At 53.9% G+C, this 115,343-nt stretch carries 96 protein-coding genes, 2 tRNA genes and 5 pseudogenes (2 of these 103 cut by a window edge); 56 read left to right on the forward strand and 47 right to left on the reverse strand.

Features of this window, described 5'->3' with window-relative positions; all coding sequences use genetic code 11:
* Both NK55_RS08550 and NK55_RS08555 read right to left on the reverse strand, forming a co-directional pair.
* Positions 1–700, reverse strand: partial view of a glycogen/starch/alpha-glucan phosphorylase gene (locus NK55_RS08550; protein ID WP_024125342.1) — the 5' end (the start) only. The gene continues 1,832 nt to the left of window position 1, outside the view; 700 of the gene's 2,532 nt are visible here — the first part of the coding sequence; its start codon is at positions 698–700; its stop codon lies off the left edge, out of view.
* A 144-nt stretch (positions 701–844) separates the two neighbouring features.
* Positions 845–1,600: a hypothetical protein gene (locus NK55_RS08555; RefSeq protein WP_024125343.1), complete on the reverse strand. Its 756-nt coding sequence runs from the start codon at positions 1,598–1,600 to the stop codon at positions 845–847.
* A 101-nt stretch (positions 1,601–1,701) separates the two neighbouring features.
* Between NK55_RS08555 and NK55_RS08560 the strand changes: the two genes are divergently transcribed.
* Positions 1,702–2,643 (forward strand): MoxR family ATPase, encoded by a 942-nt coding sequence (locus tag NK55_RS08560; protein ID WP_024125344.1) that lies wholly within the window; start codon positions 1,702–1,704, stop codon positions 2,641–2,643.
* On the forward strand, positions 2,640–4,085 hold the full coding sequence (locus tag NK55_RS08565; protein ID WP_024125345.1) for a DUF58 domain-containing protein: 1,446 nt from the start codon (positions 2,640–2,642) through the stop codon (positions 4,083–4,085). Before NK55_RS08560 ends, NK55_RS08565 begins: the two co-directional genes overlap by 4 nt.
* On the opposite strand, the gene NK55_RS08570 is transcribed toward NK55_RS08565, so the two are convergent.
* Together NK55_RS08570 and NK55_RS08575 are read right to left on the reverse strand one after the other, a co-directional pair.
* Positions 4,082–4,297 (reverse strand): hypothetical protein, encoded by a 216-nt coding sequence (locus NK55_RS08570; protein ID WP_024125346.1) that lies wholly within the window; start codon positions 4,295–4,297, stop codon positions 4,082–4,084. The genes NK55_RS08565 and NK55_RS08570 overlap by 4 nt on opposite strands.
* A 156-nt stretch (positions 4,298–4,453) precedes the next feature.
* The gene (locus tag NK55_RS08575; RefSeq protein ID WP_024125347.1) at positions 4,454–4,714 is read right to left on the reverse strand and encodes a hypothetical protein; all 261 of its coding nucleotides are present in this window, start codon (positions 4,712–4,714) and stop codon (positions 4,454–4,456) included.
* A 527-nt stretch (positions 4,715–5,241) separates the two neighbouring features.
* On the opposite strand from NK55_RS08575, the gene NK55_RS08580 reads away from it, so the two are divergent.
* Entirely contained in the window at positions 5,242–7,932 is a 2,691-nt protein-coding gene (locus NK55_RS08580; RefSeq protein WP_024125348.1) for a CHAT domain-containing tetratricopeptide repeat protein, read from the forward strand.
* Here NK55_RS08580 and NK55_RS08585 read toward each other — a convergent pair.
* Both NK55_RS08585 and NK55_RS08590 read right to left on the reverse strand, forming a co-directional pair.
* A complete protein-coding gene (locus NK55_RS08585; protein ID WP_024125349.1) occupies positions 7,929–9,086 on the reverse strand; it encodes a DUF58 domain-containing protein in 1,158 nt (385 codons plus the stop codon). The genes NK55_RS08580 and NK55_RS08585 overlap by 4 nt on opposite strands.
* A 14-nt stretch (positions 9,087–9,100) precedes the next feature.
* Positions 9,101–9,469 carry a co-chaperone YbbN gene (locus tag NK55_RS08590; RefSeq protein ID WP_024125350.1) on the reverse strand — a complete coding sequence of 123 codons (369 nt, stop codon included), beginning with the start codon at positions 9,467–9,469 and terminating at the stop codon, positions 9,101–9,103.
* A 123-nt stretch (positions 9,470–9,592) separates the two neighbouring features.
* Between NK55_RS08590 and NK55_RS08595 the strand changes: the two genes are divergently transcribed.
* Together NK55_RS08595 and recA are read left to right on the forward strand one after the other, a co-directional pair.
* Positions 9,593–10,402 carry a hypothetical protein gene (locus tag NK55_RS08595; RefSeq protein ID WP_024125351.1) on the forward strand — a complete coding sequence of 270 codons (810 nt, stop codon included), beginning with the start codon at positions 9,593–9,595 and terminating at the stop codon, positions 10,400–10,402.
* Positions 10,403–10,470: 68 nt separating this feature from the next.
* Entirely contained in the window at positions 10,471–11,538 is a 1,068-nt protein-coding gene (recA, locus tag NK55_RS08600) for a recombinase RecA (protein WP_024125352.1), read from the forward strand.
* Here recA and NK55_RS08605 read toward each other — a convergent pair.
* Both NK55_RS08605 and NK55_RS08610 read right to left on the reverse strand, forming a co-directional pair.
* Complete coding sequence (locus tag NK55_RS08605) at positions 11,505–12,053, reverse strand: GNAT family N-acetyltransferase (RefSeq protein WP_024125353.1); 549 nt, start codon at positions 12,051–12,053, stop codon at positions 11,505–11,507. The genes recA and NK55_RS08605 overlap by 34 nt on opposite strands.
* A 1-nt stretch (position 12,054) precedes the next feature.
* Positions 12,055–12,924, reverse strand: a complete 870-nt coding sequence (locus NK55_RS08610; RefSeq protein WP_024125354.1) for a tetratricopeptide repeat protein — start codon at positions 12,922–12,924, stop codon at positions 12,055–12,057.
* Between the two features lie 210 nt (positions 12,925–13,134).
* Between NK55_RS08610 and NK55_RS08615 the strand changes: the two genes are divergently transcribed.
* Positions 13,135–13,407 carry a CD225/dispanin family protein gene (locus NK55_RS08615; protein WP_024125355.1) on the forward strand — a complete coding sequence of 91 codons (273 nt, stop codon included), beginning with the start codon at positions 13,135–13,137 and terminating at the stop codon, positions 13,405–13,407.
* Here NK55_RS08615 and nagA read toward each other — a convergent pair.
* From nagA to NK55_RS08655, 8 genes are all read right to left on the reverse strand, one after another.
* Positions 13,382–14,524 (reverse strand): N-acetylglucosamine-6-phosphate deacetylase, encoded by a 1,143-nt coding sequence (gene nagA, locus NK55_RS08620; RefSeq protein ID WP_024125356.1) that lies wholly within the window; start codon positions 14,522–14,524, stop codon positions 13,382–13,384. The two genes, NK55_RS08615 and nagA, sit on opposite strands and share 26 nt — an antisense overlap.
* Positions 14,521–14,748: a ferredoxin family protein gene (locus tag NK55_RS08625; protein WP_024125357.1), complete on the reverse strand. Its 228-nt coding sequence runs from the start codon at positions 14,746–14,748 to the stop codon at positions 14,521–14,523. Before NK55_RS08625 ends, nagA begins: the two co-directional genes overlap by 4 nt.
* Before the next feature lie 60 nt (positions 14,749–14,808).
* Positions 14,809–16,440, reverse strand: coding sequence for a helicase HerA domain-containing protein (locus tag NK55_RS08630; protein ID WP_024125358.1), 1,632 nt, complete (start codon positions 16,438–16,440; stop codon positions 14,809–14,811).
* A 13-nt stretch (positions 16,441–16,453) separates the two neighbouring features.
* Entirely contained in the window at positions 16,454–17,701 is a 1,248-nt protein-coding gene (locus NK55_RS08635) for a D-alanyl-D-alanine carboxypeptidase (RefSeq protein ID WP_024125359.1), read from the reverse strand.
* Positions 17,702–17,708: 7 nt separating this feature from the next.
* Positions 17,709–17,915, reverse strand: coding sequence for a DUF2839 domain-containing protein (locus NK55_RS08640; protein WP_024125360.1), 207 nt, complete (start codon positions 17,913–17,915; stop codon positions 17,709–17,711).
* A 114-nt stretch (positions 17,916–18,029) separates the two neighbouring features.
* On the reverse strand, positions 18,030–20,597 hold the full coding sequence (gene leuS, locus NK55_RS08645; protein ID WP_024125361.1) for a leucine--tRNA ligase: 2,568 nt from the start codon (positions 20,595–20,597) through the stop codon (positions 18,030–18,032).
* An 84-nt stretch (positions 20,598–20,681) separates the two neighbouring features.
* Positions 20,682–21,380, reverse strand: coding sequence for a response regulator transcription factor (locus NK55_RS08650; RefSeq protein ID WP_024125362.1), 699 nt, complete (start codon positions 21,378–21,380; stop codon positions 20,682–20,684).
* A gap of 51 nt (positions 21,381–21,431) precedes the next feature.
* A complete protein-coding gene (locus tag NK55_RS08655) occupies positions 21,432–22,037 on the reverse strand; it encodes a hypothetical protein (protein WP_024125363.1) in 606 nt (201 codons plus the stop codon).
* A gap of 318 nt (positions 22,038–22,355) precedes the next feature.
* On the opposite strand from NK55_RS08655, the gene NK55_RS08660 reads away from it, so the two are divergent.
* Positions 22,356–22,429, forward strand: a tRNA-Met gene (locus NK55_RS08660).
* A gap of 27 nt (positions 22,430–22,456) precedes the next feature.
* Here NK55_RS08660 and NK55_RS08665 read toward each other — a convergent pair.
* The 5 genes and pseudogenes from NK55_RS08665 to NK55_RS08685 all read right to left on the reverse strand — a co-directional run bounded on the left by NK55_RS08665 (position 22,457) and on the right by NK55_RS08685 (position 30,107).
* Entirely contained in the window at positions 22,457–25,000 is a 2,544-nt protein-coding gene (locus tag NK55_RS08665; protein WP_024125364.1) for an O-antigen ligase family protein, read from the reverse strand.
* 9 nt (positions 25,001–25,009) lie between these two features.
* Positions 25,010–26,242 carry an LL-diaminopimelate aminotransferase gene (locus tag NK55_RS08670; RefSeq protein ID WP_024125365.1) on the reverse strand — a complete coding sequence of 411 codons (1,233 nt, stop codon included), beginning with the start codon at positions 26,240–26,242 and terminating at the stop codon, positions 25,010–25,012.
* Between the two features lie 33 nt (positions 26,243–26,275).
* Complete coding sequence (alaS, locus tag NK55_RS08675; RefSeq protein WP_024125366.1) at positions 26,276–28,951, reverse strand: alanine--tRNA ligase; 2,676 nt, start codon at positions 28,949–28,951, stop codon at positions 26,276–26,278.
* 123 nt (positions 28,952–29,074) lie between these two features.
* Positions 29,075–29,925: pseudogene (locus NK55_RS08680) on the reverse strand (prepilin peptidase).
* A complete protein-coding gene (locus NK55_RS08685) occupies positions 29,871–30,107 on the reverse strand; it encodes a hypothetical protein (RefSeq protein ID WP_024125367.1) in 237 nt (78 codons plus the stop codon). The pseudogene NK55_RS08680 and the gene NK55_RS08685 overlap by 55 nt, the downstream one beginning before the upstream one ends.
* Before the next feature lie 680 nt (positions 30,108–30,787).
* On the opposite strand from NK55_RS08685, the gene hemL reads away from it, so the two are divergent.
* Positions 30,788–32,023, forward strand: a complete 1,236-nt coding sequence (hemL, locus tag NK55_RS08690) for a glutamate-1-semialdehyde 2,1-aminomutase (protein ID WP_315862939.1) — start codon at positions 30,788–30,790, stop codon at positions 32,021–32,023.
* Here hemL and NK55_RS08695 read toward each other — a convergent pair.
* The gene (locus NK55_RS08695) at positions 32,014–34,140 is read right to left on the reverse strand and encodes a HAMP domain-containing sensor histidine kinase (RefSeq protein WP_024125370.1); all 2,127 of its coding nucleotides are present in this window, start codon (positions 34,138–34,140) and stop codon (positions 32,014–32,016) included. The genes hemL and NK55_RS08695 overlap by 10 nt on opposite strands.
* 201 nt (positions 34,141–34,341) lie before the next feature.
* Between NK55_RS08695 and NK55_RS14305 the strand changes: the two are divergent.
* The 6 genes and pseudogenes from NK55_RS14305 to NK55_RS08720 form a co-directional block, all read left to right on the forward strand.
* Positions 34,342–34,665 (forward strand): annotated as a pseudogene (locus NK55_RS14305) (circadian clock protein KaiA); the annotation flags it as partial.
* Between the two features lie 215 nt (positions 34,666–34,880).
* Positions 34,881–35,192, forward strand: coding sequence for a circadian clock protein KaiA (locus NK55_RS13845; RefSeq protein WP_255325240.1), 312 nt, complete (start codon positions 34,881–34,883; stop codon positions 35,190–35,192).
* Between the two features lie 5 nt (positions 35,193–35,197).
* Positions 35,198–35,524, forward strand: a complete 327-nt coding sequence (kaiB, locus tag NK55_RS08705) for a circadian clock protein KaiB (protein ID WP_011056333.1) — start codon at positions 35,198–35,200, stop codon at positions 35,522–35,524.
* Between the two features lie 75 nt (positions 35,525–35,599).
* Positions 35,600–37,156 carry a circadian clock protein KaiC gene (gene kaiC / locus NK55_RS08710; RefSeq protein WP_011056334.1) on the forward strand — a complete coding sequence of 519 codons (1,557 nt, stop codon included), beginning with the start codon at positions 35,600–35,602 and terminating at the stop codon, positions 37,154–37,156.
* Positions 37,157–37,160: 4 nt separating this feature from the next.
* Positions 37,161–38,081, forward strand: a complete 921-nt coding sequence (locus NK55_RS08715; RefSeq protein WP_024125371.1) for an NAD(+) kinase — start codon at positions 37,161–37,163, stop codon at positions 38,079–38,081.
* Between the two features lie 61 nt (positions 38,082–38,142).
* Positions 38,143–39,756, forward strand: coding sequence for an HD family phosphohydrolase (locus tag NK55_RS08720; RefSeq protein WP_024125372.1), 1,614 nt, complete (start codon positions 38,143–38,145; stop codon positions 39,754–39,756).
* A 2-nt stretch (positions 39,757–39,758) separates the two neighbouring features.
* Here NK55_RS08720 and NK55_RS08725 read toward each other — a convergent pair whose 3' ends face one another.
* From NK55_RS08725 to NK55_RS08735, 3 genes are read right to left on the reverse strand one after another with little or no spacing between them, the layout of a single operon-like run.
* Positions 39,759–40,349 (reverse strand): CPBP family intramembrane glutamic endopeptidase, encoded by a 591-nt coding sequence (locus tag NK55_RS08725; protein WP_024125373.1) that lies wholly within the window; start codon positions 40,347–40,349, stop codon positions 39,759–39,761.
* A 4-nt stretch (positions 40,350–40,353) separates the two neighbouring features.
* Positions 40,354–40,680: a 2Fe-2S iron-sulfur cluster-binding protein gene (locus NK55_RS08730; protein WP_024125374.1), complete on the reverse strand. Its 327-nt coding sequence runs from the start codon at positions 40,678–40,680 to the stop codon at positions 40,354–40,356.
* 12 nt (positions 40,681–40,692) lie between these two features.
* Positions 40,693–41,163, reverse strand: a complete 471-nt coding sequence (locus NK55_RS08735; protein WP_024125375.1) for a thioesterase family protein — start codon at positions 41,161–41,163, stop codon at positions 40,693–40,695.
* A gap of 125 nt (positions 41,164–41,288) precedes the next feature.
* On the opposite strand from NK55_RS08735, the gene NK55_RS08740 reads away from it, so the two are divergent.
* On the forward strand, positions 41,289–42,338 hold the full coding sequence (locus NK55_RS08740) for a WD40 repeat domain-containing protein (protein WP_024125376.1): 1,050 nt from the start codon (positions 41,289–41,291) through the stop codon (positions 42,336–42,338).
* Positions 42,339–42,425: 87 nt separating this feature from the next.
* On the opposite strand, the gene sufB is transcribed toward NK55_RS08740, so the two are convergent.
* Positions 42,426–43,862, reverse strand: a complete 1,437-nt coding sequence (gene sufB, locus NK55_RS08745) for a Fe-S cluster assembly protein SufB (protein ID WP_024125377.1) — start codon at positions 43,860–43,862, stop codon at positions 42,426–42,428.
* Between the two features lie 121 nt (positions 43,863–43,983).
* Between sufB and sufR the strand changes: the two genes are divergently transcribed.
* The 5 genes from sufR to aroQ all read left to right on the forward strand — a co-directional run bounded on the left by sufR (position 43,984) and on the right by aroQ (position 46,660).
* On the forward strand, positions 43,984–44,643 hold the full coding sequence (sufR, locus tag NK55_RS08750; RefSeq protein ID WP_024125378.1) for an iron-sulfur cluster biosynthesis transcriptional regulator SufR: 660 nt from the start codon (positions 43,984–43,986) through the stop codon (positions 44,641–44,643).
* A gap of 1 nt (position 44,644) precedes the next feature.
* Positions 44,645–45,523 carry an alpha/beta fold hydrolase gene (locus NK55_RS08755; RefSeq protein WP_024125379.1) on the forward strand — a complete coding sequence of 293 codons (879 nt, stop codon included), beginning with the start codon at positions 44,645–44,647 and terminating at the stop codon, positions 45,521–45,523.
* 50 nt (positions 45,524–45,573) lie between these two features.
* Positions 45,574–45,906: a photosystem II reaction center protein Psb28 gene (gene psb28 / locus NK55_RS08760; protein WP_024125380.1), complete on the forward strand. Its 333-nt coding sequence runs from the start codon at positions 45,574–45,576 to the stop codon at positions 45,904–45,906.
* A 124-nt stretch (positions 45,907–46,030) separates the two neighbouring features.
* Positions 46,031–46,159 carry a hypothetical protein gene (locus NK55_RS14055; protein WP_024125381.1) on the forward strand — a complete coding sequence of 43 codons (129 nt, stop codon included), beginning with the start codon at positions 46,031–46,033 and terminating at the stop codon, positions 46,157–46,159.
* A 48-nt stretch (positions 46,160–46,207) separates the two neighbouring features.
* Complete coding sequence (gene aroQ / locus NK55_RS08765; RefSeq protein ID WP_024125382.1) at positions 46,208–46,660, forward strand: type II 3-dehydroquinate dehydratase; 453 nt, start codon at positions 46,208–46,210, stop codon at positions 46,658–46,660.
* Here the strand turns inward: aroQ and NK55_RS08770 are convergent.
* A complete protein-coding gene (locus tag NK55_RS08770; RefSeq protein ID WP_024125383.1) occupies positions 46,650–47,189 on the reverse strand; it encodes a YqeG family HAD IIIA-type phosphatase in 540 nt (179 codons plus the stop codon). The genes aroQ and NK55_RS08770 overlap by 11 nt on opposite strands.
* Positions 47,190–47,343: 154 nt before the next feature.
* Here NK55_RS08770 and NK55_RS08775 point away from each other — a divergent pair, with 154 nt between their 5' ends.
* The 4 genes from NK55_RS08775 (at position 47,344) to NK55_RS08790 (ending at position 50,626) form a co-directional block, all read left to right on the forward strand.
* Complete coding sequence (locus NK55_RS08775) at positions 47,344–47,841, forward strand: HNH endonuclease (protein WP_011056347.1); 498 nt, start codon at positions 47,344–47,346, stop codon at positions 47,839–47,841.
* Positions 47,842–48,024: 183 nt separating this feature from the next.
* Positions 48,025–48,735, forward strand: coding sequence for a Crp/Fnr family transcriptional regulator (locus NK55_RS08780; RefSeq protein WP_024125385.1), 711 nt, complete (start codon positions 48,025–48,027; stop codon positions 48,733–48,735).
* 50 nt (positions 48,736–48,785) lie between these two features.
* Positions 48,786–49,388 carry a hypothetical protein gene (locus NK55_RS08785; RefSeq protein WP_024125386.1) on the forward strand — a complete coding sequence of 201 codons (603 nt, stop codon included), beginning with the start codon at positions 48,786–48,788 and terminating at the stop codon, positions 49,386–49,388.
* Positions 49,389–49,513: 125 nt separating this feature from the next.
* A complete protein-coding gene (locus NK55_RS08790; protein WP_024125387.1) occupies positions 49,514–50,626 on the forward strand; it encodes an RNA polymerase sigma factor, RpoD/SigA family in 1,113 nt (370 codons plus the stop codon).
* On the opposite strand, the gene ispE is transcribed toward NK55_RS08790, so the two are convergent.
* Positions 50,623–51,558: a 4-(cytidine 5'-diphospho)-2-C-methyl-D-erythritol kinase gene (gene ispE, locus NK55_RS08795; protein ID WP_024125388.1), complete on the reverse strand. Its 936-nt coding sequence runs from the start codon at positions 51,556–51,558 to the stop codon at positions 50,623–50,625. The genes NK55_RS08790 and ispE overlap by 4 nt on opposite strands.
* Before the next feature lie 82 nt (positions 51,559–51,640).
* Here ispE and NK55_RS08800 point away from each other — a divergent pair, with 82 nt between their 5' ends.
* Complete coding sequence (locus NK55_RS08800; protein WP_024125389.1) at positions 51,641–52,495, forward strand: metal ABC transporter permease; 855 nt, start codon at positions 51,641–51,643, stop codon at positions 52,493–52,495.
* Here the strand turns inward: NK55_RS08800 and tsaD are convergent.
* On the reverse strand, positions 52,440–53,501 hold the full coding sequence (tsaD, locus tag NK55_RS08805) for a tRNA (adenosine(37)-N6)-threonylcarbamoyltransferase complex transferase subunit TsaD (RefSeq protein ID WP_024125390.1): 1,062 nt from the start codon (positions 53,499–53,501) through the stop codon (positions 52,440–52,442). The genes NK55_RS08800 and tsaD overlap by 56 nt on opposite strands.
* Before the next feature lie 215 nt (positions 53,502–53,716).
* Here tsaD and NK55_RS08810 point away from each other — a divergent pair, with 215 nt between their 5' ends.
* Positions 53,717–54,154, forward strand: a complete 438-nt coding sequence (locus NK55_RS08810) for an Rrf2 family transcriptional regulator (protein ID WP_024125391.1) — start codon at positions 53,717–53,719, stop codon at positions 54,152–54,154.
* Between the two features lie 64 nt (positions 54,155–54,218).
* Positions 54,219–55,184: a cysteine synthase A gene (gene cysK / locus NK55_RS08815; protein WP_024125392.1), complete on the forward strand. Its 966-nt coding sequence runs from the start codon at positions 54,219–54,221 to the stop codon at positions 55,182–55,184.
* Between the two features lie 28 nt (positions 55,185–55,212).
* Here cysK and NK55_RS13240 read toward each other — a convergent pair whose 3' ends face one another.
* Positions 55,213–55,416 carry a hypothetical protein gene (locus NK55_RS13240; RefSeq protein ID WP_157869708.1) on the reverse strand — a complete coding sequence of 68 codons (204 nt, stop codon included), beginning with the start codon at positions 55,414–55,416 and terminating at the stop codon, positions 55,213–55,215.
* 366 nt (positions 55,417–55,782) lie between these two features.
* Here NK55_RS13240 and NK55_RS08825 point away from each other — a divergent pair, with 366 nt between their 5' ends.
* The gene (locus NK55_RS08825; RefSeq protein WP_024125393.1) at positions 55,783–56,322 is read left to right on the forward strand and encodes a pentapeptide repeat-containing protein; all 540 of its coding nucleotides are present in this window, start codon (positions 55,783–55,785) and stop codon (positions 56,320–56,322) included.
* A gap of 8 nt (positions 56,323–56,330) precedes the next feature.
* On the opposite strand, the gene gltX is transcribed toward NK55_RS08825, so the two are convergent.
* Both gltX and NK55_RS08835 read right to left on the reverse strand, forming a co-directional pair.
* Complete coding sequence (gene gltX / locus NK55_RS08830) at positions 56,331–57,788, reverse strand: glutamate--tRNA ligase (RefSeq protein ID WP_024125394.1); 1,458 nt, start codon at positions 57,786–57,788, stop codon at positions 56,331–56,333.
* A gap of 58 nt (positions 57,789–57,846) precedes the next feature.
* The gene (locus NK55_RS08835; protein WP_024125395.1) at positions 57,847–59,946 is read right to left on the reverse strand and encodes a TIGR00300 family protein; all 2,100 of its coding nucleotides are present in this window, start codon (positions 59,944–59,946) and stop codon (positions 57,847–57,849) included.
* Between the two features lie 277 nt (positions 59,947–60,223).
* On the opposite strand from NK55_RS08835, the gene tig reads away from it, so the two are divergent.
* The 3 genes from tig to clpX all read left to right on the forward strand — a co-directional run bounded on the left by tig (position 60,224) and on the right by clpX (position 63,797).
* Complete coding sequence (gene tig, locus NK55_RS08840) at positions 60,224–61,657, forward strand: trigger factor (RefSeq protein ID WP_225871808.1); 1,434 nt, start codon at positions 60,224–60,226, stop codon at positions 61,655–61,657.
* 95 nt (positions 61,658–61,752) lie between these two features.
* Positions 61,753–62,442 carry an ATP-dependent Clp endopeptidase proteolytic subunit ClpP gene (clpP, locus tag NK55_RS08845; protein WP_024125397.1) on the forward strand — a complete coding sequence of 230 codons (690 nt, stop codon included), beginning with the start codon at positions 61,753–61,755 and terminating at the stop codon, positions 62,440–62,442.
* Between the two features lie 32 nt (positions 62,443–62,474).
* Positions 62,475–63,797: an ATP-dependent protease ATP-binding subunit ClpX gene (gene clpX, locus NK55_RS08850; protein ID WP_024125398.1), complete on the forward strand. Its 1,323-nt coding sequence runs from the start codon at positions 62,475–62,477 to the stop codon at positions 63,795–63,797.
* Positions 63,798–63,815: 18 nt separating this feature from the next.
* Here the strand turns inward: clpX and NK55_RS08855 are convergent, their stop codons facing one another.
* The gene (locus NK55_RS08855; RefSeq protein WP_041429190.1) at positions 63,816–64,535 is read right to left on the reverse strand and encodes an SDR family oxidoreductase; all 720 of its coding nucleotides are present in this window, start codon (positions 64,533–64,535) and stop codon (positions 63,816–63,818) included.
* Positions 64,536–64,698: 163 nt separating this feature from the next.
* On the opposite strand from NK55_RS08855, the gene NK55_RS08860 reads away from it, so the two are divergent.
* The 5 genes from NK55_RS08860 to miaE all read left to right on the forward strand — a co-directional run bounded on the left by NK55_RS08860 (position 64,699) and on the right by miaE (position 73,627).
* Entirely contained in the window at positions 64,699–69,408 is a 4,710-nt protein-coding gene (locus NK55_RS08860) for a translocation/assembly module TamB domain-containing protein (protein WP_024125400.1), read from the forward strand.
* Positions 69,409–69,496: 88 nt separating this feature from the next.
* Positions 69,497–71,785 carry a PAS domain S-box protein gene (locus NK55_RS12775; RefSeq protein WP_024125401.1) on the forward strand — a complete coding sequence of 763 codons (2,289 nt, stop codon included), beginning with the start codon at positions 69,497–69,499 and terminating at the stop codon, positions 71,783–71,785.
* Positions 71,786–71,787: 2 nt separating this feature from the next.
* A complete protein-coding gene (gene ubiE, locus NK55_RS08870; RefSeq protein ID WP_024125402.1) occupies positions 71,788–72,465 on the forward strand; it encodes a bifunctional demethylmenaquinone methyltransferase/2-methoxy-6-polyprenyl-1,4-benzoquinol methylase UbiE in 678 nt (225 codons plus the stop codon).
* A gap of 81 nt (positions 72,466–72,546) precedes the next feature.
* Complete coding sequence (locus NK55_RS08875) at positions 72,547–73,038, forward strand: universal stress protein (RefSeq protein ID WP_024125403.1); 492 nt, start codon at positions 72,547–72,549, stop codon at positions 73,036–73,038.
* On the forward strand, positions 72,995–73,627 hold the full coding sequence (miaE, locus tag NK55_RS08880) for a tRNA isopentenyl-2-thiomethyl-A-37 hydroxylase MiaE (RefSeq protein ID WP_051372832.1): 633 nt from the start codon (positions 72,995–72,997) through the stop codon (positions 73,625–73,627). Before NK55_RS08875 ends, miaE begins: the two co-directional genes overlap by 44 nt.
* Before the next feature lie 2 nt (positions 73,628–73,629).
* Here the strand turns inward: miaE and NK55_RS13545 are convergent, their stop codons facing one another.
* The gene (locus NK55_RS13545) at positions 73,630–73,869 is read right to left on the reverse strand and encodes a hypothetical protein (protein ID WP_162147182.1); all 240 of its coding nucleotides are present in this window, start codon (positions 73,867–73,869) and stop codon (positions 73,630–73,632) included.
* A complete protein-coding gene (locus tag NK55_RS13550) occupies positions 73,842–74,288 on the reverse strand; it encodes a hypothetical protein (protein WP_051372834.1) in 447 nt (148 codons plus the stop codon). The genes NK55_RS13545 and NK55_RS13550 overlap by 28 nt, the downstream gene beginning before the upstream one ends.
* A gap of 204 nt (positions 74,289–74,492) precedes the next feature.
* Here NK55_RS13550 and rpe point away from each other — a divergent pair, with 204 nt between their 5' ends.
* A complete protein-coding gene (rpe, locus tag NK55_RS08890) occupies positions 74,493–75,188 on the forward strand; it encodes a ribulose-phosphate 3-epimerase (protein ID WP_024125405.1) in 696 nt (231 codons plus the stop codon).
* Here the strand turns inward: rpe and thiO are convergent.
* A complete protein-coding gene (gene thiO / locus NK55_RS08895; RefSeq protein WP_024125406.1) occupies positions 75,185–76,291 on the reverse strand; it encodes a glycine oxidase ThiO in 1,107 nt (368 codons plus the stop codon). The two genes, rpe and thiO, sit on opposite strands and share 4 nt — an antisense overlap.
* 171 nt (positions 76,292–76,462) lie before the next feature.
* On the opposite strand from thiO, the gene NK55_RS08900 reads away from it, so the two are divergent.
* The 7 genes from NK55_RS08900 to hmpF all read left to right on the forward strand — a co-directional run bounded on the left by NK55_RS08900 (position 76,463) and on the right by hmpF (position 86,575).
* Positions 76,463–76,972, forward strand: a complete 510-nt coding sequence (locus NK55_RS08900) for a TIGR02652 family protein (RefSeq protein WP_024125407.1) — start codon at positions 76,463–76,465, stop codon at positions 76,970–76,972.
* Between the two features lie 2 nt (positions 76,973–76,974).
* The gene (gene thiL / locus NK55_RS08905; protein WP_024125408.1) at positions 76,975–77,961 is read left to right on the forward strand and encodes a thiamine-phosphate kinase; all 987 of its coding nucleotides are present in this window, start codon (positions 76,975–76,977) and stop codon (positions 77,959–77,961) included.
* Positions 77,962–78,178: 217 nt separating this feature from the next.
* The gene (locus NK55_RS08910; RefSeq protein ID WP_024125409.1) at positions 78,179–81,598 is read left to right on the forward strand and encodes a phycobilisome rod-core linker polypeptide; all 3,420 of its coding nucleotides are present in this window, start codon (positions 78,179–78,181) and stop codon (positions 81,596–81,598) included.
* Positions 81,599–81,833: 235 nt separating this feature from the next.
* On the forward strand, positions 81,834–82,589 hold the full coding sequence (gene rpaB, locus NK55_RS08915) for a response regulator transcription factor RpaB (protein WP_071823306.1): 756 nt from the start codon (positions 81,834–81,836) through the stop codon (positions 82,587–82,589).
* Between the two features lie 22 nt (positions 82,590–82,611).
* The gene (locus NK55_RS08920; protein ID WP_024125411.1) at positions 82,612–83,412 is read left to right on the forward strand and encodes a hypothetical protein; all 801 of its coding nucleotides are present in this window, start codon (positions 82,612–82,614) and stop codon (positions 83,410–83,412) included.
* A gap of 5 nt (positions 83,413–83,417) precedes the next feature.
* Positions 83,418–84,614: a homocysteine biosynthesis protein gene (locus NK55_RS08925; RefSeq protein ID WP_024125412.1), complete on the forward strand. Its 1,197-nt coding sequence runs from the start codon at positions 83,418–83,420 to the stop codon at positions 84,612–84,614.
* Positions 84,615–84,928: 314 nt separating this feature from the next.
* Positions 84,929–86,575 (forward strand): pilus motility taxis protein HmpF, encoded by a 1,647-nt coding sequence (gene hmpF / locus NK55_RS08930; protein WP_255325242.1) that lies wholly within the window; start codon positions 84,929–84,931, stop codon positions 86,573–86,575.
* A 3-nt stretch (positions 86,576–86,578) separates the two neighbouring features.
* On the opposite strand, the gene NK55_RS08935 is transcribed toward hmpF, so the two are convergent.
* On the reverse strand, positions 86,579–87,580 hold the full coding sequence (locus tag NK55_RS08935; RefSeq protein ID WP_162147183.1) for a tetratricopeptide repeat protein: 1,002 nt from the start codon (positions 87,578–87,580) through the stop codon (positions 86,579–86,581).
* 254 nt (positions 87,581–87,834) lie between these two features.
* Between NK55_RS08935 and NK55_RS08940 the strand changes: the two genes are divergently transcribed.
* A complete protein-coding gene (locus tag NK55_RS08940; protein ID WP_024125415.1) occupies positions 87,835–89,829 on the forward strand; it encodes an elongation factor G in 1,995 nt (664 codons plus the stop codon).
* Here the strand turns inward: NK55_RS08940 and NK55_RS08945 are convergent.
* Positions 89,826–90,674, reverse strand: a complete 849-nt coding sequence (locus NK55_RS08945; protein WP_041429196.1) for a glycosyltransferase family A protein — start codon at positions 90,672–90,674, stop codon at positions 89,826–89,828. The genes NK55_RS08940 and NK55_RS08945 overlap by 4 nt on opposite strands.
* Before the next feature lie 100 nt (positions 90,675–90,774).
* Here NK55_RS08945 and NK55_RS08950 point away from each other — a divergent pair.
* Together NK55_RS08950 and NK55_RS08955 are read left to right on the forward strand one after the other, a co-directional pair.
* Positions 90,775–90,847: transfer RNA gene (locus NK55_RS08950), tRNA-Glu, on the forward strand.
* A 104-nt stretch (positions 90,848–90,951) separates the two neighbouring features.
* Positions 90,952–92,115 (forward strand): pyridoxal phosphate-dependent aminotransferase, encoded by a 1,164-nt coding sequence (locus NK55_RS08955; RefSeq protein ID WP_024125417.1) that lies wholly within the window; start codon positions 90,952–90,954, stop codon positions 92,113–92,115.
* A 596-nt stretch (positions 92,116–92,711) separates the two neighbouring features.
* On the opposite strand, the pseudogene NK55_RS14235 reads toward NK55_RS08955, so the two are convergent.
* Positions 92,712–93,556, reverse strand: a pseudogene (locus NK55_RS14235) (ROK family protein).
* A gap of 47 nt (positions 93,557–93,603) precedes the next feature.
* On the reverse strand, positions 93,604–94,974 hold the full coding sequence (locus NK55_RS08970; RefSeq protein ID WP_024125418.1) for an LCP family protein: 1,371 nt from the start codon (positions 94,972–94,974) through the stop codon (positions 93,604–93,606).
* A gap of 199 nt (positions 94,975–95,173) precedes the next feature.
* On the opposite strand from NK55_RS08970, the gene cgtA reads away from it, so the two are divergent.
* The 5 genes and pseudogenes from cgtA (at position 95,174) to dnaN (ending at position 102,850) form a co-directional block, all read left to right on the forward strand.
* Positions 95,174–96,184, forward strand: coding sequence for an Obg family GTPase CgtA (gene cgtA / locus NK55_RS08975; RefSeq protein ID WP_024125419.1), 1,011 nt, complete (start codon positions 95,174–95,176; stop codon positions 96,182–96,184).
* Between the two features lie 38 nt (positions 96,185–96,222).
* Positions 96,223–98,745, forward strand: a complete 2,523-nt coding sequence (locus tag NK55_RS08980; RefSeq protein ID WP_024125420.1) for a CHAT domain-containing tetratricopeptide repeat protein — start codon at positions 96,223–96,225, stop codon at positions 98,743–98,745.
* Positions 98,746–98,750: 5 nt separating this feature from the next.
* Positions 98,751–100,021: pseudogene (locus NK55_RS08985) on the forward strand (sensor histidine kinase).
* A gap of 66 nt (positions 100,022–100,087) precedes the next feature.
* Positions 100,088–101,653, forward strand: coding sequence for a murein biosynthesis integral membrane protein MurJ (gene murJ, locus NK55_RS08990; protein ID WP_024125422.1), 1,566 nt, complete (start codon positions 100,088–100,090; stop codon positions 101,651–101,653).
* Between the two features lie 87 nt (positions 101,654–101,740).
* Complete coding sequence (dnaN, locus tag NK55_RS08995; protein ID WP_024125423.1) at positions 101,741–102,850, forward strand: DNA polymerase III subunit beta; 1,110 nt, start codon at positions 101,741–101,743, stop codon at positions 102,848–102,850.
* On the opposite strand, the gene NK55_RS09000 is transcribed toward dnaN, so the two are convergent.
* Positions 102,847–103,479: a CPP1-like family protein gene (locus NK55_RS09000; protein WP_024125424.1), complete on the reverse strand. Its 633-nt coding sequence runs from the start codon at positions 103,477–103,479 to the stop codon at positions 102,847–102,849. The genes dnaN and NK55_RS09000 overlap by 4 nt on opposite strands.
* A gap of 624 nt (positions 103,480–104,103) precedes the next feature.
* Between NK55_RS09000 and bchL the strand changes: the two genes are divergently transcribed.
* The 3 genes and pseudogenes from bchL to NK55_RS09015 all read left to right on the forward strand — a co-directional run bounded on the left by bchL (position 104,104) and on the right by NK55_RS09015 (position 106,788).
* A complete protein-coding gene (gene bchL / locus NK55_RS09005; protein ID WP_024125425.1) occupies positions 104,104–104,949 on the forward strand; it encodes a ferredoxin:protochlorophyllide reductase (ATP-dependent) iron-sulfur ATP-binding protein in 846 nt (281 codons plus the stop codon).
* A 44-nt stretch (positions 104,950–104,993) separates the two neighbouring features.
* Positions 104,994–105,374, forward strand: a complete 381-nt coding sequence (locus NK55_RS09010; RefSeq protein WP_024125426.1) for a DUF5331 domain-containing protein — start codon at positions 104,994–104,996, stop codon at positions 105,372–105,374.
* Between the two features lie 33 nt (positions 105,375–105,407).
* Positions 105,408–106,788, forward strand: a pseudogene (locus NK55_RS09015) (ferredoxin:protochlorophyllide reductase (ATP-dependent) subunit N).
* A 76-nt stretch (positions 106,789–106,864) separates the two neighbouring features.
* On the opposite strand, the gene NK55_RS09020 reads toward NK55_RS09015, so the two are convergent.
* From NK55_RS09020 to NK55_RS09045, 5 genes are all read right to left on the reverse strand, one after another.
* The gene (locus tag NK55_RS09020; RefSeq protein WP_024125427.1) at positions 106,865–109,012 is read right to left on the reverse strand and encodes an AMIN domain-containing protein; all 2,148 of its coding nucleotides are present in this window, start codon (positions 109,010–109,012) and stop codon (positions 106,865–106,867) included.
* Positions 109,013–109,106: 94 nt separating this feature from the next.
* Entirely contained in the window at positions 109,107–109,844 is a 738-nt protein-coding gene (locus tag NK55_RS09025; RefSeq protein ID WP_024125428.1) for a type 4a pilus biogenesis protein PilO, read from the reverse strand.
* The gene (locus NK55_RS09030; RefSeq protein ID WP_024125429.1) at positions 109,841–110,542 is read right to left on the reverse strand and encodes a PilN domain-containing protein; all 702 of its coding nucleotides are present in this window, start codon (positions 110,540–110,542) and stop codon (positions 109,841–109,843) included. Before NK55_RS09030 ends, NK55_RS09025 begins: the two co-directional genes overlap by 4 nt.
* 8 nt (positions 110,543–110,550) lie before the next feature.
* On the reverse strand, positions 110,551–111,630 hold the full coding sequence (gene pilM, locus NK55_RS09035) for a type IV pilus biogenesis protein PilM (protein ID WP_041429787.1): 1,080 nt from the start codon (positions 111,628–111,630) through the stop codon (positions 110,551–110,553).
* 298 nt (positions 111,631–111,928) lie between these two features.
* Entirely contained in the window at positions 111,929–113,158 is a 1,230-nt protein-coding gene (locus tag NK55_RS09045; RefSeq protein WP_024125431.1) for an acetate/propionate family kinase, read from the reverse strand.
* A gap of 122 nt (positions 113,159–113,280) precedes the next feature.
* On the opposite strand from NK55_RS09045, the gene NK55_RS09050 reads away from it, so the two are divergent.
* On the forward strand, positions 113,281–114,978 hold the full coding sequence (locus NK55_RS09050) for a DUF655 domain-containing protein (RefSeq protein WP_024125432.1): 1,698 nt from the start codon (positions 113,281–113,283) through the stop codon (positions 114,976–114,978).
* A 62-nt stretch (positions 114,979–115,040) separates the two neighbouring features.
* Here the strand turns inward: NK55_RS09050 and NK55_RS09055 are convergent, their stop codons facing one another.
* Positions 115,041–115,343, reverse strand: partial view of an adenine phosphoribosyltransferase gene (locus NK55_RS09055; RefSeq protein ID WP_024125433.1) — the 3' portion only. It continues 210 nt past the right edge of the window; 303 of the gene's 513 nt are visible here — the last part of the coding sequence; its start codon lies off the right edge, out of view; the stop codon is at positions 115,041–115,043.

The raw sequence follows: 115,343 nt of genomic DNA on the forward strand, positions 1-115,343 counted from the left end.
TGGGGGTGTCATAGGCCACTCCCTGAATCACTTGGTGGGGTTGCCAAACAACCCGATAGCGGCCCTGATCATCGGTATAGCTATAGGTGTAGCCGCCAAACTTCACCTGCAAAATCAATTCCGGTCGGGGAATTTCCCAAGGGTTGCCATAGCGTAACCACTTGTCGGTAATCTCGACTTGCCAACCATCGCGAATTTCTTGGTCAAAGATACCGTACTCATAGCGAATGCCATAGCCAATGGCGGGGATTTCCAATGTAGCGAGAGAATCCATATAGCAGGCGGCCAAGCGTCCCAACCCGCCATTCCCCAACCCCGGCTCCTCCTCCTGATCGAGGAGTTCTTTGAGGTTCAAACCGGTTTGCCGCATGGCTTCTTCAACGGCCTCATAGAGTCCGAGGTTAATTAGGTTATTGCCAAGGTGTGGCCCTAGCAAAAATTCGGCGGAGAGATAGCAAACAGTGCGGCTTTCTTGATCTCGATAGGTTTTTGCAGAATTCAGCCAGCGCAACAGTAGGCGATCGCGCACGGTGTAGGCCAAGGCCAAGTAGTAATCATTTTTCGTCGCCACTTCGGGAAATCGCCCTTGGATAAAGAAGAGATTATCCATAAAGGCGCGCCGCAGGGTTTCAATGCTCGTACCGGTGCGATCGTCTTCCGTGAGCACTGTAGGACAACCGGGCGGAATGAGACTGGTCATTGTGGGAATCCTCGCAAAGAATTAGCGCGATTAGTAGTAGTCAGCCCTTCCCTATCTGTTCTATCGCGATCGCCCGGGATTCCCCCCTAAGTACAGAATCTCTTTACTCGCACTCTTTGCTAGTAAAGGGGGGCAAGCCCTTCCCTAGCCTTCATTCACTGTGGGAAACAGTTGGCAGGTCAGCTCTTCATCGGAGGAGTCAGGGGGAGGACTGCCGCGGGTAGCCTCTGGGGCTTGGGTGTGTTGATAGCGTTGATAGAGCGTACTCAGAAGTTTGATCAGGCGATCGCCCCCACTGGCATAGAGAGGATCCTGGGGCAAACGTGCCAAAGCAGTGGCCATTTGCGTCTGCAAAATCTCTAAATCACCATAGCGGCGGGTCAGCCGTTGCAGCAAATCAATGAGGGTAAACCGCTCTAGGGCTTGGGCATGCACCGGCTTGGTGGTCAACAGAGCGGCCACAAGAAGCTTCATATGCAGAGGGGTACAGTAGCGGGTGACTTCTAATCGCAAATCGTAGAGATCTGCAGTGCTGAGGGTTGGCGCCTCGATGGTCAGTGTAGCCGTCGCAGCTTGGCTGTAAAGGGGGACCAAAATTTGCAGCAGTACGGCTGAGGGAACCTGATAGGCCTGTGCTTTGTTGAGACTATTGACAAGGGCAGTTAGGTGCTGTCCCAAGAGGGTGGGGGTTTTCAGCCGTTCAAGGATTTCGATGAGGACCTGTTGCACGTCGCTCACGGTCCATGGCGGTGCTTGGGTCGGCCACTGATGTTGCTGAAGGGCATACAGTAGCTTAAAAAGGCGGCTCTGCTGCGGGTGCTGGGCAATTTGTTGGGCAGCGGTGGCAATGGTAGAAGTCGTTGGGGTCACAGGTTGGCCAAACGTCCCTCGGTACTGCATTGTAGCCAATTTTCCTAGACAGTGGTTTAATCCTGCTGATGGCCAAGGGAGGGTGAGGGCTTCTGCTAGGATTGGGAGAGTTTAGGGGTGACAGAACAACGGTGAGAGCGCTTTTCCATCGTTTGCAGCAGCGTCTCAATGAGATTGTGGTTGGTCAAGGGGCGATCGCCCAAGGATTAATTGTGGCTCTCCTCGCCGAAGGCCACGTCATCCTTGAGGGGGTGCCGGGCACTGCCAAAACCCTGCTGGTCAAGCTCCTCGCTCGCCTGATTGCAGCGGAATTTCGCCGTATCCAACTCACCCCCGATGTTCTCCCCGCTGATATTCTCGGTACGAGCATTTTTGACTTCAACAGTCGCACATTTCGCCTGCGCAAGGGGCCAATTTTTACCCAAGTACTGCTGGCGGATGAAATTAACCGCACACCGCCCAAAACCCAAGCGGCTCTCCTAGAAGCGATGGAAGAACGGCAGGTGACCCTCGACGGCACTACCCTCGCCCTCCCTGGTTTATTTTGGACAGTGGCCACCCAAAACCCCTTGGAATTTGAGGGAACCTATCCCTTGCCCGAGGCCCAACTGGATCGCTTTCTTGTGAAGCTGGTGGTGTCCTATCCAGAGCCAAACGCTGAACGGCAAATGCTGGAAAATGCCCTTGCAGGCTTTGAAGCCCGCGATCTCGATCAACTCAATTTGGAGCCCTTGATTACCGTAGAGCAAGTTTTGGCAGCACGACAGCAGGTGCGGCAAGTCCATGTGGAGCCGGTGGTGCTAGATTATCTTTTGGCGTTGGTGCAGGCCAGTCGTCAACATCCCGAACTCCTTTTGGGGGCTTCCCCACGGGCGGCAGTGGGCTGGCTACGTGCTACCCAAGCCCAGGCCTGGCTAGCGGATCGCCCCTACGTCACTCCTGAGGATGTGAAGGCGATCGCCATCCCCCTACTGCAACACCGTTTGATCCTCAAGCCCGAGGCCCAGTTAGACGGCACCACGCTGCCCCAAGTGATCCAAAGTATTCTTGCCAAAGTTGCTGTTCCCCGATGAAGGCACCTGCCAGTTACCAGTTTGGTCGCCACCGCCCCCGCTGGGTGCCGACGGTCCGCTTCTATGGCCTGTTGCTGCTGGGGGGAGTCTTGCCGGTGCTGACGAACTTCCTACCGTCGGAGCTATGGCCAATCGCCGATGGGAAGCCGCAGGCAACCTTGCGCTACTGGCCTCTGGGGCTGGGGTTAGTCTTGATGGGGCTCTACGATCTGGTGATTTTCGGCATGTCCCTGTGGGACTACAGCCGCATCGGTCGCTGGCAACTGACCCTCGATCGCGTCTGTGAGTCACGGTTATCCATTGGTCGGCAAAACCCGATTCGCCTCAGGCTACACATCCGTGGTGAGGTCCCCTTGAGTGAGCAGATCTGGGTTGAACTCTACGACTATGTGCCCGCTGAGTTGACGGGGGAAACCCCCTCTTTTGCCGTTGCGGCGCTAGTCCACAGCAGCTTGGAATTGCTCTACCATGTGTTTCCACCGCGACGGGGTGCCTTTCAATGGCCCGGCTGTGATGTCCGTTTGCGCAGTTCTTGGGGCTTGGCGTGGCGACGTTGGTTTGCACCCCTTGTCACGGAGGTTGAGGTCTATCCTGATTTGATGGCCTTGCGATCGCTCTCAATTCGCCTCAGTTTAGAGTCCAGTGGTAGCCTGCGGCGGCGACGCTACGCCCTGGGAGGCACCGAGTTTGCGGAATTGCGGGAATACCATCTGGGGGATGATCTGCGCCTTATGGATTGGAAAGCTAGTGCTCGCCGGGGATGGCCTCTTGTGCGAGCCATGGAGCCAGAACGGGATCAACCCCTGATCATTCTGCTGGATCGGGGACGCTTGATGACCGCTACTGTGGCGGGTTTGAAACGCTTTGACTGGGGCTTAAACGCGGCATTGGCCTTGGCGCTGACGGGCTTGCGACGGGGTGACAAGGTGGGCTTAGGGATTTTTGATCAGCAATTGCACACCTGGATTGCGCCTCAAGGTGGTGATTCCCATCTGGGGCGGATGCTCACTCAGGTGTATCGCTGTGAACCGGTTTTTGAAGAATCGGATTATGTCGGCACAGTGAGCGCCATTTTGGGACACTATACCCGTCGTGCCCTTGTCGTCGTTCTCACAGAGGTGATTGATGAGGTGGCTTCCCAAGAACTCCTCACGGCCATGGCTCGCCTGACGCCCCGTTTTCTACCCTTCTGTGTTGCTTTGCGCGATCGCCACATTGAAACCCTTGCCCACCGCCCTTTAGTGCCACAGCCCTTGGCTCCCGTAGATCAGGTGGCCACCCTTTATGAACAGGCTGTTGCTCTCGATCTGCTGCATCAGCGACAGCGTGCCTTTGCCCATTTGGAGCAAAAAGGGGTTCTCGTGCTTGACGCCCCTGCGGATCAGGTGAGTGAGCAACTGGTGGATCGCTATCTGCTGCTAAAAGCCCGTGGCCAACTCTAGGCTTGGCTCGCCTCGATCACACGGGTCTTCCTTGGCTCCTGCAGCGGCCATAGGGGTGGGCGATCGCCCGTTGGTGTTGCTTGGGGAAAGGGTGTTGAGGTCTGCGTCAGCCCACAAGTTGCCCGCAAACGCGCTTGCAGGAGCTGACTCACCACCTGACGTTGAATAAATGCTTGCTCAATTGCTGGGGGGACTGAACGTTGCAGTTCCATAGCTTGCCTCGAATTCACCGCTGCTCACGGCGACACCGGCTTCCGTGCGCTTCCTACACCCACAGATGATAGGCCTCAGTTTGATCTTAGCGACCATTGCCCGCGCTGGTAAAAACGACTACCAAAATGCAGGGGGCTTGTGGGGATTTGCTGACACTATTGCGAAGAGGATACATTCCCAGACGGGGGCGACTGTCCTTTGTGTTCGCAAAACTCGTAGATCACCTTACCGCCATGAATAACAACATAGAGGGTCACGCCACTGAGAACAAAAGGCATGAGCTGCTCCAGCCAAGGCAGGTGGCAACCGAGGCGAGTGAGAACAACGGCAAGGGCATCGTCCAAGAGGCTAATCAGCAAAGGGAACAACTGCCGCAGCAGAGCAAGAATCTCTGATAAATAGCCATCACTATCCATAAATGTCTTCTCAAATAATTCGACGCAGAAAATAATTTTAAGTACAGCTTAAATACCGTCTGTTTTGCAGGTATGGAACATACATCAATCGAGTCATTATTTACAACATTGTCATTATTTGCAAAGTTATTTACAACCTTTTGTACAAGAGTTGAAACCCGAATCAATACGGTATCAATCAATTATTATCCCCCGATGAAGGATATATCCTAATGTTTAGAAATTTTGAAAAATGCGCTGCCGGCTGTGATGGATTGTGCTAGAACAGCACCCAGCTGAGGGATTTTTGGAAACTTTTAAAAACCGTAATACTTCTATTATAAACAACCGCCATGCCCTAGGAAAGATAGCCTTTCTCTAAGGTAGAGAGTACATAAGTAGGCTGTAATCCTGTCAGCAAGCGGTTTTGACTTTTCCAAGCAGGATGAATCCTTGTGCACAGAGCTGTAACTGTAATTAATTGTTACATCAGAATATATTTCAAGGGTCAGTATCTAGGATGGAAGGAGCAACAGCGGCAGGTGCCTATGAAACGGTTCTTGAGCCATCGGTGCTGTTTTGCGATTCTGTTGGCGATCGCCACCGCCACAGGAGTTGATTTCCCGGCATTTGGGCAAAATGAAACCCAACAGTTGCGCGATATTATGCAGCGGTTGGATGCCCTCCAACAGCGCTATAGTGCTGCCGTCAGTGAACTAGACGTGATTCGTAAAACCTCCTTTGGCGGCGATACCCATAATGTTATTGCCCTTACAAATCAAATTGAGCAATTCCAAAAACAGGGGAATTATGGCGCAGCGGTGGCACCCGCGCGGGACTTGGTGGCGATCGCCGAGCGGGTTTTAGGGCCTAATCACCCCACCGTTGCCGCCGCCTTGAACAATCTTGCCGTTACCTACAAGGAACTCGGCAACTTTAGTGAGGCCATTCCCCTTTACCAGCGAAGCTTGGCCATCCGTGAACAAGCCCTTGGCCCAAATCATCCCGATGTTGCCACCAGCCTCAATAACCTCGCCAATCTCTACACCGATCAAGGTAACTACGGCGAGGCGCTGCCCCTCTACCAGCGTGCCCTTAGGATCCGTGAACAAGCCCTTGGCAAGAACCATCCCGATGTGGGCTTGAGTGTCCACAACTTGGCAGTGATGGACCATTTGCAGGGCAGCTTAACCACGGCCTTGCCCCTATACCAGCGCAGTCTCGGCCTCCTTGAACCCGCCTTAGGGGCAGAACATCCCCTTGTGGCAACAGTGTTGAATAACCTTGCCGAACTCTATCGTGCTCAGGGTAATTATGGTGCCGCGCTTCCCCTTTACCAACGCAGTTTGACTATCCGTGAAAAGGTGCTGGGGACAGATCACCCCGATGTTGCTACGAGTCTTAACAACTTGGCTGAACTCTATCGGGTACAGGGGAATTACGGGGCAGCACTTCCCCTCTATCAGCGCAGTATTGCCCTGCGGCAGCGTACCCTCGGTGGCGACCATCCCTACTTGGCTCTGAGTCTTGCCAACTTAGCAAAAGCCTACTGGGCACAGGGGAATATCAATGAAGCCTTAACGGCCCTCAACCGGGCCCTTGAGATTGAAGAGATCAACCTCAGCCGTAACCTAGTGGTTGGTTCCGAGGAGTATAAACGCAACTATCTAGCCACATTTCAAGACTCCACCAATACCGCCATTTCCTTCCATTTGCAGGGGAATCCCCAGAATCCAGCAGTAGCCAACCTCGCGCTGACAACCATTTTGCGCCGTAAAGGTCGATTGTTGGATGTTTTAGCGGCAACGATCAGCCGCCTGCGCAATCAACTGGATGCGGTGGCTCAGCAGCAACTGGATGAATTAATTCGGGTGCGAACACAGATTGCCAGCCTCACCTTTGGGCGCGATCGCCCACCCCTGGCCAGCCAAATGAGCCAACTGCAACAGCGTGCTAACCAACTGGAAGCGCAACTGGTGAGCCAAAATGCCAACTTCCGTTTAGAATTCACCCCCGTAACCCTCAGGGTTGTGCAGCAAGCTATTCCCGCCAATGCCGTGCTGCTGGAGTTTATTGAATATGTGCCCTACAACCCAAAAACCAACCGTTGGGAGGCTCCCCGCTACGCCCTCTATGGGCTGAAGAATAGCGGTACCCCCCAATGGCAAGACTTGGGTACGGTGGCTGATCTGAATACGGTCATTAAAGCGGCGCGACAGCGGATGGCGGATCCAAGATTGCCAGCTACGGTAACGAAGCCCTCTTTGAAGGCGGCCTATGAGCGCCTCTTGGCTCCTTTGGAACCCTTCCTAGCGGGCAGTACCCATCTGCTAGTGGCTCCCGATGGTCAGTTGAACACTCTGTCCTTTGAGGCTCTGGTGGATCGGCAGGATCGCTATCTAGTGCAGTCCTATACGATCACACTGCTCACCTCAGGCCGCGACTTGCTGCGGCTGCAACAGCGGCGCAAACCTGCAAATCCCCCCTTGGTGGTGGGTAATCCCACCTTTAGTCAAGGGAGTGGTCGCGCCCTGGCAGGGGGTCAGCGGGGGGTCAACCCGCGATCGCTGGATTTGCGCAGCCTCACATTTACAGAATTGCCGGGGACGGCCACCGAGGTAAAAACCCTGAGCACCCTGTTGCCCCAAGCTCAAGTGCTCACGGGTAGGGATGCCACCGAAACGGCAATCAAAGAAACCCGAGGCCCCCGTGTGCTTCACCTGGCCACCCATGGATTTTTCTTGGAAAGGCCGTCCGTGTCTCCCCAAGGCCTGCAAAATACCCGTGGTCTGAATGCCTATGTCCCCTTGGGTGGTGAAAATCCCCTTTTGCGTTCTGGTCTGGCGCTGGCGGGTTTCAATCAACGGCAGAGCGGGGTGGATGATGGGGTATTAACGGCTTTTGAAGTCACCGGCCTCAACCTCGATGGCACCGAGTTAGTGGTGATGTCCGCCTGTGATACGGGACGCGGTGATATTCTCAATGGCGATGGTGTCTATGGATTGCGGCGAGGCTTTACCTTGGCGGGGGCACGCACCCAAGTGAGTTCCCTCTGGAAAGTGGACGACACCACAACTCAACAACTCATGGTTATCTTTTATCAACATCTGGCAGCGGGCAAAGGACGTAGTGAAGCCCTCCGCCAAGCTCAGTTGCAGTTAATGAATGACCCCCGCAAGCAAAGTCCCTATTTTTGGGCTGCCTTTGTCAGTAGTGGTGAGTGGCGACCGCTTCCTTAGGGCCGGGGGTAGCTGATAGGGGTTTGTAATTGGATGCCGAGGGGGCGATTGCGATCAATCCAAAGGATTGGCCCTTGCCGCCGCGGGGGTGGCTCTCCCCAGAGCACAGTGACACTGCCGGGGGGCAAAGGTTCAGGGCTAGGCCATTGACTAGTGAGCCAGACAAGGGAATCAAGGGGATACTCAGCAGCGGAGTCGCCGGGGGCGATCGCCGCCAGTGCCCGCAGGACGGTTGGTTGACCGTGGAGCATCCCCGTGACCGGACTCCAAAACTGAACGGGAATTTGCTGTTGCAAACTGTAAAGGTAGAGGCTGGCCGCCGCAATGACCGCCTGCTCAAAGTCTGCCTCGCTCCAGTGGGGACGGGTATCAAGGGCAATAGTCACCGCATTGCCACCGCTAAAGGTATCAAACTCTCGCACCCGCAGTTCTCCATAGCGCGCACTGGTGCGCCAATGCACCAGACGCAAAGGGTCTCCCCAGCGGTAGGGACGCAAGGCCCGGGTGATGCCCTCTTGGGCAATGTGAAGATGATGCTGGCGATCGCGCCACTCCTGGGAAATCTCTTGCCCCAACTGATCTAATAAAGGACACTGTTGCAGTTGCAGAACCTGTGGATAAACCACCACCTGTTGTGGTACAGGAAAGGAACGCTGACACCAAAAGAGGCCCAAGGGGGCGCCGGTGCGCAGCCGAAGCTGTTGCCATTCATAAACGCCCCGACGGGATGGGATAAGCTCGTACTGCCAAGGCAGGGTTTGCTGTGGTAGCAGTTGCTCGATCGCCTGTTGGGGAAATTCGCGCTGAGTAGCTGACCAGAGGCCACGGGGAACCGGGTCAATCACTTGCAGATTGTGGCGAGGCGTTTGGGTGGCGTTGGTGAGCAAGACCGTAAGGCGGAGGCGATCGCCCGCATGCACTGGAGCCACCTTTACACGCTCCAGCACTAATCCCTGCAAATGGCGCGGTGGTAAAATTGCCGCCACCAAGAGCAGACCAAAAATGATCCCCGTAATAACGTAGAGCCAACCTGCCATGGAGTTAATGGCAGCGGCAAAGAAAAACAGATTCATTCCCAGCAGCAGCAGTCCCCCATAGGCGGGGGTCACCCAGCGTTCCTCCAAAAGCTGATTGAGACGACGCAGCTTGGTCATCGCAAATTTGGGTCTTAGAAGCGGTGGGACTCAGCGGGCAATCGGCTAGGAAACAGGTGGATAAGCAGTTGCTGCAAAGCTTGACGAAAGTCCCCCCTCACACAGCCAGGCTCAAACCGCTGCACCAATTCCCCACGATCAAAAAAGAGAAGCGTTGGCAAGCTCGTCAATTGAAAGTGACGACTGAGGGCAAAGTTTTCATCGGCATTGATCCTGAGAATTTGCAACTGTTGGGGTAGCGACTGCTCCAGTTGATCCAGGAGAGGATCAATGAGGTGGCACAGGCTACACCAAGGAGCCCAAAAATGCACGATCACAGGCACAGGGGCACTGCGAATTTGCCGCTGGAATCCTTCGATATTAAATTGCTGAATGCCCTTCACGTTCTTATCTCGTTTTGTCTTGGGATCATGGTAGCAGTCAGCGACAGTTTTGCAGCAGCGATTTGCAGCGATATGATGCCGTAGGATCAAAATAGTTCATAGGATGTCAATTGACCCTCCCAAATGCCTCCTAAACCTTCCCCCAAGTCCAGCCTTTGGCAAAAACTTTTCCCCCTGCTGCTACGGGAAGCGATCGCCATGCTTCAGGGGATCACTCACCTCCTCAGCAAAGCCACGGCGCAACTTAAGGGGATGGCCACACAACAGGCGATCGCCCCAGAACAGCTGAATCCCGAACATTCATGGGTTGGTCGAGGGGCAGCCCTATGGTGGCAGGGCATGGGCTGGGTACAGCGACGGCTGCCGAGTCACCTCCAGGAGCGTTATAACCGCACGACATTAACTGGGATCGCGATCGCCCTACTCCTTATTCTGCTCCTGTTGAATCCCCTCCGTTTTCAGTCTGCCGCTCGGCCAACGGTGAAAGCGACCCACCCTCCCCAACCCAGTGTTCTGGTGCCGCCTCGTTCTGCTCCCTCACCAACGGCAGCAACCCTAGCCCCGCCGTCCGCACCAATACCAGAGCCGCCACCGCTGCCCACTCCCTCAGCGGTGGCGATTGCTCCTTCCTCCACCGTCAGTGACAGCTTCACCGTCCGCCAGCGGTTGCTGGCCATTTGCGATCGCTACAGCAACGCCCTTGATCCCACCCTGACCCTCACCCCCAGCGAGCAGCGCCTAGAACTAGTGCTGGCCAATGGTTGGTATGATCTTAGTCCTACCAAGCAAGATCAACTGGCACAAAATCTCTGGCAAACCGCCCATGAGTTGGGGTATGAGGCCATAATTGTTATGGATACCGAAGGTCACCTACTTCTGCGTGATCCCGTAGTGGGTGAGAATGCCATCGTTGTCCGTCGCAAGCTGATCTAACCCTGCCTCACAGCGATAAACTTTGCCAATCCGCTAATCTAGAAGAACGCTAACTTTTTTAGCTTTCTATGAGTAACACCACCGTTTCCGCCGAAAAGCGCAAAGCCCTTGAGCTTGCCGTCGCCCAGATCGAACGCAACTTTGGTAAGGGTAGCATTATGCGCCTTGGGGATGCTACCCGCATGAAAGTGGAGACCATTTCCAGTGGCGCCCTCACCCTTGACCTTGCCTTGGGCGGCGGTCTGCCAAAAGGACGCATCATTGAAATTTATGGGCCTGAAAGTTCAGGGAAAACCACGTTGGCACTCCACGCCGTAGCCGAAGTCCAGAAAGCCGGTGGGGTCGCTGCCTTTGTGGATGCCGAACATGCCCTAGATCCCACCTATTCTGCTGCCCTAGGGGTAGATATTGAAAACCTGCTGGTGGCGCAGCCGGATACTGGAGAAGCGGGCTTAGAAATCGTGGATCAACTGGTGCGCTCGACGGCTGTGGATATTGTGGTGGTGGACTCCGTGGCCGCCTTGGTGCCCCGTGCCGAAATTGAGGGAGACATGGGAGATAGCCATGTGGGGCTGCAAGCCCGCCTCATGAGCCAAGCCCTGCGCAAAATTACCGGCAATATCGGTAAAACGGGCTGTACGGTGATTTTCCTGAACCAATTGCGGCAAAAGATTGGCGTCACCTACGGCAACCCGGAAACGACAACGGGGGGAATAGCCCTCAAGTTCTTTGCCTCGGTGCGCCTAGATATTCGGCGAGTGCAAACCCTGAAGAAGGGAACAGAGGAATTTGGGATTCGCGCCAAAGTCAAGGTGGCCAAAAATAAGGTGGCGCCTCCCTTTCGCATTGCAGAGTTTGACATTATTTTTGGTCAGGGGATTTCCAAGTTAGGCTGCGTTCTCGATATAGCCGAGGCAACCGGTGTGATTACCCGCAAAGGGGCTTGGTATTCCTACAACGGTGAAAACCTTGCCCAAGGCCGCGAGAACACAATTAAGTACATGGAGGAGAACCCTCCCTTTGCCCAAGAGGTTGAACAGCAGGTGCGGCAAAAGCTAGACCAAGGAGCAGCGGGCTTTGCCAATTTTGCCAATAGGGTGACTCATACCCATGAGGAAATTGGCGAAGAGGAATAGGGGCGATCGCCTGTGAGGGACTTCCGCAGCAGTAACTTTCGCTCTCCCCAAAACGTGAAGTCTTCCTCAACCACTTCAAAGCCACAGCGGGCATATAACTGCCGTGCTGCTTGATTTTGAGCAAGGACGTGGAGATAGAGATCGGAATAGTCGGAATAGATGGCGTAAAGGTGGGTCTCAACCGCCTGTAATAGCCGCCGGCCAATGCCCCGTCGTCGGTAGTCGGGATGCACGGCCAAGTTAGAGAGATAAGGGTTGGGTTGCCCCTTGATCTCACGGAGCTGCACCTCAACACTTCCTACACATCGAGAAGCGCCTCCTATGGGCATAATGGCTAGCCAACAGTGGTAGTGGGGACGCTCGCGCTGCCAGCGATCGCGCAAATCCTGCTCAATCCCCAACTGGAGAAAACCGCGCCAAAGGGCTTGCCAACCGCCACCGGGATGAAAACTCAGCGCCACGAGCTGAGCCACACTTGGCAAGTCGGTGATCTCTGCTGCACGAATCTCAATCATGCTAGGGCTGAGGAAGGGCAGATTGCTCCAGTTGGCTCATCAGTGCCCGCAGGGGGGGCTTGGCCAATAGGGTTTGCGTATCCGCCACCAAGCGATCGCCCCAGAGGTTCTCCCGTTGAAACTCCACCGTGCCGTAGCGACTATCGAGACGCAGCGCCTCCTCTGCGAGTTGTATTGCCCTTTCTTCCTGCCCCAGGCGAAGGAGAGCCGTGGCCAAAGCCAGTTTAGGCTCACTGGCCTTGGGGTCAATGTCTGCCGCCTGTTCCCAGTTCTTTGCCGCCTGCTGAATCCTGCCTTGCTCATAGAGCACCAAACCAATGTTGGTGTAGGCTGGCCAAAACTGGCGATCCAAACGCAGGACACGACGGTATTGAGCGATCGCCTGCTCCTTTTCTCCCAGTTTGAGATAGGCGTTGCCCAGATTAAACCATTCCTCTGTGGCATCGGGTTTGAGAGCCAATCCCTGGGCGATTGCCCGCACCGCTGCCCCGTACTGTCCTAGGCGAAAGTGGGCAGTGCCTAGGTTGAAATAGGCGGCTGGATTTTTGGTATTCAGTTTCAAGGCCTGCTCTAGGGCAGGAACAGCCTCCTGAGGTTGATTGACCGTGAGATACAGGCCACCGAGCAAGGCCCAGATCTCGTGGGCCTGAGGTGCTAACTGCACGGCCAGCTTGGCTCGCACCAACGCATCTTGAAATTGCTGGAACTGCGCCAGTTGCAGGGCTTCTTGTGCCACGATAAAGCCATTTTGCTCCATCTCCTTAGGATTGAGTTCAAGGGTGCGCGGTAGCACCACCTGCGCCGTGGCCACACTGCTACTGAGGAGGACTAGACTCAGACCAAAGATAGAGCGGGCAATTGTTTTAAGCACGATGGGCGTCTCGGTGTTGACTAAGCAGGACGGATTCTTCTTTAGTTTGCCACAACCTCTCCGCACTTGGTGTTTGCTGTTGCCGCCTTGGCGCCAAGACGCTTGCTTTCTGAAAAACAATAGATTAATTTAGACCTTGACTAGGATCTCAATTTATATTTCTCTTTACATTTTCTAAACAAAATTAAATGTGTTTTTGAGGAAGCTTAAATGTCAAGCAGTTCAGAGCAAAACATCCCCAACTATCTTGTTCCAGCAATTCTTTCAACAATTTGTTGCTGTTTACCCGTTGGAATTATCGCAATTATCTTTGCCGCCCAAGTTGACTCAAAGTTGACCGCCGGCGATCGTGCCGGGGCGCTAGAGGCCTCAAATAAGGCCAAGTTGTTCACTTGGATGGCTGTCATTTTAGGATTGCTGGGAAGTGTTCTTTATGCGGTGCTCATGGTTCTCGCAATTATCGCCGAGCAGGGGGGCCAGTAGCCGGCAGGCGTTCATAATGGTCAGGCGATCGCCAGCGCAACAGGTGAGTGGCCGGTTGTTGCAATAGTTCAGTCCTCAAGCCCAGAGCCCGGCGCGGGTTTACCGTCGCCAATGTTAACGCTGCTTCAAAATTGCACACTCCCCAGTCCACTAATCGTCCCACCATGGTCAGCAGCGGCACTGTGGTACCGCAGAGGGTGCCATCAGCCAATCGTGCAGTGCCATTTTTGACCTCAATGTGCCGCTCATCCCAAGGGTACAGGCCATCCCCTAACCCCAGCGGTGCCAGCGCATCACTGACCAAAAACAGGCGATCGCCCGCGCATTGCCACAAAATCCGTAACATTTGGGGATGGACATGAACCCCATCGGCAATCACCCCACACCAGACCCGCTGATCGGTCAGGGCGGCTGCTAACAGTCCCGGCTCTCGATGGTGGAGGGGAGGCATGGCATTAAAAGCATGGGTAATCATAGTGGCACCCGCCTCAAAAGCCGCCTGGGCTTGGGCTAGGGTGGCCATGGAGTGGCCTAAACTGACGGTAATTCCTAACTCCCGCAAGTAGGGCAAAACCTGATGGCTTGTATCCAATTCCGGCGCTAGGGTGAGAATGCACACTGCTGGGCTAAAGGCTGCCAGAACTGCTTGAACAGCTTCCAAGGTCAAGGGTTGCAGATACTCTTGGGGGTGGGCCCCCCGCTTGTGGGGATTGAGAAACGGCCCCTCTAAATGGACGCCGAGAATCTCAGCTTCCGGCTCCAGAGAGTTCGGCACATACTGGTGAATCAGTCCCAAAGCGGTGTGAATTGCCCCTAGGGGAGCGGTTACGATGGTGGGGGCATAGGCATCAATCCCCTGTTGCCAAAGGTAGCGGCTAATTTTAGGCAGCGGTTCTGCCGTCTTCAACTCCGGAAAAGGAATGCCCAAGGCACCGTTAATTTGTAAATCGACCCCCCCCAGGGAGAGATAATCACCAGCAAAATCCACAACGCCAACAGCTTGCGGTGGAATTAAATCTGAGCCAATGGCGACTACCTTGCCATCGGCAATTTGTACCTGTTGCAGGCGATCGCGCCCCAAAAGCCGGACCCGATCCAGCCATTGCGCCGCCATCATGCGGGCGTTGCTTGTAAATCAGGACGTTCTTCGGGCACAATTGCCCCCTCGACAGGACACACTTGCAGACAGATGCCGCAGTCAATGCAAGTGGCAAAATCAATCCAGAACCAATCCGTGCCCTTGCTATTTTTGCCCGGCCCTGGATGAATACAGGCTACCGGACAAGCCTCGACGCAATCAGCAACCCCTTCACAGGTATTGGTGACAATCGTGTGGGCCACAGTGTTTTCCTCACTGAGAGTGGAATTCACCTATCCATTGTAAATCTGTAAATCCCGCGGCTAAATCCCTAAATCTGACTTAGCAGCTTCAGCCGCCTCTAAGAGCGCAGGTGTGGGTAGTTCCTGCCAGTCGGGATCGCCGATTTCCCCATAGAAACTTTCATCATAGCTACGGGTTTGAATCACCACTGGCATCGGCACTGCATGGCCAAGGACCAGAGCCTGCTGTTTAGAATCCAGCTTTGCCAACACTGAACGCAACTGCTGTGATCCGGGCACCCCAGTGAAAATTGCCTCAATGTCTTTTTCATCGTTGAGGAGGGCCGTAATGCGAGTACCAATTTGCGACATGATTTCACTATCAATGCCGGAAGGCCGCTGATCCACAACCAGCAAGGTCACGAAATACTTGCGCATTTCGCGGGCGATCGTGCCAAAGATCGTCTGTTTTACGGTTGCTGGATCCAAGAAGCGGTGAGCTTCTTCAATCGTGATTACCAGTTGCCGGGGGCGATCGCTCGGATTTTTCGTTTGCAGAAAGACCTCTGACTGCTGCACGTAGGCTTGGTGAATGCGGCGGGCAATAATATTCGTCGCCAGCATATAGGAGAGCATATTCGCTTGGGAGCCAAACTCAATCACCACATGTTGACCTGCAGCCAGGGTCGCCAAAATTTGGCCAATGTAGTTCTTGCTACAGGTGTTGCGTAGGTACTTCAGTTGTTCCAGCCGCGTGAGTTTGCGTTGCAGGGCCATGATAGAAGCCTTGCTGCCCATTTTTGTTTCACAAAACTCCTGAATCTCCTGATTGGTCATCATCAGCAGGCGAGTGATCCAGCCCTTACCAAACTCGTTGCGCAGAATCATTGCATTTTCTAGGCTGGCCTCCGAGAGGTTGAGTTCTGCCTGCACCAGCGCCAAGTCCTCGACCTCGATTTGATCAAAACCAATGTAGAGTTCCTGGGCATCGCGCACGCCCCGCCGTTGGGTGGATTCAGGGTCAAGGGTATAGATCTTTACTTGGCGTGGAAACAGTTGCCGCAATCCCTTAACGGTACTCAGTTGCTTGCCTTCCCGGGTGGCCTCCCAGCCATACTCCGAGTGCATATCAAAAATCAGGTTCACCGCCGCCTGTTTGCGGATAATCCCCGACAACAACAGCCGCGTCAAAAAGGACTTGCCCGTGCCCGACTTGCCAAATACGCCATTGCTGCGCTCCACAAAGCGATCTAAATCCAAACAAATGGGCACCGCCATATCCAAAGGGGTACCAATGGCAAAGTGGCGGCGCTGCGGATCGTCCTCCCAGCCAAAGACGGCACGAAAGTCTCGTTCACTGGCTTCGTAAACCGGACTGAAGTGGGCAGGAATGGTTTTCACAGGACGGAGTTCCTGCTCATCGTCGAGAATCATCAGCATTGGCGCCACACTCAAGGTGGCAAACGTGCCATTGCCTGCTAGCACCTCCTGCAAAAAGGTATCTTCAAGGGCGGGGGGATTGAGGAGAATGCGGGGATTGGCAGTGCCGAGAGCCACATCCGTCAGCAGGCAAAAGAAGCGCGATCGCCGGCCTTGCACCACCAAAAATTGCCCAACCCGCAGTTCCTCCACTGAAACCTGACCACTGAGTCGCACTTCAAGGCCTTGACTGAGGGAGCCTTGGACGACTATTCCCAGTTGTTGAGCCGTCATCTTTATTGCGTCTTTATTGCGCCGTTACAGCCTGGATCCGTTGGGGATCCCCAAAGCGGGGAGCACCAGCTTGGCTGTGGAATTCCGCCCCCGGTAGTTGACTCGGTTGGAGGGTTTGACTGAGGTGCTGCACATAGCGATCCTGCGCCCGCCGAAAGCCCTCTAGGTTGCTGCCACCATTCAAGAGTGCAAAACAGACAGTGCCGTATCGAGCCGTAGGCAAGACCCCCACTAGGGCACTCACATTCCAAAGGGAACCGGTTTTCACTAGCGTTGCCGCAGGCAATTGACGATCCTCTAATGTACCGCCGTCGCGCCCTGCCATGGGTAGCACATCTGCCAAACTGTGGTTTTTCGCGGCTAACTCCTGCTGGAGGGCAAAGAGCATACCACACACTGCCCGGGGAGAAATTCGATTCTCCTCCCCCAGCCCTGAACCATTGATCAGTTGAATTTCAGCGGCGGAAACATTGGCTTTACGGGCAGCCACTTGAGCCACGGTTGCAGCACCTCCTACCATTTCTGCCAGCATTTCTGCAATTCCATTGTTGCTGTAGATATTCATTTGCCGCACAATTTCCCCTAAGGGAAGGGAGCGGTGCTCTAGGCGAATCGTGACATTGGCGGGGATCGTCCCTTGGAAGCGTGTTCCACCGGCAATACTCACTTGGGGGCGCGGTTGTTCCTTGAGGTGCTGCCCATAGGCCGCTGCAATTTCGGGGGTCCACCGGCGATGATCGAGGGCCAGTTTGAATAGCTCTGCGCTGATCTGGGGGTCAGAGTAAAAGTTCATGATAAAGGGAGGGACGATGACTAAGTTCCCTTGCACTTGCTGAATTCCCAAGCGATTGAGGGCATTGCCAAGGGCGATCGCCTCCTCCCACACAAACAGGGGATCATTGCCGCCAATCAAGACCAAATCCCCCCTGAGGACACCATTTTGTAGCCTGCCTGTCGTGCCAATGCGAGTGAGAAACTGATGCTCAAAGGGGTATTTGTCGAGAACAGCAAGGCTCGTGGCGATTTTGGTGACCGATGCAGCAGGAAGGGGGCGATCTCCCTGGTGGTTTACAAGTAACTGCTGGGCACTTTGAATCCAAATCCCCTGTTGGCTGGGGGCAAAGCCTTCTTCAGCTAGCGTTTGCAGGTAGCGATCGCGATACTGATACAGCGCCGCATGATAGGGAAAAATCACTGCTTTGAGAGCCTCAAAGGGCGGCTGTCCCCAGTACCATGCTACTGCTGCCAATAGCTCCAACATGGGCCCTCTAATTCACCGTCAATTCCCACCAGCCAAAACTGGGGCCGATAAAACGCACTGTTAACCAAATCACCACCAGTAGGCCAATCCCCAGCCACGTTCCTCGCGTCACCCATTTCTGAATCAGCAACAGTTGCTCCTTTTTTAGCCAGCCCCCCTGTTGTTGACCGTAGGCCTCACCGAGGGTTTCTTTGCGCCGCTTTGCCTCACCCATAGTTGCTGCGAGAACAGTTACAGTCCTTATCCTAGAGCTTTTGGGGAGCAATGGTGAGCAATCTTGACAAGTCCTTGATAAGTCTCTAGAGCAACCGCCGCCAAGGGCTTACCTTTAGGACTCTAGGACGAAGTTCACCAACTTGCCCGGCACAACAATGACTTTTTTAATGGTTTTACCCGCGAGATAGCGCTGGCCAATCTCTGAGTGCTTGGCAGCTTCCTCAAGTTCGGCTTGGCTGGCAGCGGCTGGCACTTGGATCGCGCCACGGGTTTTACCCATGACCTGAATGACAAGGGTAATTTCATCGGCAACGAGGGCAGTGGGGTCTGCTTTTGGCCAAGGCTGGCGGTGAATTGAATCAGTGCCCCCCAGTTGGTGCCAAAGTTCTTCGCTGATGTGGGGGGCAAAGGGAGCAAGGAGGGTGAGTAGGGTTTGGATGCCTTCGCTATAGACCCCAGAGGTGTAGCAGTCGGCACTGCTGAGGGCATTACTGAGTTTCATGAGTTCAGCAACAGCCGTATTCAGTTGATAGTCACCTTCAATGTCCTCACTAATTTCTTTAATGGCTGTGTGAATGGCACGGCGCAGATCTTTTTCGGCTTTGGTTAGGGTTGTGGGCAGGGGTTGCCCCAGCCGACCCCCCTTGGCTTTGAACGTTTGTACGAGTCGCCAGACGCGGTTGAGAAAGCGAAACTGCCCTTCAACGTCAGCATCGTCCCATTCCAGGTCTTTTTCGGGGGGCGCTTTGAAGAGGATAAACATCCGCGCTGTGTCGGCACCGTACTGTTGGATGACATCGCCGGGAGCAACGCCGTTGTACTTCGACTTGGACATTTTCTCATAGACCACCTCTAGGGCTTCCCCTGTGTCGGGATCGGTGGGTTGGTTGAGATCGGGGATGCGGCTGGGAATGATGTATTTACCAGTGCGCGGATTTTTGTAGGTGCGCCCTTGAACCATGCCTTGGGTGAGCAGTCGCTGAAAGGGTTCACTCACATGCACGAGCTGGCGATCGCGCAAGACTTTGGTAAAAAAGCGCGAGTAGAGCAAATGCAGAATGGCGTGCTCAATTCCCCCCACGTACTGATCCACCGGTAACCAGTCCTTGATGGCTGCGGGGTCAAAGGGGGCTTCACTGTTGCGGGCATCAGCGTAGCGGAAGTAGTACCAAGAGGAGTCAATGAATGTGTCCATGGTATCCGTTTCCCGCTGGGCCGGCCCACCACACTGCGGGCAGGGGACATCGCGCCATGCAGCAAGCTTCGCCAAGGGAGAAGGCCCGCGACCGGTAAACTCCACGTCTTCAGGGAGGAGCACCGGTAATTCTGAGCGCGGCACCGGCACTGGCCCACACTGCGGACAGTGAATGATGGGAATGGGGACGCCCCAATAGCGTTGGCGGGAAATGAGCCAATCCCGCAGCCGATACTGCACTTGCGCCCGTCCCCAGCCTTGAGCCGCTGCGTATTCGGTAATCGCTACTTTAGCTGCGGTGGAGTCCATGCCATCAAATTGACCACTGTTGATCAATCTCCCCGGCTCTGTATAGGCGGCCTTGGGGCGGGCACTGGCTTTGCCGTCTGGGGGGATAATCACTTGGCGGATGGGGAGCTTGTGGGCTTTGGCAAACTGAAAATCCCGCTCATCGTGGGCAGGTACGCCCATCACGGCACCGGTACCGTATTCGTAGAGGACATAATCGGCAATCCAAATGGGGATTGCTTCGCCGGTAAAGGGGTTTAGGGCTTTGCCGCCGGTGGCCACACCCCGTTTGGGGCGATCGCCGGCTGTACGTTCCAGTTCACTTTCCTGTTGCACACTGGCAATAAAGGCTTCGACGGTTTTGCGGCGGCGGCTCGTGGTCACCTTCAGCGTGAGGGGATGTTCTGGCGCCAGTACCACGTATGTTACGCCGTAGACGGTATCGGGACGGGTGGTAAAAACACCAATTTTCTCATTGCTGCCCACAATTGGGAATTCCAAATAGGCACCGGTGGACTGACCGATCCAGTTGGCCTGCATTAATTTCACCCGCTCTGGCCAGCCGGTCAGTTGTTCCAAGTCATTCAACAGTTCCTCAGCATAGGCGGTAATTTTCAGGAACCATTGCTTCAGCAGTCGCCGTTCCACTAAGGCCCCCGATCGCCAGGACCGTCCTTCACTGTCCACCTGCTCATTGGCCAAAACCGTTTGATCCACGGGATCCCAGTTCACCGCTGCCTCTTTCTGGTAGGCCAAGCCCGCCTCAAAAAATTCCAAAAACAGCCATTGTGTCCAGCGGTAGTAGTCGGGGTCACAGGTGGTCACCTCCCGTTCCCAATCGTAGGCGAGGCCAAGACGTTGCAGTTCTTGGCGCATTTGGCCAATATTCTGTTGTGTCCAAAGGCGGGGATGAATTCCCCGTTCAATGGCAGCATTTTCCGCCGGCAGGCCAAAGGCATCCCAGCCCATGGGGTGGAGAACGCGGTAACCCTGCATCCGCCGACAGCGGGCAATGACATCGGTAATCGTATAGTTGCGGACGTGCCCCATGTGCAGATTCCCTGAGGGGTAGGGAAACATGGAGAGGGCATAGAATTTGGGCTTTTGCGGATCGGTGTCGGTGCGATCCAGTTGGCGTGCAGCCCATTCCTGTTGCCACTTGGCCTCAATCACTTGGGGGTCGTAGCGATCGTCCACAACAGTTTTCCCGAAAGAACAGCTTATCTATTGTATCTGGATTGTATCTGGCCCCTCCCCCTCCAAGATGCTGCAACGGTGGCCTTAGCCTTCAGGTGCAGCAACTGGGCGTAGCCGATAGCCTTGACCATAGACCGTTTGAATCAGGGAGGGTTCATCCCTGTGCTCAATTTTGCGGCGTAGGAGCCGAATCTGGGCTGCCAATAGGTTGCGATTGACACAGGGCTGATCCGGCCACAGTTGACTGGCAATCAATTCATGGCTGAGCAGTTCCGTCGGGTGCTTGAGGAAGAGCGCCAAAAGTGCCGTTTCCTTTTCCGACAGGCAGATGCACTGTTGTCCCCGGTAGAGCAAACGACCTTCAACATCTAAACGCAAATCCTGCCAGCAAAGAATGGGGGCTGTACACCCCATCGCATGCCGCCGTCGCAGCAGTGCCCGTACCCGTGCTAGCAATTCCCGTAGTTCAAAGGGCTTCACCAAATAATCATCGGCACCGGCATCCAGACCGCATACCCGGTCATCGACTGTATCTCGAGCAGTGAGAAAGAGAACGGGGGTCTCATCACCTGCTTGGCGCCATCGTTGACAGAGTTCTAGCCCTGTGGGCGGGGGTACCATCCAATCCAAAATCAATAGGTGGTAGGGGCGCTGCCTTTGCCAGTAGGCTTGAGCCGTTTCACCATCATAGGCCACGTCAACGTGGTAGCCCTCTTGACGTAGGATGTGACCTAAGGGGTCGGCTAGTTCCGTTTCATCCTCTAGTAGCAGAATGTGCTCCACAATTCAATTGATGGCCGACGGACACCAAAGTTTGAGCAAGGTCTTTTTGAGTTAGGCCGCTGCTTGTAGCAATTGAGGAGGAACAGGAATTCCTGCTGCCATTGCCTCTGCTGGGAGCGTGGGTAAAAGGCGATAGCAGTAGAGAATAAATTGCTCTAACCACATTTGTAACAGATCTTGCTGCTCCTCGTTGAGGTAGCGATCGGGAGCAGACCCTTGCTCATTGTAAAAGATCTCAACCCGAATGGTGCGCAGCCAGGGATCGTTAGGGCGGCTAATCAACCAGTAATTGCGCACAAGGTCGCAACCGAGGTGATTCTGGACAATCTGGCTAGCCTTCCTAAACCATGGCAGATAGTTTTGCAGCTTTTGTAGGACTGGCGGCGTCAGCAGAGGGCGTACTGGGGATGTCACACCAAGTAGATTGAGGATTTCACCCTCTAGTGTCAAGAGGTAGGCCAAGTTGATGGGCACAGACGCCTTAGTCTGAGAGTGGCACATCAGCAGTGTTGCTAGGGTGGCACGGGTTGCTTCTGGGAGTGCCTCAATCAGAAGCAGAAGCTGGTTTTCGGTTGGCAGGGGGCTCTCAGAGAGCATTGAGGCTTGGTGTTGATAGATTTCTTGGAGTGTACTGAGGAGCGGAGGAGGTAGGCACATGGTTAAAGGAGTGAGCTCAACAAGCCCACTTTAATAATTCACTTTAATAATTTATTTACTTTTGCGGGTTTTGTAAGTTAGCGCTGCTACATTTAGTCTGAGTCAGATAATTAAAATAATCTATTTCTTCAATAGTATAGTATTTTATTTACTGATGGCGCTGTTTCTAAAACAGGGGATAGCTCAAGGGGATGAAATTCTTTTCAATTGGAGCTTTTGCTGTTTTGAGCCCGTTCTATGCAAAAAAGGGTTGTCAATCCGCTGGCGATCGCTTGCCAAGCCCCTAGACAATACGCTATGCTAAATAAGCTAAAGCAACGCGGGGTAGAGCAGTCTGGTAGCTCGTCGGGCTCATAACCCGAAGGTCCATGGTTCAAATCCATGCCCCGCCATTTCAAGTTTTAAACGAATCCCAGAGCCTACTGACTCTCGATGTCTTTGTGCCCGGCTGATGCATGGGTGTCGGCCTTGATTTGGTGCAGGGCAGCAATAAGACGCTGGCGATCGCCCTCTAGCGCTTGATCCAGTTCGGGCAAAAAGTAGTTGTCTGGCCACAGCGGTGCAAACAGAGTTACCATCGGCAAGTTGTCAATGGCAATGAAAAAGTCTGTGGGTTGAGGGCCATCAATGTGGCGGCTATTCACGCCAAAACCGGCGCGGGTATAGGTAATGGCAACGGCAGGTGCCGCAGAACGCAGCCAATCAAGGGGGGTTGGCTGACCAGTCATGGAGCGCACGAGTTGTTCCAGTTGCTCTGGGCTACCCGACCAAATGGAGGCCAAGAGGTCACGGCGGTTGTTGGGGGCAGCCCACGCCTTGAGAAAGACTGCCAGCGTTGTGGGAGCCTTGAGTGTCGTCTCCCTGGGGTTGGCCAAGGGGCGCAGCCACACAGCGAGGGGGTCAGCAGCCGAGGGCAATTCCCCTTGCCACCAGCGCAGCAGGGTTGACACCTGACGCACATAGTTTCCGGCAGGGCGATCGCTGGGAATTTCTTGCCCTAGCTGACGATAGCGCTCCGTGACCGCCTTCAGAACTGGTTGGTAAAAGGGCGCCAAAGGGGCCACCCGCCAAGCTGGACTGGTGATGAAGATGGGATGGCGCAGCACCTCAAGGGTCAAGGCTTGGGTGGCAAGTTGGGGTTGATCAGCACCAATGAGGGCTAAGCCTAGTCCCAGAAAATTCCCCCGTTTAGCGGGTACCAATTGAGCCGCTTTCACAAAGGTAGGAATTGCTGCTGCAAAATTGCCACTGCGCCAGTAAAGCCATGCCAGATTACTATAGCCAAACTCAAGGTGGGGAGACAGGGCAATGCCCTTCTCAAACTCCAGGATGGCAGTACGCAAGAGATTGCCCTGGGCCGTGGGGTTATCTGTCATCATGGCTCGTTGACCATAGTTCCAGCCCAGTTGCAGCGGATAGTAGGGTTCCCAAGGGGCGAGTTCCTGGGCATGGAAGAGCTTTTCGCTAAATTGATTCCAGTCGGGGGGGCGCGTCAAAAGTGCTAGGAAGCCTTCGCTGCTGCTGCTCCAAGCGCGATGAATGGGGGTGAGCCAAGCCGCCATTGCCACGGTGATCCCCAGACCAGCAGCCACCAGAGAGAGTGCCCAGCGGGTTCGTAACCGCTCGGGAGGGATTTGACCTTGACCACTGCGAATCAGGGTGGTTAGGAGTGTCAGTTCAATCAGAAAGAGACCACCAATACCGACGTTATCGAGCTGAAAATCCGTGAGACTGAGAACCCCATAGCCCCAAAGGGCGAGGTAGAGGGCGATCGCCAGCCGTTGTTCCCGCTCTTCTAAGTTCGGCCACCAGCGACGGTAGCGGCTGCCCCAATAGACGAGGAGCCCTACCCCTAAAGCCAAAGCGGCTGTCCCACCAATCCCCAGCTCTGCCCACAGTTGCACAGGAGTACTGTGGAGCTGATAAATCCACTCCGCTTCGCGGCCAGCCCAGCCCGGACGATAGTGCTGATACCAGAGGGGCACACTGCCCAAGCCATTCCCCCTAAGAGGGTGGGCAGCTCCCATGCGCCAGCCAACCATACTGGTAATCCAGCGGTAGGCCAGTTCGCTCCCTTGTCCGCCCTGCAAAAGAGCCGCTAAGCTGCGTCGGAGGCGATCGTTGGCCAGAGCAACCACCGCTAAGCCCACCAAAGCCAAGAATCCCCACCCAGAGCGGCGCTGGCGGCGATAGTGCCAAATCCAACCCACCCCAAGGGGAATCACCATTGCCAGCAAGCCGAGGCCGCCCCCCCGTGAAAATGTGGTGTAGAGGGTGACTAGACCCAAAAGCAGCACGGCAATCCAAAATGGGCGCGATCGCCACCACGGTTCACTGGCTTCTGCTTCAATGGCCAAAAGTCCCACCAAAGGTAACGCTAGCAGCAGATAGCCCGCCACATAGTTTTGGTGGCCAAAGGGTGCCCAGTTGCGGAGTTCCAAACTGTCCCCATTGAGGTGGGGGGGTAATCCTTGGGGGGTATCGAAAATTGCCGTGGCGATCGTTGTGCCCAACCAAAGACTTAAACTGACAAGGATCACGAGGGCAGTGAGATAGCCTTGAAAGCCCACGATTTGCCAGCGTCGCTCTGGAGTGCGCAACCAAGCCCCTAGGGGATAAAGGACAGCGATTCCCCCCAAGAGTGCCCAGCCATACCAGCGAGCCTGATTGGGAAAGGCACTCAGGGTTCCGGAAATCCCCAATGCCAACAGGAGTAACAGCACCACGCCATCAAAGCCATTCCCCAAGGGCTGCACCCGCCGTTGATAGGCCAACACCTGCAAAAACCAAAGGAGAGGCACCCCCACTGCCGCTTGCCACAGGAGTACCCAAGGCCAAGCCACCATTAGGCTGTGACTGTCCGGCAGAAGGGTAAAAAGGGCATAGCCGGCTGCGCTGAGGAGCCCCAGCAATATCCCCTCTTGCCTAGCGGCTTTTTCCTGCCAGCTTTCCCCCTGGCTCATCCAGTCTCCTCAAGTAAAGGCTGCCACGACGCGGTCCATGGCCTCAACCACATTCTCGCGGCTATTGAAGGCCGAAAGACGCAGATAACCCTCGCCCGCGGCCCCGAAGCCAGCACCGGGAGTACCCACTACAAAGCAGGTGTGCAGCAATTTATCGAAAAAGTCCCAACTACCCATACCGGCAGGTGTCTTCAGCCAAACGTAGGGGGCATTGACACCGCCATAGACCTCAAAGCCTGCTTGGGTCAGTTTTTCGCGGATAAGACGGGCATTTTCCATATAAAAGGTCACCAATTCCCGTACTTGGGCTTGGCCGGCTTCAGAATAGACGGCTTCGGCGCCCCGCTGCACAATATAGGAGACGCCATTAAACTTCGTGGATTGTCGCCGTAGCCAAAGCGACCAGAGCTGCACCACTTCGCCACCGCTGGTTTCTCCCTTGAGATCCTTGGGCACAACGGTAAAAGCGCAGCGGGTTCCCGTAAAGCCGGCATTTTTGGAGAAGGAACGGAATTCAATGGCGCACTCGCGGGCACCGGGGATTTCATAGATCGAGTGGGGAATAGCCGGATCGGTAATAAAGGCTTCGTAGGCAGCATCGAAGAAGATGATTGCTTTGTGGGCACGGGCATAGTCTACCCAGGCCTGCAAATGCTCCCGCGGGGCCACTGCACCGGTGGGGTTGTTGGGGAAGCAGAGGTAGATTAAGTCCACAGGTTCACTGGGTAGCATGGCAGTGAAGTGATTTTCAGCGGTAATTGGCAAATAGACCAGTCCAGCGTACTCCCCCCGTTCATTGGCTTCGCCCGTATGCCCTGCCATGACATTGGTATCCACATAGACGGGATAGACGGGGTCTGTAACGGCAATGCGGTTGTTGCTGCCAAAAATGTCCAGGATATTGCCGGTGTCGCACTTGGAGCCATCAGAGATAAAAATTTCACTGGCATCAATGTCACAGCCCCGCGATTGGAAGTCGTGGGCAGCAATTTTTTCCCGCAGCCAGGGATACCCCTGCTCAGGGCCATAGCCTTTGAAGGTGGCACGATCGCCCATTTCTTCGACGGCTTTGATCATCGCCTGGCGACAGGCCGCCGGCAGTGGTTCGGTGACATCACCAATCCCTAGGCGAATCAGGGGAGCATCGGGATGGGCTTGCAAAAATTGATTGACACGGCGGGCAATTTCTGGAAACAGATACCCCGCTTTGAGTTTGAGGTAGTTTGCGTTAACAAAGGCCATAGTGCGGTTGAGTGGGAACAGAAGGTCAATATATCAGGATTCGAGAATCCCTTTCAGGCGAGAGTGCGCCAATTCCAGCGCCGCGGCCAATTTTTCCGGTTGAGATCCCCCCGCTTGGGCAAAGTTGGGACGCCCCCCACCGCGCCCGCCACAGACTTGGGCAAGTTCTGCGACTAGTTGACCGGCATGCACACCCCGCTGCACAATATCCTGACTGGCAGCTACTAAGAGGTTCACTTTGTCAGCAGCAGGTTGAGTGGCCAACACCACAGCTCCACTACCCAATTTATTTAGGAGCCACTCGGCGGCGGTTTTTAGCCCTTGGGGATCCACGCCCGCCAGTGAGGCAATGAGAAGGTGGGTATTGCCGACGGCTTCAGCCTGCTCCAAGAGGGCTTGGGTCTTGGCGAGGGTCAGTTCCGCTTTGAGGTGTTCCAGTGCCTTTTGCTGGGCTTTGAGATCTGCTTGTAGTTGGCTAATGCGGTCGAGAACCTCTTCCGGTTTGGCTTTGAAGCGATCGCACAGCTCGCGGACAATGCTATCGCGCTGTTGCAAATAGTCACGCACCGCCGGGCCAGCAATGGCTTCAATGCGACGAATTCCAGCGGCCACCCCACTTTCACTCACAATCTTAAAGAGGCCAATTTCAGCGGTGTTGTGGACATGGGTGCCACCACAGAGTTCCATAGAGACACCGGGAATATCGAGAACTCGCACCTGCTCACCATATTTTTCGCCAAACATGGCGATCGCTCCCCTGGCCTTGGCTTCCTTCAGGGCCATGATATAAGTGTGGGTGGTGTGGCTTTCGCTGATCCAGGCGTTAATTTGATCTTCAATCTGTTGCAGCTCCTCATGGGTCAGGGCACGGGGACAATTAAAGTCAAAGCGCAGCCGATCAAAGGCCACCAGTGACCCCGCTTGGGAAATGTTCTCGTCAATCAGCTTTTTCAAGGCCGCCTGCAAGAGGTGCGTTGCTGTGTGGTGTGCCTGTACCCGCCGCCGACAACTGAGATTAATTTGTGCAGTCACGCGATCGCCCACCTTTAGGCTACCGCGCTCCACTTTGCCGTAGTGAACAAACAATTCCTTTTGCTTTTGCACATCGTGGATGTGCACCAGGGCATCACTGCCAGCCAAGTACCCGCGATCGCCAATTTGACCCCCCGATTCGGCATAAAAGGGGGTTTCCTCAAGGATCACCTGCACTTCCGTTCCTGCCGTTGCCGTTGTTACCGGATGACCCGCCACCAAAATCGCTGTTACTGTCGTTGTCAAACTAAACTCGTCATAGCCGCGAAACTGCGTAGGATGCAGTTGATCCGCCAGGGAATCAATCCCCTCCTGAACGGTAATATCAATAGTTTCGTGGGCTGCTTGGGAACGTTGTCGCTGCTCCGCCATACAGGCTTCAAACTCAGCCACATCCACACCAATACCTTGCTCTGCGGCAATCTCTTGGGTCAACTCCAATGGGAAGCCATAGGTATCAAAAAGAACAAAGGCATCGCGCCCTGCCAGTTGCGGTTGACTGCGTTTTTTGCCCTTAGCCTTCTTCAGGGGAGACAGCATCTCCGCCAAGAGCTTCTCACCCCGATCCAAGGTTTTGAGAAACTGTTCCTCCTCCCGCTGGAGCTCGCTGAGAATGACTGCCTGCCGCTCGCGGACATTGGGATAGACAGGGGCAGCCAGATCAATCGCCACTTGAGCAAGATCAGGGGTTACCAGCCCATTGATTCCCAACAGCCGACTATGGCGCACAATCCGCCGAATCAACCGCCGCAGGACATAGCCACGCCCCACATTACTGGCAGTGACACCATCGGCAATGAGATGAACCACCGCACGGGTGTGATCACCAATCACTTTGAGGGAGGTTTGGGTGCTGGCATTGGCTTTGGGGTACTGAATCCCGGCTCGCTGCGCGGCTGCCTCAATAATTGGGAAAATTAAGTCCGTTTCGTAGTTGTTGGGCACCCCTTGGAGCACCTGCGCCATCCGCTCCAAGCCCATACCGGTATCAATGTTTTTCGCCTTGAGGGGGGTACGGCGACCTTGGTCGTCTTGGTTCAACTCCATGAACACTAAGTTGTAGAGTTCGATGAAGCGGCCATCGTCATCGAGATTAACGTTAGCTAGCCCCTTTTCTGGATAGAAGTCGTAGTAAATCTCAGAACAAGGGCCACAGGGACCCGTCGGCCCCGCCGTCCAAAAGTTGCTCTCCTCGCCCATGCGCTGGATGCGCTCCTTGGGTAAGCCCACTTGGCGATGCCAAATGTCATAGGCCTCATCGTCATTTTCAAAGACGCTCACCAAGAGGCGTTCCGGAGCTAAACCATAAACCGTGGTCATCAGCTCCCATGCCCAAGCAATGGCCTCCGCCTTGAAGTAGTCGCCAAAGCTAAAGTTGCCCAGCATTTCAAAGAACGTGTGGTGGCGAGCGGTGCGACCCACATTTTCAATGTCATTGGTGCGCAGACATTTTTGAGCGGTGGTGGCGCGGGGCACCTTCGGCGCTTCTTGACCGAGGAAAATTGGCTTGAAGGGGAGCATGCCAGCGATCGTCAGCAGCACCGTTGGATCCTCAGGAATCAGGGACGCACTCGGTAAGATGGTGTGTCCTTTGGCCGCATAGAAATCGAGGAATTTCTGGCGAATTTGATCACCGGTGAGAGCAGTGATCGCCGACGCAGAGGGGGAGGAGGTCATTGGAGCGAAGTCTCAACGGAGCGTAATAAACGGCAAAAATACTATTCCATCATACTGGATTGTCTTGGATGTGAAATCCATGGGCGATCGCCAAGTTGAAGTCTCTACCTCCATGGCATTCGCTTAGGGAACAAACACGCCGCGTAAAAAGGTTTCCAGGTAAAGATGAATCAATTGGCGGCCAAAGAGACCGCTAAAGATGGCCGCCACTGCTAGAAAAGGGCCAAAGGGAATGGGCTGGCGGCGCTGAATCCAACCCAGGGCAATACCGAATCCCCCCATGAGGCCACCGAGGGCACAGGCCAAAAAAACGTAACAAGCAGCCCCTGCCAACCCAGCCAAGCGCCGATCATCGCTGCTAGTTTACCGTCTCCGCCGCCCATTACCTCTTGATGAAAGGCGATCGCTCCCCCCCAGCGGATCAGATCAAAAAGCCAAATGCCAATCACTGCGGCAATGATCCCCTCTGTAAGTCCTCCTAGACCCGTGGTTAAGCCTCTCACGAGCAACCCAGTGATCAACCCCCACTTCGTCAGGGGATGGGGCAGCGTCATCGTATCAAGATCAATCAAGGCCAAGGCCAAGAGCCATGCACTCAGCAGCCACAGCACCAGCGTTTGCCCCTGCCAACCACTGACAGCCACAATCAGGACATAAAGCAGTGCCGTCAACAGCTCAATCGCAGGATACCGCCAAGAAATTGGCGCATGGCAATACCGACATTGCCCCCGCAGGAATAGCCAGCCCAAAATCGGGATATTGTCCCAGGGCTTGAGCGTTGTCAAACAGATCGGGCAGCGAGACGGTGGATAGAGGAGCGATCGCCCCCTTGGCACACGGTAGATCACAACATTGAGAAAGCTTCCCACCGCTGCCCCAAGGCCAAAAACAAAGCAGTAGCTGGCAAAGGTCAAAACAGTTAGTGCATTGATAGGCGTGTTACTTCCGGCAGATGATCGTAGGGAATAAAGCATTCTTGGGGCAGCAGGACTGGCTGGCTAGTAAACAGCACATAACCCCGTAGGGTTTGCCGATTAATAGCAACACCTGCAGGCACCGTTTTTGCCCCATGAACCTGCTGGTAGAGATTATAGATGGATTGAGCAGCGGCTAATAGGGGGGTATCAACGGTTTCCATGGTTTGTAAAACTGGCACTGCCCCACTCCTCGGCAATCGAACAATGAGAAACGGTGATGTTTGGCTTTAAGTCAACCATTTAGTTCTCACCAAGTGCTCCGCCTATGCAAAAGCAGATCTGAAATCCGCCGCCTGAAAATTGATGATCTTCTCTTCACCAAGGGAGAGATAGAGCTACCACAGAGCGAGGACGTCTTCCCTGGGAAATCACCTGAGGAGAGTATTACTAAAGAATTGGTTGTTTCATCATGCCAAGACCCCCGCGATCGCTATTGCTATGCTGAAGTGCTGATTTAGCAAGGATTCCTTGAGGGGAAGCATGACTTGCACGGGCTTGGGTTGAGGCCAAATACACTCCCCTGGTTCCAGCCATGTGTGGGCATGAAGACTAGTTGCCACCGTAGAGGAGTAATTCAGTGGGAGAAGATGGAGAAAGTTGGCAGAAGTGGCGTGGACGACAATAGACCTCTTGTAAAGATAGCTGTGCTGTGGCTAAAAATCCAGTGTGATTCTCCCAAAAGCCATAAATCAACCGCCAAGACCGTAAAGAATTGCAACATGTGCCCTTGTGGGGTTAAGGAGCAGAAGAATTGCCTATAATACTGTGAGCACGCCAATGCTTGAGGGAGTTGACGTTGACCACGACTGTTTTTCAGACCACCAAATCCCAAGAAATTTTTGCCGCTGCCCAAAAACTCATGCCCGGTGGCGTCAGTTCACCTGTGCGTGCCTTCAAGTCCGTCGGCGGCCAGCCCATTGTCTTTGATCACGTCAGGGGTGCCCACATTTGGGATGTGGACGGCAACCAATACATTGACTATGTGGGGTCTTGGGGACCCGCGATCGTTGGCCATGCCCATCCTGAAGTCATTGACGCCCTCCATGCCGCCCTCGAAAAGGGAACTAGCTTTGGTGCCCCCTGCCTGCTTGAGAATATCTTGGCGGAAATGGTGATTGCCGCTGTCCCTAGCGTTGAGATGGTGCGCTTTGTGAATTCCGGAACCGAAGCCTGTATGGCAGTGCTGCGGCTAATGCGTGCCTATACCCAGCGGGAAAAAGTGATCAAATTTGAAGGCTGCTACCACGGCCATGCTGATATGTTCTTGGTCAAGGCGGGGTCAGGCGTCGCCACCTTGGGTTTACCCGATTCTCCCGGCGTGCCGAAAGCAACCACCGCCGCAACATTAACGGCGCCCTACAACGATCTGGAAGCGGTCACTCGCCTCTTTGAACAGTATCCCAATGATATTGCGGGTGTGATCCTTGAACCCGTGGTTGGCAATGCTGGCTTTATTCCCCCCGATGCGGGCTTTCTCGAAGGACTGCGGGAGCTGACGAAACAATATGGCGCCCTCTTGGTCTTTGACGAAGTGATGACGGGCTTTCGCATTGCCTATGGCGGTGCCCAAGAAAAATTTGGGGTCACACCGGATCTAACTACCCTCGGAAAAGTGATTGGCGGTGGTCTGCCCGTGGGTGCCTATGGTGGTCGCGCTGACATTATGAAGATGGTGGCGCCTGCGGGGCCTGTGTATCAAGCGGGTACCCTCTCTGGCAATCCCTTGGCAATGACAGCGGGCATTAAAACCCTGGAAATTCTCAGCCGCCCCGGCAGCTATGAGTACTTGGATCGGATCACGGGCAAGCTGGTACAGGGACTTTTAGACGCTGCCCGGGAGTTTGGCCACGAGGTGTGTGGTGGGCACATCAGTGGTATGTTTGGCCTCTTTTTCACCGCTGGTCCGGTGACCAACTATGATCAAGCCAAGCAGTCCGATTTGAAAAAGTTTGCTGCCTTCCACCGCGGCATGCTAGAGCAGGGGATTTACCTTGCGCCATCCCAGTTTGAAGCGGGCTTTACCTCCCTTGCCCATACGGAGGCGGATATTGAGCGCACCATTGCGGCGGCGCGGACAGTCCTGAGTCAGCTTTGAGTCTTTACCGTGGCGGCAAGGAGCACCACATCCATTAAGTCCTCAAGGTTGAGGCAGGGAAAGACCATGACATCTCCCAATTGATGAATGGCTCGGCTGCTATCTTCTGCCAAGGTAATCACGGGGAGTTTTCGCAGTTTGGGGTGATTCTCCAGATGGGGGACTTCCGCAGCGGGCAAGTCCCAAATCAGAACGTCAGGCTGCCAAATATCCACCAAGAGATCGGCCTGTTCAAGGTCTTCTGCTTCGAGAAGCCGCAGGTGGGGTAGACTAATTTCATGGAGTAAACCGAGGCGAAGTACCGTCTGATTCAGGAGGGGATGCTCAAAGGTTGGTTTTGCCGCTGGAGAAGTCAGTCGCGGAAAACACCAGCGATCGAGGACATCGATCAGCAGACTGGGATGACTACTCAAGGGCAGCCGTTGCACAAAACCGGTCAGGCCCAAAGGAGTGGCCTCATCGGAGAGGATAATCAATGGCACAGTGGCAGTGAAGGGACTGGTGGCAAGACTTTCAACCACATCAGCCAGAATGAGACTACTGGCGGGGCGGACGATAATTGCTGTGGGTTGCAGTTGCTCCAGCTTATCCAGCGCTTCAAGGGGATGGCGAGCGACCATATATCCGTAATGGCTGTCTCGCAATGCGGCAGTGGTGTGCATGATCCACGTGGCATCATTACTGATTAAAAGGATCAATTGAGCTGTAGTGGGCAATTCAGGGGGAAGTTCCTCCCTAAAGGGCAGCAGCACTGTCCACTCACTCCAGCGATCGGCTTGGGCGATAAAGGAAAGCTCACCATTGTGGAGACGACAGAGTTGGTGGGCTAGCATCAGCCCCATTGTTACTTCGGCGTAGTCCTCGAGGCATTCGTGTAGCAGGCGATCGTGATCCTGAAGAGGAATACCATGTCCCTCTTCCCACAGTTGCAACGCCAGCCAATTTTGCCAGCGACTCAAGCGCAGTCCATAGCGATCGCTGGGAAAGAGCATCAGCCACCCTAGGAGATGGCCAAGAATCTGCCGTAGCCGCAAAGCGTCGCCCCAGAGGTAGACATGACTCAAGGGCTGATCAATTTGCCAATGCCAACTCGGCGGGGTCAGATTGTAGAGATGCTCCGCCAACTCCTGCGATCGCAACCACAAATCCGCCAGTTCTACAGTTTCCCATTGCAATTCCAACTCTCGCCAGAGGGCGCGGGTGTAGTCCTGCCATGCCTGAATGAGGCGATTCATTTGCCAACCGCTACGCTGGATTAGGGCAAGGTAGTCCTGTTGCTCGGGTAGGGGGTGTTGCCACAGGAGTTGGGTAAGGCCGAGGATTGCCGTTAGGGGGTTTTTGAGTTCATGTCCCAAGCTCAGGAGGAGGCGCTTTTGCTGATGGAGGCGGAGTTGCTGCAAGCGGGTGGGGGTCGTTGGATCAGCCTCTTGGCGCTGTTGGGCAAAAAATACCCAATAGCGATCGCTAGCGATCGCCACACTGCTCTGTGCTTTCTCCCAGTCCAACGACATTAAATTCAAGGGAAATGAGCACACCTGCCAGAGCGATCGCCCCTCTAGTGCCTGACAACTCATGCCCTCAAATTTAGTCTGTACCAGCGGCAAAAAGTCAGTTAAGTATTCTGACCAAGCATGATTTTGCCAAATCACTCTCCCTTGGGCGTTTTGAATTTGTACTGGCAAAGGCAATTGTTCAATCACTGCCAGCCAAGGCAAAGGGGGCTGGCAGGCCCAATGATAGAGCAAGCGTCGCTGATCCAGCAGTCCCACAAAGCACTCCTGTGCATCCACAACCGCAATATAGGGGGGCATCTGGGCTTGAGTGCGCAGCCATTCCTGAAACTGCAATAGCGTCCACACTGCCGGTACCCCCACCACGGGCGATCGCCAAGGAGCCGTCACACTGCCTACCGCGAAGTCGGCTAACGTCCCTTCCCGCTCCAAACTCAAAGCCAACCCCCAGCCCTGCACCACCCCCACAGGTTTTTGCCCCTCATCCACAACGACGATCGTTTCTGGGAGGGTTTCTTGCCAACGCTGATACACCTCCTTGAGAGACAGACCGGCCCCCACCGCCATTGCCGGTTCAGTAAAGCTCGCTAGGGAGAGGGAATTCATGGATACAGTCCTTTTCTGAACTGGGGTACATCAAATAAGGAGATAGGATGCCCTGCCACTGGTTTTTCCATTGTTGAGTGTGTTTTGTACTGGCGAGCCTAAGCTTGTAATGAAATGGCAACAGGCCTCCAGAAGACCCTGTCACCACCTGCGGGAAAGTGATAGGATGCTATCAGATGCAAACTCCAGTTCTGAAAGCACGTGGCGCAGTCAACCGCACTAACAATTTGTGGCTTAGTTTACTCGCCCGCTATTGGCCAAGAACTCGTTCGTTTGCACACCTCTGATATTGATGAGCTGGTTTACTTTTCAAGCGAGAGAGAGTTTTGTAACTATTTAGAGGCACGGCGCAATAGCATCGCTTGTTTAATTTTAGAATGGGGAGAGGGGACTCCGCAAATCATTACCTATCTTCACCACAGCGCCACCCTATTGCCCGCCATCCTCATTTTCCCAGCCACACCAGCCCCTCCACCCGTCGGTCCCCACTATCACATTGCTGAAGTGATTTTGACAACCGATCAGCTGGATCAGCTCAACCGTCAAATTGAGGAAGCCATCACAGGCTTTGTCAAGCTCTGTCCGGGATGTGCAGTGCCGCCCCATGTCCTGTTTCGCATGCCAGCCCTCAAAGAGAGCAGTAATGTTGACCCCCAGCATCGTCTTTCCCAAAAATTGAAGGAGCGACTCGGCTACCTGGGGGTGTATTACAAACGAGATACAGCATTTTTTTCCGACGGATGTCCCCTGCCGATAAACGCAAACTGCTGGACGAATTGCGCTCAATTTATCGTACCATTGTCCTTGAATACTTTAACACCGATGCCAAAGTTAATGAGCGCATTGACGAGTTTGTTAGTAAAGCATTCTTCGCAGATATTTCTGTTTCCCAAGTGCTAGAGATTCACGTCGAACTCATGGATAACTTCTCCAAGCAACTCAAACTCGAAGGCCGCAGTGAGGACATTTTGCTCGACTATCGCCTGACGCTGATTGATGTGATCGCCCATCTGTGCGAGATGTATCGTCGTTCCATTCCGCGGGAGGTGTAATGCCGATGGCCCCCTTGCGGAAAACCTATGTTCTCAAGCTATACGTTGCCGGTAACACACCCAACTCAGTGCGGGCTCTAAAAACTCTCAATAACATTCTTGAAAAAGAATTTAAGGGAGTCTATGCCCTCAAGGTAATCGATGTCCTCAAAAATCCCCAACTGGCTGAGGAAGATAAAATTTTGGCCACGCCTACCCTTGCCAAAGTCCTACCGCCCCCTGTACGCCGTATTATTGGGGACTTGTCCAATCGTGAGAAGGTGCTCATTGGCTTAGATCTCTTGTATGAAGAGATTGGTGACCAAGCCGAGGATGACTTAGGCTTGGAATAGGCACAGTTCTTAGAGTCTCTCAGCTTAGAATAGCTTTTTGGAATTTTTGTGCAATACCGAATCTAAAAATCTTCTATGACAAACCTACCCGAACATCAGTCCAGTCCAACGGAGCAGTCCTCGGCGGAAGTCAAGAAAATCCCGACGATGATTGAGGGCTTTGACGATATCAGCCATGGGGGACTTCCCCAAGGACGCACCACCTTAGTCAGCGGCACTTCAGGCACAGGGAAGACCCTTTTTGCAGTTCAGTTTCTCTACAATGGCATTACCATTTTTAATGAGCCAGGTATATTTGTTACATTTGAAGAATCCCCCCAAGATATTATCAAAAACGCCCTCAGTTTTGGCTGGAACCTGCAAAGTCTGATTGACCAAGGCAAGCTATTTATCCTGGATGCTTCTCCGGATCCCGATGGCCAAGAGGTGGCTGGTGACTTTGACTTATCTGCTCTGATTGAGCGCATTCAGTATGCCATTCGCAAATACAAAGCAACCCGGGTCTCCATTGATTCGGTAACAGCGGTTTTCCAGCAATACGATGCGGCCTCGGTGGTGCGGCGGGAAATTTTTCGCCTGGCTTTTCGCCTCAAGCAACTGGGCGTGACCACGATTATGACCACCGAGCGGGTAGATGAATACGGCCCTGTGGCGCGTTTTGGTGTTGAGGAGTTTGTCTCCGATAATGTGGTTATTTTGCGTAATGTTCTTGAGGGAGAACGGCGGCGGCGCACGGTTGAAATTCTCAAGCTGCGGGGCACCACCCACATGAAGGGGGAATATCCCTTTACAATCAACAACGGTATTAACATCTTCCCGTTGGGGGCCATGCGCCTGACCCAGCGCTCATCGAATGTGCGGGTGTCTTCAGGGGTCAAGACCCTCGACGAGATGTGTGGCGGTGGCTTCTTCAAGGATTCGATTATTTTGGCCACGGGCGCTACGGGTACTGGCAAGACTCTCTTGGTCAGTAAATTCTTGGAGACGGGCTGCCAACAGGGAGAACGGGCACTGCTGTTTGCCTACGAAGAATCGCGGGCGCAGTTGTCGCGCAATGCCTCCTCTTGGGGCATTGATTTTGAGGAGTTGGAACGGCGGGGTTTGTTGCGGATCATTTGTGCCTATCCAGAGTCAGCGGGGCTTGAGGATCACTTGCAAATTATCAAGTCGGAGATTGCAGACTTTAAGCCCTCACGGGTGGCCATTGACTCTTTGTCTGCCTTGGCGCGGGGGGTGAGTAACAATGCCTTCCGGCAGTTTGTTATCGGGGTTACTGGATTTGCCAAACAGGAGGAAATCACTGGCTTTTTCACCAACACCACGGATCAGTTTATGGGGTCCAACTCGATTACCGAGTCCCATATCTCCACAATTACAGATACGATTTTGCTTTTGCAGTACGTGGAAATCCGCGGTGAGATGTCCCGGGCAATTAACGTCTTTAAGATGCGTGGTTCTTGGCACGACAAGGGGATTCGGGAGTATGTGATCACTGAGAAGGGGGCAGAAATCCGCGATTCCTTCCGCAACTTTGAGGGGATTATTAGCGGTACCCCCACCCGCATTTCCGTGGACGAGAAAACAGAGCTGGCGCGAATTGCCAAGGGGATGCAGGATCTAGAGAGCGAGTAGCCCCATGCAGTTAAACCAAGTCATTGTCGTGCACAAGGCGGGCGATCGCCAGAGCAAGGAATGGGCAGATCGCGCTTCCCGTCAGCTGCAACAGCGTGGCGCCAATGTGCTTGTGGGGCCGAGTGGGCCTAAGGACAACCCCTACCCCGTCTTTATGGCTTCAGTGACAGAGCCGATTGATCTGGCCGTTGTTCTGGGGGGAGACGGCACCTCCTTAGCCGCGGCACGGCATCTAGCGGCGCCTGGGGTTCCAATTCTAGCAGTGAATGTGGGGGGGCATTTGGGGTTTTTGACGGAGCCGCTGGAGTTGTTTCGCGATATGGAGGCGGTTTGGGAGCGCCTTGAGCGGGACGAGTACGCGATGCAACAGCGGATGATGCTGCAGGCCCAGGTTTTTGAGGGGTCAAAGGCTCATCCTGAAGCGGTGGGCGATCGCTACTATGCCCTCAATGAAATGTGCATTAAGCCGGCCTCTGCTGATCGCATGATCACTGCCATCCTCGAGATGGAAATTGATGGCGATGTTGTGGATCAGTACCAAGGGGATGGGTTACTGGTGGCCACCCCTACCGGCTCCACCTGCTATACGGTCGCCGCCAATGGCCCCATTTTGCACCCGGGGATGGAAGCCCTTGTGGTGACGCCCATTTGCCCTTTGAGTCTCTCTAGCCGCCCCATTGTCTTGCCTGCGCGCTCCTCAGTCAGCATTTGGCCGTTGGAGGATCACAGCCTCAATACCAAGCTGTGGATGGATGGCGTACTGGCTACCTCCATTTGGCCAGGACAGCGGGTACAGGTGACAATGGCCGATTGTCAAGCTCGCTTTATCATCCTGCGGGATCACTACTCCTTTTATCAAACCCTACGGGAGAAGTTGGCCTGGGCAGGGGCACGGATTCCCTATCACAACAATCACCGCAATTAGATCACAACCGCCCCCACAGAAGGTCTCTATAATTAGGGGCATTCCTCACTCAACCCTTGTTATGATTCTCAGTCCTTTTGAACGCGCTGTTCTTGGCCAAGAGGCGGAAGCCCTGGTTGATCAGTTGTTAGAAATTGGGATTGCCCTCTCTGCCAGTCAATCCCTAGAGGAACTGCTGCATCTGATTCTGACGAAAAGTCGCCAAATTACTGCTAGCGATGCTGGCACGATTTTTCTAGTTCAGCGCGAACGGGCGGTGCTGGAATTCAAGGCAGCTCAAAACGATAGCGTCACCCTTCCTGAGCAAGTGCAGGACTATACCGTACCCCTCACCGCCGATAGCTTGGTGGGCTATGCCGCTCTCACGGGGGAATCGCTGAATATTGCCGATGTGTATGCCCTTAAGGGGAGCGAGATGTACCAGTTCAATCGTTCCTTTGATGAAGCCCTACACTATCGAACCTGTTCGGTGCTGGTGGTGCCGATGCAAAATGTCAGTGGTGAGGTGATTGGCGTTCTGCAACTGATTAACCGCAAGCGATCGCCCGACACCCTACTGACACCGGAAACCAGCGTGGCTCTCACCCAGCCCTATAGCCCTTGGGAAGAACACATTGTGCGATCGCTGGCTAGTCAGGCCGCTGTGATTATTGAGCGCAACCATTTACTTGAAAGTATTGAACAGCTCTTTGAGGGATTTATCACCGCTTCGGTTCAAGCCATTGAGACTCGGGATCCAGTAACCGCAGGGCATTCCGAACGGGTGGCAGCTCTGACGGTGCGCCTCGCCGAGATCACCAGTGCCACCTCTAGGGGCGTCTTTCGCGATGTTTTCTTTAGCGATCGCCAGCTACAGGAAATCCGCTATGCTGCCCTGCTCCACGATTTTGGCAAGGTGGGCGTGCCGGAGGCGATTCTCAACAAGCAAAAGAAAATTTACCCCGAACAACTGGAGGTCATTCGCCAACGCTTTGCCCTTGTCCGCCGCACCCTGGAAATGGAAACCGCTCAAGCTAAAGTCAATTATTTACTCTCCCATCCCCATCAGCTCCATACCCCAGAACAGGGGTGTCAGCACTGCGCTTTTCTACGACAGCTCGACCAAGAACTCCAGCAACAACTGCACACCTTAGAGAACTACTGGCAATTGCTGGAGCAGGCCAATGAGCCGCGAATTCTAGAGGAAGAACCCCTTGCCCGCCTGCAGGAATTGACCCAGTTTTATTATCGTGGCGTTGATGGCGAACTCCATCCCCTCATTACGGCCACTGAACTTGAACAACTCTTGGTGCGCCGTGGCAATCTCACCCAACAGGAACGACGGATCATCGAAGCCCACGTGACCTATACTTACCAGTTTCTTGCCCGTATTCCTTGGACCCCCCATCTTAAAAATGTGCCAATCATTGCCTATGGTCACCATGAGCGCTTGGACGGCAGTGGCTACCCACGGGGTATTGGCGCAGCCGAAATTCCTCTCCAAACCCAAATGTTGGCGATCGCTGACATTTACGATGCCCTCACAGCCAAGGATCGCCCCTACAAAAAGAGCCTACCAGTGAATAAGGCCCTAGAGGTTTTGTGGCAGGAAGCCAAGGAATTTAAGATCAATCCCGATTTAGTGGAACTCTTTGAGCAGCAGGAGGTCTTTCGGGTGCTGGGGCACCAGCGCTAGGGCTAATTGGGGGACGATTGCAAAAACGAGACTCTCCAAAGCGTAGCTGCCAGCCAATTGGTACAGGTATGGGCAACGATCGCTAAGAGTAAATTATTCGTTACCACGGCACTATAGGCAAAGAATCCGCCAACAATGGTTGCCCACAGGGCATAGGGCCACTGCTGCCGGGAGCCAGCGTGCAAAATGCCAAAGCACACAGAACTGCCAATAATCCCTGCCCAGTTGAGCCCCAAACTCGGTAGGAGCACCCCGCGAAAGAGCAGCTCTTCACTAAGGCCGGGCAGAATGCCAATCCAAAACAGATCAGGCCACAGCAGTGGTGAAAGCACAAGTTTCAGGTAGGTATCTGACGCGTGGCGGTAGGCAGGCCAGAGGCGATACAAAATAGCGCCGATGCCGGTAATTCCTAGGCAGAGGGCAATCCCTAAAGCCACTGCCCAGACATCCCAGCGCAGCGGCAGAAGTCCGCCAGAAAAGGGGGTAAATAACCACACCCGCGCCAAAATCAGCCACAGGATGGCCGTTAACGCCATGGCCACTAAGACCTGTGTACGACTCAGGGGCTCATCGGGCAGGGGGAATTCCTCCATAGGCCTACGCTTTCTGGAACTGACCAAATTGGAAGTGATAGACCTCTTCCTCTTTTTCCGAGATCAGTTTCAAATCTGAGCAGGGGCGGGCCACACAGAGGAGGACATAGCCTTTTTCCCGCAGTTCGGGACTCAGCCCCATCGCATCCCCGTGATCCACGGTACCCTCCTGAATTTGGGCAGCACAGGTGGTACAGACTCCGGCATTACAGGAACTCGGAAGATCAATTCCCGCAGCGGTGGCCGATTGCAGGATGGGTTTATCGGCACTGGCTTCAAAGGTGTAGGTTTGTCCTTGGTGCAGGATCTCAACACGAAAGGCTTGGGTCATTCTGGCAGTGAGCTATGACGCAACATCTTCCCTATTATCCCCCGAATCCTCGCGATCGCTGGCTTCCTCGGGGGCAGACTTCAACCATGTCCGCACAGGATCAGGAATCGCTACTCGCTGGCGTTGGGGCAGTTGCAGGCAAATGTGCTGCGTCTGGGCAATGGCTACCCGATCCCCCGCCCCGTTGTAGAGAGTATAGGCCAGTTGAAAACGGCTACTATCCAGTCTTTGGGGGTCAATGGTCACCCGCAGGCGATCACCACAGTAGAGGGGTTTCAAAAAGCGCATCTGCGCCTCCGTAATCGGCACAATCAGGCCACTGTTGCTGAAAAATTGCCGCAGATCTACCCCCAACTGGGCAAGGGCATCCTCATAGGCCTCGTGGCAAAACCGCAGCAGATTGGCAAAGTAAACGACCCCAGCCGCATCGGTATCCGCAAAATGAACCGTGCGCTGATAGTCGCGCAGGGGTGGTGTATTCATCTATCGCCATTCCATCGCCATCCCATCGGGTTGTCCAACACCAGCCATCGGCAAAAACACGCCACAGCCTTTATTGTTAATATTAGGGTACAGCTTTTTTGCAAACCATTCGCATACCTAAACCGATGAGTAACAAAGGCAGTTCTGATCTTCGACTTCTTTTAAGCACGCTGGTGATCAGCGGCTTAGTCGCAGGACTGGCCTATTGGCAACTCAGTCAACACTGGACGCCCTCCCCCGATCAAAAGGCTGGCTCCCCCCTACAGACCACCACCTCCAAGTGGCAAAAAATTGCCCTTGCGACGACGCTGCGGGGCCATCAAGATGAAGTGAACGCGATCGCCCTTAGTCCCGATGGCAATTTACTCGTCAGTGCTGGCGACGATCGCAGGCTGTATTTTTGGAACTTGGCCACGGGAACTCCCCTAGGACAAGCCAAAGGTCACACCGACTGGATCTATGCCCTTGTGATGACTCCCGATGGTCAAACGGTGATTAGCGGCAGTAAAGACAAAACCATCAAACTATGGGGGGTGGGCGATCGCCAACTCCAAGCCACCCTCAGTGGCCACCAAGATTTTGTGAACGGCTTAGCCCTCAGTCCCGATGGCCGCACCCTTGCCAGTGCCAGCTATGATCACACTGTCAAACTGTGGGATGTCCCGAGCCGTCAGGAAATCACTACACTAAAAGGCAATGAGGGCATCATGCTCAGCGTCGCCATCAGTCGAGATGGGCGTTTTTTAGCCACCGGTGGCGTGGATCAGCTCATCCGCATTTGGGATTTGCCCTCCCGCCGACTCCTGCGCACCCTCGAAGGACACACCAGCGATGTCAATAGCCTCGCCTTCACCCCCGACAGCAGCCAACTGGTCAGTGGCAGTGACAAAGATGGTATCAAAGTCTGGAACCTCACCACAGGAGAACTTCAGCAGCAGTTTGGCACCGAGGGCGGGCAAGTCTTTAGTGTGGCGGTGAGTCCCGAGGGCAGCACCATTGCCAGTGGCCACAGCGATCAAACTGTCAAACTTTGGTCCCTCTCTGGTCAGTTATTGCGTAACCTCAAGGGACACTCTGGTGCCGTCTACAGTGTCGTCTTTGGTCAGGATCAACTGATCTCCGCCAGTGAAGACAAAACCATTAAAGTGTGGCGTCTCTTTCCCGAAACCCCATAGAGAACTCGTAGGTCTCAGCTGTGGAATAAAAAAAACGGCTAAGACCCCCAAGAATCTTAGCCACTGAGAACAACGGCTTGAATTTTTTTAGCCCACACTTCCCTCTAGCTTCAGGCTCAGCAGGCGATCGGCCTCGACTGCGAATTCCATCGGCAGTTGATTAAAGACATCGCGACAGAAGCCACTAATCATCATTGAGACGGCATCTTCAGCGGAAATTCCCCGCTGGGCAAAGTAGAAGAGTTGATCCTCGCCAATTTTCGATGTTGAAGCCTCATGCTCCACCTGGGCAGTGGGGTTTTGCACCTGAATATAGGGGAAGGTATTGGCGGCTGCGGTATCCCCAATGAGCAGCGAATCGCATTGGGAGTAGTTGCGTGCCCCTGTGGCCTTGGGGCCAATTTTCACGAGGCCGCGATAGCTATTTTGGGAGTGTCCTGCCGAAATGCCCTTGGAGACAATCCTGCTGCGGGTATTTTTCCCAATGTGGATCATCTTCGTGCCCGTGTCCGCCTGCTGGTAGTGATTGGTGAGGGCCACCGAGTAAAATTCACCCACGGAGTTATCCCCCACCAAGACACAACTGGGGTATTTCCAAGTAATGGCGGAACCCGTCTCCACCTGTGTCCAGGAGATCTTGGAATTGCGGCCAAGGCAGAGTCCCCGTTTTGTTACAAAGTTGTAAATGCCCCCCTTGCCATTTTCATCGCCGGCATACCAGTTTTGCACAGTGGAGTATTTGATTTCGGCATTGTCCAGAGCCACCAGCTCCACCACTGCCGCGTGGAGTTGATTGGTGTCAAACATGGGAGCAGTACAACCCTCAAGATAGCTCACATAGCTCCCCGCATCGGCAATGATCAGCGTGCGCTCAAACTGACCTGACTCACCGTTATTGATGCGGAAATAGGTGGATAGCTCCATTGGACAGCGGGTATTCTTGGGAATATAGACGAAGGAGCCATCGGAAAAAACGGCGGAGTTTAAGGCAGCATAGAAGTTATCGCCAATGGGAACAACACTGCCTAAGTATTTCTGCACCAACTCGGGATATTCCTGGAGGGCTTCAGAAATGGAGCAGAAAATGATCCCCTGCTTGGCCAGCTCCTCGCGGAACGTGGTGGCTACTGACACGCTATCGAAAATGGCATCTACGGCCACATTGGTGAGCCGCTTTTGCTCTGAAAGGGGAATCCCCAGTTTTTCAAAGGTTTCCAGCAGGACAGGATCTACTTCATCCAAGCTTTTTAGCTTTTCCTTCTGTTTTGGCGCTGAGTAATAGACAATGTCTTGATAGTTGATGGGGGGATAGCTCACCCGTGGCCATCTGGGCTCGCTCATCTTCAGCCATTGGCGATAGGCACGCAGGCGAAACTCCAGCATGAACTCTGGCTCGTTTTTCTTGGCGGAGATGAGGCGAATAATGTCCTCGTTGAGACCCTTGGGAATGGTTTCCGTCTCAATTGGGGTAACAAAGCCGTATTTATAGGGCTGATTGACGAGGGATTGTACCGTTGCCGACATCGAGTGTTCTCTTGGGTGAAGGAATGGCTAAAACTTAGAGTATATTAAGCAACGAGGTGGTTGCTTTATCTCTAGGACTAATTTAGCAACAAAACGGTTGTTTTAGTCAAGGGGGCGTTGCGTGACGCTCACATCGGATACTAAACAGGACATCTTACACTGCCTTCTCCGCGACGGTCACCTCAGTGCTCAGGAGTTGGCGGCTCAACTGGCAATTAGTCCGCAGGCGGTGCGCCGGCATCTCAAGGATTTAGAGGCGGAGCAACTGGTGACCTATGAAGTCCTGTCGGGTACGGTGGGACGTCCCCAATACCGTTACACGATTAGCGAGGCGGGACGGGAGGAACTGCGGCAACTGCAACTGCGCCAACAGTCCACTCATCCCAAGGGTTTTGCCCTTGAACTCTTGGAATCCGTAGCAGCAACCCTTGGTCCAGAGCAGATGCAGGATGTATTGCAGGCAGCTTGGCAACGCAAGGCACTGGCCTATCGCGAGCAAATGGGGAGCGGCACCTTGGCGGAACGCTTGGCGCGGCTGGTGGCACTGCGGCAACAGGAAGGTTATATGGCAGAGTTTTACCCCGTGAGTGAGCCTACAGGTGCCTATTTGTTTACGGAGTACAATTGTGCGATTTCCGCCGTTGCTCAATCTTTTCCCACAGTCTGTCATCATGAGTTAGAGATGTTTGCGATCGCCCTAGGGGATTGTGCTGTCGAGCGCACCCATTGGCTGGTGGATGGTGAACATCGTTGCGGTTACCTCATCCGTCCCTTGAAGTAGCATGGCTTTTTGTCCACCTACCTTTGTCCAGCAGAGCCTCACCACAGCAATGGGCCGTATGGTCTATTACACCCCCAGCGATCGCTACTGGGGGCCAGTGCCATCGCGACCTCCCCTTGTCTTTCTCCACAGCTTGGGGGGTGGCTCTAGCCACTATGAATGGTCCCAGGTGTATCCTGCCTTTGCACCCCATTACCGCGTCATTGCCCCGGATCTCATTGGTTGGGGGGAATCCGACCATCCTGCCCGCGACTACACCAGCAGCGACTACTGGTTAATGATTGCGGAACTGCTGCGAATGCTGGGAACGCCCGTTACCGTTGTCGCCTCCTCCTTGACGGCAGGGATTGTTGTGCGGTTGGCGATTCAGCAACCCCATCTCTTTAAGTGTTTGTGTCTGGTCTGCCCCAGTGGGTTCAATGACTTTGGCGAAAATCAAGGACAGGCGATCGCCAATGCCCTCCTGGGTGTACCAATCCTTGATCGCCTTATTTACACCCTTGCTGCCGCTAACCCCTTGGCGGTGCGCAACTTCCTCACCCAATTTATTTTTGCTGATTCCCAACGGCTGCGCTCGGAAACCGTTGAAGCCTACCTGGATGCCGCCTGTCGTCCCAATGCCGAATGGGCAGCTCTGGCTACCCTGAAGGGAAATCTCTCCTTTGATCTCAGTCAGTATTTACCCCAGTTAACCATCCCCACCGTAATTCTCTGGGGAGAAAAGGCAAAGCTCACGCCCCTCTCCCTTGGTGAGCGACTCTACGCCACCGCCCGCGATCGCCTGCAACCGTTTCGAGTGATCCCCGAAGCAGGGGTCTTGCCCCATCTGGAGCAACCCGAATGGGTGATTTACAGCCTGCGGCGCGATTTGTTGGTTTGAGCTGTCCCCGCTACAGGTATCCTAGAAGTATTGCTTGAAGTGTTGATGCAATGGCAGAAATTCAATTTATCCGTGGCGTTGATGAAGAAGTCGTTCCCAATGTGCGTTTGACGCGGGCACGGGATGGCAGCAGTGGTCAGGCCATCTTTTACTTCGACAATCCCAAAGTCGTCCAAGAGGGTAATCTGGAGATCACCGGGATGTACATGGTGGACGAAGAAGGGGAAATTGTGACCCGTGATGTCAATGCTAAGTTCATTAACGGCCAGCCCGTTGCCATTGAGGCCACCTACACCATGCGCAGCCCCCAGGAGTGGGATCGCTTTATTCGCTTTATGGATCGCTATGCCGCTAGCCATGGCCTTGGCTTCCAGAAGTCTTAGCAGTCTCAAATTGATCGGGTGCCGATTCAAAAGGATTGTGCTAGCTTAAAATTACGATGCTTTTTTGTCTTTATTCAGGAGGCAAGGCATCTGCAAATCCTATAGCGATACAGTAGGGATATCAATGGATTATCTAGAGAGCCTGCTTGACACCCTCAAATCGTGGTTAAAAAAACTATTGGAACTTCTAGGGGGCGCCGAACCTACCCCCGAGCTGGAGCCGATTCCGATTCCCGTGCGCGATCGCCAGTAAAGCAACGGCCCTAAACAGAATTGAGTCGCCTGAACGGTTAGGTGAAGCTTGACCTTTCATATTCTGGTGCTTCATGGCCCCAACTTGAACCTGTTAGGGCAGCGGGAGCCGGGAATCTATGGGACTGTAACACTCGCGAGCATCAACCAATCCTTGGAAGCCTTGGCCCAGGAGTTAGGGGTAACTATTGCGTGCCTGCAGTCCAATCATGAAGGGGTCTTAGTAGATGCTATTCAGGGGGCTAGGGGACGTGCCCAAGGCATCTTAATTAACCCCGCAGCCTATACCCACACCAGCGTTGCTTTGCGAGATGCAATTGCTGCGGTTGCCCTACCAACCGTTGAGGTTCACCTGAGTAACATTCATCAACGGGAAGCATTTCGCCATCATTCCTACATTGCCCCGGTGGCGATCGGTCAAATTGCTGGCTTTGGTGCCGACAGTTATCTTTTGGGGCTGCGGGCACTGGTGAATTATTTACAGCAAAAGGCTAATTCTTAGCAGGGGGCGCGATCGCCAGCGGCGTTCCCAACTGTCGTGCTAGCCAAAACTCCACATTGCGTATCCAGGATTTACCATCAAGGGGCTTGACAAAAAAGGGTTGCACCAAAATCGTGAACATCCCCAAGCGATTGCCCGCAAGAATATCCGTAAACAGGCGATCGCCCACCATGGCCACCTGATGGTAAGGTAAATTCATGGCTTCCACGGCCTGACAAATCTTACGCCGAGAGGGCTTACCCGCCCCCGCCAAAAAGGGTAACTCCACCTGCTGGGCAATACGTTCAATGCGGCGGTGGTTCAAGTTATTGCTCACTAACCAGATTGGCATTTGATGCTTGATCTCCAGGAGCCACGCCAGAATTTTTGGCGGCAGATTGACCTCCCACGTGGGAAGGAGCGTATCATCTACATCCAGCACCATGCCTCGCAGGTGATATTTTGCCAACAGAGTGGGGTGCAACTGTTCAATTGTGGTTTCAAGAATTAAATCCGGTTGCAGCAGTGCTGCCAGAGACCCAGTGGCCATTGAAAATGCAAGTAGTGAATAAGAGGCTTCTGACAGCCTATCACGATTTTAGGGAAGGGTGGGAACGCCAAAAATCTTCTCCGGTGTTACTTCAAGAATAAAAAATATGCTGCGAATATGCTAGCATTTGAGAGAATGCCGCGTGTCAACGGATATGGCGAAGGTTCTGGTACTCAATGCCTCCTATGAACCACTCAATATTACGAGTTGGCAGCGAGCAGTTGTCCTTTTAATCAAGGGCAAGGCAGAACAAGTCGAGCACAATGGCAAGATGGTTTACAACAATTTCCCCTTGCCGACCGTTATTCGCCTGCGGCATTACGTCGTTACTCCCTACAAAGAAATTCCCCTCACCCGCCGTAATATCTTGCATCGAGATGGTCACTCCTGCCAGTACTGTGGCTACACTGGTGATGAATTGACCCTTGATCATGTTATTCCTAAGTCGCGCGGTGGCGGTGAAACGTGGGAAAATATTGTGACTGCCTGTGTTCGCTGTAACGTCAAAAAAGGGAATCGCACCCCCAAAGAAGCGAATATGCCCCTACGGCAAACACCCCGCCGTCCCATTAGTAGTTTGTACTTTGAGGTAACAAAACACGTGCGCACGGGTACTCACCAGGAGTGGCGCAAATACGTCATCGGTGCCTAGTCTTAGCTGTGGGATTAACGCTGGGGCGAAGATTTAAGATGTCCCTTCTTGAACAGGTTACCGATACTTGGGGGAATCCTCTGGGGCTAATAAGGTAACCCTTAAGCGCAGCTGGGGGCGATCGCGTATTCTAGGATCGGAGAGGAGAACCTTTTACCTTGGGAAATTCAAACTCAGGTCGTTATGTCAGGTATTGAGATAGAAAACTTTAGTCAACTCTTTCCGCTTTTTGGTGCCAGTTCCCAAGAGGCGCTTTCCTCGATGCTCTCAGTGGCCTGGCATAACACCTACCCGGCAGGGCGTGCCATTCTCATTGAAGATGCATGGGGCAACGCGGTTTACTTTATCCTTTCAGGCTGGGTAAAGGTGCGACACCTGCTGGCCAATGGAGATTTCCTGACGCTGGCGATTCTGGGGCCAGGGGATTTTTTTGGCGAAATGGCGATTCTTGACCAGTCTCCCCGCTCAACGGATGTGGTGGCGCTGTGTGCCGCGGAAGTTCTGTCGGTGCCGGCGCAAAAATTTGTCCATCTCCTGCGCCACGACCCAGACCTACACTATCGGATGCTGCAATTGATGGCACAACGACTACGCCTGACCAATGCGCGCATTGAACTGCTGCACAAACCGCCTGCCGTCAAACTTGCCCATGTCTTGGTGAATTTGGCGCGGCGCTATGGTCAACCGCTGGGGGGTAATGCCAACACCGCTGTCATTTTCAATGTGCCCATCAAGGATTTAGCGGATGTAGCCAACATTAGCCCTGATGAGGCACAGCAACTGCTGGATAAAATGGTGGCGAAAAACTGGATCAAAATTGAGGCTGCCAAGCAACAACTACAAATTCTCAATTTGCCGCAGCTAGAGCAATTAGCACAGCAAGGGCTGAGTTAAAGCTCTGTTGCCTTGTTGAGGGGCAGTGACCTCGCCTAGGATAGCAATAGTTGCAAGCTATTTCTGCTATGGCGATCGCCCCCAACCTCTACGAGCACACCTTGGTTCGTTACACGGATCCGCTGCATGCGACAGAACTTTTGCGGCAATATCGCCCGTACCTCGAAATGATTCCCAGTATGCGGCGACCTCAAGAAAGTTTAATTCCAATTCCGCTTCCGATCGCCCATATTCAGATTCCTGCGGCCACAACGACCAACCAACGTCCCCAGGTGAAGTCGGTGATAGTGCCCTGTGATTTGGTCTTTGTCATGTGCGATCCCGAGTGGAAAGTGAAAACTGACATTGAACTGCTGGTCTTTATTCATCGGCCGGGGGAAAGCTTTACAGAACTGCTGACCCGCTGGCGCCAATCCCAAGTGCTCCTCAGTCGTAGTTATAGCTGGGATATGCCCTTGCCGCATCGGGATGTCTTTAGTGAGGGCGCTAATCGTCAATTTCCCCTCTTTGTTCTCTTTCAAGACACCCTCGCCGTAATCAAGCGCGGTCTCAAAGCGGCCCGTTTGCCCTACGTGATTGATACCACGATTCTCAAGGAGCAGCCGTCTTCAGGCACAAAGCTCATGACCGGTTCATCAGAAAGTACACAATAGGTTCATCGATATAGGTTGATCGATATCACAACCTCAGCACCGGATGCATCACTGCCGCCTCCTTCGCCAAGAACAGAGAATACCACTATCGAGCTGAATTCTCGATGCTGTAGTTGAGTTGTTCTATGGTGGCTCTCCCCATTCAACCCTTGTCCGACCGTCCATTGACAACGGATTTAGTGCGGCAGTATTTGCAGGAAATTGGCCGTGTGCCCTTGCTCACCCCTAGCCAAGAACTGCGCCTTGCCCAACAGGTTCAGCAGTACCAAGCCCTGCTCGCAGTGCGAGAGCAGGCCGATGATCCCCAGATCAAACGCTATGTAGTGGCTATTACGGAGCGCGATCGCCTGCAGCGGCAGTTGGGGCGTCCCCTAAGCCGTGCCCAATGGGCTGCGCGACTCAAGATGAGTGTGGCTGAATTGCAAGCCTGTGTGCAGGCGGGGCGTCAAGCTTGGGCAAAGGCAGCGAATATTACGCTAACTGAACTTCAGCACATTGAGCGTCAAGGACAGCGGGCAAAAACCCAACTGCTGCAAGCCAACCTGCGCTTGGTTGTGAATATTGCCAAAAAATATCAACATCGCGGCGTGGAATTTTTAGATTTGATCCAAGAGGGGAGTTTGGGTCTAGAACGTGCCGTTGAAAAATTTGATCCGACCAAGGGATTTCGCTTTAGCACCTATGCCTATTGGTGGATTCGCCAAAGTATCACCCGTGCCGTTGCTAGCCAAAGCCGTACAATCCGCCTACCCATTCACATGGTGGAAAAGCTCAATAAAATTAAGCGTGCCCAACGGCGTCTTGCAGCTCAACAGGGAGGGATGCCCAGTCTGGCAGACATTGCCCAAGAACTGAATCTTGAGGTGTCGCAGGTACGGGAGGTGCTGATGGCCGTTCCCAAATCCGTGGCCTTAGAACAGCGGGTTGGTGCCGACCAAGAAACAGAATTGCAGGAGTTGATTGAATCCACTGCCCCTACCCCCGATGAGGTGATCATGCGCGAATCCCTACGTACCACTTTGAAGCAACTGCTGAGGGATCTATCCCCCCGTGAGCGCCAAGTGATGGAACTGCGTTATGGCCTAGGGGAACAGCCTGCCCTTGAGATGGCGGAAATTGCGGTACTGCTGGGACTGAGTCGGGAGCGGATTCGCCAAATTGAGCACCGCGCCCTGCAAAAATTGCGGCAACCCCAACGGCGGCAGGCAATTCAAGACTATCTGGAGGAGTTTGCCTAGGACGTCTCCAACTGAATGCCGTGGGGACAGCACTCACATACCCATAGGTCCAGGTCGGGGTCTGGGAGGGCGCGCCGTACCCGCTGCATGATTCTGTAGCCCTCATCGGCAGAGGGCGCTAGGGCAAAAACCGTTGGCCCGGACCCCGACATCATGCTGGCGATCGCGCCCGTAGCAAGGAATTGCTCCTTTAACTCTGCCACCAAGGGATAGCGGGGCAACACAACTTTCTCTAAATCATTACGGAGGTTGGCGGCCAACTGGGCGATATCACACTGCTGAATGGCCTGTAACAGGATTGCGGATCCCCCCTCTTGGCGGGCTTTTTCCTGCTCACTGGGGGTTTGGGCATAGGTGGCGGCAAATTCCTGCCGATAGGTTTGATAGGCCCAAGGGGTAGCCACACTCAGGGAGCGATACTTCCCTAGAATCACAGTTAATCCCTGTAAATCCGCCAGGGGCGTCAACTGTTCACCGCGCCCTAAAGCCAAGGCGGTACCCCCCTGCAGACAAAAGGGAACATCGGCCCCCAATTGCGCTGCCAAGGTTTGCAATTCCGCTTGCGTAAGCCCCAACTGCCACAGCAGATCTAGGCCCACGAGTACTGCTGCTGCATTGGTTGACCCGCCCGCCAAGCCCGCCCCCAGAGGAATCCGTTTTTCAATGAAAATTTCAACACCATCGCGATCGGGAAAATGCTGCTGGAGCAATGCCGCGGCTTTATAGGCGAGATTGCGTTGATCGCAGGGAACAGCGGGGTTTGTGCAATGAACCTTAATCTCGCGATCGCGCCGAGGGATGAGTTCAATGCGATCCATAAGGGAAACCGCCTGCATGACCATTACCAGCTCGTGGTAACCACTACCATCCAAACAGTTGCCAATAATTTGTAAAAAGAGATTAATTTTGGCAGGCACCAGCAGACGATACACGTAACCCCATCCTCACAACCACCTCGTTCAATAGCATATTATTCTTCTATTACTGTTTGGCAGGCTCCAACTAGAAGTCCCTATGGTGTTGGAACGCATGATTGAACTGTTGCAGTTGCCCTTTATGCAGCGAGCACTGTGGGCAGGGATCTTTACGGGAGGGATGGCGGGTGCCCTCGGTAGCTTTACCATCCTGCGGCAGCTGTCCTTTTTTAGTGATGCTTTGGGGCATTCGGCGCTCCTGGGAATTAGTCTAGGGATTATTCTGGGGCTGAATCCGTCGGTGATGTTGCTGCCCTTTGCGGTGGTTTTTGCCCTCGGCGTCACCTATTTGCTTGAGCATGCCCGGCTGTGGACCGATGCCCTCTTAAATATCCTCTATTCAGGATCGTTGGCGCTAGCGGTGGTGCTGCTCAGTTTGAGCGATCGCTACCAAGGGGGGGTGAATAACCTACTGTTTGGCGATATTTTGGCGGTGCGCCCAGCCGATCTGGTGATGAGTGGAACACTCTGCACCCTTGTTGGCATTTTCATCCTGCTCACGTTACGGGTGCAATTGTTAATCACGGTGAATGAGGCCTTGGCAGTGGCCCAGGGGGCGGCAGTGAGAACGCAGCGTTTGCTCTTTATTACCCTATTAGCCTTGGTGGTGGCAGTCTCCATTAAAACAGTAGGAGTCCTCCTGATCAGTGCCTTTGTCGTCATTCCCGCCTGTGGTGCCCGCCTTTGGAGTCGGCAATTTTCGCAGTACGTGGTTTTGGCAGCCCTAGTGGGGGTGGGCAGTGCCATTGTTGGCATGCTCGTGTCAGCAGGAATGAATTGGCCTTCTGGGCCGAGTATTGTTGTTTGTCAACTGGTGTTCTTTTTAATCTCAATTGCGCTTAACTCACTGCCAGGGGCGTGGGTTCATAGAGGGCAGAAATCTCCAACAAGCTGAGGCGTGAACGCGCCGTTAAGTCTAAGGGGGAGCGATCGCCCCGCTGGAAATGGTCGACCGCCGCACAGCCAATCATTGCCGCATTATCAGTACACAGCCGCAGGGGCGGAAAAATTAACCGTAGTCCCAAGGGTTCAGCAGCCGCAGTGAGGTGTTGTCGCAGGCCAGAATTTGCCGCGACTCCTCCCCCAATGGCTAGGGTTTTGAAGCCATGATCCACCGCTGCCGCGATCGCCCGCTTGGTCAAGGCCTGTGCCACAGCCTTCTGAAAACTGGCCGCAAGGTCAGCCACCGGCAACTCAGTATGGGTTTGACGTAGCTCCTCCACCAGCCGTGCCACTGCGGTTTTCAGTCCACTAAAACTGGAATCGTAGGGATGCACCTTGCCCTCTGGAAGGCGGATATTTCCCTCTGGTAGATCAAAAGCCTCTGGATTCCCCTGCTGTGCCCAGCGATCGAGCACTGGTCCCCCCGGATACCCCAAGCCCATTAGCCGTGCCACCTTATCGTAGGCTTCACCTGCTGCATCATCCCGTGTTTGCCCCAAAAGCTGGTACTCGCCACAGCCATAAACGCCAATGAGACTGGTATGCCCACCAGAAACCAAAAGGCACAGAAATGGTGGTTCAAGGGTTGGGTCCGCTAAGTAGGAGGCATAGAGGTGGCCTTCAAGGTGGTGAATTCCCAAGAGAGGTTTTTGGTGCACAAGGGCAAGGGTTTTGGCGGCCGTAACCCCAATGAGCAGCGACCCTACCAATCCGGGGGCACAGGTGACGGCAATGGCATCAATGGCAGACCAATTGCAACCGGCCTCACTGATTGCTGTTGTGATGACCGCATTGATGTTTTCCAAATGGGCACGGGAGGCCACTTCCGGCACCACACCGCCAAAGGGTTGATGGGCACGCACTTGGGAGGCAATCACATTACTTTCGATGGCGCGATCGCGCACTACGGCAGCAGCCGTTTCATCGCAACTGGTTTCAATGGCCAGAATTCTTACCATCGAGCAGACTTGGGCATCAACCTAGAGCCTCTCTTAAATCTAACCTATTTTTTAAATAAACTTGTTGAAGGGCGTTTTCTCAATGCAGTGAATTCTTGCGGTTTCAACCCGCGCTATGGTGAAGATTCCTAAGAATCTCCTAAATCCCGATCAAGAAGTAGGATATACTATAGATTGGGCAATCTGCTCAGTGTCGTGCGTGGGCCAAATGTCTTGTGGAACTGTCTGCCAAAAGTGAGTACGCCCTCTTGGCGCTCTTGGAAATGTCAGCGGCCTATGAACAGGCGGAGCCGCTACAAATTCGCCAAATTGCTGCCATGCACAACATTCCCGATCGCTACCTGGAGCAGCTGATGGCAACCCTCCGCCGCAAGGGTCTCATTCGCAGTCAGCGGGGTGCGCGGGGTGGCTACTTGCTGGCAAAAGCACCTTGGCAAATCTCAATTTTAGACGTGCTCAACTGTATTGAGGGGATCGAGTCCAAGCTGGCGCAAAAGCCGCCCGACAACGGTGATCTAGAACGTAGCCTGATCCGCTCAGTGTGGCTTGAGGCCTGGGCAGCGGCCAATGATGTCTTGAAAAAGCACACCCTTCAGGATTTGTGCGATCGCCGGCAGGCCTACCAGCAAGTGGATGTCATGTACTACATCTAGGCTGGGACTGGCATTCATCGGATTTTCCTAACCTTTTTGCCTTGAATTGGAGATTGATACCCCCATGAATATTGCCCCCGATATTACTGCCCTCATTGGTCGGACGCCCCTCGTACGCCTGAACCGCATTCCCCAAGCGGAGGGCTGCGTTGCAGAAATTGTCGTCAAGCTAGAGAGCATGAATCCTGCGGCCTCGGTGAAGGATCGCATTGGCCTAAGTATGATTCAAGAAGCAGAAGCAGCGGGTCTTATTACCCCGGGTAAAACGGTTCTGGTGGAGCCGACATCGGGAAATACCGGGATTGCCTTGGCAATGGTAGCAGCCGCAAAGGGCTATCGGCTGATTCTCACCATGCCAGAAACCATGAGTGCAGAGCGCCGAGCCATGCTGCGTGCCTATGGAGCAGAGCTGGATTTGACCCCCGGCACCGAGGGGATGAGTGGCGCCATTCGTCGTGCTGAAGAGATTGCCGCCTCCCTTGAAGATGCTTTTATGTTGCAACAGTTTAAAAATCCCGCCAATCCAAAGATTCACCGTGAAACCACTGCGCTCGAAATTTGGCAAGATACGGACGGCCAAGTCGATATTTTGGTGGCTGGCGTTGGTACGGGGGGCACGATTACGGGGGTAGCAGAAGTGATCAAAGCAAAGAAGCCTACCTTTCAGGCGATCGCCGTCGAACCCAGCAATAGTCCCGTTCTCTCAGGAGGCAAACCGGGACCCCACAAAATTCAAGGCATTGGTGCTGGCTTTGTACCCCCCGTTCTCAAACGAGAACTCATTGATGAAGTCATCCCTGTCTCCGACGATCAAGCCATCCATTTTGGTCGCCGCTTAGCCCGTGAAGAAGGCCTCCTCTCCGGTATTTCCAGTGGCGCTGCCCTTTGTGCTGCCATTCAGGTGGCTCAACGTCCTGAAAATGCCGGTAAGTTAATTGTCATGGTGCAGCCGAGTTTTGGCGAACGCTACTTGACCACCCCCCTCTTCCAAGATGCCCTGCCCTTAGTACCAAGCTACTTGCAAAGTTAGGCACAATTGCGTTCACAGTCCCAGGGCGTCACAATCTCCCTTGAACACCAAATTGGCGTTTGGGAAGCTGGGCCATCGAGCAGCCTAGCCGAGGAAAAGCTACATCTCCCCCTGGGATATGGCCTTGGGAGATCATTGAGAGATATACCATGACCGAACCGCTATGACTGAGCCAGCGACTCGCTTTGAACTCAGTCAAGTCTTGGATGTCATCGAAGGGATAAATCGACATGCCGGCTATGCACACGCCACTATCCAAGCCATTGATCAAAAGCTAGATCTTCCCATTGCCGCCACAACAGAGCTTTCAACCTCATGGATGAAAAGCGCAAGGGGTTGGAGGACAAAATTGATGCTGTGGAAGCCAACCTAGAGCAGTCGATTCATGCCGTAGAGTGCACCTAGCAGGAGAGCGCTAAGCGCCAGACAGGAACCAATGTCCGCTTGTGGCGTTTCTTGGTAACGCTGGCACTGCTGGCAAAATGATTATGATTACTTATGATGACTCTTTGATTGGCCCGCGTTTTAACGGTCTGTGCAGCTCCTTATCTAGAATAGAGGATTGCAAAAGTCATCAGAACAGTCACTAACAGTAGTAATGCAAGGCTTAACAAAACCCCATTTTTTAGTGAAACTACGAGCAGGGGTATTCTCCCTAGCCCTTTTTTCATTAGTTGTACCAGCGGTTGCCAACGCTGAAAATCCTGCCCATGTGCGACAACTTTTGCAAACGCGCCAATGTCCCAACTGTGATCTGCGGGGCGCGAACCTAATGGATGCCAATTTGTTTAAGGCGAACTTAGCAGGTGCCAATTTGGAGGGGGCCTATCTGGCGGGTGCGAATCTCTTTGGTGCCAATTTGGAAAGAGCAAACTTGAACCGTGCCAGTCTATACCTAGCAATTTTGGTCAATGCCAATTTGGCAGGAGCACAACTGGTGGGAACACGCCTCACCCTCAGCAACCTTGTCAATGCCAACCTCAGCCGTGCCAATCTGGAGAATGCGGTCATGAAAGGGGCAAATATGATTGATGCGAATTTGACGGCTGCAAACCTGAAGGGAGCCGATCTCGATCGCGCCAACTTGAGTGGGGCTAATTTAAGCCAGACAATCTTCGATCGCCCCCCCAACCCCTAAGAAAACCCCTAAGAAGTCCTTTGTGCCTGCTTGAGGGCGGCCGCAAGTCGCGGTTGATCCCAGCCCCGCTGGTGGAGAATTTGCCATGTGGCCATTAGATCAGGACCATGGACAGCACCGGTGAGGGCCGCCCGTAGGGTTCGCATTGTTGCTCCCTTTTTCACCCCTGCGGCTTTGGTGGCCTGTTGAATCAATTGTTGTCCCATCTCCACAGTGAGGGTTGGCTCTGAGGGTAAATGCTCTAGTAGGTCGGCCAAAATGGTTGCACTTTGGGGCTGGCCCAGTTGGGCCATTGCTTCGGAATCAAAGGTGACGCTGGGTATAAAGAAAACGGCCCCTTGATCAATGGCCTCCTTAAGGGTGTTGAGCCCGGGTTGCAGGAGTTGGGCAAGGTCAAACAACCAAGGGCGATCGCGCTCCTGATCAAAGGCATAGCCTGCCCCCTGCCACAGGGGAATGAGTTCCGCCAAAAATTCTTCTGGCTCTAGTTGCTGAATGTACTGGCGATTGAGCCAATTGAGCTTGTCCCAGTCAAAGCGGGCGCCTGCTTTGTTAATCCGCTCAAAACTAAAGTGCTTCGCCGCCAGATCAAGGGTAAAGAGTTCCCCCATCCCTTCGGGGGGTGACCAACCCAAAAGCGTCATGTAGTTGGCCAAAGCAGGGGCTAAATACCCCATGGCCCGAAAGTCAGAAATGGAGGTAACCCCATCCCGCTTTGAGAGTTTTTGCCCTGCTGAGTTGAGAATTAAGGGAGTATGGGCAAAGTTGGGGGGCGTGGCTCCAAGGGCTTCGTAGAGCAAAATTTGTTTTGGTGTGTTACCAATGTGATCTTCACCGCGAATGACATCGGTAATGCCCATGGCAATGTCATCCACCACAACCACCAAATTATAGAGGGGATAGCCAATTTCACCCCGGGGCGCTGCCCGTGCAATGACCATATCGCCACCGAGATCAGCCCCCTGCCAACTGACTCGACCGCGCACCAAGTCCTGCCACTCAATCTGGCGATCGTCCTCAATTTTGAATCGAATTACGGGGGTTCGTCCTGCTGCATCAAAGGCGGCTTGCTCCTCTGGGGTCAAATGGCGGTGACGGTTGTCGTAGCGAGGTGCCTGTCCCTTGGCTTTTTGTTCGGCTCGCAGGGCGTCCAGTTCTTCGGGGGTGCAGTAGCAGTAGTAGGCTAGTCCCTTGTCCAAGAGGGTTTGAATTGCTTGGCGGTACAGATCAAGGCGATCGCTCTGGAAATAGGGGCCTTCATCCCAGGTCAGCCCCAGCCATTGCAAGCCCTCCAGGATATTCTCGGTGTACTCAGGCCGAGACCGCTCGCGATCGGTATCCTCAATCCGCAGAATGAACTTCCCTCCCCGGTGGCGGGCATAGAGCCAGTTGAATACAGCGGTACGGGCAGTCCCAATGTGCAGATTTCCGGTCGGACTCGGTGCTAAACGAACACGAACTGTCACTGCTGACCTCGAATACAAAAATCGCCCTTTCGATCCTACCGCATTGGTTACAGGCCTTCTAGGCAAGGGTATAGGGGCGATGCAGCCGCTCCAACTGCTGCACCATCAGGCTGAGGAACAGTCCCACATCCGTGACTACCCCCACGGATTCCACAGAACCCCGATCCGCCAGTTTGGTTACGACCGCTGGGTTAATATCCACACAGACTAACTTCACCCCAGCAGGGGTCATATTGCCAACCCCAATGGAGTGCAGCATCGACGCCAGCATCAAAATCATGTTTGCGCCCCGAATTAGGCGAGCATACTCCCGCTGCGCCACAATTAAATCCATGAGGGTATCGGGCAGGGGGCCATCATCGCGGATTGACCCCGCCAGGACAAAGGGCACATTATTTTTGACACACTCATACATCACGCCACTGGTGAGAATGCCCTGAGCCACAGCGTTGGCAATACTGCCACAGCGACGAATGGTATTGATCACTTTCAGGTGGTGACGGTGACCGCCCCGCACAGGGACACCCCGCTGCATATCCACCCCCAAGGAGGTACCCATGATGGCCTGCTCCATATCGTGCACAGCGATCGCGTTGCCGCCGAGGAGTCCTTGGACATAGCCTTCACGGATGAGCTTGGCTAAATGCTCACCCCCACCCGTGTGAATAACCACTGGCCCAGCCACCACAATTGCTTTGCCTCCCTGATCGCGGATGCGCCGCAGTTCCCAAGCAATCTGTTCCACCACCAGTTCGACGCGGCGTTCACTGGAGACCCCTGATCCCATGAATGTGAACTCTTGGTTGTTGCGCTGGCTTTCCGTTTTCCGAACCGTGCGGATGCCTTCGACGCCCACGACGACGCGATCGCCCACCTGCAAATCCCGCAGAATGCGACACTCCGCCACCGTGCCTTCTGGGGTTGAGCGCACCACAATCGCCCCATCCATGCGTTGGTTTTGAACCCGAATCCACTCGCCCCCAACCCGCACCTCTGTGGGGTAAATCGTTGTCACATAGAAGTCATCCGGGGCAACCCCCGCTTGGGTAACGGTTTCGAGGTTCGCATCGCAGACCTCCGAGGGCGGCAAAATCGCACCGAGGCTGATCAACTGCGCCATGATCGCATCCATGACCTCGGCATCGGGGGCCATGACTCGAATATCCGCTTGGGAAGGACTTTGCCGCTGCTCGCCAAGGTTAAATTGTAGGACTTGGAAACTGCCCCCATTTTCGACAATTGTGTCAAGGACACGGTTCATAAGACCAGAGTCGAGGAGGTGTCCCTCCAGATGAACGACCCGATTGGGAATGGTGGCGGGTGCATGGAGTTCTTCACGCACCGGTTCACTCACCCGCAACGTCAAACACTTAGCCGCACCTCCTGCCTTAAGAAATTCCGTTAGGGGCGTCTCCACCACCTCAAAGCCCCTTTGGGCAAGGGCGGACTTCAATTCTTGGCTGGCACAGTTGAGAATCACCGTGCGATCGATATTGACGGCATTGCAGGCAAAGTTAACCGCATCAGTCTCTTGAACGGCAATTCGTTTATCCGCCGGTACCCGTAGTTCAATGAGACGGTTGGAATAGGCATCAAACGCGGGAGGATAGTAAAGTAAGTAGCCATCGGTCAGCGGACAAAAACATGTGTCAAGGTGATAGAAGCGCTCATCCATCAATCGCAGGGAAAGGACTTCAATATCCAGCCACTTGGCTAAGTAGGCATGGGAATCCAATTCTGACCGGAAGCCATACCCCGTCCATAGCCAGCGACCCTCGCGATCTAGGAGGGCATCCCCCGCCCCCTCAAAGGGCACTTGTTTGGGTAGCTCAAAAACCTGATACCCCTGAGATTCAAACCACGCTTTGAAATAGGGTTCCTCCCCCTGACGTTCTGGGTGATAAAAGCGACTGAGCACCACGCGATCGCCCAACACTAAACCTGCATTCGCCGTAAACACCATATCGGGCCAGCCCGGCTGTGGCTCAATGAGCTCAACAGTCGCTCGAGCATGGATAATTTCGTAGAGCTTTTGCCACTGCTGCTGGGCGCGATCGCGAGAGGACTTGTGGATATTTCCCTCCATCCAAGGATTGATCACATAGTCCACCTCATAATGGGTGGGAGGGCACATGAGGAAGCGCAGGGTTGAACTCATAGGGGTTGTTTAGAAATCGTTGAAATATGTGAAAACGGTATGGGGTGGGCTCCACGGCAGCCATCGCAAACCTTAAATCATTCTATAGGCAGTGGGGATTCTGACGGTTACTTTTGTCATCAAACCCTGACATTACCCCCCTTGCCCTTTGCTGTTAGGGGAATTCCATTTGCAAGGACCAGGGGAAATCTGCGCTAAAATTATCATTTGTGCGATCGCGCACAGCCAACTGACACTACACTGACACCATCTGCGAAGGGGAATGACCTTGACTGACGTGACTGACATCATTTCCATGACAACTGAACCCCGTTCCAATAGCCAACTCCTCGCCACAATTGAGGTTTCGGGGGCACACTCTCAACAGGTGTATAACCAAGTGGTCAACGATCTCCTTCGCCACACACAAGTGCCAGGATTTCGCAAGGGCAAAGCCCCCCGACAGCTTGTATTGCAGCAGCTTGGCAAAGAGCGTCTGCGCTATCTTGCCATGGAAAAACTGATTGAGGATGCTGTCAAAACCGCCGTCGAAAAGAACAATATCCCCTACCTAGGCAACCTCGAACTCGAAGGGGGCATTACAGAGCTACTGGATCAATTTCATCCCGGCGAAAACTTTTCTTTCAGCGTCACCTTTGATGTCGAACCAGAAGTTACGGTCACAGCCTATAAAGGGTTAACCATTGAGTACAGTCCCGTCACCTACAATCCCGCAACCGTCGAGAAGCTCTTGCAGCGGCACCAACGGGAGCACGCCACCCTCATTCCCGTAGAAGACCGGCCGGCTCAGTGGGGCGATGATGTCACCCTGAAACTAGTGACCAAAGATGAAAATGGGGAAGTGGTGAAGGAACTCTCAGCAGATGAATTGCCCCTGTCCCTCGATGAAGATCAACCCTTTTTGCTCAAAGAAATTCCTGCTGCTGTTGTCGGCATGAGTATTGGTGAAGCGAAAACGGTGTCTGTTACCCAGGCAGCAGAGGTTCCCAAACAGTTGACCGCTGAGATTGAACTCTTGGGAATTAAAGTCCCGGAACTGCCCCCCCTAGACGATGCCTTTGCCGCTGAGCACAGTGAATTTAGCACGATGGCAGAATTGCGGGCTTATTTAGAGCAAAATCACCAAGAGCGAGCTAAAAATCAAGACAAGCAAGCCAAAGAAGCTGCCCTCATTGATACCCTCATTGCTCAAAATCCCGTTGAATTGCCAAAAACCCTGATCCATAAAGAAGCAGCTGTGAAGGTGCGGACCACTTTGATGCAAATTCAGTCCCAAGGTGTTGATCTCAACAAGATCATGACCGAGGAACTCTACGAGAAAATGCGTCAAGAGGCAGAGCCGGCGGCGGCTAAGGAGGTCCACTCCCGTTTGCTGTTGAAGGCGATCGCTCGCCAAGAGGGTATTGAGCCCAGTCCCGAAGCAGTTGAGGAACGACTAAACCGCTACAAAGAGGTGGTGAGGAACCAAACGGCAAAGGATCTGGAACGACTCCGCGAATTGGCCCACGATGAAGTGCAGCAGGAGCAAGCCCTCAACTGGCTCCTAGAGCAAAATACATTTCAGCCGGCGCAGTCCGACACAGCCACTGAGCAGTCCCCAGCAAGCGCTGAAGCGCCAGAGGATACCCAGACGGAGGCCGTTGCCGCAAACCCATCCAAGCTGCAAAAACGATCTGGCAAAAAAGCAAGTTCTGCCCCATCCCAAGAATAGTTCGGCATAATGAAGGTGATGATCCCTACGGGGATAAACCGCTAGTTACAATCTAGTTACAATTAATTACAAACGAACCGTCATTTTAGGCAACTATGCTGCAATCGCGTTACGACCATCCCCTTAGTGCCATTCTGCGCTCTCCAGCGCTCAACCTGCCACCTACCCATGCCAATATTGTGCCGATGGTAGTTGAGCAGTCGGGGCGGGGTGAACGAGCCTTTGACATCTATTCGCGGCTCCTCCGCGAACGGATCATCTTCCTAGGTGGGGGTGCAGGCGATCGCCGGGGCATTGACGATGCGGTTGCTGACTCCGTTGTGGCACAGCTTCTATTTCTTGATGCCGAGGATCCGGAAAAAGACATTTACCTGTACATCAACTCACCGGGTGGCTCGGTCACAGCCGGCATGGCCATCTACGATACGATGAAGCACATTCGCCCTGATGTGTGTACCCTCTGCTTTGGCTTGGCGGCAAGCATGGGTGCCTTCTTACTGTCCGGCGGTACTCCTGGCAAACGGATGGCGCTGCCCAATGCTCGGATCATGATTCACCAGCCCCTCGGAGGTGCCCAGGGTCAGGCCGTGGATATTGAAATCCAAGCGCGGGAAATTCTCTACCACAAGCGCAAGCTCAACGAACTCTTGTCACAGCACACGGGGCAACCCATCGAGCGCATTGAAGCGGATACGGAGCGGGATTTCTTTATGTCCGCTGAAGAGGCAAAAGCCTATGGTCTGATTGATCAGGTGGTGACGCGGCAGACCCTCCCTAGCCACTAAGTACACCCTACGTGCACCCCTAGAGGTTCCCTATGGCCAAATATGACACCCACCTCAAGTGCTCCTTTTGTGGTAAGTCACAGGAACAGGTGCGCAAGCTTATCGCGGGCCCTGGGGTCTATATCTGTGATGAATGCGTAGAGCTGTGTAATGAAATCCTCGATGAGGAATTGGCCACCGTTCCCAATGTCGCCGCTCCCCGTCGAGAATCCACGCCGTCGCGATCGCCCCGCAGCACACCCCGTAGTCGCCCCCTCAGTCAGGTCCCCAAGCCTCGGCAAATCAAGGAATTTCTTGATAAGCATGTGGTCGGGCAGCACGAAGCCAAGAAAATCCTCGCGGTTGCAGTCTACAACCATTACAAGCGCCTGAGTCTTCTGGATAGCGATCAGCGGGGCGATGACAACGTCGAACTGCAAAAGTCCAATATCCTGCTCATTGGCCCGACGGGTTCCGGCAAGACTCTCTTGGCTCAGACGTTGGCGAAGCTCCTCGATGTTCCCTTTGCGGTTGCCGATGCCACCACCCTCACGGAAGCAGGTTATGTGGGGGAAGATGTGGAAAATATCCTGCTGCGGTTGCTGCAAAACGCCAATATGGATGTGGAGGAAGCACAGCGGGGGATTATCTACATTGACGAGATTGATAAAATTGCCCGCAAAAGTGAGAACCCCTCAATTACCCGTGATGTTTCGGGGGAAGGGGTACAGCAGGCGCTACTGAAGATACTGGAGGGGACGATCGCCAATGTGCCACCCCAGGGGGGGCGCAAGCATCCCTACCAAGACTGCATTCAAATCGACACGACGAATATCCTCTTTATCTGCGGCGGCGCCTTTGTGGGTTTAGAAAAGACCATTGAGCAGCGGGTGGGCAAAAAAGCGATGGGCTTTGTCCGTGATGGCGAGCTCCTTCCCAAGGAAAAACGCTCTGCGGATATTCTCAAGGAACTGGAGCCCCACGATCTGGTGAAGTACGGCATGATTCCAGAGTTCATTGGCCGTATTCCGGTGGTTGCTGTGCTAGAGCCGCTGGATGTGGCGGCCTTGGCAGAAATTCTCACCCAACCTCAAAACGCGCTCCTGAAGCAGTACCAAAAACTGATGCGCATGGACAGTGTGGAGTTGCGCTTTGAACCGGCTGCGGTGGAGGCGATCGCCCAAGAGGCCTACCGTCGCAAAACCGGTGCCCGTGCCCTGCGCGCCATTGTTGAAGAGATTATGCTGGATGTAATGTACGAACTGCCCTCCCGCAAAGATCTGCGGGAATGTACCATCACTCCCGAAATGGTGGAAAAACGCTCCACGGCTGAACTGCTCCTGCATCCTTCTTCGCTGCCGACACTATCGGCATAGGGTTATAGCTACGGAGGACTAGAAGAAAACGTGGCTATCGGGCATCAAGCTCAACTCAAGGGGAACCGCATGGGGATCCGTCTCTAGGGTAGCGCGAATCAAATGGGCAACGGTGGCCGGTCGCAGGAGTTTCTGGCGATCAATTTTGAGGCTGACAGTATCCCAAAAGGGGGTATCCACACCGCCAAAGTAGAACAGGCTAAAGCGAATGCCATAGCGCTTCAGTTCTTCGGCCATACACTTGCTAAAGCCCACTACCCCAAATTTTGCAGCACAGTAGGCCGACCCCATCGCCATTGAATGTTTACCGAGAATGCCGACAATGGTGCAGATGTGTCCCTGCTGCTGCGCTTTCATGAGTTCGGCAGCCTGTTGGGTGGTGTAAAAGCAACCCTTGAGGTTAAGGTCTAACATTTGATCTAGTTCAGCCGCAGTAATCTTTTGATAGGGCTTGAGGAGGCCAGCGCCCGCTGCGTTGATCAATACATCGAGTCGTCCCTGTTGACTGCGGATAGCTTGCATCAATGCGCTCACTTGCTCCGGTTGGGTGATGTCACAGGGCTGAATTTGTACCGTTACTGAGGAGGGAAGTTGCTCTGCCAAGGCCTGCAGGCGATCGCGCGAGCGTGCCGCTAAGACCAACGTGGCACCGGTTTCTTGGAGTTGCTCGACAACGGCTTGACCAATACCCCCTGTGGCACCCACCACTAACACCACACGATCTGCTAAGACACTCATTTTGTTACATTTCTTTATGTTTACCCTTTTATCCTAGCGTTTCTTGAATGCCCGAGAACCTGCCAATGGCTTAGGCGATCCAATTTAGAAAGACAAGCCTTTGTTCTGCGTATTAGGATTGAGCCGTTAGGCTTCTCGCCTAGGTGTGACGGAGTTGGGATGAATGACGCAACAACCACAACCCCCCTCTAGTCTTCGGGTTGGTCAGTGGGGATGGAGAATGATTGGCTTGGCGGCCCTAGGGGCGATCGCGGTTGGCACGCGGACGTGGTGGTTTGTGCGCTATGAATTAGCTCCTGAAATCGCCCAACAACTGCAACAGCGCCTCAATCGGCCAGTGGAAATTGGTAGCGTCGAGTACGTCGGGCTGAATGTTGTGCGTTTTGGCGCCTCAGCGGTTCCCAGTTACACGCCAGAGAAGGGTAGCCCAGAATTGGACAATGCCCTAATCAACAGCATTGAGGTTGCCTTTAATCCATGGCAGCTCCTGACGGGTCAAAAGCTCGATATTGAGATTACCCTCCACCAACCCCAACTCACGGTGGTTCAGGATGCCCAAGGGCAGTGGTGGCGCACGGAAGTTAAGCTGCTAGAGGAGGAGCCGACCTTCTTTCAACTGAATCAAATCAGCGTGAAGGTGCGGGATGGCTCTGTGCTGGTTCAGCCCTTTCAGCGTCCTGCCTACCTGCTGCGTCGAATTCATGGGGGATTGACCCTGACGCCCGATCGCCAGCAGTTTGCCCTTGCTGGTCAACTGGCAGGACACCTGGCCGGCGGTGGCCAATGGCGATTGCAGGGGGACTGGAACCAATCCCAAGAAAGGGGACAACTGGATTTGCGCTTTAGGAAGATTCCCCTTGCGCTCGGTAATGAGATTCTGCCAAGGACCATTCGTGTCCAAGGGGGCCAACTGGCGGGGCAGTTGCGCGTTCGCCTTCCTCTGTCAGAAACACCCCAAGTCACGGGTCAAATTTGGTTGCGCGATGGTAGGCTGCGCACGGCCTTTGTGCCCCAGGATATCAAAGCAGTGCAGGCCCATGTGCAATTGCAGGGCAATCAGGCAAAGCTCCACTATTTGCGCGGGGCGATCGCTAACGTCCGCTGGCAGGCTGCAGGCACGGTTAGTCCTGAAAGGGGCTGGAATATCAATGCTCAAGTGTCGAGGTTTGACCTCATCCCCACCTTGAGGGCCTTGCAGATTACGCCGCCTGTTCCCCTCAAGGGTCAAGTAGAAGTTCCTACCTTCCGCCTGCAGGGGGATCTGGAGAATCCTAAAATCGTGGGTGAACTGCGCAGCCAAAGACCTCTCCAAGTGGATCAACTGCAACTGCAACAGGTGAGGCTGCCATTTATGGCCTCCCTTGAGGGGGGGGTTAGGCTGATGGATGTCCGCGCCCAGTTGGTGGATGGGGGTGAGGTACGGGCAACGGTAGGGATACAGCCCACAGGGGAGTTTCGCGGCCAAGCACAAGTGCAGCGGGTGAATCTGCAGGCGATCGCCCGCCGCTATGATGTGGTTCCCCCCATATCCCTAGGGGAGGGCTTTGCGCACTTGGATTTTCGTGGCAGTCTGCGTACCCCAGAGGCTTGGCAGGCCAATGCGGCCTTTCAACTACCGACTGCTCAGTATCCACTGCGGGGCACCGCTCGTCTGACGCAAACCCAACTGGTTGTTCCTGAGTTTCAAATGCAGTTTCTCGGCGGGAGTCTGCGGGGTCAAGTGCAAGCTGCTGCTGGTCGGTGGCAGTTACAGGCTCAGGTCGCAAATATTCCCCTGCGGCAGTTGAATCAAGATTTACAAGGTCGGCTCAGGGGGCAGGCGATCGCCCAAGGGCGAGTGGATCAACTGACGTTGCCAGCGATTCGCGCCAGTGCCAATCTCGAAGTCGATCAAACCCCCACAGGGGATCCCCTGATTGCGGCTGTGAACTGGGATGGCCAGCAATTGCAAGTCCAACAAGCCACCCTCGGTGCTATCCGCGCCCAAGGAACCATTGGCGTTGATTTGGCGGCTTTAAAACCTACTGACATTCAATTGGGCATCCAAGCCAGGAATCTCTCCCTGAGTAGGTTAAGTACCGTCTTGAAACCGAATCTCCCTGTTTCCCTCGTCCTTGCCGGCACAACGTCCTTTGAAGGCCAACTCACAGGCCGCCTCAATCGGCTCCAGTTTCAGGGGACACTGCTGACCCAAGGATTGGCAGTGAATGATTTACGCTTTGCCCCTCAACTCACGGGCACGGTTGCCCTGGGCCAACAACAGGGGGCAACCCTCAATTTACAGGGTGGGGGCGATCGCTTGGCGCTTCGTCTGGATGCCGATGGCTTACCCCACTCCCTGCTGATTCAACGGCAACAGGCGCAACTCATTGGTCAGCGCCAAGGGGAAATCTTTGATCTGCGTCTTCAGCAATTTCCCGTGGAATCCCTGCGGTTACGTTTGCCGGAATTTCCTAGGGATGCCATTCTCGCAGGAGTCGCCTCTGGCGAGCTACAGTTGCAAAACTGGACAAGCGCTCAGGGCAGTTTTACGGTAGAGCGACCGGGATTAGGGGCATGGCGGGGCGATCGCCTGCAAGGGCAATTTCGTCTGAGGCGCGATCGCCTGACGATTCAATCGGGCCTTTTTGAAAAAGGGAAAAGTCGCTATGAATTCACTGCCGATCTCCAGCCTCAGCAATTGGGGGCGCAGCTGGCGATTGCCCAAGGCAATTTGGCGGATTTGACAGGACTAGCCACTGTCCTCGGGATTGCTCAACCCACCGCTCGGGGCACTGCTGCAGATTTGGGTACACCCACCGCAGGGGAAGGTCTGCCAGTATCACTGCTAACGCAAATTCGCCGCCTTGCCGAAATCGAGATGCTACAAGCCCAAGCGGCTTTGGTGCGGCGGCCGGAACTACTGCCCTCCCTAGATCAGCTTCAGGGCATGTTTAATGGCCAAATCAATCTGAGTCAAACCCCCCAGTCAGGTCTTGTGGCCAGCTTTGATCTCAAGGGCGCCAATTGGCAGTGGGGAAATTACCAAGTGGATCAGTTTCTTGGTCGCGGTCGCTTTGCCCAAAATCGACTGGTGCTGACGACCCTCAATATGCTCATCAACGGTGGGCAATTGAATGTCAATGGCATTTTCGGCGGTAACCAGCAAAAGGCCCAACTGCGGCTAGCGCAATTCCCTGTGGGTCTTGTGGCCAGTCTTTTGCCGCCGGGGGTGGATCTGGAGGGTCAAGTGAATGCCCAAGCGGTGTTAACTGGCTCATGGCAGCAGCCCATTCTCGCGGGTGAGGCTACCCTTGCGGAGGGTCGGTTGAATCAACGTCCCCTTGAAGTTGCCAATGCCACATTCCGCTATGCCCAAAATCGGCTTGCCCTGCAGGCGATCGCCCGCTTGGATACGCCAGAACCCCTGAGGGTGACGGGTTCAGTTCCCTTGATCTATCCCCTTGATCCGCGACCAGTGGTAGATCCGCAGTTAGCCCTAGATGTGAGTGTCAAGGATGAGGGCTTGTCCTTCATCAACCTCTTGACGGATCAGGTGCAATGGCAACAAGGAAAGGGGCTTTTCCAAGCTCAACTGCGGGGCACATGGGACGCTCCCATTGTGAATGGCCTCCTTAGTTTGGATGATGCGGTTATTAAAACTCCTGCCTTTGAGGAGCCAGTGACAAATCTCAGTGCACGGGTGCGCTTCGATCGCGATCGCCTACGGGTGGATGGGATTCAAGGTCGCTTTAGCCAAGGGCAAATTACCATGACAGGGGTGCTGCCAATTCAGACTCCCTTGGCCGCAGATGATCCAGATGCTGCAACACCCCTCACTGCTTCCCTGCGACAATTGCAAGTGAATGCCGGCAATATCTATCGCGGTGCAGTAGATGGCACACTCGTAATTAGGGATACCCTCCTAAGTCCTGATCTGGGGGGCAGTGTCCAACTCAGCCAAGGCCGCTTGGATTTAGGCGCAATCAATGGTTTTGCTAATGGCAATGGGTTAGCCAATCCTGCTAACTCTCTATTTGAACCACTGGTCTTTGGGAATTTAGAAATTAATATCTTAGATTCCTTGCGGGTGACGCGATCGCCCGTTCTCAACCTAACGGCCACTGGTCATTTAACCCTCAATGGCGGCCTCGATAGTCTTCAGCCTGACGGCAAAATTCGCCTCACGGGAGGGCAACTGAATCTTTTTACCACCCTCTTTCTGCTCCAGCGGCGAGCGGATAACTATGTGCTCTTTACCCCCGCCAATGGCTTGGATCCCGAACTCAACCTCACCCTTGCTGCCACTGCCACTGAAGTGTATACCCCCGGTACGGTGACGCGACTATCGGATGTGGGTTCCGTGACAGCCACCAGCCTAGGAACGTTGAACACCATTCGGATCACTGCCCGCATCAATGGTCGTGCCAGTCAACTCCAAACCAATTTACCTGCGGTGCTTGAGCTATCCAGTACCCCCTCCCGTAGCCCAACTGAACTACTGGCATTGATGGGCGGTGGCTCAATTGCGGATCTCAACCAAGTGGGGGGAGAAACAGTCGTCGCCAGTCTCGCCGGATCTGCTCTTTTCAATAACCTACAGGCATTGATTGATCAGGCCACGGGTAACCGCACCTCGTTTCGGATTTTTCCAGCCGTGGTGCCCCCCGATCGCCAAGCCCAAAGCCAAGCCCCAACCCTTACCGTGGGGGCTGAACTCGGCTTCCAAGTAAATAGTTTTACCTCGGTCTCCCTCTTGCAGTTGCTAACTGCCCCCAATGATCCGACGCGCTTTAACCTTGGGTTTCAGGTGACAGAGCAGATTCGCCTTGGCGGACAGGTGAGCACCAGTGGTCAGGGCACAGGCTTTCTTGAGTTCCGTTACCGTTTTTAATGTCGTCTATGATCAGAGTACTGCCAGCAACGCTCAAGCTTAGAAGGTAACAATTGCGGCAGTTGCAGTCGCCTCGGTATCAATCTTGATGAAAAATTCCGCTAGCGCCTTATCTCAACGATTTGCGATCTCATGGCAGCGGTTAAGTCTGCGTTGGAAATTTACCTTGGCCTTGGCGCTGGCGGCGCTCTTTCCAGCCGTGATTATTACTGAAGCCCTGATTCAAGTCAGCTATCGCAGCTTTGAGCATCACCTCGATCAGCAACTGCGCTCTAGTTTGCGGGATTTGCAGTGGGAAATCGACAATTTGGCCTATGAGTCTCGCATCCAAGCCCTCTTAATTGCCAGTGGAATCTATGCGCGACATGTGGGTCAATCCCTTGTCAGTGTTTTGAATCCTGCCGCTATCCAAGCTATTCTTGCGGAAGTGGATAGGACTGAACGCCCCATGAACCTGATGCTGGTGGCCGATGCGAGGGGTAGGGTACTGGCACAGCAAACAATGGTCTTGGCTAAAACGGGAGAGGCGCTCCTCGACTTGACTCCCGAAACCCATTCCCCCTATCGTCTCAGCCGGCATCAAGCCAACAGTATTGCTAACTTACCGATGTTCCAACTGGCTCGCGATCGCCAGCAACTGATTAGCGGTCTGGTACTCCTCAATCGTGAACAGTTACAAGAACTGGGCTTAGCACAGCAGGCAAAGATTACATTGCGTCCTCAACCCATTGCCAATCTACCCCCCAATCAGCAGCCGGCCCCTACGGGTACCTACCCCATTGCGGACGGCAATATTGGCTTACTAGCCTTTGCCGCCAAGCCCCTTTATGAAAACAACCAATTTCAAGGGCTAATTTTGACGGGCATTTTGCTCAACAATATGCCGGATCTTGTGGATAGCACCACTGCCTGGTCCACAGTAGATACAGTGGCAACAATTTTTGCCCAAGATTTGCGAATTGCCACCAATGTGCCTTACACCGATGGTCGGACTCGCGCCCTTGGAACCCGCGTCGCTCGCGAAGTGGCCACTCAAGTTCTCGATCAGGGCAAAATGTTTGTCGGTACAACTGACATTGTGGGTTCTGCCTACGCAACTATCTACAGCCCATTGCAGGACTTTCGCAAGCAGCTCAAGGTGCCGCATCCACCCCCCATTGGTATCGCCTTTGTGGGGAAGTCCCAGGCATGGATTTATACCATAGCCAACCAAAAACGGTTGGTGTCCTTTGCTATTACCCTTGGTGCCCTCTTGTTGGCCAGTGTTTGGGCCTATCTCACGGCCAATGCGATTGTTAAGCCGATTCAATCCTTGGTCACTTCCACCCGTCGCGTGCAGGCAGGCGATTTGGCGACACTGGTGCAGGTGCACTCCCTTGATGAGGTGGGCAAACTGGCCAATTCCTTTAATGCCATGATGCGCCAGTTGCGTATCTCCTTTGAGGAGTTAGCCCAAAAAAACCGCTGCCTCGAGCAGATTCGCGATGAACTGATTGAGGCCAATGAACAGTTTGAGGCGGTACTCAATGCTGTTCCTGGCACGATTGCTTGGATTAATGCTGAGGGCATCTATAAGGGGGTCAATCGCAAATTGGCAGAAACCTTGAATTTGCCACCAGAGGCATTTATTGGCCGTCCTTTGGGCTTTTTGTCTGCGGATTGCGAGCTAGCCGCCTTTATGCAGGAGTTTTTGGAGTCTCCAGATCAATTTGCCTCACGGGTGATCTCTGTTCAGCGCAATGGTCAAACCAGGTTTTACCTCGTTGCTTTGCAAAAGTATATGAAGGGTACCCATACCGTTGCCGTCGGCATTGATATTAGCGATCGCATGCGAGCCGAGGAAGCGCTGCGCATTGCTGAGGAAAACTACCGCAGTATTTTTGAGAATGCCCTTGAGGGAATTTTTCAAGCGTCAACCGAAAATCGGTTTATTCGGGTCAATGCCGCCATGGCCAAGATCTTTGGCTTTGACTCCCCGGAAGCAATGGTGGAGACCGTCACCAGTATCCGCGACCAAATTTACGTGGAACCCAGCACCCGTGATGAGATTCTGAATCATTTTGCGACTGGCGAGACAACGGGGCATTTTGAATTCAAGGCCTATCGGCGCGATCGCCAGATCATTTGGATTGAGTTGGATATGCGAGCGGTCTTGGATACCGACGGCAAAATTTCCTACTATGAAGGATTAGTGCAAGACATTACCGAGCGCAAACAGCGCGAGCAAGCCATGCAGCAGCAAATTGAAGAGCTAAGGGTGGAAATTGATCACGAAAAACGGCGGCAGCAAGTGGCAGAAATTACGGAAACGGAGTACTTTCAGCAGTTGCGCCGTGAGGCGAATGATTTGCGTCAGCGTCGCCATTCCAAAAGGTAACCATGACCGATATCCAAGCCCTGTTTGAGCGCATTGCCCCCCTCTACGATCGCCTCAATGATCAATTGAGTTTTGGTCTGCACCATGTGTGGAAACAGATGGCCGTGGACTGGCTCGAACTCCCTCAGGGGGCAACGGCTTTGGATCTGTGCTGTGGCACGGGGGATTTAAGTCGTGTACTGGCGCGGCGGGTGGGGCGGCAGGGGCGGGTGGTGGGCTTGGACTTTGCTGCCGCCCCGCTGGCGATCGCCCGCCAACGGAGTTACCATTACCCGCAAATTGAATGGCTCCAAGGAGATGCCTTAGCAGTACCCTTTGCAGCTCAAACATTTCAGGGCATCACGATCGGCTACGGGCTACGCAACGTGGTGGATATTCCCCAAGCGCTCAGGGAAATGTTTCGGCTGCTTGTCCCCGGTGGGCGAGCTGCCATCCTCGACTTTAGCCATCCCCAAACCCCCGCCCTACAGCAATTTCAGCAATGGTATTTACAGCAGTGGGTAGTTCCTACGGCACGTCAGTATGGATTGGCAGCCGAGTATGACTACTTGTGGCCGAGCATTCAGGCCTTTCCCACTCCGCCTATCCTCTGTAAACTGATTCAACAAACGGGTTTTGAAAGTGTGAAGCATTATCCTCTGCTGGGGGGACTCATGGCGATTACTGTTGCCCAAAAGTAATCGAGTTAAAAATGTGAGGCTTCACTTTTGGGGGAATCCTCTAAGCTATAGATAGGAGATAGGTAAACCGCAGGGGGCAGTATGTATAAAAAAATTCTCGTTGCAGTTGACGACAGTGAACAGGGGGAACAAGTTTTCCAGGCGGCACTGGATTTGGCACAACACTACCAAGCTCGCATGATGCTGATTCATGTCCTCTCCCCTACCAATGAATCCTATCCTGACCCAATCTTTACGACACCTTTGGCTTCAGGCGTATATGTGGGACTGCACGAGGAAGTGATGCGTGCCTATGCCGAGCAGTGGGAAAACTTTGAGCAAAAGGGCTTGGAGATGCTGCGCAACCTCACCCAAATTGCCACTGAAAAGGGGGTGCCCACCGAATTTACCCAAGCCTTGGGGGATGCGGGTCGTGCCATTTGTGATCTGGCCAAGGATTGGGAAAGTGATTTGATTGTGCTGGGGCGGCGGGGTCTCAAGGGCTTGAGTGAATTTTTCCTCGGCAGTGTCAGTAACTATGTCCTCCACAATGCCCACTGTTCTGTACTCACCGTCCAGCACCGCCGTGATTGAGACTCCCGTTCGCATTAAGTTCCTTCTACAACCTACCCGTCCTGAGTGGGTAGAGCAAGCGATCGCTCACCTAGATACGATTTTGCTCGATCACTCCCACTGTGAGCGCAAAGCTGCTGGGGTAGCGATCAATCTCATGTTTCGCTATCCTTCCCACAAACCATTGGTGGATGCCCTCACCGATATTGCCCAAGAGGAACTCGACCACTTTCGCCAAGTCAATTGGCAATTAGAATGCCGCCACATTGCCCTTGCGCCCCTAAGTGCGCCCCCCTATGCCTCTCGCTTGAATGCAGCTGTCCGCCAACAGGAACCCCAGCGCTTCTTGGATAGCCTATTGGTCTGTGCCTTGATTGAAGCCCGCAGCCATGAGCGATTACAGTTGCTCGCGCAGCACTGCCCCGATCAGGAACTGGCAGAGTTCTTTGCTCGCTTAGTGACCTCCGAGGCACGCCACTATGGCACCTATTGGTACTTGGCCTCTGGGTCCTTTGGTCAAGAGGTAGTGGCAGAGCGATTACAGCAGTTGGCTGCCCTTGAAAGTGAAATTCTCAGCACGCCCTATCCCCTGCCCCGGATCCACAGTTAGCCTTAAATAGCTGGCGGTGTTGCCCCTTGAGCAGTCGTGGGCTGACCGACCGTAACGCGTACCGTTTGGCCAAATTGCTCCAAAACCACTGTGGGTGTGGTGTCATAGGCATCAATTGCCCGAACAAGCACATTGCCCGCGATCGTATCCCCCACTTGTACCGTGCGCGTCACATTCTCCTTGGGTGAGCGAATAATCGCTTGTAGGCGGCCATTCACTGCGGCCACACCAAAAACTTGCACAGCTTGGGCATCAGCGGGTGGGGGCGGCGTTGGTGGTGTGGGCCGGCTAGGGGTACCACCAGTACCTGTACCGGTGCCCCCTGTTCCAGAAGTGCCATTGCCACCTCCTGCCACAGTGCCACCATTGTTAACGCCACCAGTCTCTGGTACCCGAACTGGATTAAAAGGATTCGCGCGACCAATATTCGAAAGCCCCTCAATGTAGGTTTTGGGGTTGGTGGGGGGGTGAGGGCGGCAACCGCAGAGCCAGCAGCACTGGGTTTGGGTGCGGTGGCTTCAGGGGTGGTGGGAGTTGCTGCGGGGGGAACAGGGGGTTGATTCGTAATTTCTGTTTCAGTAACCATCAAGCCACAGCCACTGATTGCTGAGGCTAGCCACCCGGCTGCAATGGTAACAATCTTGGTGCGCTGTTTGAACATTTGGCTCTCACCCTTGGATGATGGTCTGGTGGTGCAGATATGCTCTTTGTTGCCTACTATAAAATGTACTGTTAGCTTGTAGTGGCTATGCATAGGCAGTTGCCAAAGTGGTCTTAGGTGCTCTTAGGGACCGCCAGTTGCTGTGGGGGCGATCCCTCGGTACACTGAGAACAACTGTAACGTTATTTACGGAATGAATTGGTCATGAGTGCTAAGCCCGTCGTGATTGCTCCCTCCATTCTCTCTGCGGACTTTAGTCGTTTGGGTGAAGAGATCCAAGCGGTAGATCGGGCGGGAGCCGACTGGATCCATGTGGACGTGATGGATGGTCGTTTTGTTCCCAATATCACGATTGGGCCATTGATTGTTGAGGCGATTCGCCCCTTGACCCAAAAGCCCCTCGATGTGCACCTCATGATTGTCGAGCCAGAAAAATACGTGGCTGATTTTGCCAAGGCCGGTGCAGATATTATCTCTGTCCATGCTGAGCACAATGCCTCACCCCACCTCCATCGCACCCTCTGTCAAATTCGTGAACTGGGCAAACAGGCGGGGGTAGTGCTCAATCCCTCGAGCCCTCTGGAACTCATTGAGTATGTCCTGGAGGTCTGTGACCTCGTCCTAATTATGAGTGTTAACCCCGGTTTTGGGGGTCAGAAGTTTATTCCGGCAGTGCTGCCGAAAATTCGGCGACTACGGCAACTGTGTGAAGAGCGTGGCCTAGATCCATGGATTGAGGTGGATGGTGGACTCAAGGTGGACAATACTTGGCAAGTCCTTGAAGCAGGCGCCAATGCCATTGTGGCCGGTTCAGCCGTCTTTCATGCCCCCGACTATGCCGCTGCGATCGCCGGTATTCGCAATAGCAAACGCCCTAGCCCTGAGTTGGTGACTGCCTAGGCGCCGGTTTCTGATCGAGCCTCAAATCGCTGCCAGGAAAAGGCTTTGAGGTGGCGATCGCCCGTCTGGTGCAGGATCAAGTTGGCCATCAGCTTCGCTGTAATTGGGGCAAGCAAAATACCATTGCGGTAATGCCCCGTTGCCAGGTAAAGATTAGCAGCTGGTCCTTGACCCAGAATGGGTAAGTCGTCGGGGGTAGCTGGACGATACCCCCACCAGGTATCCATCACTTCGTAGCTTGCCAATTCTGGAATAACGGCGGTGGCACGGTTCAGCAGTGCTTGCAGGCCAGCAACCGTAGTCCCTTCTTGAAAACCGACATCTTCACTGGTGGCACCCACCACCACTTTGCCAGAGCGACGCGGCACAAGATAGAGCTGATCCCCAAAGATCACATGGTTCAGCAGAGGTTGCCCCGGTGGTTTCAGTGCCAACATTTGCCCCTTGCGAGGGGTGACGGGTAGAGGCAGGAGGCTTTGTGCCCATGCCCCTGTGGCCAGAATGTAAATCCCCGCAGACCACCGCCCGCGATCGCTCTCTAACGCTGTAATGTCTCCCTGCGGCGTTTGCTGAAAACGTTGAACAGTAATGCCCTCAATGACTTCGATGCCAAGAAGGCGAGCCGCACTCACCAGCACCTTGGCCAAGTTGCGTGTGTTCACCTGGCCATCTTGGGGAAACCACCAAGCCCCTAGCACACTCTCCGCAAAGCCCGGCTGGTAGCTTGCAAGTTCAGACCTATCCAACCAGCGGCTGTCGGGCTCCATGGGGTGGGAGCGATCCCGCTGTCGCTCATCGGTCACTGGTGCCAAAATGCCACAGGGCCAGTAGCCCGCATCCAGCCCCGTAAGTTGTTCGAGCTTGTCAATCCAACTGGGATACAAATTGCGGCTTGCCGTACACAAATTCCACATGGCTCCTGCCGGCAAACCTTCTGCTTGGGGGGCGAGCATTCCCGCTGCTGCATGGAGCGCTGCTTCCCGAAACTGGCGACTGAGAACCGTGGGCCGTGCTCCCCGCAATGCCAATTCGATGGCGATCGCCAGCCCCATGGTGCCGCCGCCAATAATCAAAATGTCCCGCTGTTCATCCCCCAGGATCATTCTTGATGCTTCAATGCCAACTTACCCATTTCTTTATCTTGGCACCTGTCACCCCTTAAGGGTAGCCCAAACTTCATCGGAGAAGACGTGCTCAGCCTACTGGCTTGAGGTGAACTGGTTATAATTAAGAGCGATCGCGGTGGATTTACTGCCGCTGTGTGGTAACTGTCCATGATCTCATCCGGCTCTCACTACCCGATCTTTGGTCCTGAAATCCGTTGTCCCCACTGTCGGCAAATCATTCCCGCTCTGACCCTCACCGATACTTACCTGTGCCCGCGCCACGGCCCTTTTGAAGCAGATGCCAAAACCGGCGAATTGATGCACCTGCAATCCGGTCGCATTTGGCGTCTCTGGGAAGGCGAATGGTATCGCCAGCACACCCACCCCGACGGCATTCGCTTTGAAATCCACGATGCCCTCGATCGTCTCTACACCCAAGGCTACCGTGCCACCAAAGTCATTATTGCCGAACGCTATCGGAATCTCTTTTGCGCCTACCTCGAACGCAGTACCCCTTGGGGAGGCACCACAGATCCGCAAATGCTGCGCCTGTTTGGCTTGCCCGTTGAGTTTAGCCCCCCCGCTAGCCAAGAGGAGCGCTGGGATGTGATTAACTTTGATCTGGAAAAAGAACCCGGTGCCCCCATTCGCCCCCCCTATTTTCGGATGTTTGACTAGTGATGCTCACCCTCGCCGACTGTGGCGAACTAGAATTGATTGCCCGCCTGCGCCCCTATTGCCACCAGGAATTGATTGGGGATGATGCAGCGGTGTTGTCCCTACCCCTTGGGGAACAACTCATTGTTAGTACCGATGTGCTGGTTGAGGGGGTGCACTTTAGTTTGGGGATGACCGATACCCCCGTCACCATGACACCTCAGGATGTTGGCTGGCGATCGCTGGCCGCCAATTTATCAGACCTTGCAGCCATGGGGGCATTGCCCTTGGGGTTAACCGTGGGTCTAGCAGCACCTCGCAACTGTCCTGTGGCAATAATTGAGGGCATTTACCAAGGGATGGCTACCTGTGCTCAGGCCTACGGCACCAGTATTATCGGTGGTGATACCTGTCGCTCTAGTGTCCTCAGTCTCAGCATCACGGTCTTGGGCAGTGCGCCGCCAGAACGGATTATTTATCGCAATCGCGCTCAAGTGGGGGATGTCATTGTTGTAACGGGTGTTCATGGGGCCTCTCGAGCGGGTCTCGAATGCCTTTTGTATCCCCAGGGGGCAAGCACCGTCCCTGCAGAACTGCGGCAGGCATGGATTCAAGCCCATCAACGTCCCCGACCGCGGTTGGATATTGTCCACTGGCTGCGCCAACAGGTCCCCCCGCCGCGGCTTGCCGGCATGGATAGCAGTGATGGTCTGGCGGCTGCCGTCCTGCAAATCTGTCAAGCCAGTGGGGTGGGGGCGGTTCTTTGGGCAGAGCGGATTCCGATAGTGGACTATGGCGATCGCCTGCAGGCCCTGAACTGGGCGCTCTATGGCGGTGAGGATTTTGAATTGGTATTGTGCCTTTCCCCAGAATTGGCTCAGGCTCTCTGTGGAGCAGCGGGTGAACGCGCCGCCATGGTTGGCGAAATTATTCCTGAAAAAAGGGTGCAACTCAGGCTCAATGGTGAATTATTACCCGTCCAAGTCGATCGCCTCTTTCAGCACTTTTAAGGGGTTAGTGGGTTAAAGCACAGCAACAGTTGCAGCAATGGGTATTCAGGGAAGGCGCAGCCGTCAAGGAATATTACAAAAATTCATAAAACTTGGGGGCGATCGCCAGCAAATCCCCATAAATTTATACATTTCTTAAAAAATACCGAGCCACCCCCGAATCGTTCTAATCTAAGTTAGCGCGTTAACTAAAAGTAAAGGGAGCCTCTTAGTAACCATGGTTGTCAAAGCAAGTGGTGGAAGCTCGGTTGCCCGCCCGCAACTTTATCAAACAGTCCCCGTTTCAACGATTATCCAAGCCGAGCAGCAGGATCGCTTCCTGAATCGGGGTGAACTGGCTGAACTCGCTGTTTATCTGCGCTCCGGGGCAAAACGCCTTGAAATTGCCACCACCCTCACCCGCAACGCCGACATCATTGTTTCCCGTGCTGCCAACCGCATCTTTGTCGGTGGTTCCCCCATGGCCTTTCTCTCCCGTCCCCAAACTGAAGAAGCCCCCCAATTCACCACTGGGGCAAGGGGCGAAGCCATTGACATGAAAGAAGCCATGAAGCTGGGAACCGCAACCTATGTGGACACCCGTGGTGGGTTCCTAGAGGGATTGCGCTCCATCTTTAGTGCGTCCAGTGGCGGTGCGCCCGTGGGCTTCAAGCCGATCAACATTGCCCGCTATGGCCCAGCGCGCATGGAAAAATCCCTGCGGGACTTGGATTGGTTCCTGCGCTATACCACCTACGCCATTGTGGCCGGTGATCCCAACATTCTGGCGGTGAATACCCGCGGCTTGCGGGAAATCATTGAGGCTGCTTGCTCCAGTGATGCCACGATTGCTGCCCTGCAGGAAATGCGGCGGGCAGCTCTCAGCTATTTTGAAAAAGACGCCGAAGCCAAGGGCATTGTCGAAACCTACTTTGACGTTCTGATCAACGAATTTATTGCCCCCGCCCCCTCCGATAAGGTGCGGCAGCGCAACTCCACCGATCTACAAGGTCTGCAGCTGCCACAGATTTACTTCAATGCCGCCGAGCGTCGTCCCAAATTTGTGATGAAGCCAGGGCTATCCGCTGCCGAGAAGAACGAAGTAGTTAAGGCCGCCTATCGGCAAATCTTTGAGCGCGACATCTCCCGGGCCTACGGTTTGGGTATCTCCGACTTGGAATCGAAGGTGAAAAATGGCTCCATCTCCATGAAGGAGTTCATCCGCCAACTGGCCAAATCGCCTCTCTACCGCAAAAACTTCTACGAACCCTATATCAACAGCCGTGCCCTAGAACTCGCCTTCCGCCACATTTTGGGTCGTGGGCCCTCTAGCCGCGAGGAAGTGCAAACCTACTTTGCCATTATTTCCAAGGGGGGTCTCCCTGCCTTGGTGGATGCCCTTGTGGATTCCAAGGAATACAGCGACTACTTTGGCGAAGAAACGGTGCCCTATCTGCGGGGTCTGGGTCAAGAGGCCCAAGAGTGTCGCAACTGGGGTGCCCAACAGGATCTCTTCAAGTACAGTGCTCCCTTCCGCAAAGTTCCCCAATTCATCACTACCTTTGCTGCCCAAGATCAGCCCCTGCCAGATCAACACCCCTATGGGTCCGGCAACGATCCCCTGGAAATTCAGTTTGGCGCCATCTTCCCAAAAGAAAAGAAAAACTCCAGGACTCGCCCTCAACCCTTCAACAAAGACACCCGCCGCATTCTCATTGCGCGCGGGCCAGGGATCAACAATCAGGTGAGCAATCCAGCAGCCCGTGGTGTCACCCCCGGTACCCTAGGGCCAAAGGTCTTCAAGCTGGATCAGCTTCCCAGCATCAATGCCCGCATTGGCAAGCGCTCCATCGCCACGGGCGGCGACAGTGTCAAATTTGCTGAAAGTTCGACCCAGCGAGTGATTCGTGCCGCTTATCTCCAAGTTTTTGGCCGTGATGTCTATGAAGGGCAGCGCCAAAAAGTCGCTGAGATCAAACTGGAGAACGGTGAAATCTCTGTCCGTGAGTTTGTGCGGATTTTGGCCAAGTCAAACCTCTTCCGCAGCCTCTACTGGACACCACTGTACGTCACGAAGGCGATTGAATATATTCACCGTCGCCTCTTGGGTCGTCCCACCTATGGTCGCCAAGAGATGAATGCCTACTTTGACATTGCCTCGAAGAAAGGTCTCTATGGCTTGGTGGATGCCATCATTGACAGCCAAGAGTACAGTGAAGCCTTTGGTGAAGATACGGTTCCCTACGAGCGCTACATTACGCCCCAGGGTCTGGCTCTGCGATCGCTACGGGTGGGGACAATTGGCGAAACTGGTGTACCCCCTGAAAAAGAAGAAACACCTCGCTTTGTCGAACTGGGGGCGGTCACCGAACTGCGCACTGAGCCAGCGATTCAGTTCCGTGCCAATCAAGGGGTGAGCAAGCGCCGCGAGCAGACCAAGGTCTTCAAGCTCACGGATCTCAACGACAAGCAAAATCTGCAACTGGTGATTCAGGCGGCCTATCGTCAGGTTTTTGAGCGGGATGTTGCCCCCTACATTGTTCGCGATGAGTTTACCGCCCTTGAATCCAAGCTCAGCAACGGCGAGATCACCCTCAAGGAGTTCATCGAAGCCTTGGGTTGCTCTGAACTCTATCAGAAGGAGTTCTACACCCCTTACCCCAACACCAAAGTCATTGAACTGGGTACCAAACATTTCTTGGGGCGGGCACCCGTTGATCAAGCGGAAATTCGCCGCTACAACCAAATTCTTGCCACCCAGGGCTTAAAGGCCTTTGTCCAAGCCCTCGTCAGTAGTGCTGAATACGCTGAAGCCTTTGGTGAAGATACGGTGCCCTATCGTCGCTTCCCCACCTTACCAGCGGCCAACTTCCCCAACACTGAGAAACTGCACAATCAACTCACGAAGCAAAGTGATGCGATTGTCGTGCCCAGCTTCGCGCCGGTCAAACCTCGCCTCGATAACACGAAGCTGCCGCTCCTTAGTCGGGCGATCGCCGAGCAAGAAGCTAAAGCCCGTCAAGCGGATCCCAGCAAGCCCCGCTTTATCGAATTGGGACGCTCCTTCCGCAATGGCGATGGTCAATCGGTGGAAGTGGGGGTCGGTACCACCCGTCGCCGTCCCGCTCGTATTTTCCGCATGACCGTGGGTGCCCCTAGTGCTGAAGTGGAGCTGGTCATCAATGCCATCTACTGCCAAGTGATGGATGTCTTTAGTGGCCAAGTGCCGAGCCAGTTCCGGCGCCCTGATCTGGAAAGCCGCCTGCGCAATGGTGAAATTACCGTCCGCGAGTTTGTGCGTACACTGGCCAGCTCGGAGATCTATCGCAACCGCTTCTACACCCCCTATCCCAACACCAAGGTGATTGAGTTCCTCTTCCGTCACCTCCTTGGTCGCGCCCCAGCCACCCAAGCGGAAATTCGCCAATACAACAAAATCTTGGCGGATCAAGGCCTCAAGGCTGCTGTCGAAACGATGGTAAATAGCCCTGAGTACAGCCGCTACTTTGGCGAAGATGTCGTGCCCTACAAACGCTTCCCGACGCTGCCAGCGGGCAACTACATTGGCAGTGTCAAAGCCGATGCCGACTTGGTGAAGCAATCCTGGTCGAGCCTCTCGCCCTCATTGGTGGGGATTCAGCCCAGTCATCGCGACTAGGGTACGCTGCCACTAACCACTTGTGAATCAATCCACTAGCGGATGCTCCTGTAGGGGTGTCCGCTTTTTTGCGCGACAAGACCACGTTAAAATATCTTAAAGATTTCCAATTCTGAAAAACCCGCAAAATCCCCTCCTGGTAAGGGTTGGCAGTCTTTCTATAACCAGTAAAAAATGATAGAGTACAAAAATTCACATTTTAATTTCTATCCATTGCTGTCCCCATTGAGTAGGAGTGTCCGTTACTTTGGAGACCCACAAAGAAAAGATACTCGTTGTTGACGATGAAGCGAGTATTCGTCGCATCTTAGAAACTCGGCTGTCAATGATTGGCTATACCGTCGTCACTGCTGCCGATGGCGAGGAAGCCCTGACCACCTTTCGGCAGGAGCAGCCAGATTTAGTGGTGCTTGATGTGATGATGCCGAAACTAGATGGCTATGGCGTCTGTCAAGAACTGCGCAAGGAATCGGATGTCCCGATTATTATGCTCACTGCCCTTGGCGATGTTGCTGATCGCATTACGGGGCTAGAACTGGGGGCCGATGATTATGTGGTCAAGCCCTTTTCCCCCAAGGAGTTGGAAGCCCGCATTCGCTCGGTACTGCGACGCATTGAGAAGACCAATACCTCTGGCATCCCTAGCTCCGGGGTGATTCAGGTGGGCAATATTCGCATTGACACCAATAAGCGGCAGGTCTACAAGGGGGATGAGCGCATTCGTCTCACGGGCATGGAATTTATGCTCTTGGAATTGCTGGTAGGACGCTCGGGCGAGCCTTTCTCCCGCGCAGAAATTCTGGAGCAAGTGTGGGGGTACACCCCCGAACGCCATGTGGATACACGGGTGGTGGATGTCCACATTTCCCGCTTGCGGGCTAAATTAGAGGAAGACCCCAGTAATCCAGAATTAATCTTGACCGCACGGGGCACAGGGTATCTCTTTCAGCGCATTACTGAACCGGGAGAAGCAAGCAACAAAAATCAATAGCTGCTTGGCTTGAGGGTGAGCCATGAATCAAAAACGCTGGCGCTGGTCAGAGGTGGTGGGTCTAGGTCTGACGGCTGTGGCTCTAGGCATTGTTGCCTTTATGCAGCAGGATGCCCTGCGTCAATTACAAGCTCAAACGGGCGAACAATTCACCGATGCCGAATATGAGCGCCAGAATGCTCAAACCATTACTCAAATGCAGCTTTTGGCAAAGTTACCTTCCTTTGGGTTTGACAATTTAGTTGCCGATTGGGCATTTTTGCAATTTCTGCAGTTTTTTGGGGATTCTGCTGCCCGCCAAGTCACGGGTTACGACGACGTACCTGCTTTCTTTGAGGTGATTATTGCCAAGGATCCCGGCTTTGCCCAAACCTATCCCTACCTCTCGACGGCAATTACGGTGTATGCAGGACAGCCACAAACCGCTGTGGCTTTGATGGATCGGGGGCTGGCTGCTATGGATCCCGCCTATCAACCAACGGCCTACTTGGCATGGGTGTTTCGGGCTATGGATGAATTGCTCTTTTTGGGCAACGGCCGAGCGGCAGCGGAGTCCTACGATCGCGCGGCGGCTTGGGCAGAACTGAATCCAGAGCCACAGGTACGTGCTGCAGCAGGGTATTATCGCTCGTTGGCACAAACCCTACGGCGAGATCCCGACAGTCGCATGGCCCAGATCAATGCCTGGATTTGGGCATTGGTCAATGCTGTCAGCGATCGCTCGCGACAAACAGCCATAGAAAATATTGAGCGCCTAGGGGGCAAAGTCTCACGGCTCCCCGATGGTACTTGGCAAATTCGCCATCCTGAAGATCTGCGGTAACCCCTGTGGAACGGACTATTGCCGAAATTAATGAAAAGATTACAGCAGGCAAAGCCACGGTTTGGACATTGGCAGAACTCAAAGCCCGTCTTGAAAGCCTGAGCATTGCCGAAGCAACCCGCCAAGTGGATGTGATTACGACGGGTACGTTTGAACCCATGGAGTCCTCCGGGGCGATCATTAACTTGGGACCGACAGATCCGCCCATTAAACTGCGGCAGTGCTGGCTTGATGGCATTCCCGCCTACAGTGGTTTTGGCGCTGTGGATCTGTACCTTGGGGCGGCCCAATCGCTGGATCCCAACTCTGAAGCAGGAGAAGCCGACAGTCTGCGGGAACGGGGGGGTGGCCATGTCATTGCCGATTTGATTGCGGGTAAAGCCATTCCCCTACGGGCGGTGGGCTGTGTTACGGATTGTTATCCCCGCGCCAGTTTAGAAACGGTGATTAGCAAAGACACCATCAACCAGTTCTATCTCTATAATCCCCGCAATCTGTATCAAAATTTTATTGTGGGTGTGAATGGGGGCGATCGCCCCCTCTATACCTATCTGGGTCCACTGCAACCGCAATTGGGGAATGCCGTTTATGCCTGTGGCGGTGCCCTCTCACCTCTGTTGAATGATCCCTACTTGCGATTGGTGGGGATTGGCACGCGCATTTTCCTCGGTGGTGGCATTGGTTATGTGGCCTGGGAAGGCACCCAACACTTTCCGTTGCAAAAACGCCTGGCCAACGACACCCCCATTGGTCCAGCCGCAACCCTTGCCCTCATTGGTGATGCCAAGCAAATGGATCCCTTTTGGGTGCGCGGTTGCTATTTCAAGCACTATGGGGCCTCTCTGATGCTGGGGGTGGGGGTTCCGCTGCCGGTGTTGGATCAAGAGGTCATTGCCCGCTGTGCCATTCGCGATGAGGACGTAGTGGCACCGATTATTGATTTTTCAATTCCTCGCCGGGTACGTCCCACCTTCGGCCTGGTCAACTATGCCCAACTCAAGTCCGGCAGCATCAAAATTGAAGGCAAAACCGTGCGCACTGCTCCCCTGACCAGCCTCTACTTGAGTCAACGCATTGCCGAAGTCCTCAAGGATTGGATTTACAGTGGTCGTTTTACCCTGACAGAACCCATTGCCCCTCTGCCGCGCGATCGCGCCTTTTTACCGCAACAACCTTGGATGCCCGCTGTCAGTGAGGATTAGTGAGGGTGGCAACCCTCCTTTCGCTATACTGACAAATAGTTCAACCGCCTTGGCCTTGGAATTCTGCAGTGCCTGACCTACGTGATTCAGACTACTGATAAACTCTTACGGAGCGGTGTTTAATAAAATAAAGATATAGGGCTCTGGATTCCAGCGATCGCGGACAACCCAAAAGTTGCATCCTTCATCAGCTCAAATCCATCATACGTATTCTTACGGTTGTTGCATGTTCTAGTTGTGTGTCAGTCTCAGCATTAGGGTAGAGGTCAAAGGCTGTGCAGTATCTCGCCGAAGTGATTAAAAAAACGGGTTTTATGGGGACGAGATCCGAGTTGAAATTATTGATGCGTGAGCAGTCGGGCTACTGGCACCCTGTCCCCCAAAACGAAGAAACGATTCCCTTTGACAATAGTCGCGACTACGGCAATGGCGTGCTGGTCTTTGTGGAAATGGCCGCTAACCGCCAAATTCAAAACGTAGATGAAGCGGCTCGCCGCCTCACGGGTATTTTGCACGGCTTTACACGGATGCGGGAGCGTTTCCAAAGTCAAGAGGAAGAAATTGAAGGCTGGAAGCAATCCCTCCTATATCAGGCGGAAGCGCTTAATCAACGGGAACAGGAATTTGAGCAGCGCAAAGAAGAACTCCAGGAACTAGAGGCACAACTGGCTGGCGCTGAAGAGCAGCTGGCACAACTCAACAAACTACGGGAGGAATTGACCGCAGAGGAAGAGCGGATTCAAGCGGAACGCCAAGCCCTTGAAAATTTACGCCACCAAGTCCATCAAGAGCAGCAGCGCTGGGAACAACTCAGATCAAGCCACAGCAATGGCCTATCCCCAGAACAAATTCGCCAAGTGGACTCGATTGTGCAGCAGTTGGCAGAGACCCTCAGCAGTGGTGGGGGTTCCCAAATCGCCGAATGTTTCCAAATTTTAGACCAGCAGCAGGCCTTGCTGAGCCAATACTGGCAGCAACTGGAGCAACTAGAGCAGGAAGTGAGCCAGCGGCAAGCCACCCTAGAGCAGCAACTTCAAGCTTTCCATGCAAAGGAGGAGACCTGGCGCACCGCTCAAGAACAATTTTGGCAAGACAGTCGGGCGATCGCCCTACAGGAGGAACTCTGCCGCTACAAACAGTCCGTTCTTGAAAAAGAACGCCACCTCCTTGCTCAACAGGAGGAAATGATCCAGCAAATGCGCCAAGCCATGGTCAGTGATCTCACAGAGGCAGTGGATGTGAATGCCCTGATGAAAATGCCCATGGAGGAACTCGAAAAAGAAGTGGCCAACCGAGGCAATGACCTCAAGCGTGCTTCTGCCTTTGTCAACGATCAAGAAGAAGAGCTAAAAATGGCTCTGGAGTCCCTAGCAGAACTGGAGCAAAAAATTAAAGAAGCCAGTGACTTCGATCGCCTGCAACTGGCGGGGGAACTAGAGGATGAGCGCCAGCGCTGTAATCTGCTCAATCAGGCCCTTGAGGGACAACGGCAAAATATTCGTGAAAAAGAAGCGATCTACAAAATTCACAAGCAAGTGTTAGAGGCCCGCAAAGATCCGGCCTCGCAGCAGGGCATTAGCCTCATTCCCATTCTCAGTGAACTTGAACACCAGTTTCAGGACTACAGTGTGGCCGTCAATCAACTCGCAGAGGAATTGCAGCAGGCCTATACCGATCTCGAAAGTTTGCGCCACGACCTCGAAGAGCGCCGCAAGCTGCAACAGCAGCAAAAAGATCAACTGAGCCAAGAAGAACAGGCACTGATTGAAGAACAACGTTTACTCGCCGCCAAACGGGGACAGGCAAATCTGCTGCGGGAAATTTTACAACCCGTTCAAGATCGTCTCAATCACCTGCGCCAAAGCTTAGAGGGACTCAACCAAAATATCCTCAATGGCCGCCCCAGTGCCCTCATTTCTGACTTGCAGCAGGTGGTTATGAATCTGGGGCAGGGGGCTTAGCCCCTAGTGCCGCTGCCGCATTGCATCTCGGACTTTGGTTTCCCCTGTGGGGTTATTTTGCTCACGGTACAGCTTCAAAGCCACTTGATAGGCACTGCGGGCCTCCTGCTGCCGCCCTTGGGCTGCCAAGGCTTTCCCCAAGCGGTAAAATCCTTCGGGATCCTTGGGGTTGATCTGCGTGGCTTGACGATAAATCGCCGCCGCTTCCAGGGGATTATTTTGCTGCATTAACAGCTCACCAAAACTGAAGTAAGTGGCGACCCGTTCGGGTTGCAGGGTAATCAGGCGGCGGTAGGCTTGAATCGCTCGCTCGGGTTGATTCGCTGCCGCAGCCAGTTCGGCCACCTGTTGTAGCAGATCTGCATCCCGCTGACCCAAGTTAGCGGCGCGGTCAATTGCCTGCCAGCCATTGCCAGGATCGCCGGCCGCAAGGAGTGCCATTCCTAAATTGAGTTGAATTGAGGCATTGCCGGGGGCAAGGGCTGCCGCCTGTTGCAGGCTACTGAGGGCTTCAGGAATATTGCGTTGTTGGAGCAGCAAAACCCCTAATCCCTTTTGAGCTGACCAATTGCGGGGAGCAAGACGGAGGGCGGCGCGGTAGGCTTGTATGGCGCCTTGGGGATCCCCCATGCGGGCGAGAATTACCGCCAGTCCTTCATAGGCTTGAGCATTACGGTTATTCAGGCGGATGGCTTGGCGGTAGGCGGCAGCAGCACCGTCGTTTTCCCCCATCATCCCCAGACTGTAGCCCAGGGCATAGTAAAAATCAGCGTTTTGTTGATCCAGCTCAATCGCGCGTTGGTAAGCACGGGCAGCCTCGGCAAATTGTCCCTGCTGGGCATAGATGTAGCCAATGGCAGAATGCAGGCGAGGATTACGGCTCTCACTCTGGAGCAGTTGCTGATAAATGGCCAAGGCTTGGGCATAGTTTCCTCCTTCCACTAGCCGCTGCCCTTCCTGCATCAGCCGGCTCACTTGGCTATTGGCGTGGACTGGCGATGCCATCCAAAGGCTAAGACTGGCAATACTAGCCCACAAAAGGGAATTGAAGCGCATTGTGAGTGAGTCCTCCTCGCAAACGTTAACCCCAACTTAACGGTTGTTTACAGCTCCCTTAAGAGATACTGCAAATTCCGCCAAGGGCGATCGCCAAGGGTTAAGAGATCTAGTTAAAGCAAACTAAGGGTCTATTCTGGACAATTTTGACCCCCATGGCAAATCAGGCCAATTAGTAAGGGAATTAGTAAGGTAGGTGTCCGATGGCGAGACGATGCAACATTGCCCTTGTGGGCAACTACAACAGTGGCAAAACGACCCTTGCAGAAAGTATTTTGCGCCTTACCCGCGCCACCAACGGGAAAGCCAGTAGTCTTCTGGATACCAGTCCTGAGGCGCGCGATCGCCAGATGGGCGTGGAACTGAATGTTGTCCATACCCAGTACGGGGAGCTAGACCTCACCCTTCTCGACTGTCCCGGCTCAGTGGAATTGCTCCAAGAAACCCTCAATGCCCTTGTGGGTGTGGACATGGCGATCGTGGTCTGTGAACCCCTGAGCGATCGCGCCTTTACCCTAACCCCCCTATTCAAATTCCTCGATGACTGGCAAATTCCCCATATCCTTTTTGTCAACAAGATGGAGCGTGCCCATGATCCCTACATGGAGATTCTAGCCGCCTATCGCCAAGTGTCCAGCCGTCCCCTTGTGCCCCACCAGTACCCCATTTGGCAGGGGGATGACCTCTTGGGCTACATTGACTTGGTGACGGAGCAGGCCTATCACTACCATGCGGGGGCGGCGGCGGATTTAGTCCCCTTTCCTTCGGAATTACAAGCCGTCGAACAGGCGGCGCGGGCAGAGCTCCTAGAGGCGCTGGCCAACTACGATGATCACCTCCTCGAAGAACTCCTGGAGGATATTGCACCACCGGAAAGTGAAATCATGGCGGATTTGCGCTGGGAGTTGGGAGCCGACTTAATTGTGCCCGTCTTTTTTGGCAGTGCCCAAACGGACGATGGTGTGCGCCCCCTATTGGCAGCCCTCGATCGCGAAGCACCCGATGCCACAGCAACCGCTGCCCATCGCCAGATCAACGGTGAGGAGCCTCTCGCCCAAGTGCTCAAGACGTTCTATGTACCCCAAGGAGGTGGCAAACTCTCCCTTGTGCGGGTCTGGCAGGGCACCTTGACCGATGGCATGAGCTTGAATGGGGTGCGCGTGGGGGGCATCTACCGTGCCCAGGGCACGCAATTAGAATCCTTGGGGCAAGCAACGGCGGGTGAGGTTGTCCTATTGGCACGGCTGGAGGGCATTCGTACAGGTGAGACCCTCAGTGGCAGTGGTCAGGTACCCCCTTTGCCCTGTGCACCACAACTGGAACCGGTCTATGCCCTGGCCATGACTCCCAGTAAACGGAGTGACGAGGTGAAGCTCACTGGCGCGCTGCAAAAACTCCTTGAGGAAGACCCGGCGCTGCATTGGGAACAGCATGGCGATACCCATGAAATGATTCTCTGGGGACAGGGTGAAATTCACTTGCAGATTGCCCTCGATCGCCTGCGTCGCAAATATAACCTACCGATGCAAACCCATCTACCCCAAGTCCCCTACAGGGAAACCATTCGCCGTAGTATCAAAAATAGCCATGGCCGCTATAAACATCAAACCGGTGGCCACGGCCAATTTGGGGATGTATACCTCGATATCGCTCCCCTAGAGCGCGGCAGCGGCTTCCAATTTAGTGAAACCATTGTCGGTGGCGTTGTTCCCAAGCAATATATCCCCGGTGTTGAGCAGGGGGTGCGCGAATTCCTGAACCAAGGCCCCTTGGGCTTTCCGATTGTGGATGTGGCTGTTACCCTCACCAATGGCTCTTACCACTCTGTGGATAGCTCTGAGCAAGCCTTTCGCCAAGCAGCCCGCCTTGCTATGCAAGCGGGAATTCCCCAGTGTGAACCGCAACTCCTAGAACCCATCATGGCGGTACAGGTGTGGATGCCCCAAGCCTTTACCGCTAAGGTGATGCAGGCTTTAACAGGGCGGCGCGGTCAGGTTTTGGGCTACAGCTGTAAGGAGGGTTGGCCCGGCTGGGAACAGATTGAGGCCTATTTACCGCAAGCGGAAATGCATGACTTTGTGGTGGAGTTGCGATCGCTGACCATGGGCACTGGTGGCTTCCATTGGCAATTTGACCATCTTCAGGAAGTACCGGAGAAACTGGCCGCGATGATTGTCCAGCGCCACAAAAACGCCTAGGCCACTCCTTGAGCCGCCTTGGCCTGCAATTCCTGAAGTCGTGTGGCCATAATCTCCTGAATCTGCGCCTCCCGCTGGCGATCGCCCTCATCAAGGTCATCGGCCACGGTGCCGGGAGCGGCTTGGAATTTCTTGAGTTGACGGTCAAAGAAACTATTGGGAAAGCGGCGATACTCAACGGTCCGCTGCTCGAGGCGGGCAGTGTGGCAAAACTGGTGCAACCAATAGGCATAGGCCACATCCTCAGCCCCATAGCGAAATTGGCGAAACACCTCATCCTCTGGAAAGCCGCCAATAAACTCATGGACTTCGCGGCGCACAGCCAGGTTCAGCACCAAGGTTTGCTCGAGGCTCTGGTGCCAGTAGGGATGCAGGCGATCGCGACAATAGACCCCCGTGCGCACCGCCCCAAAATAGGCCGGGGCATAGGGTGCCGGCAAGGGCTGATTCAACACCGATAGGGCTAAAAACAGGTGCTCAGGGCGGTACAAATCATCGGCATCACAGAAAAAAATCACCTCACCTTTGGCTAAGCGCACCCCAATGTTCCGCGCCGCCGCAATCCCAACATTCGTCGGTAGGCCCACCAATTGCAGAGGGACAGCATTTGGCCATCCTGCCATCGCCACATCGCAGGTGCGATCCGTTGAACCATCGCTAATCAGGATGAATTCCCCCTCAGTGGCGTAGGGGAAGTGCCGTTGGAGGTAGCGGCAACTGGCAGCAATGCTCTCAAGGGTTTCGCGAAAGATCGTTTCTCCCCGCTGGCTCACCACATTGTAGGCGGGCATCACAATCGAGAAGGAACGCAGGCCAGCAAGTTCCACAGCAAGTCCCTCAGTCACTCGCCCTGATCTTCTCCCTAGGAGGGGCTTCGATGCAAAAATTGCCCGAGGTGTTGACAAACGCTCAGGGTATTCGCTAGATTAACTAATGCTGAGTCTTGCCCCCATCGTCTAGTGGCCTAGGACACCTCCCTTTCACGGAGGCGACGGGGATTCGAATTCCCCTGGGGGTATCCCACACGGGCAACCTCACATGAACAAGACGAACGGTGGATATTTGATTCGCCGCTCTCCTGCCAAAGTGCCACAATACGGAAAGTAGTGCAGGAGACAAAGGATGGACTGGGCAACACGGGTGATGCGGGTCACGCCGTCGGTAACGTTGGCGATGGATGCCAAGGCCAAAGCAATGCGGGCGGCGGGCGAAGATGTCTGTAGCTTCAGTGCGGGCGAACCCGACTTTGACACCCCTGCCCACATTCGTGAGGCTGTGAAAACAGCTCTCGATCAAGGTAAAACTCGCTATGGTCCGGCGGCAGGGGAACCGGCTCTGCGGCAGGCGATCGCCACCAAGCTCAACAGCGACAACCACCTACCCTATCGTGCGGAAAACATCCTCGTCACCAATGGCGGCAAGCAGGCCCTCTTTAACCTGATGCTGGCCCTGATCAACCCCGGCGATGAGGTGATTATTCCTGCCCCCTACTGGGTGAGTTATCCGGAAATGGTGCATCTAGCCAGTGGTACGCCAGTGATTGTGGCAACCACGCCGGAAACAGGTTATCGGATTACCCCTGCTCAACTGGAGGAGGCAATTACACCCAGGACGCGGCTTTTTGTCCTCAATTCCCCCAGTAACCCCACGGGCATGGTCTATACACCTGAGGAAATTCGTGAGCTGGCGGCAGTGGTTGTGCGGCATCAACTGTGGGTCGTTTCTGATGAAATTTATGAAAAAATTCTCTACGATGGTGCCCAACACCTGAGCATTGGCGCAGTCAGTGGGGCCGCCTTTGAGCGCACGATTGTTTGCAGTGGGTTTGCCAAGGCCTATGCCATGACCGGCTGGCGGGTGGGCTACCTAGCAGGGGCAACGGAGATTATTAAAGTGGCAACCAAAATTCAGAGCCACAGCACCTCAAATGTGTGTACATTTGCCCAGTATGGTGCCCTTGCGGCCCTAGAAGGCAGTCAAACCTGTGTGGCTGAGATGGTGGCGGCATTTCGCGAGCGCCGTGCCTATATGTATGCAGGGATTTGTGAGATTCCGCGGCTGCGCTGTCTTAAACCCAATGGAGCATTTTATTTGTTTGTGGATATTGGCGAAACAGGCATAGGGTCCGTGGAATTTTGCGATCGCCTGCTGGCGGAGGAAAAAGTGGCCGCCGTCCCCGGTAAAGCCTTTGGCATGGATGATCACATTCGCCTCTCCTACGCCACGGATCTAGCCACGATTGAAAAAGGCCTGACCCGACTAGCAAAATTTGTCCAGCGGCTCTAAGTCCACAACCGCCCCACCGCTAGCAGCAACCCCGGCAGCACCTCGCTGCAATCAACCCTCTCCGGCGAGTCTAAACCAACCACTGCCTCTTGGGGACGCTAGCGTTCTCCTTAGCGGTCTTGGCTATTGATCAGCACTCCTAAGGACACCCCCAGTGGCCGATACGCCTGCATTTTGGTGCGGCAGCGGTCAATAGGATCCAATAGGATCCGAGGGCGATCGCAACTCAGCAACAAAATCCGGCAGATTGGGATAAGGCCCATCGGATCAACACCCGCTAGGGGGGAGTTAGCAATCCCAGAGATATCTGGGGAAGGTTGGCCGCCCCATTGGCCTTTGCCGGTTCCAAAGCCCCACTTCCACAATCAGCTCAAAATTTTGGCTACTCCCTTGCCCCCTGTGGGTGGCAGAATAATCAATTCACTAGTCTGGTCAATTCTAGGCGCAGCTCAGGAGGATGCGGCAGAGTTGATCAAAGCACCGTTGCATTGGGGACATTGAGCAGTAGCGGCGAGCTATCCCCAGGGGTTGGAGGAGTCATAGCCTTTGCCCAAGTGGTGTCACTTAATCCTAGGTAAGATCCTAGGTAAGGCTACTTAGGGATGCGCTTTGACATGTTGCCATGCCAGTTTGGCTGCACCGACAATGCCTGCGTAATTCCCAAGGGTTGCTCGCAAACAGTGGAGGTTATGGCGGGAGGTGGGCAGCACCCGCTCTTCCAATTCAGCAATCATCGAGGGAAAGAAGAGATCACTGGCGGCACTAATCCCCCCACCAATAATCACTGCTTCTGGGGTGAGCACATACACAAGGCTAGCAATGCCAGCGGCTAATTCGCGGCCATAGGTTTGCCAGAGGGCGATCGCCTCAGGATCGCCATTGCTGGCCCGCTCTGCCATCTCATGGGGTTCACAGCCCCAACGCCGCCGCAGGGCTTGGGCGGAAACGTGTTGCTCAAGGGAACCGCGATTGCCACTGTTGCAGGGAGGCCCGTTGTAATCGAGGGTAATCAGCCCCAACTCGCCGGCGGTGCCATCTCGACCAACAAACAACTCCCCATTCAAGATAATGGCACCCCCTACCCCGTCCCCAACGTGAGCAAAATTAAATCCTTGAACTGACTCCCTGCTCCTAGCCATGCTTCCCCCAGGCCGGCACAGTTGGCATCGTTACCAATCACTGTGGGTTTGCCCGTCTGGTGTTCCAGGCTATCGCTAATAGGCACTTCGTACCAGTCAAGGTTGATGGCACGGCGGGCAATGCGACCACTGGCATCCACGGGTCCCGGTACGCCCATACCAATCGCCAACGCCCGATTCTCACTATCCAGTTCTTTCATCCCCTGCAAAATGGCTTTGATCACCCGTTCTGGAAAAGGGGGCTGAGGGGTCGGCAACACCAGGGAATGGAGACAATTCCCCTTGGGACTAAAACACCCCATTTTGATGGCAGTGCCACCTAGATCAACGCCAATAACGTAGGATTCACTCACAGAGATTTTGTTTGTCTCAATTGCAGGCGATCGCGGGCATCGTCGCCCAGTTGAATCGTCACATCCGATGCTAGCACACCCGTACTCTCCACCCGCACTTCTCCAAATCCCAGTAATAACTGCACTCGACGCGCTGCTGCCAAGTCCCCCTGCTGAGCAATGATCCGCGTAATCGGAATCGGTTGGGGGAATGGCTCCGCTACCAAGGGATAGGGGTAACCAGCGGTTGCCAGTTGCTCACTCAGATGCGTGACTAATGATTCTGGCAGGGTAGTATTTTGAATGGCAATCTGCACTTGGGCAGGGGAGGTCAAACCCGTCTCGCGCGGATCAGCAGTAGGGGTGTCACGGAAATACTGATCCGTTAGCCAAGCAATCCGTTGGTAATTGGGCAACCAATAGCTCACTGCCACTTCATCAGTGTTGCCATTAAAGTTCCCCGGCAGCAGCAGAAACTGCACCCGCGATCGCGGCAAGCTGGTAAGGAATTGACCCAGGCTCATCAGTTCTCCAACTGTTAGATTCGTATCCAAGTTTTCGCGGATAATACTGAGAATTTGGGGAGTACGGGCAAGGGTTTCCGGGCGAGCCGTTTGCTCCATCAATGCCCGCAAAAACATCTGTTGTCGCTGCACACGGCCAATATCGCCAAGGGCATCATAGCGAAAGCGCAGAAATTGCAGGGCTTGATTGCCATTCAGGTGTTGTCGTCCGGCTTGCAAATCAATATGGAGGTGCTGACTGTCATCGCGATAGCGCATAGCTATGGGCACATCCAGGGTCACACCCCCAAGGGTGTCAATGAGTTTCTCGATTCCTTGAACATTAATGCGCAAATAGCGATCGATGGGCACATCTCCCAACAGCTCACTGACGGTTGCTGCCGCCAACGCTGGTCCCCCAAGGGCATTGGCTTCGTTGATTTTGGCATCCCCGCGGCCGGGAATAAAGGTCAGCGTATCGCGGGGAATTGATAGTATCACTAAACGTTGCTGCACTGGGTCAAAGCGCACCAGTAGAAGTGAGTCCGATAGCCCCTCAACGGAATTAACTAGGGCATGGTAGGTCAGGTTGGGGTCGGGGGGGTGATCTAAGTCGGAAGTTAAGACCTTAGAGCCAATGAGCAATAAATTTAGCGGCTGATGGAGCCTTGCCCCTGTCCAGCGATCGCCCCGTTGAAACGCCTGCCACTCCTGACTGCTGAGTGATCGCTGCATGAGCGGTGTGCTCTGACTGAGTAGCCCCCAGAGTGCCCCTAGGCTGCCGGAGATCAAGGCCACCCCTAGCCACAACACCAGTCGCCAAAATAGGACCCCTTCTTCAGGCGGAGCCGGTTGTCGTTGGCGTTGCCATCGAATAAACACCATTGCCTCGCCACCCTAAAATTCCCTTAAGCCTACCATGTTGCTCTTTTCTCCTAGGACATTCATCAAGGGTCTTCGATAGGGAGTTTCATCCTTGGGCGTCTATGTCGTCCTCATAAAAAGAACTATCAACAAGTTGGCAGCATACAATACTCAAATATGACTCAAATATCCAACCGATCAGGAACTGATTGCGGCCAACATGCAATTTATTGACCTTGCAGAAATTCACGTCAAAGCCGGCAAAGGGGGTGACGGCATTATTGCCTTTCGCCGTGAAAAGTATGTGCCTGCAGGGGGGCCATCGGGGGGCAATGGCGGCAATGGCGGCTCGGTGATTCTCAAGGCAGTCTCCAATTTACAAACGCTGCTGGACTTTCGCTATGCCCATGTTTTCAAGGCCGAAAATGGCCAACGGGGCGGACCGAATAACCGTACCGGTGCCTGTGGTGCGGATTTAGTGATTGAGGTGCCCTGCGGCACAATGGTCTGGGATTCGCAAACCGGGGAATTGCTGGGAGACTTGACTACCCCCGGTCAAACGCTGCTGGTGGCTAAGGGAGGCAAAGGGGGGTTAGGGAATAAGCACTTCCTCAGCAATCATCAGCGGGCACCAGACTATGCCCTACCGGGCTTGGAGGGGGAAGAGCGGCATCTACGGCTAGAACTGAAGCTACTGGCCGAAGTGGGCATTATTGGCCTGCCTAATGCGGGCAAGTCCACACTGATTTCAGTACTGTCAGCAGCGCGACCCAAAATTGCTGATTATCCCTTTACAACCTTGGTGCCCAATTTAGGAGTTGTCCGCCAACCCAATGGCGATGGAACTGTATTTGCCGATATTCCGGGTCTGATTGCCGGTGCCCATGCTGGGCTGGGGTTGGGGCATGAGTTTCTCCGTCATATTGAGCGCACCCGTCTGCTGCTGCATTTGATTGATGCCACGGCTGAGGATGTGGTGGCTGCCTACCAAACGATTCGCGATGAGTTGGTGGCCTACGGGCACGGCTTGGGCGATCGCCCCCAAATCGTAGCTTTGAATAAAATTGATGCCCTAGATGCCTCGCAAATCACGACTATTCAGGAGACCCTCGCTGCCTACGTGGGTCAACGGGTTTTTGCCATCTCGGCGGTAGCTCGTCAGGGGTTAGAGCCTCTCTTAGAGGCTGTTTGGCAGGAACTGGGGGTCAGCGTTGCCCATCAGTATTCTTGATTGCGACGGGTGCTGTTGAGGAACTACCAAGGAAAAAAATGAACACCAGAGGATGCCTTGTCTCGGGTGCGATCGCCCTTGGCAGTAGTCTGATTTTGGGGCTGTGGGTTCCAACTCTAGCCCAGCCATCCCCCCAGCAATTTGAGGAACTTGCCACTCAAATTGATCAACTGCGGGAACAAGGCAATATGCAGGCTGCTATCTCCCTAGCAGAGCGCTTTGTGACCCTCGTGGAAAACACCCTAGGCCCCAACCATACCTTTTTGGCAGCGAGTCTCAACCAGTTGGCAAAGCTCCATGTTGACCAAGGAAATTATGCAGCAGCACTCCCCCTCTATCAGCGGGCATTGGCTATCTATGAGCGGGCGGGGGGGTCAGATCAACTGGAGGTGGCTGCAACACTAAATAACTTGGCCAATCTCTACCGTGCCCAAGGGAACCATGATGCTGCGTTGCCAGTGTTTCAGCGGGCATTGGCGATCGCCGAAAAGACCCGAGGATTAAATCATCCTGAGGTGGCGATCATCCTCAATAACATGGCTCTCCTCTACACTGAGCAAAAAAAGACTGCAGCCGCTCTGCCCTTATATCAACGCGCCCTCAGGATCGTGGAGTCAACCCTTGGGGAGAAAAGTCCCTATGTGGCAACAACGCTGAACAACCTTGCAGGCCTGTATCGACAGCAAAAGAATTACGCCGCCGCCTTGCCCTTGTACCAACGGGCCCTGCAGATTCGCCAACAAACGTTGCCCCCAGGTCACCCCGATATTGCGGCTAGCTTGAATAATTTAGCCACGCTCTATTTTGATCAGCGCAACTATGCAGCAGCACTCCCCCTCTATCAACGCACACTAGCGATCGCCGAATCCCGCCTAGGGCACAACCATCCCAATACTGCCCTTGCCCTGAGTAACCTTGCTGCTGTCTATTGGCAACAGGGCAATCTTACCCAAACCCTTGCCCTGCTGCAAAACGTACAGGAGGTTGAGGAAAAGAACCTCAGTGAAAATCTGATCGTGGGTTCCGAGGATTACAAGCGCAATTATTTGGCAACATTTCAAGACAGTACCAATGCCATTCTCACACTCCATCTCCAGCATCTGCCCCGGCACCCTGAGGCCACTGCCCTTGCTCTGACAACCATTCTGCGCCGCAAGGGGCGGTTACTCGATTTTTTCAGTCAAAACCAAGCACGCCTGCAACGGCAACTAGCGGCTCCAGATCAAGCGAAGCTTGAGCAGCTGACCAAACTGCGCACAGCCATTGCCAAACTCGTCTTTGCTTCGGCAGCGCCAGCAGCTTTCTCCCAACTGCAGCAGCTTGAAACCCAAGCCAGTCAACTGGAAGCCGAACTGAGTCTGCGCAGTGCTAGCTTTCGCGAGCTCACTCAACCCGTAACCATCGCTGCGGTTCAACGGTTGATTCCGGCCAATGCCGCTTTGCTCGAGTTTATTCGCTATCGACCCTACGACTTGCGCACACAGAACTTTGGTGAGCCGCGCTATGGCGTCTATGTATTGCGTCCTAGAGGTCAACCCCTCGGAAAAGATCTGGGCACTGCTGCTGAAATTGATGCCCAAGTACGCCAGAGCCGTTTCCGTTTGGCTGACCCGCGTTTACCCAAGGTTGAAGTTCAACAGGCGGCTCAAGCTCTTGCTGAGCAGGTGATTACTCCCATTCGTCCCTGGCTTGGCAATGCAACTCATTTGCTCATTGCGCCGGATGGGGAGTTGAATACTATTCCCTTTCAGGCGCTTGTGGATGCCCAAGGGCGCTATCTGGTGGAATCCTATTTGATTACATTGCTGACCTCTGGGCGCGAACTTCTGCGCTTCCAATCCCGATCTGTAACTGCTAATACCCCTTTGATTATTGCTGACCCAAGTTTTGATCGCTCCTTTGGAAATGCCTCTTCATCAACGATGCACTCCCTTGATTGGCGGAGTTTGACTTTTACTCCCCTACCGGGGACAGCGGAGGAAGCGCAAGCCCTGAGGGCGCTCCTTCCCCAAGCCCAAGTGTTACTCCAAGCTGCGGCCACCGAAACAGCGGTTAAAGCTGCAAATTCCCCTAAAATTCTCCACTTGGCTACTCACGGCTTCTTTCTAGCTTCTTCGGGGAACAAAGGCATCCTTGAAAACCCCCTCCTGCGATCGGGGTTGGTTTTGGCGGCATCTAACGCACGCCAGAGTGGCTCAGAGGGTGATGATGGCTTCCTGACTGCCTTGGAAGTAACCAGCATGAATCTCAGTGGCACAGAGTTAGTCGTGTTATCCGCCTGTGATACGGGGCGAGGGGAGGTGGTGAATGGGGAGGGGGTCTATGGGTTGCGGCGAGCGTTTACATTGGCTGGGGCGCGATCGCAGGTGAGTACCCTGTGGAAAGTGGATGATCGAGTAACCCGCGATATGATGATAGCCTTTTACCAAAACCTGCACCGAGGCATGGGGCGAACAGAAGCCCTGCGGCAAGTCCAGCTTCAGCGACTCAAGGAGGAATCTCCCTACTATTGGGCAGCGTTTGTGTCCAGTGGTGATTGGTCTCCCTTAGCATTGCCCTGATGACGATGGTTCGTGCGATTCAATACCGTCTAGCCCTGTGGTACGTAGGAGTAACGGCACTCCTGCTCCTCATTTTTGCGACGGGGTTCTTTTTTATGTGCGGGGAACGCTGATCGAGCGGATTGATGACACCCTTAGCCACGTTGTGGAGGTGGTGAGCCGCTCCCTAATGATTGACACAGGCACAGCAGAAGCAATTGATTGGCAAACCAGTTTAGGCAGTAGTCCCATTGCGGCACTGGAGGAAGATCACATTGACCTTGAGGGGTTTACCCCAAATCAGGAGTTGGCTTGGAGCACGTTTTCAGAACCCCTTGATCTGCCTTTGCATCTGAGTCGGACGGCGCAAACGGTACAGGTGGGCGAGGATCGCTGGCTACGGCAGATGACGGTGCCCTTAGTCGTGGGCGATCGCCTACTGGGCTATTTGCGGGTTAGCCATCCTTGGTTCGAGGTGACGCAACCTAGTCAAGCCCTCCTCTGGGATCTCTTAGTCGGTATTACCATCACGCTGACACTGGTGAGTATTAGTGGCTGGTTTCTGTCACGGCTAGCCATTGCCCCCTTGCAGCAATCCTATGCCTATTTGAAGCAATTTACCGCCGATGCCTCCCATGAACTGCGTAACCCCGTGGCCCTGATTCAAACCAATGTCCAAGTTGCCTTAGCCACTGCGGATCCTGAAGCCCAACGGCAACAACTTCTGGTCATTGAACGCCTTAGTCGTCGCCTCAGCCGTTTGGTGGATGATTTGCTGTTTCTGGCTCGCCAAGATAGTGGCATGATTCCCCTGCAGGCCCAACCCTGCCACCTCGATGCGATTCTTTTGGGGGTGATTGAGGAGCAGATGCCCCTGATTGAACAAAAGCACCTGCAACTGGAGTTGGAGCTGGCAGATCCCCAAACCTCAGAAGCGACAGCCTATCGCCTTTGGGGCAACCCCGATCATCTCAGTCGCTTGTTAACCAATATCCTCAGTAATGCCGTGCAATATACCCCTGCGGGTGGTCAGATTCAAGTGAGATTGGATCAACAGGGTAAATTTTACCGTGTGGTAATTGCCGATAATGGACCGGGGATTCCTGCCAGTGAACTGCCCCGCCTTTTTGATCGCTTTTATCGCCTTCAGGGCACAAAGTCCGAGGGAACGGGTTTAGGGCTGGCGATCGCCCAGTCTATTGTTCAGGCCCATCGAGGTCAGATTCAGGTTACTAGCGAAGTCGGTCAAGGGACCGGCTTTACGATTCTGCTGCCAACGGAAATAAAAGAAAGCTAGATCGCTGGTACGATCATCGCCAGAGTTATCCCCAAATCAGCCAATTGGATTAGGATTGCCACCACTGTGGAAAAGAAATCCCGTTCGCTTGCCCACATTGCCACCATTGTTGCCGTTGCTACGCTGTTGAGTAAAGTCGCGGGACTGGTTCGCCAGCAGGCGATCGCCGCCGAATTTGGTGTTGGCGCCGCAGTGGATGCCTACAGTTACGCCTATGTGATTCCGGGGTTTCTCTTTGTGCTCTTGGGGGGGATCAATGGCCCTTTCCACAGTTCGATCATCAGTGTGGTTCTCAAGCAACCCCCCGAAAAAGCCGCGCCCCTCGTGGAAACCATTACCACCGTTGTGGGCGCCCTATTGCTGGTGCTAACCGTCATTTTGATGGTGCTGGCGGATCCCTTAATTCAACTCATTGCCCCCGGCGCAAGTCCAGAGATTCAAGCCTTAGCCGCAGAGCAGTTTCGGATTATGGCCCCCTTGGCCGTACTCTCGGGTTTGATTGGGATTGGCTTTGGCACCCTCAATGCTGCCGATCAGTACTGGTTGCCTTCCATTAGTCCCCTGCTGTCTAGCTTGGCGGTAATCATTGGGATTTGGTTCTTTGCCGACGAATTTGGCCCCGCAGTGCTCGCTTGGGGAACCCTAGCGGGGGGGGTGCTGCAATGGCTTGTACAAATTCCTGCCCAATGGAAAGCTGGCATGGGCACATTGCGATTACGTTTTGATCTCAATCGTCCTGAGGTGCGGGAGTTAATTCAACTCATGGGGCCTGCCACTCTGTCTTCAGGAATGCTTTTGATCAGCGTTTATATCAGTCTCTTCTTTGCTTCCCAGTTGCCTGTGGGTGCTGCGTCGGCCTTGAGTTACTCCCAACTCCTATTTCTGACGCCCTTGGGGATTCTCTCCAATGTGATCCTTGTGCCCTATATGCCCATTTTTTCAAAGTTGGCACAGCCAGAACACTGGCCGCATCTTAAGGAACGCATTCGCCAGAGCTTGGTACTCACTGCCTTGAGTATGATGCCCCTCGGTGGCATGATGGCGGCTTTGGCATTGCCGGCAGTGCGGGTGGTCTATGAGCGGCGGGCCTTTGATTTTCAGGCCTCCCAATTGGTGGCGGCGCTCCTGCTGGTCTATGCCATTGGCATGTTTTTCTACCTTGCCCGCGATGTGATTGTGCGGGTCTTTTACGCCCTTGAGGATGGTCGCACCCCCCTGCAGATCACTCTCTGGGGGCTGGGTGTCAATGCCCTGTTTTGCTTTTTCTTTACCCAAGCCTTTGGCGCCGTCGGCCTTGCAATGGCGACAGTGGGGGTGAATACGGTATCGTTTATTGCCCTGACTTGGATTTTGCACCGCCGTTTGGAGGGACTACCTTGGGGGGAGTTGATTGTGCCTTTGCTGGGAATTGCTCTAGCCAGTGTTCTCGCTGGGGGGGCAGGTTGGGGTACCCTCAAAGGACTGGAATTGCTCTGGGGGCGCGAAGGTTTGGGGGTACAACTGTTGCAGCTGGCGATCGCAACCGGCGTCGGCCTGATCGTTTTTGCAGCGGCTATCTCGCCCCTGAATCTGCCAGAGCTGGAGTTTTTTCTAAGTAAAGTGCGGCGGTTTTTGCCCAAGCGATACCAGTAATCGGTTGCCATAGTATGCTAGTAAATCGGCCAATGACAAGCAGCGTTTTTGCGCTTCATTCCATCTGCCTCGGCCGTGGAGTACACCATGAAAGTTGTTTGTTCACAATCGATTCTCAATAGTAAACTGGCCCCCCTGAGTCGTGTTGCTCCTAGCAATCCGTCGCACCCGATTTTGGCAAATATTCTTCTGCAAGCTGAGGGTGGCCGCCTCGGACTCTCCGTTTTTGATCTCAGTCTGGGGATGCAAATCTGGCTCGATGCAGAGGTGAAGGTGCCGGGGGCGATTACCGTTTCCGCCAAGCTCTTTAGTGAGATGGTGTCGCGGATGCCCAATCGCGATATTGAGATTACGGCGGAAGATACGCGAGTGATCCTTGACTATGGCAGTGGTTTCTTTGAGATTCAGGGGATGAGTGCTGAGGAATTTCCTGCGTTGCCCACGTTAGAGGATGTGACGCCCGTTACTTTAACCGCAGAGGCATTGCGGCGAGGACTTCAGGGGAGCTTGTTTGCGGCCAGCACTGATGAAACCAAGCAAATTCTCACCGGCTTGCACGTGACCTTTGAGGTCGATTGCCTTGAGTTTGCGGCTACCGATGGCCACCGCCTTGCCGTTACCGTAACTGAACAGCCTGTTCCTGACGCTCTCTCGCCGATTACGATTCCAGCAAAATCCCTCAAAGATCTAGAGCGGCTGATGGCGAAACAAGATGGGGATGTGGCACTCCGCTGTGACCCCGCCCAGGTGGTGTTTGACATTGGCAATGATGCTCGCATCACCAGCCGTCTGCTGGAGGGCCAGTACCCCAACTACCGCCAACTGATTCCGAAAACCTTTGCTCGCCAAGTCACGGTTGAGCGATCGGCGTTGGCAGATGCCCTAGAACGGGTGGCGATTCTTGCGGCTCAAAGGAATAATGTTGTCAAAATCAACATTGATACTGAGGCTCAAGAACTCAAACTCTCCGCTGAGGCTCCGCAATTGGGAAGTGGTGAGGAGAAGGTGCCGGCTCAAATTTCTGGGGAGTCAATGGAGGTGGCCTTCAACGTCAAATACCTCCTTGAAGGACTGAAGGTGATGAATAGTTCCCATGTGCAACTTCAGCTGAATGGCGAAACCCAGCCCGCGATTCTCCTCCCCCTTGGGTCAGCCCAGATGAAATACTTGGTGATGCCAATTCAAATTCGTGCTTAGCGCAGGAAGTTGCTGGTGAACCAAAAGGTGACAAAAACGCCAATACCCACCAGTTGATCCACGCTAAGGAAGACCCCCGGCAGCCCAAGCTGATAGATGCCCACGGCGATCACCGCCCCCAAGATCAGGGCAAGGAGGGTGATTAAAAAGGCGCGGCCAAGGCGCTTTTCCTTGCGTTGCAGCCACACTAAGTTAAAGCCAACCCCCAGCGACAGCACCAATGCCAAGGTGTCGGGATTGGCCTGAGCCAGCCCGATTGCCATCAGAACAGCATAGACGGTTGAGGTAATGGCGATACCCCGCAGGTTGGGGGTGTCCAACTGTTGCTGCCACCACTGAAGGGCGGGATGATTGGCAATGCGATTTAGCTTCGCTGGCGCCGGTTCATTGAGTTGCTCAGCATAGCGAATGCGCTCAGGCACTTTGATTTTGCCCTCTTGGCGTTGCCGCAGCCGATCCATCAAAATTGCATCGTAGGCTGCTTCAATTTCGGTGCGCTGCCGTTCATCCCCCGGATGAGCCGCTAATAGCGCATCCCGTGCTTCTTTAATCTGCTCGAAAGAAGCGTCTTCCGGCACTTGCAGCTTTTCGTAGGGGTTATCACTCATGGCAAATTGATCTTTGTTCATTGGCCATTCTTACGGGCAGTATCAACAGCGGGCTGAAGGCTACCCTACAGCTTTTTCGTAACGATGCCGTACCTTCCCAAGGAGCTTATCTTGCTCGTTTAGATGGATGGCAGAGAAAAAAAACTGCAGCGCGATCGCCTTCCCTCAAATTCTAGCGAGTTCCTAGGAAAAACGAGAGAAAGTGGCGATTAAAGGGATGCAACCCCTTAAATGTAACAAATAATTTACTTTTGAGATTTTTAATTATTCTTTACAACGATGCGGGCGATCGCCCCCCAGGAGAACAGTTTCTTGTTGCAGATTTCCTTTGGCGCGATCGCGAGGCAGACAAACGTTAGCGTTGGGTTCAGTTGGTCAGGGGATGACTTGGGGAGGGGGAACTTTTGTATTTTTGTTTAACTTAAAAACAAAATTAACAGCAAAAACACGAAAACTAGTTTCTTAAAGAATGACTGCTTGTCTGAGAGACTTAGAGAGCTTGAAAAATTTTTTACTGATCCTCAAGGAAGCTGGAATTTTATTACAAAAAATAATTTTCTTGACCGCTGCGGCTTCTGGCGATCGCTGGCGGACAATAGCAGTTAGGTCATCGTGTCGCTCCATTACCTAGGAGGCAAGCTCAACGTGAAACTGGCAGTGTACGGTAAAGGCGGAATTGGCAAATCCACCACCAGTTGCAACATCTCGGTGGCGCTGGCGCGGCGGGGCAAAAAAGTCCTGCAAATTGGCTGTGACCCCAAGCACGACAGCACATTTACCCTCACGGGCTTTCTGATTCCCACCATCATTGACACCCTCCAAGCCAAGAACTATCACTACGAAGATGTCTGGCCAGAGGATGTAATCTACAAAGGTTATGGCGGTGTGGATTGTGTTGAAGCGGGGGGCCCTCCAGCCGGCGCAGGGTGTGGGGGCTATGTTGTCGGTGAAACCGTCAAGCTCCTCAAGGAACTCAATGCCTTTGATGAATACGATGTCATTCTCTTTGACGTTCTTGGGGATGTGGTCTGTGGCGGCTTTGCTGCCCCCCTCAACTATGCTGATTATTGCCTGATTGTCACCGATAACGGCTTTGATGCCCTCTTTGCGGCCAATCGCATTGCCGCCTCCGTCCGCGAAAAAGCTCGCACGCACCCTCTGCGCCTTGCGGGTCTCATTGGTAATCGCACCAGTAAGCGGGATCTCATTGAAAAGTATGTGGCAGCAGTTCCCATGCCCATCCTTGAGGTGCTGCCGCTGATTGAGGATATTCGCGTGTCACGGGTTAAGGGCAAAACCCTCTTTGAGATGGCTGAAGGTGATCCGAGTCTCAACTATGTTTGTGACTACTACTTGAACATTGCCGATCAAATTTTGGCGCGGCCTGAGGGTGTCGTGCCTAAGGATGCCCCCGATCGCGACCTCTTTGCCCTGCTATCTGACTTCTACTTGAATCCTCAGGGATCAGAGCCTTCACTCGCTGCTGTCTAAAACTCCCCTAGAATACTCCACGGAACCCCCTCGCTGGAGTGAGTATGAACCCTGAACAACTACGGCAAAGCGCACGCAGTAAGTGGCTAGCCTACTACCAAGAAAACCGCCATTGGATTGTCCGCCTGGCCATTTGGGGTACCTATCGCGGTCAGCGGCGCCCCTCCTCGAGTTTTATTCTGGCAGTACTCACGACCCTAGAGCCCCGCCTAGTGGATGCTCTACCCGTCATTGTCGAACTCACCAACGATCCCGATCGCATTATTGCTGCCCTTGGCTTGAACTTCAACCCTGACGAAGAGCTAGCCAATCGGGATACCCCTGCTCAACTGCCCCCAGAACCTCGCTTACTTCCCCCTCAGCCCTTTGTGAGTAATCGGGCTGAAGAACACAGTGAGGAGGCTGCTCGAAGTCATCAAACCTAGTTTCAATAGTTTCTAAATTTGGAGGCTCTCCCTATGACTGCCACTGCTCCCAACGCCCTCAACTTTGAGTGTGAAACAGGTAATTACCATACCTTTTGCCCCATCAGCTGTGTGGCGTGGCTCTACCAAAAGATTGAAGATAGTTTCTTCTTGGTCATTGGTACTAAGACCTGTGGCTACTTTTTGCAGAATGCCATGGGGGTGATGATTTTTGCAGAACCCCGCTATGCCATGGCGGAGCTAGAAGAGGGGGACATTTCAGCACAACTCAATGATTATGAAGAGTTAAGGCGCCTCTGCCTCCAAATTAAGCGCGATCGCAACCCCAGCGTGATTGTTTGGATCGGCACCTGCACCACAGAAATTATCAAAATGGACTTGGAGGGACTGGCTCCCAAACTCGAAGCCGAAATTGGCATTCCCATTGTTGTTGCTCGTGCCAATGGTCTCGACTACGCCTTTACCCAAGGGGAAGATACAGTACTAGCAGCAATGGCCGCTCGTTGCCCCACGCCCACAGCGGTTAGTGATCCAGAGGAGCGTAACCCTATTCAACGGCTTCTCAACTTTGGCAAAAAAAGAAGAAGTCCAAACCGAATCAAGCCAATACCACGACCACCCACCCCTTGTTCTCTTTGGCTCCCTGCCAGATCCCGTGGTGACCCAACTCACCTTGGAATTGAAAAAACAGGGCATTAAAGTTTCAGGATGGCTTCCTGCCAAACGCTATACCGAATTGCCAGTCATTGATGAAGGCTACTATGTCGCTGGCGTGAATCCCTTTCTCAGTCGTACCGCCACCACCCTGATTCGCCGCCGTAAATCTCAACTCATTACGGCGCCTTTTCCCATTGGTCCTGATGGTACTCGCGCCTGGATCGAACAGATTTGTGCTACCTTTGGCATTCAGCCCCAAGGCCTAGCGGAGCGCGAAACCGAAACTTGGGAAAAACTCAGTGACTACCTTGAATTAGTGCGAGGCAAATCGGTCTTTTTTATGGGGGACAATCTCCTAGAGATCTCCCTAGCGCGGTTTTTGATTCGTTGTGGTATGCGGGTGCATGAAATCGGCATTCCCTACATGGATAAGCGCTACCAAGCGGCCGAGTTAGAACTCTTGACAAAGACCTGTGCCGAAATGGGACATCCCCTACCCACCATTGTTGAAAAACCGGATAACTACAACCAGCTGCAGCGGATTAAGGCGCTTCAGCCCGATCTGGTCATTACGGGTATGGCCCACGCCAACCCCCTTGAGGCCCGTGGCATCAGTACCAAGTGGTCTGTGGAATTCACATTTGCTCAGATCCACGGCTTTGGCAATGCCCGCGACATCTTGGAATTGGTGACTCGTCCCCTACGGCGCAACCAAGCCCTGGCGGGATTAGGCTGGCAAAAACTGGTTGCCAATTGAGAAAAAGAACCCCCTCTGAAGGTAGCAAGAGGGGGCAACAAGCCACACTCCACACTAACACTCCACACTAAAAACGTTATTGGGGCGGTTGTAAAATTCGATTTTGGAGATTGGGCGGCATGCTACCTGGCGTTGGCGAGTACTGGTAGCCAAATTCAGCATCCTGGGTATCATTAATAATCTTTGGCGTTACCATCACCACCAGTTCATTACGTTGACGTGCGTTGGTTTCCCGGCGGAAGAGTCGCCCCAGGAGGGGAATATCGCCTAGGATGGGAATTTTCGTAACTGTTGAGCGATCCTGATCTTGGATGATCCCCGCCAACATCAATGTCTGGCCATCCCGCAGGCGGATCCGCCCTGACTCCATCCGCCGTTGTGACAGCAGCGTTCCTGTGGACGGGTTTGCTACCCCCGGAAAGACGACCGAATAGGTGCCACTCGGAGCACTCACCTCAGGAGAGAGTTGCAACGTAACGAAGCCATTGTCGTCAATTTGATCCACTGTGACATTGAAAATCACCCCTGCAGGTCGAATGATGGGTCGAATTGTCTGAGACTGAAGGGCTGCCCCTGACCCTGTCCCCTGAGCTTCAACAGTGGATTCAATCCCTGAGAAAATCTCTTGAGTCAAATTGACCTGGGCAGCACTGCCCTCTTGAATCACAAGGGTTGGATTAGTGAGGATTGTCGCATTCCCTGTGTCGATAGCCAATTGAATTTGGGCAAAAAAGTCACTGAGCAAATTACCCACTGGTGTGTTGGGAAAGGGAGGTAAAGGTGTAGGGGTCAAACCACCCACATTGGGGGTGGTACCACGGATAACGCTGAGTCCATCAGCGCTGAAGATAGCTCCCCAAAGACCGCTACCAAAGTTAGTGATTAAGTCTGCATTTGCTCTCTGGCCGCGCAGTAGATTAACGTCAATAAACTTGACATTTACCATGACCTGTCGCTTGCGGATGTCAAACTGCTGAATGAGCTGGGTGGCAATTTCCACCTTACGTGGTGTGCCAATGAGGGTAATTGTGTTCGTACGAGGATCCCCAACGACCTCCAAACCCTTTAGGAGTGTACTACGGCAAATTTGACTGATGGCGCCGCCGGCTGCAGATGGGACCTGAAGCTGCTCACAGCCCGTTGCTGGCGCTTGTCCTGTATCAGGCAAGTTGGCACCATACATTTCCAACAACTGCACAGCACCCAACTGTAAGTCACCCTCACGAGTTCGAGTTTCACGGTTGAGGGCTGTTTGAGCGGTTGTTGAGGCTTGGGCACCAGCGCCGCCGGCAGTGCCAATAGTACCTCCCGTTTGCGCAATGGAGCTAATTTCCCGTGTGGTTGAACCCGCACCGAAGACTCGCATTTGATTCAAACGAATGGTGCGAACAATACGGTTTTGGGCATCGGGAGGCAAAGCTTGACCAATAAAGATGGTGCGGCCTTGACGATTGGCTTTGAGGTTGGTGACCCGCAGCACGTAGTTGAACACATCTTGGACAGATTCGTTTTCAATGTCGAGGGAGATGGTTGGCCCGCCAGTCGTGCCCCCTTCGGGAAAAACCACGTTCAGATTGACTGCCCGTGCCAACAGAGAAAGCACTTCCCGCACGGGCGCTTCCCGCAGGAGTAAGCGGGGAATCCGCTGATTTGTGCCCAGTTCAATAACATCCGGTTCTGCGTTCAGAGGACTAATGAGCATATCGCCAACGGGTGGCGGTACTGGGCGCGGCAGAAAAGGAGGAACGGCACTGGGGCCGGGGGGCATAGCCGTGGGTTGGCCCCTGGGAGCAACTTGGGGACCAGCAGGGCCTTGAGCTGTAATGAAGTTAATTTGCAGGCCAGCGCGTCCTTCGCGGATGACCTCACCAATGGGGGCAGCACTAATGCCATTCACGGTGACGCGGATGGTTTTGGCATCGAGTTGCACGACCTCGACGGAGGAGATACCGGGAGCGGGGTTCTCTTGGCGGAAGGCCCCCCCTTGGGGTAGGCGCAGTTGGCTATTGGCAATGTCGGCAATGGAGGTATTGCCACGATTGACAGTGAAAACCGCTGGCCGTAGATTCCCTTGCACGTTAAAAAGGAGCTGGATACCGTTAGCAGCAGTCACAAGGCGAATGGCGGTAATTTCTGTGGCTGCGGCCCAAGTGGGTGTTTGACCTGCAGCAATGAGGGCCGTTGTGGCCACCCCTAAACCGAGACGATGTAAAAACTGACTCACGATGCTTGACTCCTCACAAATGCCACCAAACCTACGAAAAGAGAATGCTACTCAGTCCTAAAATAATCTACGCTGCTTCTTTAATTGCCATGCGCTATTGCTGTTGTGGTTGCTGCCGTTGTCCTTGCTGCTCACCTCCTTGGGGTTTTTCCTCCTGAGGGGGGGGTGCTAAAGCAGCGATTTCCTCAGGGGTTAGGGGCACATAGGCTATGAGCTTAAATGTGGTAGTGACGTCACCAGGCTTGTCGGCTATCGCTTCCATCGTCAGGTTGTTAATAACGAGGAAGTTTTGCTGCTGATCAATTTTTTGCATAATCTGCAAAATACTGGGAAATGGCCCTTGAACTGTAATGTTGGTAACTTGTCGTTTTAGCTTGCCATTTAATTCTGGACCCAGGGAGCCATCTTGGACGATTCCTGAACCTGCACTATCAGGTTCAAAGGTGATGAGTTGAGCGCCGCTTGTAACAATCAGCCGGTTAATGTCCAGTAAGAGGGTGTCAAGGGCTGCTTGGGTAGCAAAGAGCGATCGCACATCCCGATTTTCCTGCTTGGCGCGCTCTAACCCCGCGATCACATCATTGAGTTGCTTCAGGAGCACTTCCCGCTGGGAGAGGTCATTTTCCTGTTGGGTAATTTCTTGCTGTAGCTTGGCGGCTTCCTCGAGCTTGGGGGCAATGAGAAGACTGCCCAGATAGACGGCGGCTCCCAAACCAACAAGGGCAATCAATACCCCACTCACTAGGGGTGTCAAGGTGATGCCAAAGACTGTCGGATAATTGGGTGCTGGTTCCTCAAGTGGGGGGCCGCCAAAATCGCCAGTTAGAGTCATTGCTGTACCACTCCTTTTTCTTTGAGAAATTGAATGCGCGCCACTAGTCCTTGAAGGCCATTGGCGGCAAGTTGCTCAAGGAGTTCCGATGCCGGCACGCTAGCGATCGCGGTCTTAACACTAAAGGAAACAGTGGTGATTTTCTCCTCTGCGTTGCCACCGGTTGAGCGCTCAGCCTTGATTAACTGGGTGGCCTTGCCATCAAAGAAGGGAGAGCGATTTTGCAGGAGCAATAGAAACTCACTCACGGCGTCAAAGGACACCGCTGTTCCCTCGATGGTTAACTCCTGCAATGCTTCTCCCCCTTGGGTAATTTTGCGAATTTGTACCCCTGCTGGCGTTTGAGTTGCCATACTGCGCATCGCCGCAGACCAAGGTTTGACCTGATTAAAGACGCTGGCAAGGGCTTTGGTTTCAGCGGCAATTTGATCTTGCTCTTTTTTAATTTGATCCATACGTTGCAAATCCGGCGAAATTGCAGCAAGGCGATCTTGAATTGTTTTTTGCTTATTCGCCAGTTGTTGCAGCCAGAGGTTGGCACCCACTGAGCCCAGGAGAGCGAGACCCACAAAGAAGAGGGCGGCAATACTACCAATAATAATCGGTACGTTACTCATTCCTGCTGCTGTGGTTGTCGCAGCAGCCATCCCTCCCACTTCAGGACGTTCTTTGAGGAGGTTAATCTCAATTGAGTACATACATGCTCCTAAGCGCCACGCAGACCAAGACCAATCACCGTGCCGAGGGCAGGGCGTTTTTCGAGGGGAATCTCTTCAGGAGTTTGCAGCCCTAGCAAACTAATGGGGTCAACTAAAGTGGTGGCATAGTTGAGTCGCTGACTAAAAAACTCATCCACTTGACCGATACTGGCACCCGGACCTGCCAGCAGCAACTGTGACACCTCTAGACTCTCCCCTTGATTGAGATAGAAGTCTATGGAGCGGCGGATTTCGTCCGCCAGATCCGAGAGAACGCGCAAAATAGCTGCGCCACTGGGGTTGAGGGCTCCGGTTAAATCCATTGGCTCTAGGGGAACCGTAAGATTCTCAATGAGGTCAACGCCCATGGAGGGAGGTAAATTCATGGCGCGGCTGATGGCCTCTTGCATGCGTTCTTTACCAATGGGCACTTTGCGGTTAAACTGGGGAATCCCATCCTTGACGATGCTAATTTCTGTGCCTTCATCGCCAATATCAATAATGGCTGCTGCTTCCCCCACAAATTGTTGTAGCGAATCCCGCAGCGTACGCATGAGGGCAAAATTGGTAACTTCCAATGCAGTCAGTTGCAAACCGGCTTGGGTAAAGGCATTGATGTAGGCATCGGTCACCTCGCGGGGTGTACCCACCAACAGGATTTCTACTCGCTCAATGCCATCTTCATCAAGGGTGGTTCCCAGCTTTTGATAGTCAACATCCGCTTCTTCGCGGGGAAAGGGGAGGTAGAGGGGGGCTTCCTGCATGAGAACCACTTCCCGCAATTCGTAGTCCGGTAATTCAGCAGGCAGGCGAATCAGGCGAATCACGGCTTCATTCATGGGAATGGCACTGATCACCTCTTTTTGTTTGATGCGTTTATCTTCAATCCCTTGACGGATGGCATCGGCGACGGCGGTGGTGTCAATAATGCGGCCTTCTTCAATAGCGCCTTCAGCCAAGGGTACTGAGGCCATGGCCGTCATTTTCAGACCCTGCTTTTGCCGCTGAATCTGCACGATATTGACCCGCTCTGGGGTGAGTTCAATCCCCAAGCCTTGCTTTGGTTTTGCAAATAGGTTTCCCAGCACAATATCACCCACCAGTAACGGTCAAGTGTCCATGAACGAAACGACGTCAAGAGTCAAGGATAAGGGTTTCACAACAGAGCAGCGTTGCACCCGAGGGGGTTATGCAAATGCCGCTATTGCTAAGGCAATCATAACCAATGGGCATCGGTTCTTTTCAATGGGTTGGTATGGTTTGCAAAGTGTCTTTATGCAAAAGTATGCAAAACTGAAGGGCAAACCTGTGGCAATGTGCAAGGCCCCTATTGCGTACTAGGAAAGATAAAAATGCTCATAAAAAACGTGAGCTGGTGATGGGGAGCTATAAAAGTTGTCCACAGGCACGGGCGATCGCCCAATCTTCTTGGGTCTGAACCACGAGCACTTGTACAGGAGCAGTAGGCAGCGCAATGTTACGATCCCCTTTACCCTTTTCGTTAGCTGTGCCATCTAACTCAATTCCCAGCCAAGCTAGCCCTCGGCAGACATCGCGGCGCACACCTGCGGCGTTTTCACCAATTCCTGCCGTGAATACCAATGCATCGAGGCTCCCAAGAGCTGGCAACAGACTGGCAATGCCCCGCTGTAGGGAATAGATAAAGCAGTCATAGGCCAACTGGGCTTGGGTATTTCCCTGATCAATGGCTGCCAAAATCTGCCGCAAATCATTACTCACTCCAGAGACGCCCAACAGTCCCGATTGCCGATTCACCAGCCGCTCCAGTTCTTCAACCGTCCGACCCCGCCGCAGTAGATAGAGCAAAATCCCCGGATCAATGTCGCCACAGCGCGTCCCCATCATCACTCCCGCTGTAGGGGTAAAACCCATCGTGGTTTCCACGGAGATTCCTCCCTTGACCGCAGTCAGAGAACAACCATTCCCGAGGTGGCAGCTAATCAGGCACAACTCTGCTAGGGGACGCTGCAACAGGGTCGCAGCCCGCTCACTGACGTATTGATGGCTAATGCCGTGGAAGCCATAGCGTTGAATACCAGCAGTTGTTAGTTCATAGGGAATGGCGTAGGTGCGTGCCACTGCTGGCAGTTGAGCATGGAAAGCAGTATCAAACACGGCCACTTGGGGCGTTTGGGGACAAATGTCGGCCATTAATTCTATCCCCAGCAGGTTGGCTGGATTGTGGAGCGGCGCATATTCACTAAATTCGGTAATCACTGCTTTCACCTGTGCATTCACTCGCACTGGTGCTTGGTAACGGCTACCGCCATGGACAACGCGATGACCGATGATCGTAATTTCTGCAAGGCTTTCCAAGAGCTTTGTCTGGCCACTGGTGAGGGTGTCTAGGAGGCTTTTGAGCCAGTCCCGTAGGCCTGTAATTCCCCCCTCTGGGTGAGTTAAGTTGGCTTCGTAGCACTGGTCGGCAGTGGTTACCTTGAGATGCGCCACCGTCGGGTTTTGTCCCCAATCGAGGAGGCCTTGCCAAAGGGGAGTGGGGGGTGTAGCAGCCGTTGCCCCTATTTCAGGGGCTAGCCGATACAAACAGGCTTTGAGGCTACTAGAGCCAGCATTTAACACCAGCACCGTGATCATGGCAGCTCAGCAAAAGCATTGCCTCTATCCTAGCCAAGCGCCTTTGGCAACCGATGCAGCGCAGAACACCTTGAGGCGAAAAACATGGCCCTAGAATTGGGACAGGCATTGGGGAAGTTAGCATGTTTTGGCAAAAGCTGAAATGGCGGCGACAGGGTGTGTATCTGCTGTTGTTTCTCCTGGGGCTGTTAATTGCTGCAGTGGTGTTCACCCAATTGCGATCGCACCCCATTATCCGCCCTTCCCTAAGCCCGCTGCCTCAACATCCGCAAATTGCGGTACACATGAATCACTCCCAAGCCCACAGTTACCAAGAACCCTATCGCCCCTATACCCGTGAAGGGGAAGACCTTGAGGCAATCATGATTGAGCAGATTGCTAAGGCACAAAAGACCATTGATGTGGCGGTGCAGGAGTTTCGCCTCCCGAATCTGGCAAAGGCGCTAGCAGCACGGCAGCGGGCAGGCGTACGGGTACGGGTGGTAATGGAGAATACCTACACTGCCCCTTGGGCAAAATACAGTGCTGCTCAAGTCAGTGCCATGGATCCGAGGATGCGGGAGCGCTATAACGACTGGAAGGCGCTTGTGGATACCAACGGCGATGGCCAACTCAGTGCAGCGGAATTGAGCGATCGCGACGTGCAGACCATTCTCAACGAGGCGAAGATTCCTTGGATTGATGACACTGCCGATGGCTCCAAGGGCAGCATGCTCATGCACCACAAGTTTATTGTGATAGACAATCGTCAAGTGATTGCAACTACGGCGAACTTTACCCTCAGTGATGTCCACGGTGACTTGGCACGACCGGATACCCGTGGCAATGCCAACTCCCTTTTAGTGATTGATAGCCCCGCCGTGGCACGCCTATTTACCGAGGAATTTAACATCATGTGGGGCGATGGCCCCGGTGGTCAGCCCAACAGTCGCTTTGGGGTCAAAAAGCCGGTGCGTCCCCCCCAACGGGTGCCTGTGGGCGATGCCATAGTCATGGTGCGCTTTTCGCCGACCCCGCGATCGCAACCCTGGGCGGCCTCTACAAACGGCCTCATTGGTCAAATCCTGAGTCGCAGTCGCCAAAGAATTGATATGGCGCTCTTTGTCTTCTCGGATCAGGAACTGTCCAACGTTTTAGAGGAACGCCATGACCAAGGGGTAAAAATTCGTGCCCTCATTGATGCCGGATTTATCTACCGTGACTTTAGCGAAGCCCTCGATATGATGGGAGTGGCGATGGCGAATACGGCTCAAGCCCGTCAAGGTAACTGTTACTACGAAACCGGTAACCGCCCCTGGCAAAACCCCATTCAAACGGTGGGCACTCCCCTACTACCGGAGGGGGATAAGCTGCACCATAAGTATGGCGTTATTGACGATCGCACCGTGATTGTGGGTTCCCACAACTGGTCAGAAGCAGCCAATCGCGGTAACGATGAATTTTTGCTGGTGATTGAGCATCCCACGGTAGCAGCTCACTATGAACGGGAGTTTGAGCGGCTCTATAGCAATAGTCGTCTGGGTCTACCGCAACACACTCGCGATCGCCTCCAGCAACAGTTGACCGCCTGTGGCGGTAATATTGCCACCCGACTTGCCCCCTCTTCCGCAAATCGTGCCCGCACGCCTACCTCACGGGTCAATTTGAACACAGCTACTGCGGCTGAACTGGAGACCCTACCGGGCGTCGGACCAAAACTAGCGGCCGAAATTATCCGTGCCCGCGAGCAAAAGCCTTTTAATTCCTTGGCGGATCTAGATGCCGTCCCCGGTGTTGGGCCGAAGCTCCTGGAACGCCTGCGCGATCGCGTGACATGGTAACGGCCTAAATCACGCTTAACAAATCACACTTCCTAAGTCACACTTAACTAACTAAGTCACACTTAGTAAGTCACAAGGGTGGTAATTGGCACGTCGGGAAGCTTTTGCCGTCCCTCTAAGTCCGTCAGCTCCACAATAAAGGCAAAGCCATGGAGTTCGCCTTGCGCTTTCTGAATCAGGCCCGCCGCCGCTGCCGCTGTGCCCCCTGTGGCAATCAAGTCATCGACAATTAGCACTCGCCGCCCCGGTTCGATAGCATCCTGGTGCATTTCCAAGCGATCGCGCCCGTATTCAAGTTCATACTCCACCGCATAGACAGGAGCACAGAGCTTACCGGGTTTGCGCAGAGGGATGAAGCCTGCTCC

Origin of the sequence: Thermosynechococcus sp. NK55a (assembly GCF_000505665.1) — a bacterium.
Lineage (GTDB): Bacteria > Cyanobacteriota > Cyanobacteriia > Thermosynechococcales > Thermosynechococcaceae > Thermosynechococcus.

What these genes read in the sequence shown, in the direction of transcription:
- NK55_RS08555 (WP_024125343.1), bottom strand. Translation starts at nt 1,600, where the DNA reads ATGCAGTACCGAGGGACGTTTGGCCAACCTGTGACCCCAACGACTTCT.
- NK55_RS08565 (WP_024125345.1), top strand. Translation starts at nt 2,640, where the DNA reads ATGAAGGCACCTGCCAGTTACCAGTTTGGTCGCCACCGCCCCCGCTGG.
- NK55_RS08570 (WP_024125346.1), bottom strand. Translation starts at nt 4,297, where the DNA reads ATGGAACTGCAACGTTCAGTCCCCCCAGCAATTGAGCAAGCATTTATT.
- NK55_RS08575 (WP_024125347.1), bottom strand. Translation starts at nt 4,714, where the DNA reads ATGGATAGTGATGGCTATTTATCAGAGATTCTTGCTCTGCTGCGGCAG.
- NK55_RS08580 (WP_024125348.1), top strand. Translation starts at nt 5,242, where the DNA reads ATGAAACGGTTCTTGAGCCATCGGTGCTGTTTTGCGATTCTGTTGGCG.
- NK55_RS08585 (WP_024125349.1), bottom strand. Translation starts at nt 9,086, where the DNA reads ATGACCAAGCTGCGTCGTCTCAATCAGCTTTTGGAGGAACGCTGGGTG.
- NK55_RS08595 (WP_024125351.1), top strand. Translation starts at nt 9,593, where the DNA reads ATGCCTCCTAAACCTTCCCCCAAGTCCAGCCTTTGGCAAAAACTTTTC.
- recA (WP_024125352.1), top strand. Translation starts at nt 10,471, where the DNA reads ATGAGTAACACCACCGTTTCCGCCGAAAAGCGCAAAGCCCTTGAGCTT.
- NK55_RS08605 (WP_024125353.1), bottom strand. Translation starts at nt 12,053, where the DNA reads ATGATTGAGATTCGTGCAGCAGAGATCACCGACTTGCCAAGTGTGGCT.
- NK55_RS08615 (WP_024125355.1), top strand. Translation starts at nt 13,135, where the DNA reads ATGTCAAGCAGTTCAGAGCAAAACATCCCCAACTATCTTGTTCCAGCA.
- nagA (WP_024125356.1), bottom strand. Translation starts at nt 14,524, where the DNA reads ATGATGGCGGCGCAATGGCTGGATCGGGTCCGGCTTTTGGGGCGCGAT.
- NK55_RS08630 (WP_024125358.1), bottom strand. Translation starts at nt 16,440, where the DNA reads ATGACGGCTCAACAACTGGGAATAGTCGTCCAAGGCTCCCTCAGTCAA.
- NK55_RS08635 (WP_024125359.1), bottom strand. Translation starts at nt 17,701, where the DNA reads ATGTTGGAGCTATTGGCAGCAGTAGCATGGTACTGGGGACAGCCGCCC.
- NK55_RS08640 (WP_024125360.1), bottom strand. Translation starts at nt 17,915, where the DNA reads ATGGGTGAGGCAAAGCGGCGCAAAGAAACCCTCGGTGAGGCCTACGGT.
- NK55_RS08655 (WP_024125363.1), bottom strand. Translation starts at nt 22,037, where the DNA reads ATGTGCCTACCTCCTCCGCTCCTCAGTACACTCCAAGAAATCTATCAA.
- NK55_RS08665 (WP_024125364.1), bottom strand. Translation starts at nt 25,000, where the DNA reads ATGAGCCAGGGGGAAAGCTGGCAGGAAAAAGCCGCTAGGCAAGAGGGG.
- NK55_RS08670 (WP_024125365.1), bottom strand. Translation starts at nt 26,242, where the DNA reads ATGGCCTTTGTTAACGCAAACTACCTCAAACTCAAAGCGGGGTATCTG.
- alaS (WP_024125366.1), bottom strand. Translation starts at nt 28,951, where the DNA reads ATGACCTCCTCCCCCTCTGCGTCGGCGATCACTGCTCTCACCGGTGAT.
- hemL (WP_315862939.1), top strand. Translation starts at nt 30,788, where the DNA reads ATGCCCGGTGGCGTCAGTTCACCTGTGCGTGCCTTCAAGTCCGTCGGC.
- NK55_RS08695 (WP_024125370.1), bottom strand. Translation starts at nt 34,140, where the DNA reads ATGAATTCCCTCTCCCTAGCGAGCTTTACTGAACCGGCAATGGCGGTG.
- NK55_RS13845 (WP_255325240.1), top strand. Translation starts at nt 34,881, where the DNA reads ATGTCCCCTGCCGATAAACGCAAACTGCTGGACGAATTGCGCTCAATT.
- kaiB (WP_011056333.1), top strand. Translation starts at nt 35,198, where the DNA reads ATGGCCCCCTTGCGGAAAACCTATGTTCTCAAGCTATACGTTGCCGGT.
- kaiC (WP_011056334.1), top strand. Translation starts at nt 35,600, where the DNA reads ATGACAAACCTACCCGAACATCAGTCCAGTCCAACGGAGCAGTCCTCG.
- NK55_RS08715 (WP_024125371.1), top strand. Translation starts at nt 37,161, where the DNA reads ATGCAGTTAAACCAAGTCATTGTCGTGCACAAGGCGGGCGATCGCCAG.
- NK55_RS08720 (WP_024125372.1), top strand. Translation starts at nt 38,143, where the DNA reads ATGATTCTCAGTCCTTTTGAACGCGCTGTTCTTGGCCAAGAGGCGGAA.
- NK55_RS08725 (WP_024125373.1), bottom strand. Translation starts at nt 40,349, where the DNA reads ATGGAGGAATTCCCCCTGCCCGATGAGCCCCTGAGTCGTACACAGGTC.
- NK55_RS08730 (WP_024125374.1), bottom strand. Translation starts at nt 40,680, where the DNA reads ATGACCCAAGCCTTTCGTGTTGAGATCCTGCACCAAGGACAAACCTAC.
- NK55_RS08735 (WP_024125375.1), bottom strand. Translation starts at nt 41,163, where the DNA reads ATGAATACACCACCCCTGCGCGACTATCAGCGCACGGTTCATTTTGCG.
- NK55_RS08740 (WP_024125376.1), top strand. Translation starts at nt 41,289, where the DNA reads ATGAGTAACAAAGGCAGTTCTGATCTTCGACTTCTTTTAAGCACGCTG.
- sufB (WP_024125377.1), bottom strand. Translation starts at nt 43,862, where the DNA reads ATGTCGGCAACGGTACAATCCCTCGTCAATCAGCCCTATAAATACGGC.
- NK55_RS08755 (WP_024125379.1), top strand. Translation starts at nt 44,645, where the DNA reads ATGGCTTTTTGTCCACCTACCTTTGTCCAGCAGAGCCTCACCACAGCA.
- psb28 (WP_024125380.1), top strand. Translation starts at nt 45,574, where the DNA reads ATGGCAGAAATTCAATTTATCCGTGGCGTTGATGAAGAAGTCGTTCCC.
- NK55_RS14055 (WP_024125381.1), top strand. Translation starts at nt 46,031, where the DNA reads ATGGATTATCTAGAGAGCCTGCTTGACACCCTCAAATCGTGGTTAAAA.
- NK55_RS08770 (WP_024125383.1), bottom strand. Translation starts at nt 47,189, where the DNA reads ATGGCCACTGGGTCTCTGGCAGCACTGCTGCAACCGGATTTAATTCTT.
- NK55_RS08775 (WP_011056347.1), top strand. Translation starts at nt 47,344, where the DNA reads ATGGCGAAGGTTCTGGTACTCAATGCCTCCTATGAACCACTCAATATT.
- NK55_RS08780 (WP_024125385.1), top strand. Translation starts at nt 48,025, where the DNA reads ATGTCAGGTATTGAGATAGAAAACTTTAGTCAACTCTTTCCGCTTTTT.
- NK55_RS08790 (WP_024125387.1), top strand. Translation starts at nt 49,514, where the DNA reads ATGGTGGCTCTCCCCATTCAACCCTTGTCCGACCGTCCATTGACAACG.
- NK55_RS08800 (WP_024125389.1), top strand. Translation starts at nt 51,641, where the DNA reads ATGGTGTTGGAACGCATGATTGAACTGTTGCAGTTGCCCTTTATGCAG.
- tsaD (WP_024125390.1), bottom strand. Translation starts at nt 53,501, where the DNA reads ATGGTAAGAATTCTGGCCATTGAAACCAGTTGCGATGAAACGGCTGCT.
- cysK (WP_024125392.1), top strand. Translation starts at nt 54,219, where the DNA reads ATGAATATTGCCCCCGATATTACTGCCCTCATTGGTCGGACGCCCCTC.
- NK55_RS13240 (WP_157869708.1), bottom strand. Translation starts at nt 55,416, where the DNA reads ATGTCGATTTATCCCTTCGATGACATCCAAGACTTGACTGAGTTCAAA.
- NK55_RS08825 (WP_024125393.1), top strand. Translation starts at nt 55,783, where the DNA reads ATGCAAGGCTTAACAAAACCCCATTTTTTAGTGAAACTACGAGCAGGG.
- NK55_RS08835 (WP_024125395.1), bottom strand. Translation starts at nt 59,946, where the DNA reads ATGAGTTCAACCCTGCGCTTCCTCATGTGCCCTCCCACCCATTATGAG.
- clpP (WP_024125397.1), top strand. Translation starts at nt 61,753, where the DNA reads ATGCTGCAATCGCGTTACGACCATCCCCTTAGTGCCATTCTGCGCTCT.
- clpX (WP_024125398.1), top strand. Translation starts at nt 62,475, where the DNA reads ATGGCCAAATATGACACCCACCTCAAGTGCTCCTTTTGTGGTAAGTCA.
- NK55_RS08855 (WP_041429190.1), bottom strand. Translation starts at nt 64,535, where the DNA reads ATGAGTGTCTTAGCAGATCGTGTGGTGTTAGTGGTGGGTGCCACAGGG.
- NK55_RS08860 (WP_024125400.1), top strand. Translation starts at nt 64,699, where the DNA reads ATGACGCAACAACCACAACCCCCCTCTAGTCTTCGGGTTGGTCAGTGG.
- NK55_RS12775 (WP_024125401.1), top strand. Translation starts at nt 69,497, where the DNA reads ATGAAAAATTCCGCTAGCGCCTTATCTCAACGATTTGCGATCTCATGG.
- ubiE (WP_024125402.1), top strand. Translation starts at nt 71,788, where the DNA reads ATGACCGATATCCAAGCCCTGTTTGAGCGCATTGCCCCCCTCTACGAT.
- NK55_RS08875 (WP_024125403.1), top strand. Translation starts at nt 72,547, where the DNA reads ATGTATAAAAAAATTCTCGTTGCAGTTGACGACAGTGAACAGGGGGAA.
- miaE (WP_051372832.1), top strand. Translation starts at nt 72,995, where the DNA reads ATGCCCACTGTTCTGTACTCACCGTCCAGCACCGCCGTGATTGAGACT.
- NK55_RS13550 (WP_051372834.1), bottom strand. Translation starts at nt 74,288, where the DNA reads ATGTTCAAACAGCGCACCAAGATTGTTACCATTGCAGCCGGGTGGCTA.
- rpe (WP_024125405.1), top strand. Translation starts at nt 74,493, where the DNA reads ATGAGTGCTAAGCCCGTCGTGATTGCTCCCTCCATTCTCTCTGCGGAC.
- thiO (WP_024125406.1), bottom strand. Translation starts at nt 76,291, where the DNA reads ATGATCCTGGGGGATGAACAGCGGGACATTTTGATTATTGGCGGCGGC.
- NK55_RS08900 (WP_024125407.1), top strand. Translation starts at nt 76,463, where the DNA reads ATGATCTCATCCGGCTCTCACTACCCGATCTTTGGTCCTGAAATCCGT.
- thiL (WP_024125408.1), top strand. Translation starts at nt 76,975, where the DNA reads ATGCTCACCCTCGCCGACTGTGGCGAACTAGAATTGATTGCCCGCCTG.
- NK55_RS08910 (WP_024125409.1), top strand. Translation starts at nt 78,179, where the DNA reads ATGGTTGTCAAAGCAAGTGGTGGAAGCTCGGTTGCCCGCCCGCAACTT.
- NK55_RS08920 (WP_024125411.1), top strand. Translation starts at nt 82,612, where the DNA reads ATGAATCAAAAACGCTGGCGCTGGTCAGAGGTGGTGGGTCTAGGTCTG.
- hmpF (WP_255325242.1), top strand. Translation starts at nt 84,929, where the DNA reads ATGGGGACGAGATCCGAGTTGAAATTATTGATGCGTGAGCAGTCGGGC.
- NK55_RS08935 (WP_162147183.1), bottom strand. Translation starts at nt 87,580, where the DNA reads ATGGCATCGCCAGTCCACGCCAATAGCCAAGTGAGCCGGCTGATGCAG.
- NK55_RS08940 (WP_024125415.1), top strand. Translation starts at nt 87,835, where the DNA reads ATGGCGAGACGATGCAACATTGCCCTTGTGGGCAACTACAACAGTGGC.
- NK55_RS08955 (WP_024125417.1), top strand. Translation starts at nt 90,952, where the DNA reads ATGGACTGGGCAACACGGGTGATGCGGGTCACGCCGTCGGTAACGTTG.
- NK55_RS08970 (WP_024125418.1), bottom strand. Translation starts at nt 94,974, where the DNA reads ATGGTGTTTATTCGATGGCAACGCCAACGACAACCGGCTCCGCCTGAA.
- cgtA (WP_024125419.1), top strand. Translation starts at nt 95,174, where the DNA reads ATGCAATTTATTGACCTTGCAGAAATTCACGTCAAAGCCGGCAAAGGG.
- NK55_RS08980 (WP_024125420.1), top strand. Translation starts at nt 96,223, where the DNA reads ATGAACACCAGAGGATGCCTTGTCTCGGGTGCGATCGCCCTTGGCAGT.
- dnaN (WP_024125423.1), top strand. Translation starts at nt 101,741, where the DNA reads ATGAAAGTTGTTTGTTCACAATCGATTCTCAATAGTAAACTGGCCCCC.
- NK55_RS09000 (WP_024125424.1), bottom strand. Translation starts at nt 103,479, where the DNA reads ATGAACAAAGATCAATTTGCCATGAGTGATAACCCCTACGAAAAGCTG.
- NK55_RS09010 (WP_024125426.1), top strand. Translation starts at nt 104,994, where the DNA reads ATGAACCCTGAACAACTACGGCAAAGCGCACGCAGTAAGTGGCTAGCC.
- NK55_RS09025 (WP_024125428.1), bottom strand. Translation starts at nt 109,844, where the DNA reads ATGACTCTAACTGGCGATTTTGGCGGCCCCCCACTTGAGGAACCAGCA.
- NK55_RS09030 (WP_024125429.1), bottom strand. Translation starts at nt 110,542, where the DNA reads ATGTACTCAATTGAGATTAACCTCCTCAAAGAACGTCCTGAAGTGGGA.
- NK55_RS09045 (WP_024125431.1), bottom strand. Translation starts at nt 113,158, where the DNA reads ATGATCACGGTGCTGGTGTTAAATGCTGGCTCTAGTAGCCTCAAAGCC.
- NK55_RS09050 (WP_024125432.1), top strand. Translation starts at nt 113,281, where the DNA reads ATGTTTTGGCAAAAGCTGAAATGGCGGCGACAGGGTGTGTATCTGCTG.